General features: G+C 68.3%; 89 protein-coding genes. 49 read left to right on the forward strand and 40 right to left on the reverse strand.

Annotated elements, in window-relative coordinates:
* The first annotated feature begins 45 nt into the window (after positions 1-45).
* Both NC7_RS04050 and NC7_RS04055 read left to right on the forward strand, forming a co-directional pair.
* A complete protein-coding gene (locus NC7_RS04050) occupies positions 46-828 on the forward strand; it encodes an enoyl-CoA hydratase family protein (RefSeq protein ID WP_067978968.1) in 783 nt (260 codons plus the stop codon).
* A 4-nt stretch (positions 829-832) separates the two neighbouring features.
* Positions 833-1,447 (forward strand): TetR/AcrR family transcriptional regulator, encoded by a 615-nt coding sequence (locus NC7_RS04055; protein ID WP_067978971.1) that lies wholly within the window; start codon positions 833-835, stop codon positions 1,445-1,447.
* A 146-nt stretch (positions 1,448-1,593) separates the two neighbouring features.
* On the opposite strand, the gene NC7_RS04060 is transcribed toward NC7_RS04055, so the two are convergent.
* A complete protein-coding gene (locus tag NC7_RS04060; protein ID WP_067978973.1) occupies positions 1,594-2,229 on the reverse strand; it encodes a class I SAM-dependent methyltransferase in 636 nt (211 codons plus the stop codon).
* Between the two features lie 152 nt (positions 2,230-2,381).
* Here NC7_RS04060 and NC7_RS04065 point away from each other — a divergent pair, with 152 nt between their 5' ends.
* The gene (locus NC7_RS04065) at positions 2,382-3,134 is read left to right on the forward strand and encodes a TetR/AcrR family transcriptional regulator (protein WP_084457940.1); all 753 of its coding nucleotides are present in this window, start codon (positions 2,382-2,384) and stop codon (positions 3,132-3,134) included.
* 93 nt (positions 3,135-3,227) lie between these two features.
* Here the strand turns inward: NC7_RS04065 and thiD are convergent, their stop codons facing one another.
* On the reverse strand, positions 3,228-4,076 hold the full coding sequence (gene thiD / locus NC7_RS04070; protein WP_067978979.1) for a bifunctional hydroxymethylpyrimidine kinase/phosphomethylpyrimidine kinase: 849 nt from the start codon (positions 4,074-4,076) through the stop codon (positions 3,228-3,230).
* Between the two features lie 95 nt (positions 4,077-4,171).
* Between thiD and NC7_RS04075 the strand changes: the two genes are divergently transcribed.
* A complete protein-coding gene (locus NC7_RS04075; RefSeq protein ID WP_067978981.1) occupies positions 4,172-5,320 on the forward strand; it encodes a GTP-binding protein in 1,149 nt (382 codons plus the stop codon).
* A 100-nt stretch (positions 5,321-5,420) separates the two neighbouring features.
* Here the strand turns inward: NC7_RS04075 and NC7_RS04080 are convergent, their stop codons facing one another.
* Positions 5,421-6,554 carry an epoxide hydrolase family protein gene (locus NC7_RS04080; protein ID WP_067978985.1) on the reverse strand — a complete coding sequence of 378 codons (1,134 nt, stop codon included), beginning with the start codon at positions 6,552-6,554 and terminating at the stop codon, positions 5,421-5,423.
* 90 nt (positions 6,555-6,644) lie between these two features.
* Between NC7_RS04080 and NC7_RS04085 the strand changes: the two genes are divergently transcribed.
* The 10 genes from NC7_RS04085 (at position 6,645) to NC7_RS04130 (ending at position 14,225) form a co-directional block, all read left to right on the forward strand.
* Entirely contained in the window at positions 6,645-7,292 is a 648-nt protein-coding gene (locus NC7_RS04085) for a TetR/AcrR family transcriptional regulator (protein WP_067978989.1), read from the forward strand.
* Between the two features lie 56 nt (positions 7,293-7,348).
* Positions 7,349-7,759: a VOC family protein gene (locus NC7_RS04090; protein WP_067978991.1), complete on the forward strand. Its 411-nt coding sequence runs from the start codon at positions 7,349-7,351 to the stop codon at positions 7,757-7,759.
* Positions 7,760-7,816: 57 nt separating this feature from the next.
* A complete protein-coding gene (locus NC7_RS04095; protein ID WP_067978994.1) occupies positions 7,817-8,614 on the forward strand; it encodes an ABC transporter permease in 798 nt (265 codons plus the stop codon).
* 193 nt (positions 8,615-8,807) lie between these two features.
* A complete protein-coding gene (locus NC7_RS04100; RefSeq protein WP_067979177.1) occupies positions 8,808-9,545 on the forward strand; it encodes an ABC transporter ATP-binding protein in 738 nt (245 codons plus the stop codon).
* Positions 9,546-9,576: 31 nt separating this feature from the next.
* Positions 9,577-10,572 (forward strand): ABC transporter substrate-binding protein, encoded by a 996-nt coding sequence (locus tag NC7_RS04105; RefSeq protein WP_067978997.1) that lies wholly within the window; start codon positions 9,577-9,579, stop codon positions 10,570-10,572.
* A gap of 141 nt (positions 10,573-10,713) precedes the next feature.
* Positions 10,714-12,231, forward strand: coding sequence for an MFS transporter (locus tag NC7_RS04110; RefSeq protein ID WP_236573133.1), 1,518 nt, complete (start codon positions 10,714-10,716; stop codon positions 12,229-12,231).
* Positions 12,232-12,302: 71 nt separating this feature from the next.
* Entirely contained in the window at positions 12,303-12,734 is a 432-nt protein-coding gene (locus NC7_RS04115) for an SRPBCC domain-containing protein (RefSeq protein WP_067978999.1), read from the forward strand.
* Complete coding sequence (locus tag NC7_RS04120; RefSeq protein ID WP_067979002.1) at positions 12,724-13,053, forward strand: ArsR/SmtB family transcription factor; 330 nt, start codon at positions 12,724-12,726, stop codon at positions 13,051-13,053. Before NC7_RS04115 ends, NC7_RS04120 begins: the two co-directional genes overlap by 11 nt.
* Before the next feature lie 19 nt (positions 13,054-13,072).
* Positions 13,073-13,585: an SRPBCC family protein gene (locus NC7_RS04125; protein ID WP_067979005.1), complete on the forward strand. Its 513-nt coding sequence runs from the start codon at positions 13,073-13,075 to the stop codon at positions 13,583-13,585.
* A 28-nt stretch (positions 13,586-13,613) separates the two neighbouring features.
* Positions 13,614-14,225: a maleylpyruvate isomerase family mycothiol-dependent enzyme gene (locus tag NC7_RS04130; protein ID WP_067979008.1), complete on the forward strand. Its 612-nt coding sequence runs from the start codon at positions 13,614-13,616 to the stop codon at positions 14,223-14,225.
* A gap of 237 nt (positions 14,226-14,462) precedes the next feature.
* Here the strand turns inward: NC7_RS04130 and NC7_RS04135 are convergent, their stop codons facing one another.
* Positions 14,463-15,257 (reverse strand): thioesterase family protein, encoded by a 795-nt coding sequence (locus NC7_RS04135; RefSeq protein ID WP_067979011.1) that lies wholly within the window; start codon positions 15,255-15,257, stop codon positions 14,463-14,465.
* 244 nt (positions 15,258-15,501) lie between these two features.
* Here NC7_RS04135 and NC7_RS04140 point away from each other — a divergent pair, with 244 nt between their 5' ends.
* Entirely contained in the window at positions 15,502-16,119 is a 618-nt protein-coding gene (locus tag NC7_RS04140) for a hypothetical protein (RefSeq protein WP_157101834.1), read from the forward strand.
* Positions 16,120-16,149: 30 nt separating this feature from the next.
* Here NC7_RS04140 and NC7_RS04145 read toward each other — a convergent pair whose 3' ends face one another.
* The 9 genes from NC7_RS04145 to NC7_RS04185 all read right to left on the reverse strand — a co-directional run bounded on the left by NC7_RS04145 (position 16,150) and on the right by NC7_RS04185 (position 25,811).
* The gene (locus NC7_RS04145) at positions 16,150-16,350 is read right to left on the reverse strand and encodes a hypothetical protein (RefSeq protein ID WP_067979016.1); all 201 of its coding nucleotides are present in this window, start codon (positions 16,348-16,350) and stop codon (positions 16,150-16,152) included.
* Positions 16,351-16,428: 78 nt separating this feature from the next.
* Positions 16,429-18,081, reverse strand: a complete 1,653-nt coding sequence (thiC, locus tag NC7_RS04150) for a phosphomethylpyrimidine synthase ThiC (protein ID WP_067979181.1) — start codon at positions 18,079-18,081, stop codon at positions 16,429-16,431.
* 175 nt (positions 18,082-18,256) lie between these two features.
* On the reverse strand, positions 18,257-20,512 hold the full coding sequence (locus NC7_RS04155; RefSeq protein ID WP_067979017.1) for an MMPL family transporter: 2,256 nt from the start codon (positions 20,510-20,512) through the stop codon (positions 18,257-18,259).
* Positions 20,513-20,636: 124 nt separating this feature from the next.
* Positions 20,637-20,825 (reverse strand): hypothetical protein, encoded by a 189-nt coding sequence (locus NC7_RS04160; RefSeq protein WP_067979020.1) that lies wholly within the window; start codon positions 20,823-20,825, stop codon positions 20,637-20,639.
* A gap of 63 nt (positions 20,826-20,888) precedes the next feature.
* The gene (fahA, locus tag NC7_RS04165) at positions 20,889-22,016 is read right to left on the reverse strand and encodes a fumarylacetoacetase (RefSeq protein WP_067979184.1); all 1,128 of its coding nucleotides are present in this window, start codon (positions 22,014-22,016) and stop codon (positions 20,889-20,891) included.
* A gap of 56 nt (positions 22,017-22,072) precedes the next feature.
* Complete coding sequence (locus NC7_RS04170) at positions 22,073-23,266, reverse strand: homogentisate 1,2-dioxygenase (protein WP_067979023.1); 1,194 nt, start codon at positions 23,264-23,266, stop codon at positions 22,073-22,075.
* Positions 23,267-23,323: 57 nt separating this feature from the next.
* Entirely contained in the window at positions 23,324-24,139 is an 816-nt protein-coding gene (locus NC7_RS04175) for an exodeoxyribonuclease III (RefSeq protein WP_067979026.1), read from the reverse strand.
* Between the two features lie 141 nt (positions 24,140-24,280).
* Positions 24,281-25,231: an N-acetylglutamate synthase, CG3035 family gene (locus NC7_RS04180; protein WP_067979029.1), complete on the reverse strand. Its 951-nt coding sequence runs from the start codon at positions 25,229-25,231 to the stop codon at positions 24,281-24,283.
* Complete coding sequence (locus NC7_RS04185; protein ID WP_067979187.1) at positions 25,224-25,811, reverse strand: peptide deformylase; 588 nt, start codon at positions 25,809-25,811, stop codon at positions 25,224-25,226. Before NC7_RS04185 ends, NC7_RS04180 begins: the two co-directional genes overlap by 8 nt.
* A gap of 182 nt (positions 25,812-25,993) precedes the next feature.
* Between NC7_RS04185 and napA the strand changes: the two genes are divergently transcribed.
* The 5 genes from napA to NC7_RS04210 all read left to right on the forward strand — a co-directional run bounded on the left by napA (position 25,994) and on the right by NC7_RS04210 (position 30,244).
* A complete protein-coding gene (gene napA, locus NC7_RS04190) occupies positions 25,994-26,299 on the forward strand; it encodes a nucleoid-associated protein NapA (protein ID WP_067979032.1) in 306 nt (101 codons plus the stop codon).
* A gap of 42 nt (positions 26,300-26,341) precedes the next feature.
* Positions 26,342-26,908 (forward strand): LytR C-terminal domain-containing protein, encoded by a 567-nt coding sequence (locus NC7_RS04195; RefSeq protein WP_067979033.1) that lies wholly within the window; start codon positions 26,342-26,344, stop codon positions 26,906-26,908.
* 88 nt (positions 26,909-26,996) lie between these two features.
* Positions 26,997-27,695 (forward strand): superoxide dismutase[Cu-Zn], encoded by a 699-nt coding sequence (gene sodC / locus NC7_RS04200; RefSeq protein ID WP_067979037.1) that lies wholly within the window; start codon positions 26,997-26,999, stop codon positions 27,693-27,695.
* 12 nt (positions 27,696-27,707) lie between these two features.
* Positions 27,708-28,850 (forward strand): glutamate--cysteine ligase, encoded by a 1,143-nt coding sequence (locus NC7_RS04205; RefSeq protein WP_067979039.1) that lies wholly within the window; start codon positions 27,708-27,710, stop codon positions 28,848-28,850.
* A 50-nt stretch (positions 28,851-28,900) separates the two neighbouring features.
* Entirely contained in the window at positions 28,901-30,244 is a 1,344-nt protein-coding gene (locus tag NC7_RS04210) for a phosphatase PAP2 family protein (RefSeq protein ID WP_084457925.1), read from the forward strand.
* Here the strand turns inward: NC7_RS04210 and mnhG are convergent, their stop codons facing one another.
* The 8 genes from mnhG to NC7_RS04250 form a co-directional block, all read right to left on the reverse strand.
* Positions 30,245-30,577 carry a monovalent cation/H(+) antiporter subunit G gene (mnhG, locus tag NC7_RS04215; RefSeq protein ID WP_067979042.1) on the reverse strand — a complete coding sequence of 111 codons (333 nt, stop codon included), beginning with the start codon at positions 30,575-30,577 and terminating at the stop codon, positions 30,245-30,247.
* Entirely contained in the window at positions 30,574-30,834 is a 261-nt protein-coding gene (locus NC7_RS04220; RefSeq protein WP_067979045.1) for a monovalent cation/H+ antiporter complex subunit F, read from the reverse strand. Before NC7_RS04220 ends, mnhG begins: the two co-directional genes overlap by 4 nt.
* On the reverse strand, positions 30,831-31,385 hold the full coding sequence (locus NC7_RS04225) for a Na+/H+ antiporter subunit E (protein WP_067979048.1): 555 nt from the start codon (positions 31,383-31,385) through the stop codon (positions 30,831-30,833). Before NC7_RS04225 ends, NC7_RS04220 begins: the two co-directional genes overlap by 4 nt.
* The gene (locus NC7_RS04230; protein WP_067979050.1) at positions 31,382-32,980 is read right to left on the reverse strand and encodes a Na+/H+ antiporter subunit D; all 1,599 of its coding nucleotides are present in this window, start codon (positions 32,978-32,980) and stop codon (positions 31,382-31,384) included. The genes NC7_RS04225 and NC7_RS04230 overlap by 4 nt, the downstream gene beginning before the upstream one ends.
* Positions 32,977-33,363, reverse strand: coding sequence for a Na(+)/H(+) antiporter subunit C (locus tag NC7_RS04235; protein WP_067979054.1), 387 nt, complete (start codon positions 33,361-33,363; stop codon positions 32,977-32,979). Before NC7_RS04235 ends, NC7_RS04230 begins: the two co-directional genes overlap by 4 nt.
* Positions 33,360-36,143 (reverse strand): Na+/H+ antiporter subunit A, encoded by a 2,784-nt coding sequence (locus NC7_RS04240; RefSeq protein WP_067979056.1) that lies wholly within the window; start codon positions 36,141-36,143, stop codon positions 33,360-33,362. The genes NC7_RS04235 and NC7_RS04240 overlap by 4 nt, the downstream gene beginning before the upstream one ends.
* Positions 36,144-36,250: 107 nt before the next feature.
* Positions 36,251-37,525 (reverse strand): hypothetical protein, encoded by a 1,275-nt coding sequence (locus NC7_RS04245; RefSeq protein WP_157101835.1) that lies wholly within the window; start codon positions 37,523-37,525, stop codon positions 36,251-36,253.
* Between the two features lie 58 nt (positions 37,526-37,583).
* Positions 37,584-39,782, reverse strand: coding sequence for an AAA family ATPase (locus tag NC7_RS04250; RefSeq protein WP_067979192.1), 2,199 nt, complete (start codon positions 39,780-39,782; stop codon positions 37,584-37,586).
* 138 nt (positions 39,783-39,920) lie between these two features.
* On the opposite strand from NC7_RS04250, the gene NC7_RS04255 reads away from it, so the two are divergent.
* A complete protein-coding gene (locus tag NC7_RS04255) occupies positions 39,921-40,283 on the forward strand; it encodes a hypothetical protein (RefSeq protein WP_067979063.1) in 363 nt (120 codons plus the stop codon).
* A gap of 2 nt (positions 40,284-40,285) precedes the next feature.
* Here NC7_RS04255 and NC7_RS04260 read toward each other — a convergent pair whose 3' ends face one another.
* The 5 genes from NC7_RS04260 to NC7_RS04280 all read right to left on the reverse strand — a co-directional run bounded on the left by NC7_RS04260 (position 40,286) and on the right by NC7_RS04280 (position 45,288).
* Positions 40,286-40,630, reverse strand: coding sequence for a UBP-type zinc finger domain-containing protein (locus tag NC7_RS04260; RefSeq protein ID WP_067979066.1), 345 nt, complete (start codon positions 40,628-40,630; stop codon positions 40,286-40,288).
* Positions 40,631-40,683: 53 nt separating this feature from the next.
* Complete coding sequence (locus NC7_RS04265; protein ID WP_067979068.1) at positions 40,684-42,123, reverse strand: ATP-binding protein; 1,440 nt, start codon at positions 42,121-42,123, stop codon at positions 40,684-40,686.
* A gap of 8 nt (positions 42,124-42,131) precedes the next feature.
* Entirely contained in the window at positions 42,132-43,799 is a 1,668-nt protein-coding gene (locus NC7_RS04270) for an NAD(P)/FAD-dependent oxidoreductase (protein WP_067979071.1), read from the reverse strand.
* Positions 43,800-43,854: 55 nt separating this feature from the next.
* A complete protein-coding gene (locus NC7_RS04275) occupies positions 43,855-44,067 on the reverse strand; it encodes a hypothetical protein (RefSeq protein WP_067979074.1) in 213 nt (70 codons plus the stop codon).
* 189 nt (positions 44,068-44,256) lie between these two features.
* Complete coding sequence (locus NC7_RS04280; protein ID WP_067979077.1) at positions 44,257-45,288, reverse strand: beta-ketoacyl-ACP synthase III; 1,032 nt, start codon at positions 45,286-45,288, stop codon at positions 44,257-44,259.
* A gap of 239 nt (positions 45,289-45,527) precedes the next feature.
* Between NC7_RS04280 and NC7_RS04285 the strand changes: the two genes are divergently transcribed.
* The 5 genes from NC7_RS04285 (at position 45,528) to NC7_RS04305 (ending at position 49,804) form a co-directional block, all read left to right on the forward strand.
* Entirely contained in the window at positions 45,528-45,800 is a 273-nt protein-coding gene (locus NC7_RS04285) for a GlsB/YeaQ/YmgE family stress response membrane protein (protein ID WP_067979080.1), read from the forward strand.
* Positions 45,801-45,869: 69 nt separating this feature from the next.
* The gene (locus NC7_RS04290) at positions 45,870-46,583 is read left to right on the forward strand and encodes a phosphatidylserine decarboxylase (protein ID WP_067979083.1); all 714 of its coding nucleotides are present in this window, start codon (positions 45,870-45,872) and stop codon (positions 46,581-46,583) included.
* Positions 46,580-47,458 carry a CDP-alcohol phosphatidyltransferase family protein gene (locus tag NC7_RS04295; protein ID WP_067979086.1) on the forward strand — a complete coding sequence of 293 codons (879 nt, stop codon included), beginning with the start codon at positions 46,580-46,582 and terminating at the stop codon, positions 47,456-47,458. The genes NC7_RS04290 and NC7_RS04295 overlap by 4 nt, the downstream gene beginning before the upstream one ends.
* A gap of 84 nt (positions 47,459-47,542) precedes the next feature.
* On the forward strand, positions 47,543-48,415 hold the full coding sequence (locus tag NC7_RS04300) for an RNA polymerase sigma-70 factor (protein WP_067979088.1): 873 nt from the start codon (positions 47,543-47,545) through the stop codon (positions 48,413-48,415).
* An 81-nt stretch (positions 48,416-48,496) separates the two neighbouring features.
* The gene (locus tag NC7_RS04305) at positions 48,497-49,804 is read left to right on the forward strand and encodes an NAD(P)/FAD-dependent oxidoreductase (protein WP_067979091.1); all 1,308 of its coding nucleotides are present in this window, start codon (positions 48,497-48,499) and stop codon (positions 49,802-49,804) included.
* A gap of 16 nt (positions 49,805-49,820) precedes the next feature.
* On the opposite strand, the gene NC7_RS04310 is transcribed toward NC7_RS04305, so the two are convergent.
* A complete protein-coding gene (locus NC7_RS04310) occupies positions 49,821-51,122 on the reverse strand; it encodes a hypothetical protein (protein WP_174550191.1) in 1,302 nt (433 codons plus the stop codon).
* Between the two features lie 72 nt (positions 51,123-51,194).
* Here NC7_RS04310 and NC7_RS04315 point away from each other — a divergent pair, with 72 nt between their 5' ends.
* From NC7_RS04315 to NC7_RS04330, 4 genes are all read left to right on the forward strand, one after another.
* Entirely contained in the window at positions 51,195-51,923 is a 729-nt protein-coding gene (locus tag NC7_RS04315; RefSeq protein WP_067979095.1) for a Clp protease N-terminal domain-containing protein, read from the forward strand.
* A gap of 244 nt (positions 51,924-52,167) precedes the next feature.
* Positions 52,168-53,790: a chaperonin GroEL gene (gene groL / locus NC7_RS04320; protein ID WP_067979195.1), complete on the forward strand. Its 1,623-nt coding sequence runs from the start codon at positions 52,168-52,170 to the stop codon at positions 53,788-53,790.
* A gap of 128 nt (positions 53,791-53,918) precedes the next feature.
* Positions 53,919-54,278 carry a hypothetical protein gene (locus tag NC7_RS29785; RefSeq protein WP_201449843.1) on the forward strand — a complete coding sequence of 120 codons (360 nt, stop codon included), beginning with the start codon at positions 53,919-53,921 and terminating at the stop codon, positions 54,276-54,278.
* Positions 54,275-54,613: a type II toxin-antitoxin system PemK/MazF family toxin gene (locus NC7_RS04330; RefSeq protein ID WP_255285037.1), complete on the forward strand. Its 339-nt coding sequence runs from the start codon at positions 54,275-54,277 to the stop codon at positions 54,611-54,613. Before NC7_RS29785 ends, NC7_RS04330 begins: the two co-directional genes overlap by 4 nt.
* Positions 54,614-54,615: 2 nt before the next feature.
* On the opposite strand, the gene NC7_RS04335 is transcribed toward NC7_RS04330, so the two are convergent.
* Positions 54,616-55,413, reverse strand: coding sequence for a DUF6585 family protein (locus NC7_RS04335; RefSeq protein WP_236573131.1), 798 nt, complete (start codon positions 55,411-55,413; stop codon positions 54,616-54,618).
* 155 nt (positions 55,414-55,568) lie between these two features.
* Between NC7_RS04335 and NC7_RS04340 the strand changes: the two genes are divergently transcribed.
* Entirely contained in the window at positions 55,569-56,063 is a 495-nt protein-coding gene (locus NC7_RS04340) for an SRPBCC family protein (protein ID WP_157101836.1), read from the forward strand.
* Here NC7_RS04340 and NC7_RS04345 read toward each other — a convergent pair.
* Complete coding sequence (locus NC7_RS04345) at positions 56,060-56,608, reverse strand: TetR/AcrR family transcriptional regulator (protein ID WP_201449841.1); 549 nt, start codon at positions 56,606-56,608, stop codon at positions 56,060-56,062. The genes NC7_RS04340 and NC7_RS04345 overlap by 4 nt on opposite strands.
* A 38-nt stretch (positions 56,609-56,646) precedes the next feature.
* Between NC7_RS04345 and NC7_RS04350 the strand changes: the two genes are divergently transcribed.
* A complete protein-coding gene (locus tag NC7_RS04350) occupies positions 56,647-57,420 on the forward strand; it encodes an alpha/beta fold hydrolase (protein WP_159372834.1) in 774 nt (257 codons plus the stop codon).
* Here the strand turns inward: NC7_RS04350 and NC7_RS04355 are convergent.
* Positions 57,400-58,347, reverse strand: a complete 948-nt coding sequence (locus NC7_RS04355) for an SMP-30/gluconolactonase/LRE family protein (protein ID WP_067979112.1) — start codon at positions 58,345-58,347, stop codon at positions 57,400-57,402. The two genes, NC7_RS04350 and NC7_RS04355, sit on opposite strands and share 21 nt — an antisense overlap.
* Positions 58,348-58,461: 114 nt before the next feature.
* Between NC7_RS04355 and NC7_RS04360 the strand changes: the two genes are divergently transcribed.
* Entirely contained in the window at positions 58,462-58,911 is a 450-nt protein-coding gene (locus NC7_RS04360) for a MarR family winged helix-turn-helix transcriptional regulator (protein ID WP_157101837.1), read from the forward strand.
* A 52-nt stretch (positions 58,912-58,963) separates the two neighbouring features.
* On the opposite strand, the gene NC7_RS04365 is transcribed toward NC7_RS04360, so the two are convergent.
* Positions 58,964-59,413: an SRPBCC family protein gene (locus NC7_RS04365; RefSeq protein ID WP_067979114.1), complete on the reverse strand. Its 450-nt coding sequence runs from the start codon at positions 59,411-59,413 to the stop codon at positions 58,964-58,966.
* Positions 59,414-59,651: 238 nt separating this feature from the next.
* On the opposite strand from NC7_RS04365, the gene NC7_RS29995 reads away from it, so the two are divergent.
* From NC7_RS29995 to NC7_RS04380, 4 genes are all read left to right on the forward strand, one after another.
* A complete protein-coding gene (locus NC7_RS29995; RefSeq protein WP_255283991.1) occupies positions 59,652-59,774 on the forward strand; it encodes a hypothetical protein in 123 nt (40 codons plus the stop codon).
* 105 nt (positions 59,775-59,879) lie between these two features.
* Positions 59,880-60,512, forward strand: a complete 633-nt coding sequence (locus NC7_RS04370; protein WP_236573129.1) for a TetR/AcrR family transcriptional regulator — start codon at positions 59,880-59,882, stop codon at positions 60,510-60,512.
* On the forward strand, positions 60,512-61,381 hold the full coding sequence (locus NC7_RS04375) for an alpha/beta hydrolase family protein (RefSeq protein WP_067979119.1): 870 nt from the start codon (positions 60,512-60,514) through the stop codon (positions 61,379-61,381). Before NC7_RS04370 ends, NC7_RS04375 begins: the two co-directional genes overlap by 1 nt.
* A gap of 97 nt (positions 61,382-61,478) precedes the next feature.
* Complete coding sequence (locus NC7_RS04380) at positions 61,479-62,828, forward strand: aminotransferase class I/II-fold pyridoxal phosphate-dependent enzyme (protein WP_067979123.1); 1,350 nt, start codon at positions 61,479-61,481, stop codon at positions 62,826-62,828.
* Between the two features lie 17 nt (positions 62,829-62,845).
* Here NC7_RS04380 and NC7_RS04385 read toward each other — a convergent pair whose 3' ends face one another.
* From NC7_RS04385 to NC7_RS04395, 3 genes are read right to left on the reverse strand one after another with little or no spacing between them, the layout of a single operon-like run.
* The gene (locus tag NC7_RS04385) at positions 62,846-63,796 is read right to left on the reverse strand and encodes an LLM class flavin-dependent oxidoreductase (protein ID WP_067979126.1); all 951 of its coding nucleotides are present in this window, start codon (positions 63,794-63,796) and stop codon (positions 62,846-62,848) included.
* Positions 63,793-65,088 carry an NtaA/DmoA family FMN-dependent monooxygenase gene (locus tag NC7_RS04390; RefSeq protein ID WP_067979128.1) on the reverse strand — a complete coding sequence of 432 codons (1,296 nt, stop codon included), beginning with the start codon at positions 65,086-65,088 and terminating at the stop codon, positions 63,793-63,795. Before NC7_RS04390 ends, NC7_RS04385 begins: the two co-directional genes overlap by 4 nt.
* Before the next feature lie 8 nt (positions 65,089-65,096).
* The gene (locus tag NC7_RS04395; RefSeq protein ID WP_067979131.1) at positions 65,097-66,212 is read right to left on the reverse strand and encodes a sulfurtransferase; all 1,116 of its coding nucleotides are present in this window, start codon (positions 66,210-66,212) and stop codon (positions 65,097-65,099) included.
* A gap of 167 nt (positions 66,213-66,379) precedes the next feature.
* On the opposite strand from NC7_RS04395, the gene NC7_RS04400 reads away from it, so the two are divergent.
* The 7 genes from NC7_RS04400 (at position 66,380) to NC7_RS04430 (ending at position 74,586) form a co-directional block, all read left to right on the forward strand.
* Positions 66,380-67,318: a sulfurtransferase gene (locus NC7_RS04400; RefSeq protein ID WP_067979134.1), complete on the forward strand. Its 939-nt coding sequence runs from the start codon at positions 66,380-66,382 to the stop codon at positions 67,316-67,318.
* Between the two features lie 365 nt (positions 67,319-67,683).
* The gene (locus tag NC7_RS04405; protein WP_236573127.1) at positions 67,684-68,508 is read left to right on the forward strand and encodes an ABC transporter permease; all 825 of its coding nucleotides are present in this window, start codon (positions 67,684-67,686) and stop codon (positions 68,506-68,508) included.
* Entirely contained in the window at positions 68,505-69,692 is a 1,188-nt protein-coding gene (locus NC7_RS04410; RefSeq protein WP_084457932.1) for an ABC transporter permease, read from the forward strand. The genes NC7_RS04405 and NC7_RS04410 overlap by 4 nt, the downstream gene beginning before the upstream one ends.
* A complete protein-coding gene (locus tag NC7_RS04415) occupies positions 69,689-71,230 on the forward strand; it encodes an ATP-binding cassette domain-containing protein (RefSeq protein WP_067979137.1) in 1,542 nt (513 codons plus the stop codon). The genes NC7_RS04410 and NC7_RS04415 overlap by 4 nt, the downstream gene beginning before the upstream one ends.
* Complete coding sequence (locus NC7_RS04420) at positions 71,223-72,926, forward strand: ABC transporter substrate-binding protein (RefSeq protein WP_067979141.1); 1,704 nt, start codon at positions 71,223-71,225, stop codon at positions 72,924-72,926. The genes NC7_RS04415 and NC7_RS04420 overlap by 8 nt, the downstream gene beginning before the upstream one ends.
* 29 nt (positions 72,927-72,955) lie before the next feature.
* Positions 72,956-73,942 carry an AfsA-related hotdog domain-containing protein gene (locus NC7_RS04425; RefSeq protein ID WP_067979144.1) on the forward strand — a complete coding sequence of 329 codons (987 nt, stop codon included), beginning with the start codon at positions 72,956-72,958 and terminating at the stop codon, positions 73,940-73,942.
* The gene (locus NC7_RS04430; protein WP_067979147.1) at positions 73,939-74,586 is read left to right on the forward strand and encodes an HAD family hydrolase; all 648 of its coding nucleotides are present in this window, start codon (positions 73,939-73,941) and stop codon (positions 74,584-74,586) included. Before NC7_RS04425 ends, NC7_RS04430 begins: the two co-directional genes overlap by 4 nt.
* A 314-nt stretch (positions 74,587-74,900) precedes the next feature.
* On the opposite strand, the gene NC7_RS04435 is transcribed toward NC7_RS04430, so the two are convergent.
* Positions 74,901-76,526 (reverse strand): FAD-dependent monooxygenase, encoded by a 1,626-nt coding sequence (locus NC7_RS04435; protein WP_067979150.1) that lies wholly within the window; start codon positions 76,524-76,526, stop codon positions 74,901-74,903.
* A 133-nt stretch (positions 76,527-76,659) separates the two neighbouring features.
* Here NC7_RS04435 and NC7_RS04440 point away from each other — a divergent pair, with 133 nt between their 5' ends.
* Together NC7_RS04440 and NC7_RS04445 are read left to right on the forward strand one after the other, a co-directional pair.
* A complete protein-coding gene (locus tag NC7_RS04440; protein ID WP_067979153.1) occupies positions 76,660-77,940 on the forward strand; it encodes an MFS transporter in 1,281 nt (426 codons plus the stop codon).
* Positions 77,937-79,148: a cytochrome P450 gene (locus NC7_RS04445; protein WP_067979156.1), complete on the forward strand. Its 1,212-nt coding sequence runs from the start codon at positions 77,937-77,939 to the stop codon at positions 79,146-79,148. The genes NC7_RS04440 and NC7_RS04445 overlap by 4 nt, the downstream gene beginning before the upstream one ends.
* Here the strand turns inward: NC7_RS04445 and NC7_RS04450 are convergent.
* Genes NC7_RS04450 through NC7_RS04460 form a run of 3 tightly spaced genes read right to left on the reverse strand, consistent with a single transcriptional unit; the run spans position 79,138 to position 82,133 of the window.
* Complete coding sequence (locus tag NC7_RS04450; protein ID WP_067979160.1) at positions 79,138-79,476, reverse strand: ArsR/SmtB family transcription factor; 339 nt, start codon at positions 79,474-79,476, stop codon at positions 79,138-79,140. The genes NC7_RS04445 and NC7_RS04450 overlap by 11 nt on opposite strands.
* A 44-nt stretch (positions 79,477-79,520) precedes the next feature.
* Positions 79,521-81,578, reverse strand: coding sequence for a prolyl oligopeptidase family serine peptidase (locus NC7_RS04455; RefSeq protein ID WP_084457936.1), 2,058 nt, complete (start codon positions 81,576-81,578; stop codon positions 79,521-79,523).
* Between the two features lie 24 nt (positions 81,579-81,602).
* On the reverse strand, positions 81,603-82,133 hold the full coding sequence (locus NC7_RS04460; RefSeq protein ID WP_067979163.1) for an AMIN-like domain-containing (lipo)protein: 531 nt from the start codon (positions 82,131-82,133) through the stop codon (positions 81,603-81,605).
* Positions 82,134-82,267: 134 nt separating this feature from the next.
* Here NC7_RS04460 and NC7_RS04465 point away from each other — a divergent pair, with 134 nt between their 5' ends.
* The gene (locus NC7_RS04465; RefSeq protein ID WP_067979167.1) at positions 82,268-83,233 is read left to right on the forward strand and encodes a dipeptidase; all 966 of its coding nucleotides are present in this window, start codon (positions 82,268-82,270) and stop codon (positions 83,231-83,233) included.
* Between the two features lie 71 nt (positions 83,234-83,304).
* Here the strand turns inward: NC7_RS04465 and NC7_RS04470 are convergent, their stop codons facing one another.
* On the reverse strand, positions 83,305-84,315 hold the full coding sequence (locus NC7_RS04470; protein ID WP_067979170.1) for an NADP-dependent oxidoreductase: 1,011 nt from the start codon (positions 84,313-84,315) through the stop codon (positions 83,305-83,307).
* A 198-nt stretch (positions 84,316-84,513) separates the two neighbouring features.
* Here NC7_RS04470 and NC7_RS04475 point away from each other — a divergent pair, with 198 nt between their 5' ends.
* Positions 84,514-85,101 (forward strand): dihydrofolate reductase family protein, encoded by a 588-nt coding sequence (locus NC7_RS04475; RefSeq protein ID WP_067979173.1) that lies wholly within the window; start codon positions 84,514-84,516, stop codon positions 85,099-85,101.
* A 73-nt stretch (positions 85,102-85,174) separates the two neighbouring features.
* Here NC7_RS04475 and NC7_RS04480 read toward each other — a convergent pair whose 3' ends face one another.
* The gene (locus tag NC7_RS04480) at positions 85,175-86,206 is read right to left on the reverse strand and encodes an AraC family transcriptional regulator (RefSeq protein WP_236573125.1); all 1,032 of its coding nucleotides are present in this window, start codon (positions 86,204-86,206) and stop codon (positions 85,175-85,177) included.
* Between the two features lie 215 nt (positions 86,207-86,421).
* Between NC7_RS04480 and lpdA the strand changes: the two genes are divergently transcribed.
* Entirely contained in the window at positions 86,422-87,825 is a 1,404-nt protein-coding gene (gene lpdA, locus NC7_RS04485; protein WP_067979176.1) for a dihydrolipoyl dehydrogenase, read from the forward strand.
* Positions 87,826-87,881 lie beyond the last annotated feature (56 nt).

An 87,881-nucleotide genomic window follows, 5' to 3' on the forward strand; every position in this document is an offset into this window, starting at 1 on the left:
AATGCTGTCATGGCGGACTTGTTGGACTGAACAGGAGTTGTTTCGATGAGTGGATCGGCTGATGCGCCTTATGTGCGTTATGAGGTGGTCGATGGGTTCGCCACGCTGACCTTCGATTCGCCGCACAACCGGAATGCTTTGTCCTCGAAGCTGGTTCGTGAGTTGCTCGAGGGGTTCGCGCGGGCTGAAGGTGATGCGGCGGTGCGTGGCATCGTGCTCACCCACACCGGGGACACGTTCTGTGCGGGCGCGGATCTCAAGGAGGCGAGCACCGTTGATCCGGCGGTGGCGGCCGATCAGCGGACCCGGGTGATGATCGATGTGCTGCGGGGGATTCTCACCTCGCCGAAGCCGGTGGTCGCGCGGATCGACGGCAACGTTCGTGCGGGAGGCATGGGGATCATCGGGGCCTGCGATCTCGTGGTGGCTGGGCCGAGCAGTAGTTTCGCGCTCACCGAGGTGCGGATCGGGATGGCGCCGTTCATGATTTCGCTCACGCTTGTTCCTCGGATGGACCAGCGGGCGGCCGGTCGCTATTTCCTCACGGGGGAGAAGTTCGACGCGGCGACGGCCGAGGAGATCGGGCTGATCACGGTCGCGGCCGACGATGCGGCGGCTGAGGTGAAACGCCTGTGTGGGCAGCTGCGCAAGGGGTCGCCGCAGGGGCTGGCGGAGTCGAAGAAGCTCGTCAACGCGACGTTGCTCACGGACTTCGACGCTCGGGTGGAGGAGCTCGCGCAACGCTCGGCGGGGTTCTTCGGCACCCCGGAGGTGATCGAGGGTATGACGGCCTTCTTCCAGAAGCGCCCGCCGAGCTGGGCACAATAGGCCGATGGCGACACCCCACGAACCCAAGCAGGACCGCAGCCGGGTCACCCGGCAGCGGCTGCTCGAGGCGACCATCGACTGCCTGGCCGAAATGGGCTGGGCCGCCGCGACGGTATCGGTGGTCGCCGAGCGGGCGGGGGTGTCGCGCGGTGCGGCTCAGCACCACTTCCCCACGCGCGAGGACCTGATCACTGCGGCACTCGAGTTCATGTTCGAGTTCCGGATGGACGCGGCGAAGGCCGAGGCCGAGACGGTGCGTGACGTGGCGCAGGGGATCGGCCGCACGCGGGCCGTCGTCTCGGCGCTCATCGAGTCCTACACCTCACCGTTCTTCAAGGCCGCGCTACAGGTGTGGACGCATGCCGCCGCCGACCCGGTCATGCGCGAACGCATCGTCCCGCTCGAGGCCCGTTTCGGTCGTATCGCGCACCGCCGCGCGGTCGAAGCGCTCGGCGTCGACGATTCCGATCCGGTCGCGCACCATCTCGTCCAGGCAACCCTCGACCTGGCCCGCGGCCTCGGCCTCGCCGACGTCCTCACCGACGACTCGGCGCGTCGCAAACTCATCGTCGACCAGTGGGCCGCCACTCTGCACGACGCTCTCAACCTGGCCCACTGAAACCCTTGTGGACCGTCGCCTCGGTGGCCGACCGCTGCTGGGTGGCACCCACGTGGCACCCTCGACTCCGCTAGCTAGCCGAGGCGTCGCAGCTAGCCGAGTCAGCGCAGCTACGCGAGGCAGCGCAGCCAGGCGAGGCAGCGCAGCTACGCGAGGCGGCGCACGCGGACGACGCTGTCGGACCTTTCGCCCACGACACCGTCGGGGCTGGTCGACGGCGTGGTGACGAAATCGGCCGTCTCCACCTGCCACTGGCCGGGAGCGAGGTCGAGCTGCTCGATCACCTCGTCGATGGTGGGGAAGTGCACGGCATGCGGCGGACTGTCGGCCACCCAGGTCGGCCAGCCCGCGTGTCCGCCGACGATCAGCGAACCACCGGGTGCCACGGCCTCGGCCGCTCGGCGCAGGATGCGGGCGCGTTCGTCGGGGCGTTCCACGGGGGAATGCAGGAACTGTGCGGAGACCAGATCGAAGGTGCCCTCGGGAAAGGTTTCCATCAGGTCGTGGCGCTGCCATTCGATGCTCACGCCCGCGTCGGTCGCGTGCTTGGCACCGCGCTGCATGGCGGTGGCCGACACGTCGACCGCTGTGACCCGCCAGCCTCGGGTGGCCAGCCAGATCGCGTCGCCGCCCTCGCCGCAGCCCAGGTCGAGCGCGGTGCCGGGGGTGAGATCGGTGGCCTCGCGCACCAGCGTGGCGTTGGCGTTGCCGGTCCAGATCTGATCGCGCTCCCGGTAGAAGTCTTCCCAGAACTGCTCGGCGGTCGGCGTGGTCTCGGTCATCGATACTCCCTGATGGTGCGGATCTGCTCGGATGTCCCCGATAGTGCACACCGTGCCGACGCGGCGGCAACATTCCTTGCCGAGACGGCAAAAGATGGTGGACGAGAGGGGTAGTGGTCACCTCGCACCGAGCCGCCAGCGATACTGCCAGTGTGACGCGCGTGCATCGGAAGACCGACGAGGTCCCAGCCCGGCGTGTGGACGCGCGTACCGAACGCTGGCGGGCCCATCGCGTGCAGGTGCGGATCGAATTCGTCGAAGCGGCCTTCCGCGCGCTCGACGCGCACGGCCCGGACGTGAGCATGGGCGATATCGCCAAGGAGGCGGGCGCCGCCAAGCCCAAGCTCTACCGGCATTTCGAGGACAAGACCGATCTCTACAACGCGATCGTCGACCGGGTGCGTGAAATGCTCTGGGAGCGGCTGCTAGGCGGGATCAACCTCACCGACGACTCCGCCGCGGAACTGGTGCGGCAAGCGGCCGCCGAGTACGTCGCGGTGGTCTCGGAGCACCCGAATGTCTTCCGGTTCATCCTGCACAGCCATTTCAGCCAGCAGGCCCGCGAAACCGAACGGGCACTGGCCGCCGCCCGCCAATCGGCCAGGCGTGCGGCGGAATTCGTCGCTGGCCTGCTCCCGGACGAGTCGGTCGACGTCGCGGGTATCGAGTTGGTGAGCTATTCGATCTTCGGGGCGGTCGCCTCGGCGACGGACTGGTGGCTCGGCGCCAATCAGCGCGAAGTGTTCGCGATGCCCGTGGAGCGGTTCATCGACTATCTGGCCGAGAGCATCTCGGCCCTCGCCCAAGCGCACGCCCGGTTCAACGGCGTCCGGATCGATCCGACGCAACCGCTGCGCGACGCCTTCGTGACTGTTCCGCCTCCCCGCGAATTCAAGCCAGACTGAGGAGCAGGTCGAGCAGCGTCGGCGGCCGGACAGCGCTCGTTGGTCGCGCTAGCTCGTCCCCGGCGAGTTACCCATGTCCTCACGAAAGCTGACTCAGCTGTTTGTGCGCAGTCTCCACAGCGGTGACACGGGCCCGTGACCTGCGCCGAGATCGTAGGACGCGGCCAGGCAGCGGTAGGTCCACTCCTTGGCGAAGGCCACGGCATCGGGCACGGAGTACCCGTGGGCGAGGGCGCTCGCGATGGCTGCCGCCAAGGTGTCGCCGCCGCCGTGATCGTTGCCGGTGGCGATGCGCGGGGCGCTGAATTCCTGGAAGGTGTCGCCGTCGAAGAGTAGATCCGTGCTGGTCTCGGAGGTGCGCAGGTGTCCGCCCTTGACGATCGCCCACTGGGCGCCGAGGCCGTGCAGTGCCTCGGCGGCCTTGCGGGCCGTCGTGTCGTCGACCACCTCGATGCCGGTGATGAGACGCACCTCGTCGAGGTTGGGGGTGACGACGGTGGCGAGCGGGATGAGCGTGGTGCGCACGGCGTCCAGCGCCGAGGCGTGCAGCAGGGGATCGCCGTGCATCGACGCCGCCACCGGGTCGACGACCAGTGGTACCGCCCCCGCCCGCCCGATCCCGACCTCACGGCACACCGAGGCGACCGACTCGATGATGGCGGTGGACGCGAGCATCCCCGTCTTGGCCGCACCGATCCCGATGTCGCGGACGACCACGCGCACCTGATCGGCCACGATCTGCGGCGGGATCTCGTGAAAACCGCTGACACCGACGGTGTTCTGCACCGTCACCGCCGCGACGGCGACACAGGCGTGCACCCCGCACATGGCCATCGTCCGCGAATCGGCCTGGATGCCCGCGCCGCCACCGGAGTCGGTGCCCGCGATGGTGAGCGCGCGAACAGGGGTCTGGCCATCGGGGGCGAGCGGCAACATCTTCACTCCGCAACCCTACGACCACCTGTCGGATTTCCGGCCCCCAACCAGTTTCCGGCCCCCAACCAGTTACCGCAATTGAAAATCATTATCATTAACCCGTGACCTTCACCGATACCGCCGCCCGCCTGCCCGTCACTGTCCTGTCCGGCTTCCTCGGCGCGGGCAAGACGACCCTGCTCAACCACATCCTCGCCAATCGCGAAGGTCGCCGGGTCGCGGTGATCGTCAACGACATGAGCGAGGTGAACATCGACGCCGCGCTGGTCGCGGGCCAGGGCCACCTGGACCGCACCGAGGAGAAGCTCGTCGAACTCACCAACGGCTGCATCTGCTGCACGTTGCGTGAGGACCTGATCGACGCCGTCGCCCGACTGGCCCGCCAGGGCCGCTTCGACCAACTGGTGATCGAGTCCACCGGCATCTCCGAGCCGATGCCGGTGGCCGCCACCTTCGACTGGGAGTTCGAGGACGGTTTCCGACTTGGTGACGTGGCCCGCCTCGACACCATGGTCACCGTGGTCGACGCCTCTACTTTCCTCGCCGAACTGGTGCGCGGCCAGGCGCTGGCCGAGCGGGAACTGGAAGCGGGCGAGGGGGATTCGCGCACCATCGCCGATCTCCTCGTGGACCAGGTCGAATTCGCCGACGTGCTGCTCGTCAACAAGACCGATCTGGTGAGTGCCAACGCGGCCGCGACCGTGGCGGCCACCGTGCGCCGACTCAACCCGCGGGCCCACATCCTGCGCACCGAGAAGGGTGTGGTCGACCTGGCCGAGGTGCTCGCGACGGGTCGGTACAACCCGGTGGTGGCCGCCGAGGCGGACGGCTGGGCGGAAGAATTGGCGGGCGGGCACACGCCCGAAACCGAGGAGTACGGCATCAGCAGCCTCACCTTCACCGCCGACCGTCCCTTCCATCCGCAACGCCTGTCCGACGCCTTGACCACGCTGCGAGGCATGTTGCGCAGCAAGGGATTCTGCTGGATCGCCAGCCGCCCCGAGCTGGCTGCCATCTGGTCGCAGGCGGGCCCGAACCTCACCTTCGAGCCGGGCGCCTGGTGGTCGTCGCTCGAGGTGCCCGCCGGTCAGGAGATCGTCTTCATCGGGGTGCGGCTCGACGCGGCGGCGGTGCGCCGCGAACTGACCGCCGCCCTGCTCACCGACGCGGAGTTCGCCGAGGGTCCCGCCGCGTGGGCGGCCTACGCCGACCCGTTCCCCGCCTGGGGCGACCTGCACGAACATCACTGATCGTCGACTTCGTTACGCACATGTCGGTGCGCTGGTGCATGATTCGAATGGGCTTCGGCCCACGCACCGATGAGGGGAGCGTGGGCCGAGGCACCGAGACTCAGGCGAGACCGGCGAAGAACCGCCGGATATCACCGACCAGCACCTCCGGCGCCTCGTGCGCGGCGTAGTGCCCGGCGGCGTCGTTTGGCCCGCCCGCACCGCTGCGCACATCGTAGGAATTCCAGCTGACGATGTTGCTGTGGTCGCGTTCGGCGAAGCGCCGGATGGACTGGAAATCCCCGGCGAACATCGCCAACCCCGTCGGCACGGTGGTCGGCGTGCTCGGATGCTCGGTGGCGTGCGCGTCCTCGTAGTAGAACCGCAGCGACGAACCGGAGGTGCCGGTGAGCCAGTACAGCGCGATATTGGCGATCACGAACTTGGGGTCGAGCGCCTCCCCGAACAGCTGCGCGTTCCAGCCGAGCAGGCCGATCGGGGAGTCGGCCAGCGCGTAGGCCAGGGTCTGCGGCTGCTGGCTGTGCAGGGTGTTGAACGCCATCTTGTTCTCGTGGAACCACTGCAGGTGTCCCAGCGCGGCCATGTCCGCCTCGGACAGGCCCTCGAACTCGGCCGGGTCGCCGGACGGGAAGGAGTACAGCTGGGTGACGTGCACGCCGATCACCTGTTCCGGCGCGATCCGCCCGATCTCGGGCGAGACCAGCGAACCGCCGTCGTTGCCGATCGCGCCGAAGCGCTCGTAACCGAGGCGCGCCATCAGTTCGGCCCAGGCGGCGGCGGTGCGGTAGCGATTCCAGCCGGTGCCTCGGGTGGGCCCGGAGAAGCCGAAGCCGGGCAGCGACGGGATGACCAGGTGGAACGCCGGGTCATCGGCCGATTCGGGCTCGGTGAGCGGGGCGATCACGTCGATGTACTCCAGGATCGAGCCCGGCCAGCCGTGGGTGAGGATCACCGGCGTCGCGTCGGCGCGCGAGGAACGGATGTGCAGGAAGTGGATGTCCTCGCCCTCGATCTCGGTGGTGAACTGCGGGTAGGCGTTGAGTTCGGATTCCAGTGCGCGCCAGTCGAACTCCTCGAGCCAGTACTTCGCGAGGGCGCGGACCCGATCGCCGGGCACGCCGTACGCGTCGCCCACGCCGGGCAGCTCGTTCGGGTACAGCGCGTTGCGCAGCCGCGCGGCCAGCTCGTCGAGGCGGGCCTGCGGGACATCGATGCGGAAAGGCGTGACGGTCATGTCGAGATCCTCTTCTTGAAACGGAATGCTTCGTTCTGTTCCAACCGTAACAGAACGGATCATTCCGTTTCAAGTGGTACGCTGATATTCATGCCGAACAAGAACGAAACCGCAGCTCAGCCCCGATTGTCCGGACGCAAGGCGCAGGCCGCGCGCAACAACGGACTCATCCTCGACGCCGCCCGCGCGGTATTCCTCGATGACCCGACCGCGCCGATCGCCGCGGTCGCCGAGCGTGCGGGCGTCGGTATCAGCGCCCTCTACCGCCGCTATCCGAGCAAGGAGGTGTTGCTGCGCACGCTGTGCCACGAAGGGTTACAGCGCTACAACGCGGAAGCCGATGCCGCACTGGAGGATTCGGACGGTTGGCGCGGGTTCGTCGGCTTCCTCGAGCGGGTGGTCGACGCCGACGTGCACTCGCTCACCGTGCGGCTGGCGGGCACCTTCACTCCCGACGAGGCGATGCTGCCCGACGTAGCGCATTCCGGCGAGGTCACCGAGGAACTGGTCCGCCGCGCCCACGCCACCGGTCGGCTGCGCGCCGACGTGAGCGCTCTGGACATCGGCCTGATCCTCGAAGCGTGCGCCGCGATCACCATGCCCGGCCAGGCGCGCACCGCCGAACTGCGCCGCCGTGTCCTCGCCCTGCTGATCGACGGCCTGCGCACCGAGGGTGAGCTGCCCGGTCCACCACCCGCGCCGGGGGAATTCGCTTGGCGTTGGGAGCGCAAAGCCTGACGCGGTGGCACACTTGGCACGCCGCGAGTCATCACACCAACCCCGGGAGGCGCGTCGTGAACTGGACTCTGGAAGTGGTTGTCGTTCCGGTTTCGGATATCGACCGGGCCAAGGATTTCTACGCGAACAAGCTCGGCTTCGACGTCGACCACGACACGGTGATCTCCGACGACGTGCGCATCGTCCAGCTCACCCCGCCCGGCTCCGGCTGTTCCATCGTGATCGGCAAGGGCGCCGTCCCACAGATGCCGCCCGGTTCGCTGAAGGGTCTGCAGCTCGTCGTGCCCGATATCGAGCAGGCCCGCGCTGAACTGGTGGCGCGCGGAGTCGACGTCACCGAGGTTCAGGTGCTCGGCGTAAATCCCTCTCCCACAGCGCATCCGCTGGACAATGTCGGGTTCGTGTTCTTCAGCGATCCCGACGGCAACGGGTGGGGTGTGCAGCAGATTTCGGGCCGCGCGGGGTAATCCTCGAGCTGATCGCAACCCTGTCGTGGCGCGACGGGGGCGGGGCACCATGCATCCATGTTGTCCGCATCCCGCACCGCACCCGTGGCCCGGCCGCTGTATCGCCGACCCGGTCTGCTGCGCGCGGTCTCGCCACTGGCCCTGCTGTTGCTGTGGCAGATCGGCAGCACCAGCGGCTGGATTCCGGCCAAGAAGCTGCCCGCGCCCTCGGCGGTACTCGAGGCGGGCCTGGAGATCTATCGGTCCGGTCAGCTCGCCGACGCGCTGCTGGTCTCGGGCCAGCGCGCGCTCTACGGTTTCGCCCTCGGCGCGGCGCTCGCGTTGCTGTTCGGCGTGGTGGCCGGGCTCAGCAAGATCGGTGAATACGCGCTCGATCCGCCACTGCAGATGATCCGCACCATCCCGCTGTTCGGCCTGATCCCGCTGTTCATCATCTGGTTCGGCATCGGCGAGGAACCCAAGGTCTACCTGATCGCGCTCGGCGTGTTCTTCCCGCTCTACCTCAACACCTACTCCGGCATCCGCCAGCTCGACCCGAAGCTGCTCGAGCTCGGGACCGCCCTTCGGCTCGGCCTCGGTGAGCGGTTGCGGCTGCTCGTGCTGCCCGGTGCCCTGCCGCAGATTCTGGTCGGTGCGCGCCAAAGTCTCGGCATCGCTTGGCTTTCGCTCATCGTCGCCGAGCAGATCAATGCGAGCGTGGGGCTCGGCTTCGTCGTCAACAACGCCCGTGAATTCCTGCGCACCGACATCGTGGTGTTCGGGTTGGTGGTCTACAGCCTGCTCGGTCTGCTCACCGACTCGCTGGTGCGGTTGGCCGAGCGCCGCGCGCTGCGCTGGCGACCGGGGGTGCGCTGATGTTCGAGCCCACCGCCTCGCACGGTCCGCGACCTGCGCCACCGTTCGGCACTGCCCCGAGGCGGTACGGGCCGACCATTTTCGGTGGTGCCGAACCGACAACGTGGCGCGGCGGCATCGGTCGACGCGGCTGCCACGAGACATCGTGTGCGCCGACCAGTCCTGTTCCCCGTTCGATCGCGAGGCCGACCCGATGACCGCAGCAACCACCATCACCCCGACTGCGCCCGCCGCCGCACGAATCGGCGCCCTCGGCAAGCGTTTCGGTGAGCGCACCGTCCTCGACGGCATCGACCTCGAGATCGGTGCGGGCGAGATCGTCGCCCTCGTCGGCCGCAGCGGGTCCGGCAAATCCACCCTCCTGCGGATCATCGGTGGACTCGATTCAGCCGGTGCCGGTGAGGTTTTCGTCGATGGCAGGCCGACGATCGTGTTCCAGGAACCCCGCTTGATCCCGTGGCAGCCGGTGGTGCGCAATGTCGCTCTCGGCCGACCCGCGCCTCGGAACCGCCGAACCGACGAACACGCGGCCCGCGCGGTGCTCGCCGAGGTCGGTCTGGCGGCCCGGGCCGACGCCTGGCCGCTCACGCTCTCCGGTGGGGAAGCTCAACGTGCCGCGCTGGCGAGGGCTTTGGTCACCGAACCGACTCTTCTCCTGCTCGACGAACCGTTCGGTGCCCTCGACGCCCTGACCCGGCTCACCATGCACACCCTGCTGCTCGGCCTGCACGCCGAGCGGTCCTTCGGCGTGCTGCTGGTGACCCACGACGTGCTCGAGGCGATCACCCTCGCTGACCGCGTGCTCGTCCTCGACGACGGCCGCATCGCCGCCGATGTCCCCATCGATCTCCCGCGACCGCGCACCGCCGCCGCGCCGGAGGTTTCCGAGTACGCGACCCGACTGCTCACGCTGCTCGGCGTCAGCCACTGACCCACCCATCCATCGCACGAAAGTTGTTCCCGTGAAACGCACTCCGAAGTCCCGTCTGGCCGGACTCGCCCTCGCCGTCGTCGCCGCGCTCTCGCTGAGCGCCTGCGGTGACGACGCGGCAACCGAGGCGGCTCCGTCGGGACCGGTCGACCTGAGCACGGTGACGCTGAAAGTCGGTGACCAGAAGGCGATCTCGATCGAGGTGCTGCTCAAGGCGTCGGGTCAGCTGGAGAACCTGCCCTACAAGATCGAGTTCTCCACCTTCACCGCGGGCCTGCCACTGGTCGAGGCGGCCAGCGCGGGCGGGATCGATATCGCCCAGACCGGCAACACCCCGGTCATCTTCGGTGCGGCCGCCGATGCCGACATCAAGATCGTCGGCGCGCTCTCGGCCACCGGCAAGGGCGATGCGATCCTGGTCGGCAAGGATTCGCCGATCGCGTCGGTCGCGGCGTTGAAGGGCAAGAAGGTCGCCGTCTACAAGGGCAGTTCGGCCAACGCCAACCTACTGCTGCAACTGAAGAAGGCGGGCTTGTCGCTCAGCGATGTCGAGCCGGTCTACCTCTCGCCCGGTGACGGCTACACCGCACTCACCAGGGGCGATGTCGATGCCTGGGCGACGTGGGACCCCTACACGGCCATCGCCGAGAAGGAGATCGGCGCCAAGTCGATCGCCACCGCCGATCAGGCCGCCAACGGCTACAACTTCTGGGCCGCTGGCACCAAGACCCTCGCCGACCCGGGCAAATCCGCCGCCCTCGCGGACTTCTTCCAGCGCTACGCCGCGGCGACCAAGTGGTCCTCGGACAACCTGGACACCTGGTCGGCCAAGTACGCCGAACTCACCCAGATCAGCGTTGACGCCTCCCGCACCACCTGGACCCGCTCGATCAAGGAACCGATCAAGCTGGACGACAAGGTGATCGCCTCCGAGCAGGAGATCGCCGATGCCTTCACCGACGCGAAGGCGATCCCGGGCAAGGTCGACTTCGACTCCTTCGTCGACACCAGGTTCGACAAGTCCTGACCGGTCCTTTTGCGGCGCCTTCGATCCTGCGGGTCGGAGGCGCCGTTCGCGTTCACCCGTGTGGCGCTTCCCCGGGAAATCGGAGCTGAACGGCTACGTTCCGAGTGCCAGGGAAACCGATCACGACCAGGATGGTGACAGGTGGACGAGCAGACGAAGTCCTACGGGTCGGTGCGCTGGGTGATGCTCGGGGTGCTGTGCGCCAGTCTGTTGCTGGTGGCGATGGATGCCACGATTCTCAATGTGGCGTTGCCGTCGTTGATCGACGATCTGCACGTCGGCCCGCTGGAGCAGTTGTGGATCATCGACATCTACGGCCTCGTGCTGGGCGGTTTGCTCATCACCACCGGTGCGCTGGGGGACCGGTGGGGGCGGAAGTTGTTGTTCATCAGCGGGTTTCTGCTGTTCGGTGTCGCTTCGGTGATCGCGGCGACCGCGGGGAGCGCGGCGCAGTTGATCGTCGGCCGGGTGCTGCTCGGCATCGGTGGCGCGATGGTGATGCCATCGACGTTGTCGCTGATCCGCAACATCTTCACCGACGTCCGCGAGCGCACCATGGCCATCGGGATCTGGGCTGCCGTCGCCGGGGTCGGCGCGACGGTCGGCCCGATCGTCGGCGGTTTCCTGGTCGAGCATTTCGGCTGGTCGTCGGCGTTCTGGCTGAACGTTCCGGTGGTGCTGGTAACGGTGGTCGTCGGCTTGTGGGTGCTGCCGGAGTACCGGACCCCGCAGGCGGGTCGGCTCGATTGGTTCTCGGCGGTGTTGTCCGTGGCGGGCATCGTCTGCCTGGCCTGGGGCATCAAGCATCTGGCCAAAGGTGAGGCGACAGTGGTGGATTGGGTGATGCTGCTGATCGGTGTCGGCGCGCTGGCCTGGTTCGCCCGCCGCCAGCTCCGGTCGGCCGATCCGCTGCTGGACGTGCGCCTGTTCCGCAACGGCGCGTTCACCGCGGCCGCCGTCGCGACCCTGCTCGCCATGATGGCGATCGGCGCCGCCATGTTCCTGATCTCGCTGTGGTTGCAGTACGTGCACGGCTACAGCCCCTCGCAGGCGGGTATCCGGATGTTGCCCGCCGCCCTCACCCTGCTCACGGCATCGCTGCTCACGCCGCTGCTGATGGAGAAGCTCGGGGTCCGCGTGGTACTCGGCGTGGGGCTGGGTGCGGTCGCGCTCGGCTTCCTGCTGCTCGCGGTGAGCCCGGAGCCGACGTCGTATCCGGTGGTGGCGCTGGTGCTCGTCTCCTTCGGACTCGGTGACGGAATGGCCGTCACCGCGGCCGCCGCCGTGCTCGTCGGAGCCGTTCCCGCCGATCGGGCGGGGCAGGCGGGTGCGGTCGAGGAGACCAATTACGAGGTCGGTGTCGGTTTCGGGGTGGCGCTGCTCGGCAGCCTGCACGCCAGGCTCTTCACCGAGCACATGACCCATCTGCCCGTTCCGCCCGACCGCGTGGAGCAGGCGAGCGGTTCGGTGGGAGGTGCCGCCGAAGTCGCCTCGGACCTGCCGGAACCCGCGCGCACCGAGCTGCTCGGCGCCGCCACCCACGCCTTCGATTCCGCCCTCACCACTACGTCGTATCTGTCGGCCGCCGTCGTGGCCGTGGTCACGGTCGGTGCCGTCTGGCTGGTGCCGAAGGGCTTTCGGGTGAGTGGCGGACACTGACCCTTGACGCAACCAATCGGTTGCCATACTGTGAGTAGCAACCAATCGGTTGCGATATAGGAGGAAGCGCCATGGGATTTCCCGATCAGATCGTGCGAACCGTAGAGCTCGCACACCCGCCCGCCAAGGTATGGGCGGCGATCACCACCGCCGAGGGGCTCGCGAGCTGGTTCGGCAACACCGCCGAGATCGACCTGCGACCCGGCGGGGACATGCGGATGACGTGGAACGAAGGCATGGCGGCCGACATGCGCGTGGAGCGAGTCGAGGAACCAACCGTCTTCGGCTACACCTGGCCCATCAACGGCCTGCCCGAGGACGACCCGCGCCGCACCTACGTCGAATTCCGGCTCGAACCGACCGGCGCGGGCACCCGGCTCACCGTGGTCGAATCCGGCTTCGCCCAGCTGCCCGAGGAAGCCCACAAGGAGGCCTTCGAGGGCAATGTCGGTGGCTGGAAGAGCGAGCTGGGTGAGCTCGTCGAGTACCTCGATGCGGCCTGAGACCGAGGCAACCGCCGAACGGGTCTTCGTCGCGCTGGCCGATCCGAGCCGTCGTGCGGTGCTCGCCGCGCTGGCCGCCGACGGCCCGGCCACCGCGACCGACCTGGCCGATCGCCTGCCCATCACCCGGCAGGCGATCGCCAAACACCTCGCCCTGCTCGCGGAGGCGGGCCTGGTGATCGCGGAACCCGGTGAACGGCGTCGCGTGCGCTACCGCCTCGATTCCGCCCCCATGCGGGTGGCCCAGCAGTTCCTGGCCGCCCTGTCCCGCGACTGGGACGGTCCACTCGACGCGCTCCGCCGCCACCTCGACGGCTGAGCCGAACCTAGGAAAAGCCATGAGCGACAAGAACTTCACCGCGACCATCACCGTCGACAAGACCCCCGAAGAGGCCTTCGCCGCCATCAACGACGTGTGGTCGTGGTGGTCGGAAACGGTCGAGGGCACCACCGGAACTGTCGGCGACAGCTACCGGTTCGAGGTCCCCGGCATCCACCGCTGCACCATGACGACCACCGAATCGGTGCCGGGCAAGCGGCTGGTCTGGCACGTCACCGACTCCCACCTCGCCTTCATCGCCGACACCGCCGAATGGGAGGACACCGACGTCGTCTTCGACCTCACCGAAACCGCGACCGGCACCGAAATCCGCTTCACCCATGTCGGTTTGGCCCCCGAGGACGAATGCTACGAGGTGTGCTCCAACGCCTGGAGCGCCTACATCACCACCAGCCTCCACGACCTGCTCACCACCGGCACCGGCGACCCGTTCCGCCGCACCAGCACCGGCGAATCGGAACTGATCAAACACGGCAACGCCGCCCTCGTGAACCTCGACGCCCTGCGCTGATCGCCACGCGGCCGGTAGTTTCGATGCTGTGCATCCGGCCGATACCTTTGTGAGCGCGGTGGCGAGTTTCGCCGCGCTCGTCAGGAAGATCCCCGCCGACAGCTGGGCGGGGCCGGGATTGGGGGAGTGGGATCTGCGATCGCTGGTCGGTCACACCTCCCGCTCGCTCACCACCGTCACCGCCTATCTCCAGGAGCCCGCCGAGGTCGAGGATGTGGCTAGCCCGCAGGAGTACTACGCCATGGCGAAAGCGTATGCGGCGCGGGCGGGGAGTGCGGCGATCGTGCAGCGGGGCAGGGACGCGGCGACCGAGCTCGGCGACGATCCCGCCGCGGCGATCGACGCCCTGGCCGCCGCCGCGACCGCCGCTGTCACCGGCGCCGAGGATCGGTTGATCACCGTCATCGGTGGGCTCGGGATGCGGCTCTACACCTACCTCCCCACCCGGACGTTCGAGCTGGCCGTGCACAGTCTCGACATCGCTGCCGCGACCGGGCTGGCATGCGAGCTACCCGAGGATGTCCTCGCCGAGGCCAACGTGCTGGCCGCACGCACCGCGGTCCACCTCGGCGACGGGGTCTCGGTGCTGTCGGCATTGACGGGTAGATCGGCACTGCCCCAAGGATTTTCCGTGGTCTGACGCGGCACGTTCGCCGCATGTGTCGTGACGCGGGCGCGCGGTGTGGGCGCGTGCGATGAAGCGCATCTCGTCGGTGCTGCGTGCCAAGCGCGTCGCTACGTGCGGGGTGGGTCGCGAAGTGTGGCGTGGGTCGCGGTGTGCGGGCTGGATCGGCTTCGGACCCGACCGGATCTCCCGCCGCGCAGCCCGGTTCTCTGCACCGAATGTCGGTGTCAACATGGGGCTGCCGAACGTGTCCTATCCGCGCGGAGCGATCAACAGGGTCTGTGTGCTGCGCCCGATCGGGCCCGTCTCGTCGAACAGCGCCGACTCCGCGAGGCCGATGCCGTGCGGTTGCGGGTGGGTCACCGCGTCCAGGCACACCCACTCGCCGACCGGCTGGCGGTGCAGGGTGACGGTGAGGTCGGTGTTGATGAACAGGTACTTCGACCAGTCGAGCACCGCGCTCACCCCATTGCCGGAATCGGCCGCGGCCAAGGCGCGTTCCAGCGGGCTCGGGGTGGTGCCCGCGACGATCGGATACTTCAACTTGATCCAGCAGACGGCAGGGCCGGGCGCCGCGAATGATCCTGTACTGAACCGGTATTCGATGCCGGTGTGGAACCCGACCCGCTGATTCGACGGGAACGTCCCCGGCTGCGCGTCGGCAGGCAAGGGCCTCGTGCCGCTCGGCAGAAACTCCGGCGGCAGATCCAGCGGCGGCTCCGACACCTTCAACCGCCAGGCCACCGCCCGCATCACCGGCCCCCGCTCCGCCGACAACGTCGCCTCGATCAGCTCCACGCTGCGCCCCGACCGCACCACCTCGGCCCGCACCGTCAACGGCGCCAACGGCACCGGCCCGAGTATCTCCACCGCCACCCGCCCCACCTGAAACCCGTCACGCGGCTCACACCGCTCGATGACATGACCCAACAGCGCCGACGGCGGCCCCGCATGCTGCGCGTCCGGCGACCAAGGCCCCCTGGTCAGCTCGGTCGAGTCGAAGCGATTCGGGTACGCCGGGTCGGGAACATAGAAGGCATCGGTCACCTGTCCGACCGTACCTGCCCTGGCCCCGACAGCCGACCCCTCGATTGGTCTTCGGATTCGAGGGTGACGAAGCGGTGCGGGCTCACTCCGGGCTTGAACGAGCTCTGACAACCGGTGGACCACAGCGATCAGAACACCAACCTCCGGCTACTGTTCGGCGGTGTTCGCGCTCTGTGTCTCGGTTGTGCCTGCCATTCTCTGGGTTTCGACCGCGGCTACCCGACGCGGCCGCTGGATCGGTCTCGTGGTCCTCACTTCGCTGGCCGCCGCGCAGGTCGCGGTGGCGCGCCGGTGGGTCTTTCCCGAAGGCACGGCCACCCTGCTGTTCGTCCTCACCGGGCTCGTCATCGGGGTGCTGCTGCTCGGACCGTGGCTGGAGACCGACCCGAACCTGCCGCGAACGGCTAGCTGGCGGTGGCGCATATGTTATGTCGTCAGCGTCGTGCTCTGCCTGGTCACGGCGACGGTAGCCGTCCTGCTCGCGGCGGCCTTCGCGATGTTCGGCGCATGGGCATGGGTCCCGGCCGAGGACGCGCTGGAACCGCTCCCCGAGGGAGTGGTCGTGCGCGAAAGCGCAAACCTCGGCTGTACGCCACGATCCTCGAACAGTGACTGCACGCGGCGGTTCGTCATCGACCAGCCCGGTGCGAGCGCCGACGACATCTCCGGGCGTCTGCGCCAGGTGCTGAGCGAAACACGCGCCTGTGCTTTCGAGCACCGCACCCGTCGGGAAATCGACTATTGGTGGGGCACCTGCCCGGTATCCGGGTGGCCTCTGGACCGTCACGAGACCGCCGTGTCCATCACAACTACCGGCCCGACTGCGGTCACCCTCGACCTGTCCTACCTGGACGACTGGTGATCGAGCCGCTGAAGTCGGTCGATGGCCTCCCTATGCTGAACCGCTGGTCACCAGGGTGAGCAGGTCGAGCAGGGGGCGGATGGGGCAGGGGTTGATGTCGGTCGAGGTGCAGCCGATGTCGGTCGATCCGGCGACCGGCGCGGCCGCGTGGGCCGAACCGATCGGTGCGGCGAGGGAGAGGGCGGCGGCTGCGGCGGCCCCGGCGATGACGCGTTTGGTGCGGGTGGACATGCAAGGCACCCTACGGATCGCGGGGAGTAGCAACAGCCCCCGAAATCCTGGGGTGGATTTCGGGGGCTGGTGCTGCGGTCAGGAGACGACCGGGAGGTAGACCTGGTTGCCGTGGTCGGCGAATTCGGCGGACTTCTCGGCCATGCCCGCTTCGATGGCGGCGACGTCGGTGAGGCCTTGCTTCTCGGCGTATTCGCGGACGTCGGCGGAGATGCGCATGGAGCAGAACTTCGGGCCGCACATGGAGCAGAAGTGGGCGGTCTTGGCGGGTTCGGCGGGCAGGGTTTCGTCGTGGTATTCGCGAGCCGTGTCCGGGTCGAGCGAGAGCGCGAACTGGTCGTGCCAGCGGAATTCGAAACGGGCCTTGGACAATTCGTTGTCGCGGTCCTGGGCGTGCGGGTGGCCCTTGGCGAGGTCGGCGGCGTGGGCGGCGATCTTGTAGGTGATCACGCCGACTTTCACGTCGTCGCGGTTGGGCAGGCCGAGGTGCTCCTTCGGGGTGACGTAGCAGAGCATGGCGGTGCCCGCCTGGGCGATGATGGCCGCGCCGATGGCCGAGGTGATGTGGTCATAGGCGGGCGCGATATCGGTGGCCAGCGGGCCGAGGGTGTAGAACGGTGCCTCTTCGCAGAGTTCCTCTTCCAGGCGGACGTTCTCGACGATCTTGTGCATCGGCACGTGCCCGGGGCCTTCGATCATCACCTGCACGCCATAGGATTTCGCGATCTTGGTGAGTTCGCCGAGGGTGCGCAGTTCGGCGAACTGGGCCTCATCGTTGGCGTCGGCGATGGAGCCGGGGCGCAGGCCGTCACCGAGGGAGAAGGTGACGTCGTACTTCGCGAGGATCTCGCAGAGTTCACGGAAGTGCGTGTACAGGAACGATTCCTGGTGATGCGCCAGACACCACGCGGCCATGATGGACCCGCCGCGCGAGACGATGCCGGTGACGCGCTTGGCGGTGAGCGGGATGTAGCGCAGCAGCACGCCCGCGTGCACGGTCATGTAGTCCACGCCTTGCTCGCACTGCTCGATCACGGTGTCGCGGTACAGCTCCCAGGTGAGCTTGGTCGGGTCGCCGTTCACCTTCTCCAGCGCCTGGTAAATCGGCACCGTCCCGATCGGGACCGGTGAATTGCGCAGGATCCACTCGCGGGTCTCGTGGATGTTCTTGCCGGTCGACAGGTCCATGATGGTGTCGGCGCCCCACCGCGAGGCCCACACCATCTTCTCCACCTCCTCGGCGATCGACGACGAAACCGCCGAGTTGCCGATATTGGCGTTGATCTTCACCAGGAACTTCTTGCCGATGATGGTCGGCTCGAGCTCGGGGTGGTTGTGGTTGGCCGGGATCACCGCGCGCCCGGCGGCGACCTCCTCGCGCACGAGTTCGGCCGAGACACCCTCGCGGGCGGCGATGAAGCGCATCTCGTCGGTGACGATGCCCTGGCGAGCCCAGTGCAGCTGGGTGGGCGGACCGTCGACCTGCGGCTTGGCCCATTCGTCGCGCAGTTTCGGCAGACCGGCCTCGAGGTCGATCACCGCGCTGTCGTCGGTGTAGGGCCCCGAGGTGTCGTAGACGTCGAAGTGGTCGCCGTTGGTGAGGTTGATCCGGCGCACGGGAATGCGCAGACCGTCGACCTCTTTGTAGTGTTTGACGCTGCCTTGGATGGGTCCGGTGGTGACGGTGTCGACTCCAGCGGTGTTGCCGTTCGACGACGTGGCTGTGCCCATGAACAGTCCTCCCTACGCCAGCATTACCTGGTCAGGTTCATACGGTCGACGGCCCTGATCGCCCGAAAAAGGGCTAGCCGTCCTCTCAGCCCGCTGGTGCGAGCCCCCGTGTTGATGTGAAATTCTCCGCCGCCGACGATACCCGCCGGGCGGGGCGACCCGCCCGGCGATCGGACTATGCCGAGGACTTCTCGAGGTGTGGACGTTCGGCGGTCGGCTCGTCGTCGGCCTCGTGCAATCCGAACCTGTTGTGCAGCTTGGCCAGTGGCTTGGGCGCCCACCAGTTCCAGGTGCCCATCATCCGCATCAGGGCCGGGGCGAGCAGGCCGCGGATGACCGTCGCGTCGCTGATGACGGCGAGCGCGCAGCCGAGTCCGAACAGCTTCATCATCGACACACCGGAGGTGGCGACGCCGAGGAACACGATGCTCATCAGCAGCGCGGCGGCGGTGAAGATGCGCCCGGTGCGGGCCACACCCATGGCGACCGCCTCGGTATTGCCCTCGGTGGTCTTGGGTCCGGCCAGCCATTCCTCGCGGATGCGGGAGAGTAGGAACACCTCGTAGTCCATGGACGCGCCGAAGGCCAGGCTGAACATGAGGATCGGCATGGCCAGATTGAGCGTGCCGGTGGCTTGGAAACCGAGCAGCCCGGACAGGTGCCCGTCCTGGAAGATCCACACCATCGCGCCGAAGGTGGCCGCCAGCGACAGGATATTGAGCGCGAGCGCCTTCACCGGGAGCACCACACTGCCGGTGAACAGGAACAACAGCACCAATGTGGTGATCGCGATCAGGGCGCCCGCCAGCGGCAACTTGCCGGTGATGGCCGCAACGGAATCCTGGTTCAGCGCGGCCGGTCCGGTGACCAGTGCTTCGGTGGGTGCGGGGACGGCGCGAATCGTGTCGAGCTGGTCGCGACCCGCGTCGGAATAGGGGTCGAGTCGTGTGGCGACCGACAGGTACGCCCCCGCCGACGGGTCCGACATCTCCGGCACCCCCGCCGCCACCCGCAGGCCGTTGCGGTACACGGCGGCGCTGCTCAGCACCGCAGGGACATCGGGCACCGTGGAGAGCTCGCGCGCGTAGGCATCCAGTTCGGCGGGACTGCCACGGAAGTCGCGCAGCACGACGGTCGCGCTCGACGCCATGTCGGCATCGAATTCGGTGCGCAGCACGTCGCCGACCTCGCGGCTGGCGACACCGGCGGGCAGCGAGCGGTCGTCCGGGTAGCCGAACTGCACGCCGAGGAACGGCGAACCGAGCAGCAGCAGGAACGCGGTGGTGGCCAGCGCGATCGGCAGCGGCCGCTTCATCACCGCCGTGACCAGCCGGTACCAGAAGGTCTGCTGCGGCTGCTTCTCCTCGCGCGGCGGCAGCCGGAACAGCTTGCGGGCGGGTTTGCGCAGGTCACCGGCGTCGATTCGGTGACCGACCAGCATCAGCAGCGCGGGTAGCACGATGACGGCGGCGGCGGTGGCCGCCGCGACCACCGCGATTCCGGCGTAGGCGAACGACTTGAAGAAGTACTGCGGGAACACCAGCAGCGCCGACAGCGACAGCGCGACAACCAGCGCCGAATACACGACCGTCCGTCCCGCCGTGCGGATCGACCGGATCACCGCCTCGGTGGGGGTGGAACCGCCGGTGAGCTCCTCGCGGTAGCGGCTGACGATGAACAGGCTGTAGTCGATGGCCAGCGCCAGTCCGAGCGCGGTTGTCATGTTGAGCGCGAAGATCGACACGTCGGTGACGGCGGTGAGCACGCGCAGGATGCCGAGCGCCGCCGCGATCGCGAACAGGCCGATCGCCACCGGCAGGGCGGCCGCGACGAGACTGCCGAACACCAGCGCCAGCAGCAGACCGGTGATCGGAATGGCGATCGCTTCGGCCAGGATCAGATCCTTGCTGATCTGGGTGTTGATATCGGAGAACGAGGCGGCCAGTCCGCCCGCCTGGATGGTGACCGGACCGTCGTCGTCCTGGAGGGCCTTGCTGATCTTGCCCGCCCGGTCCGGCAGCTCGGCATCGTCACCCTCGATGCTGGCCAGGATGAGGGCGCGTTTGCCGTCTTTGCTGCGCAGCGCTTGTTTCAGGTCGGGGCGCGAGGTCCAGTACGACTGCACACCGCTGATCTCGGGGTAGGTGCGCAGCGCGGCCACGGCCGAATCGGCGGCGGCGCGCGCGTCGGGGGAGTCGACCGACACCGGGTCGGTGACGAGCAGGACGTAGTTCGGCTCGCTGCCGGGGAAATGTTCGCTCAGGTACTGGCTCGCCCGCACCGAATCGAGATCCTCGGTGACGAATCCGCCCGATTTCATGTGTGAGTGCACGGTGGCGCCGATCGCGCCGCACAGGATCATCAGCAGCAGCGCGACCGCGACGATCAGGCGCGGTCGGCCGACTGCGATACGGGCGATTCTCGTCAACATCCTCGGCACCCTCTGGTAGAAGTATCGAGTTGCCACCGTATCCCGGCAACATTTCCGCCCGATACCGTCTCAGGGTGGACGCCGACGGAGTACCATCTCCGCCCCTGGGTGGATGCTTCAGCCGCTACGGTGCTGCCGACGACCCGCTGAGCAAGGTCTGGGCCAGCCGCGACAAGAAGTCGCCGACCTGTTGGCCCGAGCTCGGTTCGCAGGGCACCGGGTAGGGCCCGCATGCGGAGGCTGGTGCCGCCAGGGGCAGCTGAGCCAGGGTGATCAGGGCGAATCCGGTTACGGCGGCGATCGTCGATTTCATCGGGTCACCGTATCGATGCGCAAGGGGCGGTAGAAGACCCGAGTTCTCATGGCTTGCCGCGCCTCATGCCTGACGCGCGGGCAGGATCCGCCCGCTGACCTCGCCCAATCCGATGGGGCGCCCGGCGGTACCGGGGGCGGTGGCGGTGATGGTGACCTCGTCGCCGTCGGCGAGGAACGTTCGGGTTTCCTCGCCCAGGGAGATGGATCCCTTACCGCCCCAGGACAATTCGATGAACGAGCCGCGCTGGGTAGGTTCCGGACCCGAGATGGTGCCGGAGGCGAAGAGGTCGCCGGGACGGATCGAAGCGCCGTTGGCGGTAAGGTGGGCCAGCATCTGCGCCGGTGACCAGTACATCCGCGCGTACGGCGGTCGGCTGACGATGTGCCCGTTCCACGACACCGCCAGGTCGATATCGAGGCCGTGGTCGGCGGTGCCACGCAGGTACGGCAGCGGTTCCGGTTCCTGGGTCGGCAGCGGCACCCGCGCCTGTGCCAACGCGGCCAACGGCGTGACCCAGGCCGACAGCGAAGTCGCGAAGGACTTGCCGAGGAACGGCCCGAGCGGCTGGTACTCCCAGGCCTGGATATCGCGCGCGGACCAGTCGTTCACCAGCGCGACCCCGAAGACGTGCTCGGCGAAATCGTCGACACCGACCGGAACTCCCGACGTGGACCCGGTGCCGACCACGAACCCTAATTCCGCTTCGATATCGAGCCGCTGTGACGGGCCGAATTCCGGTGCACCCGAATCGGTCCGGCGTTGCCCTCGGGGACGGATCACGGGGGTTCCGGAAACCACGACGGTGCCTGCTCGCCCGTGATATCCCACCGGCAGATGACGCCAATTCGGCAGCAACGGTTCACTGTCGGGCCGCAGCAGCCTGCCCAGATTCGTCGCGTGGTCGATGCTCGCGTAGAAATCGACGTAATCGCCGAGCGTCACCGGCAATGCCATCCGCACCGAACCCACGGGGTACACGACCTCGACCGGCAACGCGGTATCGGCCAATTCGCGCAACCGCGCACGAACGCCACCCCACCGGGCGGGTCCGGCGGCGAGAAAGGCATTGAGATCGGGACGGGCGAAGACCGGATCACCGAGCAGTGCGGCGAGATCCAGGACCATATCGCCGAGACGCACACCGACGCGGAAGGTTCCACCCGGCGGAGCGAACACGCCGTAGGGCATGTTCTCCGGCCCGAACAGCGAATCCGGCGCCACCTCCACCCGAAGCCACCGCCCGCTCACCGCGGCCCACGCCCCGACCAGGTCCACGCATACCCGGGATCCTCGCAGGCCAGCGCGCCCTCGCCGAGCTGCAACGGTCGGAAGGTGTCCACCATCACCGCCAGCTCGTCGAAGAACTCCGCACCGATGCTGCGCTCGTAGGCGCCGGGTTGCGGGCCGTGCGCGTACCCGCCGGGATGCACTGACACCGAACCCTGTGCGATCCCGGAACCCTTGCGCGCCTCGTAGTTTCCGCCGCAATAGAACATGATTTCGTCGGAGTCCACATTCGAGTGGTAGTAGGGCACCGGAATCGAGAGCGGGTGGTAATCCACCTTGCGCGGGACGAAATTGCAGATCACGAAGTTGATGCCCTCGAAAGCCTGGTGCACCGGCGGCGGTTGGTGTACGCGGCCGGTGATCGGCTCGAAATCGGCGATGTCGAAAGTGAACGGATACAGGCAACCGTCCCAGCCGACTACATCGAAAGGATGAGTGGCATAGGTCAACCGGGTACCGATCACCTCCGCTCCGGCACGATGTTTGACCAGCACCTCCACGTCGGTGCCCTCGGCGAGCAACGGCGTCGTCGGCCCGTGCAGGTCGCGCTCGCAATACGGTGAGTTCTCCAGCAGCTGACCGAATTTCGACAGGTACCGCTTGGGCGGGGTGATGTGGCTCGATGCCTCGATCACATACGCGCGCAAGGGTGCTCCACCCGTCGGCAGCCAGCGGTGCGTTGTCGCGCGCGGCATGAGCAGCTGGTCGCCCTGGTGCACCGGCACGCTGCCGAACACGCTCTCCACCACCGCCGCACCGGATTCCACGTACACCAGTTCGTCGCCGATGGCATTGCGGTACAGCGGGGACGCCGCCTCGGCCACCACATAGGAGATCCGCACATCGGCATTCGCCAGCAGCAGCCGACGGCCCGTCACCGGATCGGTGGCGGCCGGGGTGTCGCCGGGAAAAAGATCGGGCAATCGCAGGTGACGGTGGCGCAGTGGATGATTCGGTGTCAGCGACTGATCGCCCAGGTCCCACACCGTCGAGTCGACGATGGCGGGTGGCAGGCCCCGGTGATAGAGCAGTGAGGAGTCTCCGGAGAACCCCTCCTCGCCCATGAGCTCCTCGTAGTAGAGGTTGCCCCGCTCATCGCGATGCTGCGTGTGCCGCTTGGGCGGCACCGCCCCAACACACCGGTAGAACATGCACAACCTCCCGCGGGTCGGATATTCCTGACCTCACGGTACCGCTGTGGACAACGCTCAGTCGGTGAACTCCGCGATCACCGGTGCGTGGTCGCTGGCACCCTTGCCCTTGCGTTCCTCGCGGTCGACGAAGGCGTCCTTGGCCCGCTCCGCGAGGGCGGGGGAGGCCAGGACGAAGTCGATGCGCATGCCCTCCTTGCGGGGAAAACGCAGCTGGGTGTAGTCCCAGTAGGTGTAGACGCCCGGGCCGGGCGCGAACGGGCGCATCACGTCACGGAAGCCGGTGTCGAGCATCGCCTGGAAGGCGGCCCGCTCGGGTGCGGAGGTGTGGGTCTTGCCCTCGAAGAGCTTCGGATTCCACACGTCGTCGTCGGTCGGCGCGATATTCCAGTCGCCGACCAGAGCGATCCGGGCCGAGGGGTCGTCGGCGAGCCACCGCGCGGCGTCGGCACGCAGCGTCGAGAGCCACTCGAGTTTGTAGGCGTAGTGCGGATCGGCGAGCGAGCGGCCGTTGGGGACGTAGAGGCTCCACACCCGCACCCCACCGCAGGTCGCGCCGATCGCGCGGGACTCGACCACCGGCGAGTCGAGCAGCGAGTCACCCGCGTTCTTGTCGAAACCGGGCTGGTCGGGGAAGGACACCGCCACATCGTCGAGCCCGACCCGCGACACGATGGCCACACCGTTCCACTGATTGAGCCCGATATGGGCCACCTCGTATCCGGCCGCCTCGAACTGCTCGAACGGGAACTGATCGTCGCGGCACTTGGTTTCCTGCAGCGCGAGCACGTCGATGTCGTGGCGGTCGAGCAACGCCGTCGCCCGGTCGACGCGGGAGCGGATCGAGTTCACATTCCAAGTGGCCAGACGCACGTGCGAGGTCCTTTCCGGCGGGATCAACCGGGTCGTGGCCCGCCCTCGATTCTGGACTGACCGGAGGGTGCGACGAAGGAGTGCCCGGAGGGAGGGAAGAATCGAGGTTACAGGGCCACGAACAGCGGCGCCAGCCGCTGTTCAGCTCAGCGCTGCGTAGCGGTAGGAGTGGTGTTCGATGAAGCCGAGTTCGCGGTAGAGGGCCAGTGCGGTGGCGTTGCCGACTTCGACCTGGACGTAGGCGTGGGTGGCACCCTGGTCGGCGCCCCAGCGGATCAGCTCGGCGCAGACCAGGGTGGCCAGGCCGTTGCGGCGGTGCGCGGCGGCCACGGCGACGCAGGTGAGGCCGACCCAGCGTCGGCCGTCCGGCGCCGTGGTCACCGCGCCGCGCCCGATGGCGAGGGCGTCGGGCACACCGAGGGTGGCGAAGCCGACGGTGCCGTCGAGGACGGCGGTGAGCACGTCGCGGTCGGGTTCGCGAACGGCCGGGTCGAGCGGGATCTCGCCACGGTAGCGGTGGGTGCGCAACCAGCCCTCGTCCGGTTGTGCGGCGACGCGAACCATCGAAGGGCCCTGGGGCAGCACGAAGTTCGAGATGTCGAGGCCGAGCACCACGGTTTCGCTCCAGCTGTTCCAGCCGGGCGGAACCGGAGCGAGCCGGTCGGGCAGTTGCAGCAGCAGCGGCAGACCGCGCGCGGTGTACCAGTCGGCGATCCGGTGCGTCGTCTCGATCGACAAGGTGGCGGGCACGCCCGACTCGCCGAGCGGCACAGCGGAATTCGCCCGGCCGGTGTATCCGTTGCCCGCGCGGACCAGCCAGCCGTCGATCCACGTGTGTTCGACACCGGGCCAACCGCCCGCCGCCGCCGTCTCCAGCGACCGGATCTCCTTGGTCCGAATCGGCCTCGGCCCCAATGCTTTCAGGGCGACCACCCGATCCGGCGCGACCGAAACCACCTCGCCCTCGGCGGTGCGCACCGAAGGCGGCGACATCGACACCAATTCACCGATCACATCCGTGAGCGGTTGTGGATAACCCGCGGGCAGCTGATACCGCATCACCACCCGGCGGCCGAGGGGTATGTCAGTCATTGCCGAAGGGGTCGGGGACGGTGCCCGGTACCCAGCTCAAACCCGGCTTGCCCCAGCCGTTTCGCTTGATGGCCTTCTTGGCGGCGCGCGCGTTGCGGCCGATCAGTACGTCGACGTAGAGGAAGCCGTCGAGGTGGCCCACCTCGTGCTGCAGCATGCGCGCGAAGAATCCGGTGCCCTCGAGGGTGACCGGTTCGCCGTGCTCGTCGGTGCCCGTGACCCGTGCCCAGTCGGCGCGGCCGGTGGGGAACTGCTCGCCGGGGACCGACAGGCAGCCCTCGTCGTCGTCATCGGGATCCGGCATGGTCTCCGGGATCTCGGAGGTCTCGAGTACCGGGTTGACGACGGTGCCGGTGCGGCGGATCTGATTGCCCTCGGCATCGACATCGGGGCAGTCGTAGACGAACAGCCGCTTGCCGACCCCGACCTGGTTGGCCGCGAGGCCGACGCCGCGCGAGGCCTCGAGTGTCTCGTACATGTCCGCGATCAGCCCGGCCAGCTCCGCCGGGGTCTCCGTCACCGGGGCGGTAGCGGTATGGAGAACGGGGTCACCGACGATCACGATCGGGAGAATTGCCATGGTCGCCATTATCGCCGCGGTATCGCCACGCGCGGGCGGCGGCCCCTGTGCGTCGCGACACTCCTACTGGCCCTCAGTCAACACGCCGGGGCAGCGGTCGAAGGATCGGGGCGGCTCATGGTTGAATGATCCGCGACGTGCAAGCGTCATTTTCATCTCGTGATACTCGGCGAGGGAGCAAGATGGACGGCGCAGCGGCTCGGCACATCCCCCAGGATTCGGCCGGCGACGAAGGCACCGGCCTCAGTCGCCGTGAGCTCGACATCCTGGACTTCGAACGCAAATGGTGGAAGTACGCGGGCGCCAAGGAAGACGCGATCCGCGAACTGTTCTCGATGTCGGCCACCCGGTACTACCAGGTGCTCAATGCTGTCGTCGACAAGGAAGAAGCACTCGCGGCCGACCCGATGCTGGTCAAGCGGCTGCGCCGGTTGCGTGCGAGCAGGCAGAAGGCCCGTGCCGCGCGCCGACTCGGATTCCAGGTCTGACATGGGAACCACATCCGGTTCGATGCGACTAGGGTTGCGCGGGTGAGCAACCCGAATCCCACCCCCGGCGGCCCACCGCTGCGCGCGCTGGCGATGGTGTTGATCGCGCTGGCCATCGTCTTCGCCGGTCTGGGTGCGATGTCGCTGTCGAATTCCGGTGCCGAGGCGGCCGATCCGGTCGAGCAGACCGAGACCACCACTTCGAGCGCGGTGGCACAGGCCCCGGCGACCACGGCCGCGCCGACCACGACCAGCGCGGCCGCCGCCCCGACCACGACCACGACCGTGGCGCCGACCACCACCACGACCACGACGAACCCGCCCGCGGCCGCGTCCGGCGACAAGGCCATTCCCGTGCGTGTGCTGAACAACAGCCTCGTCGCCGGTCTCGCCGCGCGCACCGCGAGCGAGCTCGGCGCGGCGGGGTGGACCAATGTGAGCACCGGTAACTACAGCGGCGCGAACCTGACGGCGACCACCGTGTACTACGGCTCCGGGCCGGGCGAGGAAGCCGCGGCCGCCGAGATCGCCGCGCAGGTCGGTGGAACCGTCGCCCCGAAGACCGGCGACAGCACACCCGGTGTGGTCGTCGTCCTGACAGGGCGCTGAACCGGCACGGCACGCGGTGCCGCAGGCCGTGTCCGCGCTGTGGCATCATCTTCAGCGGTACTGCCCAAGTCCGATAAGGAGTCCCCTGATGGCCCCCTCGTCCACTCGTCGCCCGTCCTGGCGCATTGTGACCCCGGTTGTCGCGGTCGCCGCGCTCGGGCTCGCCGCCTGCACCAACAGCCAGGAGTCGAGTGACGTCAAGGGCACCACGCCGCCCGTGTGGACCGGCGCGTCCGCCCCCGCGGACGGTGGCGGCGACCACGGCACCGGCCATCCCGCCCCCTCGGCGACCGGCGAACCCGGCGCGCACGGCGACGACCACGGCGCCTCGAGCGGCGGCCTGAAGGCCGAGCTGAAGAACGGCGCGGGCGCCGGTGTCGGCACCGCGACCATCGTCGCCGAGGGCGGCCACCTGGTCGTCACCGTCGAGGCGCGCGGCCTGACCCCCGGCTTCCACGGTCTGCACTTCCATCAGAACGGCACCTGCGAGGGCGACTTCACCTCCGCCGGTGGGCATTTGCAGGTCGGCCCGGCCACCGCGCACCCGGCCAGCGGCGACCTCACCTCGCTGCAGGTCGGTGCCGACGGCACGGCCAAGCTGGTGACCCGCACCGACAGCGTCACCCTCGACAACATCAAGGGCAAGGCCCTGATCGTGCACGCGGGCGCCGACAACTTCGGCAACATCCCGCCGCGCTACACCCGGGAAGGCGGCACCGGCCCCGACGAGACCACCCTGTCCACCGGTGACGCGGGTGCCCGAGTGGCCTGCGGCGTCGTCGGTTAGCGAGACCCGCTGATGGCCGGGGCAATTCAGCCGGTGCCGTTTCGCGGTTCGCCCCGGCCGACGATCGGCATCGAATGGGAGATCGCGCTCGTCGACAAGGTGACCCGCGATCTGTCCAACACCGCCTCGGCGGTGTTCGATGCCGTCGGCGACCTGCGCGCCCACGACGGAACGCAGCAGGTCACCAAGGAATTGTTGCGCAACACGGTCGAACTGGTGACCGGTGTGCACGAGACCGTCGGCGGCGCGGTCGAGGACCTGCGCACCACGATGGAGGCGGTGCGTCGCGCGGCCGACCCGCTCGGGGTCGATCTGTTCTGCGCGGGCACCCACCCGTTCGCCCAGTGGTCGGCCCAACAGCTCACGCGCTCACCGCATTACGACGAGCTGATCGAGCGCACCCAGTGGTGGGGCCGTCAGATGCTCATCTGGGGTGTGCACGTGCATGTGGGAGTTTCCCACCGCGACAAGGTCTTTCCCATCCTGAACTCGCTGCTGCTGTCCTACCCGCATCTGCTCGCGCTCTCGTCGTCCTCGCCGATGTGGTCCGGTGACGACACCGGCTATGCCAGCAACCGCGCGCTGATGTTTCAGCAGCTGCCCACCGCGGGCCTGCCGTTCCAGTTCGAGAACTGGCGCCAGTTCGAGGGTTTCGTGCACGACCAGATGAAAACCGGTGTGTTCGAACAGCTCGGCGGCATGCACTGGGACATCCGGCCCGCGCCCAAGTGGGGGACCATCGAGATCCGGGTGTGCGACGGGCTGTCCAGCCGTGCCGAACTCGCGTCGGTGGCCGCGCTGATCCACTGCCTCGTTGTCGATCTGGAACAGCGGCTCGACAACGGCGAGGACCTGCCGACCCTGCCGCCCTGGCATGTGCAGGAGAACAAGTGGCGGGCCGCGCGCTACGGACTCGACGCCATCGTGATCGTCGACGACGCGAGCAATGAGCGTTTGGTCACAGACGATCTGATGGACCTGCTCACCCGATTGGAGCCGACCGCGCGCCGTCTCGGCTGCGCCGACGAGCTCGCGGCCGTGGCCGAGATACCGCGCCACGGTGCCTCCTACCAGCGTCAACGTCGTGTTGCCGCGCAATCGCAGGGCGATCTCGTCGCGGTGGTCGACTCGCTGGTGCGCGAGCTGGATCAGTAGCGTTCAACTGCCCGGCTCGGTGGCGTTAACCCGCCGTTTACGATGGGTGGATGCTTGTCGAACATCCGCGTGCTGCTTCGGGGGGTGCCACCCTCGGTTCCCGTCTGCGCGAACCGGGGACGCTCGCCGCGCTCGCGGTGTCGGCGGTCCTCGCGCTGCTGATCGGGCTGCAGATCGCGGCGTCGATCAGCGGCTTCGAAGGGCCACTCGCGAGCCTGGCGCGCGACTACATCGGGACGCCCAAATCGATGTCGGTTCCGTGGGCGGGTCTTGTGCTCGCGCTGGTGGGTGTCTCGGCACGCAGGCGGGTGTTCGCGGTGAGCGCCGCGATCGGGATCGACGCCGTGTTCGTCGCATTGCGGCTGCTCGACGGTAAACCGTTCACCGTCGGCAACGGGCCGACCATCGTGCTCACCGCTCTTGTGCTCATCGCGGCGGTGCGCTGGCACGGCCGCGAACGGACCGACGCGTTGAAGGCCGCGGCACTGGGTGCCTTGCTGATCCTGGCGACGAAGGTGGGCGACGTGTGGTTGCACGTCACCTCGGCGGTGCATCCCACGGTTCTCGACGAATACCTGCTGCTCGCCGATCACGCGCTCGGCGATCCGTCGTGGGTGGTCGGCCGGGTGCTCGAGGTGCTCGGGCCGGAGGTGTACGCGGTGCTGCACTGGGTCTACATCGAGCTGCCCGTGGCGGCGATCGTCGTCGCGGTGTGGCAGTTGCGCGGGGTGGTCACCACGGGGGTGTGGCCGAGTCACTATCTGGTTCGCACGTTCCTGGTGCTCGGGCTGGTCGGGCCGCTGTTCTATGTGCTGTTCCCCGTGGTCGGTCCGATGTTCGCCTTCGGCGCCGACGGCAATGGCTTCCAGCTCGGCAACTTCTGGCCCTCGGCGCTGCCGCCGATCGGGCAGAGCCCGGCGCCGTTGCCGTTCGACGAATTCACCCCGCGCAACTGCATGCCGTCGATGCACACCGCGTGGGCGTTGTCGCTGTTCATCCACACCCGTCGCGATGTCGACGGCACCCGCGCGCCCGCCTGGCTGCGCTGGGGCGGCGCGTTCTGGCTCGCCGCGACGGTGGCCGCGACGCTCGGCTTCGGCTACCACTACGGCGTGGACCTGGTGGCGGGCGTGGTGCTGTGCCTGACCGTCGAGTCGGCGCTGCGCGCCCCCGAGCGCGGCTGGGACGCGGCCCGGATCCGGATGGTCGTCGGTGGTTCGGCCGTGTTCGCCGGGCTGTTGTTCGGCTACCGGTACCTGGCGGTGGAGATGGCGCAGTACCCGGTGCTCGCCGGTGCCGTCGTGATCGGGTTGCTCGCGGCGGTCGCCGTCGCGTTCCACCTGACCTGGTTCGCCGCCGCGCCGGACCGGACAGCCGCTGTCGTTCGGGTGTAGTCAGTCCGCCTCGTCACCGAGTTCGTTGACGCGCAACAGGCCGTCGCGGTGGCGTTGCTCGCGGTAGGCGGTGCGCCCGAGCAGGTGCGCGACGACGGGCGCGGTGATCACGGTGAACAGTCCGGCCAGCATCAGCATCCACACGTTCGCGTCGCCGCGCAGGTCGATCCCGGTGCCGATGAGGACCAGGATCAGGCCGATCACCTGGGGTTTCGTCGCCGCGTGCATGCGGGTGAGGGTATCGGGGAAACGGACGATGCCCAGCGCGGCGGTGCAGGCGAGCACGCAGCCGAGCACGATCAGCGGCGCCGACACCCACTCCAAGCCGGTCATCGGTCGTCCCGCACGCGAAAGCGCGTCACCGCGGCCGAACCGAGGAAACCGACCAGAGCCAGCGCGACGATCGCCGGGACGACGGTGGTGTCGTTGCTGTAGGCCGCCCACACCGCGAGCCCGGACGCGGCGATGGCCATCAAAGAGTCGATGCCGACCACCCGGTCGAGGGTGCTCGGCCCGGCCAGCACGCGGTACGCGGTGCCGATCGCGGCGAACGACAGCAGCACCGCCGCGATGACGGCGACAACGGTCATACCCGTACCTCCGATCGTCGACGTCGATCACCTGGTCGTTCGAAGGCATCGATGACGAGGCGTTCCAGGCGCCGGGTGGTGCGGTAGAAGGCGGCGACCGACTTGTCGCTGCCCACGTCGAGCACGTGCACGTACACCACGCACCGCTGCCGGTCGATCTCGAGCACCATGGTGCCGGGGATGAGATTGAGCAGGTCGGTGCAGATCACGAGCACCAGGTCGGACTGGATGCCGAGGGCAACCCGCAGCACACCGGAGACCGGCGGGCCGGAGGGCCGAATGGCGAACCAGGCCACCTGCGCGCTCGATTCCAGCGCGTAATAGGTCGCCACGGCGATCAACGCGACGAACGACAGCGGATGGAAGCGCCCGGCCACCGGGACCAGCGGCAGCGGCAACGCGAAGACGACGATCAGCGCGACGACACCACCGGCGAGCACGTTGGCCGCGCTCAGGTCACCCCACAGGGCGACCCAGACGGCGGTCAGCCAGGCGAGTACGCCGAGGCGTAAGGCGTTCTCCCGGTTGAGGAGTCGGCGCAGCACAGTCATCGCGGCTCCTGCCTGCCGAGGACGGACTGGATATAGACCGCCGGATCGTCGAGGTCGCTCGCGGCACGTTCGGCGATGCCGAGCACGGGTCCGGCGAACACGGTGAGCGCGAGTCCCGCGGTGATCAGGCCTGCGGTGGCCAGCACCATCAGGACGGGCATGCGGCCGGGATCGGTGCGGTCCTCGTATTGCACATCCGTCGAATCCTCCACCAGGGTCGGCGGTTTCGCGGCACTGAGATGACCTTCGGGTGCCTCCTCGCGCGGGCGCCAGAAGGCCTTGCCCCACACCCGTGCCACCGCGTAGAGGGTGAGCAGGCTGGTGAGCACCGATCCGGCGACGAGTACCCAGGCCAGCACGCTGCCGTCGGCCGCGCCCGCCTCGAGCAGGGTCACCTTGCCGATGAACCCCGAAAAAGGTGGGATACCACCGAGATTCAGTGCCGGTATCAGGAACAGCAGTCCGAGCAGTGGGCTCGCCGAGGCGAGCCCACCGAGGCGGCGCAGCGACACCGACCCGGCCTGGCGCTCGATCAGACCGACGGCCAGGAACAGGGCGGTCTGCACCAGAATGTGGTGGGCCACGTAGAAGACCGCACCGGTGAGCCCGGCCGAACCGGCCAGCCCGATGCCGAAGATCATGTACCCGATGTGGCTCACCAGGGTGAACGACAGCAGACGGCGGATGTCGGTCTGGGCGATCGCGCCGAGGATGCCGACCACCATCGTGGCCAGCCCGCACACCAGCAGGATGTCGTCGAACGCGCCGTCCGGGAACCACAGTGTGTGCGTCCGGATGATGGCGTACACCCCGACCTTGGTGAGCAGGCCCGCGAACACGGCCGTCACCGGCGCGGGCGCGGTGGGGTAGGAGTCGGGCAGCCAGCTCGACAGCGGGAACACCGCCGCCTTGATCCCGAAGGCCACGAGCAGCACGGCGTAGCAGGCGGTGCGCACCCCCTGCGGGGTTGCTTCGAGCCGGACGGCCAGTTGCGCGAGATTCAGGGTGCCGGTGGCCGCGTAGGTGAGCCCGATGCCGATCAGGAAGATCATCGACGACACCATCGACACCATCACGTACGCGATGCCGGTGCGGATGCGTTCCTCGGTGGCACCGACGGTGAGCAGCACGAACGAGGCGGCGAGCAGGAGTTCGAAGCCGACGAACAGGTTGAACAGGTCACCGGCGAGGAAGGCCATCGACACACCGGCCGTGAGCACCAGGTAGGTGGGCCGGTAGATCGAGGTCGGCTGGTTCTCGTCGCCGTCGGAGATGTTCTGGCCCGCACCGTAGATCGACACCAGCAACAACACGAACGCGGAGACGAGCAGCATGGCCGCGCTGAGCCGGTCGACGACGAGGGTGACGCCGATGGGCGTCGGCCAGCCGCCGATCTGCACCGCCGTCGTGCCGTCGCGGTCGGCGAGATACAGCAGCACCGCGCTGATCACGAGCACACCCGACAGCGCGACCGTCGACACCAGCCGCTGGATGCGCGGACGGCGCCCGAAGATCAGGGTGATCGCGGCGGCGAGCAGCGGGACGAGCACCGGCAGGGCCGCGAGGTCGGGGAGCAGCTGCGGGGAGAGGGTCATTCGGCCGGGTCCTCGCTTTCGCGCCGGGCGGCGACCTGGGTGTCCTCGGGGTCGTTGCGGACGTCTTCGGTGGTGGTCAGCCGGTAGGCGCGGTAGGCGAGGGCGAGCACGAACGCGGCCAGACCCATCGTGATGACGATGGCGGTGAGCACCATCGCCTGGGCGAGCGGGTCGGCCATGCCGTCGGGGGAGGTGTCCGAGCCCGACAGCACCGGTGGGTTGCCGTCCGGACCGCCGCCGATGGTGAGGATGAGCAGGTTCACCGCGTTGCCGAGCAGGATGATGCCGAGCAGCATCTTCGACACCACTCGCTCGAGCAGCAGGTACACCCCGCAGGCGGTGAGGACGCCGATGGTCAGGAGCACAACGAGGTTGGCGCTCATACGATCTCCTTGTCCAGGCGGGCGCCGAGGCTGCGCAACACATCGAGGGTGAGGCCGACGACCACCAGGTACACGCCGAGATCGAAGAACAGGGCGGTGACGAGCTTGATGTGTCCGAGTACCGGCACGGTGATCTCGATGATCGCGGAGGACAACGGCGGCGCCCCGAGCAGCAGCGAGGTCGTCGCGGTCCCGGCGGCGAGGATCAGGCCAGCACCGAGGAGGTGTCCCGCGTCGACCGGGAGGGCTTCGCCGAGTTCGTAGCGACCACCCGCCAGATAGCGCAGGGTGAGGGCCAGCCCGGCGAGCAGGCCACCGGCGAAGCCACCGCCCGGTGCGTTGTGGCCGGAGAAGAAGAAGTACACCGACAGCACCATGATGGTCGGGAACAGCAGTCGGGTGGTGATCTGTAGGACCATCGACCGCTCGCGGCGGTCGAGCAGCCGGGCGGCGGGCAACCAGCTCACGGCGTCGGGGTTGTAGTCCGGTGCGTCGGCGGCGCGGGGTGCGCTGCCGAAGCGGCGGCTGCGGAACACCAGCGAGGCCACACCGGTGGCGGCGACGACAAGGACGGAGATCTCGCCGAGGGTGTCCCAGGCGCGGATGTCGACGAGCAGGACGTTCACCGCGTTCTTGCCGCCACCCACCCGGTAGGCGGCGTCGGGGATGGTGCGCCAGATCGGTTCGCTGTGCCGGGCGGCGGAGGCGAAGGCGGCGAGCACCGTCACGGTGACGCCGACCGCGATCGCCAGCAGTGCCCGACGGACCTGGAACGCGGCGGCGTAACCGTCGGTGATCTCGGCCGGGAACCCGCGCAGCACGAGCACGAAGATCACCAGAGTCAGTGTCTCGACCAGGAATTGGGTGAGGGCGAGGTCGGGTGCGCCGTGCAGTGCGAAGATCACGCCGCAGCCGTAGCCGGTCACCCCGACGACGAGCACACTGGCCAACCTGTTGCGCAGCACCGTCGCGGCGAGCGCCATGGCGATCATGATCGCCCCGATCACCGCCTGCAACGGTGAATCCCACAGGTGCAGTGCGACTCCGGTGCGGGTGCCGGTCGCGAGCATGACGGCGGGCAGCACGATGAGCGTGCCGAGGATGAAGGCCTGGCTGGCGGGCAGCGAACCGGACTGCACCACACCGGTGAGTCGAAGCGACAGCCGGTCCATCGCGCGCAGCGCGGCGTCGTAACCTCGGTCGGCATTACCGAGACGGGGGCGGGCCGGTTCGTGAATCCGGTTGCGGACCAAGAACAAAGCGACGCCGACCGCCACGATGACAGCGGTCAGCGCGAGGGCGGGGGTGAAGCCGTGCCACAGCGCGAGCGCCCCGTCGAGCACGCCGGGCAGAGTCTTCGCGTACGGGCTCAGCCACTCGTCGACGACACCGGCGCCGAGCCCACCCGCGAGCCCGGCCACCGCCAGCACCGCCGGCGGGCCGAGCAGCAGCGGCCCCGGCGCGTGCCACCCGGTGGCGACACCGGGCTTGGTGCCGAACGCGGCCCACACGAACCGCGCGCTGTAGGCGACGGTCAGGGCAGATCCGGCGGCGATGCCGGTGAGCAGCAGCACCCGTACCGGTGGACTGAGCACCTGCGCCGACCACACCGCGCTCAACGCGGACTCCTTGCCGACGAACCCGAGCATCGGCGGCAACCCCGCCATGCTGATCGCCGCCGTCGCCGCCACCGCGCACAGCACCGGCGCCCGACGGCCGAGCCCGGACAGGCGGCGCAGATCGCGGGTCCCCGCGCCGTGATCGATGATCCCGACCACCATGAACAGGCACGCCTTGAACAGCGCGTGCGCCACCAGCAGCGCCAGCCCGGCGAGCGCGGCGTCGGGGGTGCCGACCGCCATCATGGTGATGAGCAGCCCGAGTTGGCTCACCGTGCCGAACGCGAGCAACAGTTTCAGGTCGTGCACCTGCATGGCTCGCCACCCGGCCAGCAGCATCGACACGATCCCCAACGGCAGGACCAAGGCATGCCACGGTGGTGTCTGCGCGAGGGCGGGCGCGAGCCGAGCCACCAGGTACACGCCCGCCTTCACCATCGCGGCGGCATGCAGGTAGGCGCTCACCGGTGTCGGCGCGGCCATCGCACCGGGCAACCAGAAGTGCAGGGGCACGATCGCCGACTTGCTCAGCGCCCCGATCAGCACGAGCACCACCGCCACCGACACCGCGATCCCGTCGGGTGGCGACTCGCGGGCGAGCAGGTCCGACAGCAGGAAGCTGTCGTAGCGCAGTCCGAGGATGACGATGCCGACCAGCATCGCCAACCCACCGGCCGCGGTCACCAGCAGCGCCTGCAACGCGGCGCGTCTGCTCGCGGCCTGCTCGGCGTAATGGCCGACCAGCAGGAACGACAGCACCGTGGTGATTTCCCAGAACACGTAGAGCACCAGCATGTTGTCGCTGGTCACCAGACCGAACATGGCGCCGGAGAAGCCGACGAGTTCGGCCGCGAACACCCCGAGCCGTGCCTCGTCACGGTCGAAATAGCGACCGCAATAGGCCAGGATGAGCGCGCCGATCCCCAACACGAGCACGCACATCACCGCGGCGAGGGAATCGAAGCGCAGGTCGATGTCCATCGAGATCTGCGGCGCCCAGCGCACGCTGGCGGTGACGGTGGTGCCCCAGTGCGCGATCACCCACCCGAGGCTGCCGAGCGGAACGAGCGCCAGCAGATAGAAAGCGTTGCGGCCCAGCACTCGCACACACAGCGGGGCCGCCAGCGCGGCCGATGCGTGAGCGAGCAGGACAGCGAGCAAGCGCGCCTCCGGGTTTCTGGCGAGTAGCGAGCCCCGATCCTACGGGCGCGCCGACGGTCTGCGGCGGTACCGACACTGTCGCGTCCGCCATGTCGGCTCCGGTTCGGCTATGACCTGGGCGCCGGTGCGGGCGGCCTGACCCGGTAGAACAGCGCCAGCGCCGCCGCGGCACCGAGCGTGATGGCCAGCGCCGCGAATCCGGGGGTCCGGTCGTCGGCGTTCACCCCGCCCGCGGGCCAGTTGCGCAGGCGAGTGGGGATGGCCCACAGGATCGACGGCAGATACAGCGCACCGAGGGCGAGCACCGCGCTGGGCAGATAGCTCACCCGCACCGAGGCGAAACCGTACCCGGCGACAGCGGCGAGCAACCCGGTGCCGATCGTCCACGTGACGGTCCAGCCGACATTGTCGGTGAACAGCGAGAAGATCGCGATCGTGGCCGCACCGAACAGCACCGGCCACGGCGACGGGCGGGCCAGCCCGGCCAGCACGGTGGCCACCACCACCGCGATCACCACCAGCAGATTCCACCCGAGGCTCGGTGCGTCACCGAGCGAGTCGGCCACGGCGGCCAGGCTGACCGCGAGCAGCACGGCGGCGCCGTCGCGATCGGGGAGCAGCAGGGCGGTGGCGAAGGCGGCGGCAACGGTGAGGACCACCGCCAGACCCACCTGTGCCGTGCTCGCCCGCCGTCCGTCGAATTCGCCCGAGAGCCACTCGGTGGTGAGCAGCAGGGTCAGGGCGAGCAGCGTCGCCGCGATGATCGGCGCGATCGGCAGGTCGGCGGCCAGCCGGGGCGGCGCGCCGAGGATCACACCGTGCTGGTGGCGCACGGTGGTCACCGCGAGCAGGACCAGCGCGCACAGCACCAGCCAGGTGGGGCTGTGCGCGGACTTGTCGGCCTGTGCCGAGTTCGAGGTGAAGATCGCGACGACCTCGCCGTAGACGAACACCACGATGGTTCCGACCGCGAAACCGACCGCGGGCCAGCGCATTCGCAACGAGCAGATGCCGAGCGCGCCGTAGGCCGCGCCCCCGCAGATGCTGTCGATGTAGTTCTGTGTGGTCAGCACGTCGGCCGAGGTCATCAGGGTGCCGATGTAGTAGTTCACGGCCAGGGCAGCGGTGGCGCAGGTGGCGGTCAGCCAGACCAGTCCTGGCCGGGTGAGCGGACGAACCAGCACCGCGACCACCACCGCGACGATGAGCCCGAGCGCCGCGGCCCGGGGCACGCCGTTGACCAGGCTGGTGACCCGATACGGCGAATCGAGCGCCGAAGCGGCGGTGGTGCGGAAGGTGAACGGCAGGAACAGCGCCATGCCCGCGACCGCGGCACCCGCGAACGCCGTCACCGCATCCAGACCATCACCGATCCTGGGCACGGTTCCGACGATACCGGCGAAACACGCGCGACCTGGGAAGTCGGCCCCCAGGGGCGGTTCATCCCCGATCGCGCGCGTACTCCCGCAACGATTCGACCTGCGCGGCATCCAACGAGGGCCGCACGGTGCGACGGGCGGTGGCCACGTCCCCGGCGGTGACATCGGCGGCGGCCATATCGCGCCGCAGTGCCGCGAGGGCGGCCTCGCGCAGCAGGGCGGCGCAGTCGGCGGCCGAGTAGCCGTCGAGGTCGTCGGCCAGGGCGGCCAGGTCGACGTCGTCGGCCAGCGGGACCGAGCGACCCGAGGTGCGCAGGATGTCGAGTCGCGCGGCCGCGTCGGGCGGCGGAACGAACACCAGCCGTTCCAGCCTGCCCGGGCGCAGCAGGGCGGGGTCGATGAGTTCGGGCCGGTTGGTCGCGCCGAGCACCACCACATCGCGCAGCGGCTCCACGCCGTCGAGCTCGGTGAGCAGGGCGGCGACCACGCGGTCGGACACGCCCGAATCGCTGCTCTGTCCCCGGCGTGGGGCGAGCGCGTCGACCTCGTCGAGGAAGATCAGCGACGGTGCCGAATCGCGGGCCCGCTGGAACAGTTCGCGCACCGCCCGCTCCGATGAACCGACCCACTTGTCCATCAGCTCAGCGCCTTTCACCGCGTGCACACTGAGCTGACCGGTGCCTGCCAATGCCCGGACCAGGAAGGTCTTGCCGCACCCGGGCGGGCCGTAGAGCAGCACGCCGCGTGGTGGGTCGATGCCGAGGCGGGCGAACGAGTCCGGATGCCGCAGCGGCCACAGCACCGCCTCGGTGAGTGCCTGTTTGGTTTCCACCATGTCGCCCACGTCGTCGAGATCCAGTGAGCCGATGGCCAATTCCTCGGTCCCCGAACGCGACAGCGGTCGGATGACATCGAGCGCGCCGAGCAGGTCGTCCTGGGTGAGTTCGGGGTCGGCCTGTTCGCGGCTGGCCCGGCCCGCCGCGCGTACCGCCGCCTCCCGGCACAGTGCGGCGAGGTCGGCGACGACGAAACCCGGTGTGCGCGAGGCGATCACGTCGAGATCGAGCTTGCCCGATGGCACCTTGCGCAGCAGTTGTTCCAGCAGCGCGCGGCGGACCAGTGCGGTCGGCAGCGGCAGAGCCAGTTCGCGGTCGCACAGGTCGGGTGCCCGCAATCGCGAATCCACCTGTGCCGGATGGGCGGTGGTGGCCAGCAGCGCGACCCGTGGGGCGCGGACGGCGGCCCGCAACTGGTCGAGGATGAGGGTGGCGACCGGTTCGGCCTCCAGCGGCAGGAGGGCGTCGATATCGGTGACGATCAGCACCCCGCCCTGTCCGCTGGCGATGTCGGCGACCGCCTCGGCCACCGCGCGCAACCGCGCACCGCTCTCGCTGGCCCCGACACTCGGCCCGTCGAGCACGACCACCCGCCGCGGTGCCGCGACCGCCTCGGCGAGCGTCGCCTTGCCCACCCCGGCCGGGCCGGTGACGAGCACACCCAGGTGTGCCGGTGCGCCGAGGGTTTTCAGCAGTTCCGGCTCGTCGAGCGCCAGGCTCAGCCATTCGGCGAGTTTGGCCGCCTGGCTCTGCACCCCGGCCAGATCCTCCACGGGCACCGGCGGGTTGCCCGCACTCGTCGTCGGCGCCTCGAGCGCGGCGTCGAGGGTGCCGCCGTCGCGTTCCACCGCGTGCTGCACCGCCGCCGCGCCGCTACCCCAGCCGACCGCCGAATTCGGCTGCACGCTCACCGGGCCCGGCCGTGGATCGATCGCGGTGACGGTGAGCAACTCGGTGGTCCAAGCGATCCCGAACGTGCGCGCCAACGCCTGGGTGGTCGCCGCCGAGCTGATGTCGGGGCCGAGATCGCGCGGCAGCAGCGACACCGTGTCGCCGACGGTCACCACCTTGCCGAGCAGGGCCTGGCGCAGCGTGGCGGCCGGGATGCTCGCCATCGCCTGCGCCGACCCGCTCAGCGAGATCTGCTTGGCGCCGAACACCGTCACCGGGGCGACGGTCACCGCGGCGTTCTCCCGCAGCCCCACGTTCGACAGGGTCACGTCGTCGAGGAGGGCGACTCCGGGCGGGCTGCCCGCGGGTGCCTTGGCCACCACCGCGGCCGTCCGGCGCGCGCCGATCAGCGCGATGCCGTCCCATTCCCGTAGGCCGAGCGCCGTGAGCGTCTCCGGGTGCAGACGAACCACCCCGCGCCGGGCGTCGGCGGCCGACGGATTGAGGCGAGCGGTCAGCGAAAGTTCAGCCACCGTGCCATTCTGCCCGCTGCCCGGCCCCACCGCCGTGGACGATCAGCGATCGATTGGCTCATCCCAAGGTCGGAGTCTGTACGCTGCACCCGACGCACCGGATGTGCCGGTGCCGCGATCCACCGGGGAAACCAGCAGATGAACCGAATCTCTTCCGTCGTCGCGACTGCCGGGGCACTCACCCTGATCCTGGCCGCCTGCGGCTCCACCGACGAAGCCACCGACGCCTCCGGCCTGCGCAAGGGCACGCCCGCGAGCACAACGGCACCGGCCACCACCACGTCCAAGGCAGCCGCGAGCGGTTCGCAGGTCACCTGTTCGGAATTCAAGTCGCTCGACAACGACGCGCAGACGCGGGTCATCGAGCAGATCCTCGCCGACAACCCCGGCGGTCCGTTCGAGGGCAGCCCGAACGTGGCGCTCGGCACCGCCAAGCTGGTGTGCCTGGCACCGGGCAATGCCGACAAGACCGTGGCCGAGGCCGCCGGGATGACGCCCTGACCTCAGTGGATCAGTGACTGCCAGTTCTCGGGAACCCGGCCCGCCGGGCCAGGAACGGGCTGATCGGCCGGATGACTCGTCGGCGCCGCGAGTTCGGGCCCGCCCTCGTACATCTCGTTGGTCGCGAAGTTCCAGAACCAGTCCTCGCCGGGCTCGTAGCTCTGGGTGAACGGATGCCCGGTGCTGCCGTAGTGCCGGGTGGCGTGCTGACTCGGCGAGCTGTCACAGCAACCGATGTGCCCGCACTGCGCGCACCGGCGCAGGTGCACCCACCAGCCACCGGCCTCGGTGCATTCGGCACACCCCGGCCCACTCGGCGGCACAGTTGGATCGATTCCTTCTGCCATGCTGACCTCCGTGACATTGGCGGCTGGCGCCGGTTCTCGGCGTGCTTGGAACCCTACGACCCGGTGGGCGCCTGCTGTGCGGGTTGCAACGGCAGGCGCACGGTGAACCGCGTGTCGCCGGGAACGGAGTCGACGCGGATGTCGCCGTCGTGTTTGTTCACCACGATGCGGAACGAGATGTCGAGACCGAGACCGGTGCCCTCACCGACCGGTTTGGTCGTGAAGAACGGTTCGAAGATGCGGCTGCGCGAGTCCTCGGGGATGCCGGGGCCCGTGTCGCCGATCTCGACGGCCACGCAATCGTTCTCGCGATACGTGCGCACCGTCAGGGTGCCCGCGCCGTTCATGGCGTAGACGGCGTTGTCGATCAGGTTGGTCCACACCTGATTGAGTTCGGCGGCGAAGCACGGCACCGGCGGCAGCGCGCGGTCGTAGTCCTTGACCACGCGCACACCGTCGCCGAGCTTGCGGTTGAGCATCACCAGCGTGGAATCGAGCAGTTCGTGCAGGTCCACGACCTGATACGGCGCCCGGTCCATCTGTGAGTACTGCTTGGCCGCACCGACGAGGGTGGAGATGCGGCCGGTGGAATCGACGATCTCGTCGAGCAGCAGTTCGGTCTCGATGGTGTAGTTCAGCCAGCGCACGGCGCCCTCGAACACGTCCGCGTGGCAGGCCTGCAGGGTCGCCTTCACGCCCTCGAGCCAGTCGACGTCGAGACCGGCCTGCACGAAGGTGGGCGCCAGGTTCCAGCCGTCGGCGATGCCCTCGTCGGTGAACCAGTCGGCGAGGGCGTCCTCGCGGTCGGCCGCCTCGAGCGGCGACAGATCCGGCGCCTTGGCCACCTGCTCGGCGGCCTGCTCCTGCAACTCGACCAGGTGCACCAGCGCCTCGGTGGGGAACCTGCCCTCGGCCATCATCTTGAGCTTGTGCCGCATGCCCGCCACCCGCTCACGCAACCCGGCGGTGGCGCGCACGGCCGCCGCGGCGGGGTTGTTGAGCTCGTGGGTGAGGCCCGCCGACAGTGAACCGAGCGCCACCAGCCGTTCCCGCTCGGCGATGCGCTGACTCGACCGCCGCCCACCGAAGAACGCACCCTCGAGCAGGTGCACCGCCATCGGGAACCAGGCGTGCATCATGCGGGAGAAGTCGGCCGCGTCGAGCACCAGGAATCGGGACCGGCGCAGCACGTACATCGACCCGTTGTAGTTCGGTTCGGCCTTGTCGCCCAGATACGCCGTCCACGCGCCCGCGTACACGCCGCGCTGGTCGGTGCGGTTGGTCTCCACCTCCACCCCGCCCGAGAGCTTGGTCAGCGTCACCTCGCCGTCGATGAGCACGTAGAAGCAGGTCGCGGGTTGTCCCTCGAGGAACACCGGCCCCGGATCGACGTATTCGATGCGACCGGCCGCGCACAGCTCGGAAAGCTGTGTGTCGTCGAGCTTTTCGAACAGGAACAGGGTTCGCAGTTCTTCGGGATCACAGACCGACATCACGCCTCCTACGACAGGTACCGGTGCACGAACATCACGGCCATGGCGCCTTCGCCGACCGCCGAGGCGACCCGCTTGGCCGACTCGGCGTGCACGTCACCGGCCACGAACACCCCGGGCACGCTGGTTTCGAGGTGGTGGGGTGGACGCGGGAGCTCCCAGCCCGCCGGGCGCGCGCCGTCGATGAGCAGGTCGGGTCCGGCCAGCACGTACCCGTTGCCGTCGCGGGCGACGACGCCGTCGAGCCAGCCGGTCTGCGGTGCGGCGCCGATGAACAGGAACAACCGTTGCGCGTCGACCTTGTCCTCGGTGCCGGTTCGGTTGTCGCGCAGCAGGATTCGCTCCAGGTGTTGGTCGCCGTCGGCGCCGGTCACCTCGGTTTCGGTGTGCACGGTGATGTTCGGGATCTGGGCGATCTGCTGAATCAGGTAGTGCGACATCGACTTCTCCAACGAGTCGCCACGCACCACCAGATGCACCCCGCGCGCGTGCCGCGACAGGAACACCGCGGCCTGCCCGGCGGAGTTCGCGCCGCCGACGATGTACACCTCCTGCTCGGCGCACTCGGTCGCTTCGGTCATCGCCGAGCCGTAGTACACACCGCGACCGGTGAATTCGTCGACCCCCGGTGCGGGATGCCGCCGGTAGTCCACTCCGGTGGCGATGAGAACGGTGTGCGCGCACAGCGATCCGCCGTCGGCGAAGCGCACGGTGCGGGCCGAACCGTTCACCTCGAGACCGACCACTTCACGGGTGGTGACGATCTCGGCCCCGAATTTGGCCGCCTGCCTGCGGGCGCGATCGGCCAGCTGCGCGCCGGAGAGACCGTCGGGGAAGCCGAGGTAGTTCTCGATGCGCGAACTCTGCCCCGCCTGCCCACCGGTCGCGGTCCGCTCGACCAGCACGGTGCGCAAACCCTCCGAGGCGCCGTAGACGGCGGCGCCGAGTCCGGCCGGACCGCCACCGACGACGATCAGGTCGTAGAACTCGTCGCTGGCCTGCACGCTCAGGCCGCAGCTTTCGGCCAGTTCGCTGTCGGTCGGCTGGATCAGGGCCTCACCCGCCTGGGTGATGACCACCGGACACGACTGCGGGTCGGCACCCGCCGCCTCGAGCAACCGGGCGCCCTCGGGTTCGTCCCGGGGGTACCAGCGGTAGGGCAACTGGTTGCGCGCCAAGAACTCCCGCACTTGCGAGGAGCGGGGCGACCAGCGATCACCGACCACCTTGGTCTCGTGGACGGGCCGCTGCTCGGCGCTGCGCCAGGCATCGAGCAGCCCCTCGATCACCGGATACAGCTTCTCCTCCGGCGGATCCCACGGCTTGAGCAGATAGTGGTCGAGGTCGACGACATTGATCGCGTTGATCGCGGCGTCGGTATCGGCGTACGCGGTGAGCAGCACGCGCCGCGCGTAGGGGTGCAGGTCCATCGCCTGCTCGAGGAATTCGATGCCGTCCATCCCCGGCATGCGATAGTCGGCGATCAGTACGGCCACCGGCTGACCGCGCAGCTTCATCTCGCGCAGGGCCTCGAGGGCCTGCGGGCCGGATTCGGCGCGCAGGATGCGGTAGTCGGCGCCGAAGCGGCGGCGCAGGTCGCGCACCACCGCGCGCGAAACACCAGGATCGTCGTCGACGCTGAGAATGGCCGGTTTGGTCGGGGCGGGATTGCTCACCCCGCAAGTATCCCTTTCCGAGGCCTCAGGCGTCTTTACCCGGAGGGAGGGAAGATCAGGGGCCCGAAGGGCCCCGACTCGAGCGCGTCAGCGCTCCATGTCTCAGGACCAGGTCGAGTTCGCTGGGGGTGAGCAGGCGTTCGAGGCGTTCGTCGCGTTTACGGCGGGTGAAGGCGCTGCGCAGGGCGAAGCTGTCGTCCGGCTCGATGGTCGGGAGCAGCGGAACCTCGTTGATGTGTCTGCGGGGCAGGAATGAGCGCAGTTTCACGGCCGATCACCTCGGGGTCGACGACGGGTATGCCGGGCGGCTGAGCCTCTTCGATCAGCTACTTCGATTAGCGAAGAGTTTGCCAGCATGTCCGAGTTGGTGCAAGCGGGACAGGTCGGACACGGCCGACCGACCGGTCGGTGACCTGCTTCGGCGCAGGTCACCGCCGTCGTCGCGGGATTTGCTGGGTCAGGACTTCCAGGCGGGCATCGTGACCACCTGTGCGGCATAGGACAACCCGGCGCCGAAGGCGATGAGCAGTGCCGCGTCGCCCGGCTTCGATTCGCCCTTGCGTAGCAGCGCCTCCATCGCCAACGGGATCGAGGCTGCCGAGGTGTTGCCGGACTCCTCGATGTCGTTGGCCAGTGCGCAGCTCTCCGGCAACTTCAGCACCCGGGCCATGATCTCGATGATCCGGCCGTTGGCCTGGTGCGGGATCATCGCGTCGAGGTCGTCGGTGGTCAGGCCCGCACGGTCGATCGCCTCCCGGCACACCTTCTCCAGTGAGTGCGCTGCCCAGCGGAACACCGCCGTGCCCTCCATGGTGAGGTAGGGCCGCACCGCGTCCGTGCCCCTCTCCTCGATCTCGGCGAAGAACTCCATCCAGTCCTTGGACTGGCGGATGGCGTGGTGCTGGGTGCCGTCCGAACCCCACACGGTCGGGCCGATGCCCTGTTCCGGCGCGGGCCCGACGATCACCGCGCCCGCGCCGTCGGCGAACAGGAACGCGGTGGACCGGTCGGTGAAGTCGATGGTGTCGGTGAGCTTCTCGACGCCGATCACCAATACGTGCTGCGAGGTGCCCGCGCGTACCAGGTCGGAGGCCATGCCGACGGCATGACAGAAACCGGCACAGCCCGCGGAGATGTCGAAGGCGGCGGCACCGGTCATGTCCAGGTCGGTGGCGATGCGCGGACCGATGGCCGGGGTGAGCAGCAGGTGGGTCGAGGTGGCGACGATGACGCAGTCGACCTGGTCGGCGGCGACGCCCGCGGCCGCCATCGCGTCCCGCGCGGCGGCGACGCTCATGGACTGCACGGTCTCGGTGTCCGAGGCGAAGCGGCGGGTTTTGATGCCGGACCTGGTCTGGATCCACTCGTCGCTCGAGTTGATCGGGCCCGCGACCTCGTCGTTGGTGACCACCCGGGCGGGGCGGTACACGCCCAGCCCGAGGATCGCGGTGTGCTCCGCGCCGGTCGTCTGGGCGATTCGAGCAGCCATGCGTATCTCCTCTGTACCTGGCAACCTGCGGGTTGCACCGCTGGGTGTACCTGAAGCATCGAAATCTGTCCCTCATCGCCCGTGACCCCTGCGTGGACAACATGTGAACGCGCAGACATGAGGCCCCCTCATATTAGCCTGAAATCTGTCCGAAGAGTGTCGATTGTCACAAGAGCCGAGGGGTATAACTGTGAGACGAGGCGATACCTAGCCGACCCTTCGAGGGAACGAGGAAAACCATGCTCGGACTCGGAATCATTGGTTGGATCATCATCGGCGGACTCGCCGGGTGGATAGCCAGCAAGTTCATGAAGACCGACGCCCAGCAGGGGATCCTGCTCAATATCGTCGTCGGGATCGTCGGTGGCCTGCTCGGCGGCTTCATCCTGAAGCTGTTCGGCGTCGACGTCGAAGGCGCGGGTTGGATCTTCAGCTTCATCACCTGTCTGGCCGGTGCCTGCCTGCTGCTGTTCCTGGTCGGCCTGGTCACCGGGCGCAGATCAGTGCACTGACCACCCCTGCGGACCACGGGCTTCCCGTAAGGTGTGATCGCTGTTGTCATCACACGAAAGAGGGAGCCCGTGGCACGCCGCCCCACCCCGCCCGGCACGCCCGAGACCACCGGCGTCGGCCATGTCGTCGACCTGGTCCGGGCCGCTGTACCCCCGCTGCACCCCGCAGGTCTGCCGTTCGTCGCGGCGCCGTTGGCGGTGGCGGTGGTCGGCGGACGCAACAAGTGGGTGCGCCGGACCGGTCTGGCCGCCGCCGCCGCCTGCGCCGCTTTCTTCCGGCACCCGCACCGGGTGCCGCCCAACCGCGCGGGCATCGTCGTCGCCCCCGCCGACGGTGAGATCGCCCTGGTCGACACGGCCGTGCCGCCCGCCGAGCTCGGTCTCGGCGATCAGCCGCTGCCGCGCGTGAGCATCTTCCTGTCGGTGCTCGACGTGCACGTCCAACGCGTGCCCGTGTCCGGGACCGTGCGCGAGGTGCTGCACCAGCCCGGCAAATTCCTCTCCGCCGACCTGGCCGAGGCCTCCGACGCCAACGAGCGCAACAGCATGCTCATCGAGACGGCCGAGGGCAAGCAGGTCGTGGTCGTGCAGATCGCGGGGCTGATCGCGCGCCGCATCGTCTGCGACGCCCGCGTCGGCGACCAACTCACCATCGGTGACACCTACGGGCTCATCCGCTTCGGTTCCCGCGTGGACACCTACTTCCCGGTCGGCACCGAACTGCTGGTCACCCCCGGCCAGCGCACGATCGGAGCCGAAACCGTGCTGGCTGTGCTGGGATGATCGAACAGGCGCATTCGGCTCGCCGCCGTCGGCCACGTTCGGTCCGGTTGCTGCCGAGCATCGTCACCATCCTCGCGCTGTGCTCGGGGTTGTCGGCGGTGAAGTTCGGGCTCGACGGTGAACTCGGCATCGCGCTGGCCATGGTCGGCGCCGCCGCCGTGCTCGACACCCTCGACGGCCGCCTGGCCCGGATGCTCGACGCCACCTCCAAGATGGGCGCCGAACTGGACTCGCTGTCGGACGCCATCTCCTTCGGCGTCGCGCCCGCGCTCGTCCTCTACGTCACCCTGCTCGACGGGTACAGCGCGGGCTGGATCATCGCCCTGCTGTACGCGGTGAGCCTGGTGCTGCGCCTGGCCAGATTCAACACCCTGCTCGACGACGATTCCCGCCCGAACTGGGCGCGCGAATACTTCACCGGGGTGCCCGCCCCCGCGGGCGCCCTCATCGCGCTCGTCCCGATCGCCCTGAAGGTGCAGTTCGGGGACGGCTGGTGGGACAGCTTCACCTTCGTCGCCGTGTGGACGACCTTCGCCGCGCTGCTGTGCGTGAGCACCATCCCCACTCTGGCCATGAAGTCGGTGTCGGTGGCGCCGCAGGCCGCGGCCGGACTGCTGGTGCTCGTCGCGGTCGCGGCAGCCCTGCTGGTCACGTACCCGATCGTGCTGCTGCTGATCCTGGTCGCGCTGTACCTCGGTCACATCCCGTTCGCCTGGCGCTCGGCGCGCTGGGTGGCGGCCCGGCCGGAGACCTGGCAGCACAAACCCGCCGAGCGACGGGCCCAGCGCCGCGCGCAGCGGCGGATGCCGCAGATCCGCCGTCCGGCGATTCGCGGGTCGGCGCGGCTGCGGTTGCGTCGCCCGCGCGACGATTAGTTCCCCGGCGAGATGCCGCCCACATCCTGCTGATCGACAGGCTGGGCGGGCGGTACCGTAGCGCCACTACGGCAAGGAGCGCGGGTGGAATCGGACGGGATCACGGAGTTCTCTCAGCACAGGTCCAGGCTGTTCGCGCTTGCCTACCGCATGTTCGGTGCCGCGAGTGAGGCCGAGGACGTGGTTCAGGAGGCCTACCTGCGCTGGGCTGCCGCCGACCAGGCCGCGATCGAGAATCCCGAAGCCTGGCTGACGACGGTCACCGTGAACCTGTGCCGCACCGAGCTGACGTCGGCGCGAGCCCGGCGCGAAACCTACGTCGGGCCGTGGTTGCCCGAGCCGGTGCCCTCCGGGGAATTCGGTCCGCTGGAAACCGTCGAGGAACGCGAATCGGTGTCGTTGGCGTTGCTCACCGCGATGGAACGGCTCAACCCGGTGGAGCGGGCGGTGCTGGTACTGCGCGAGGCGTTCGGCTATCCGCATGCCGAGATCGCCGCGATGCTCGACCTCACCGAGGCCAATTCGCAGCAGATCCTGCACCGCGCCAGCACGCGGGTGCGGGGCGGCAAACCGCGATACCCGGCTCCGACCGAGCAGGTACGTGCCCTGTTCGAGCGATTCATGACGGCCGCCGTGACCGGCGATGTGGCCGGTCTGCGTGCCATGCTGGCTGCCGATGTGGTGAGCATGGCCGACGGTGGTGGCAAGGTGACCGCGGCCCGTCGTCCGGTCACCGGCGCCGACCAGGTGTCGCGCTACCTCGTCGGTCTCACCAAGTTCCTCACTCCGGCAACGACATTCGCCTTCGACGAGGTGAACGGCGAGTTGGCCTTGATCGTGCGGGCCGACGGTGAGCGGGCCAGCTCCGTGATGTTCTTCGAAGTCGACGACCAGGGCTTGGTCGACGAGGTACTCATCGTGGTCAACCCGGACAAATTGAACCGAATCGAGGCGTGACCCGGATCACTGGCAGAAAGTGTCAGGAACATGGGGGCTGTCCGGTCTGGAAGGTGTCGGCACATCGAGAGGAGCCACACCATGACCGGTCAGCATCGGATCGTCGTTCTCGGCGCGGGGTACGCGGGTCTCGCGGCGGCCCGCCGGTTGGCCCGCACATCGCGAGATGCCACGATCACCGTGGTCGATTCGCGCGCGGAGTTCGTCGAGCGCGTGCGCCTGCACCAGGAAGCCGCCGGGCAATCGATCAGGCGCTGGGACCTGCGGAAAATGCTGGAGCGCAAGGGGATCGAGTTCGTTCGGGCGCAGGTTTCGGATCTGGATCCTGCGACCAGGCGAGTGCACCTCGTTGAGGTTGTCGAAGGCGGACCGCAAGGCTCGGCTCGGTGGGCCGAAGGGTCGGTCGGCGCTGCGCATGGGCAGGTTCAGGGCCTCGACGGGCGGCTGGTCGGGGCGGGCGGCCCGGGCGAGTCGGTTCAAGACGTCGAAGGGCGGGCGGGCGGTGACGGCGGCCCGCATGACGGCGTCGAGGGGCGATCGGTCGTCGGCGGTGATGGTCGGCGGGCTGCTGACTTCGATTCGTGGACGCTCACGTACGACACCCTGGTCTACGCGCTCGGTAGCGCGGCCGATCGGTCGGGTGCGCCGGGCGTGGCCGAATACGCGCGGTCCGTCGCGACACCCGAGGATGTGCGTGCTCTTCCCGACGGGCGGGTCATCGTGGTCGGTTCCGGGTCGACGGGCATCGAGTTGGCTGCGGAACTCGCCGAATCGCAACGGTATTCGACGGTGGTGCTGCTCGGCGCCGACGAGCCGGGTGCGTGGTTGTCGGCGCGGGCAGGCGAGCGCATCCGCGCCACGCTCACCCGACTCGGGGTGGAGATCCGGTCGGCGAAGGCCGTCGAGGTGCTGCCGACGGGTGTGCGTCTGACCGACGGCACGGTGGTCGAGGCCGAATCTGTCGTCTGGACAGCCGGTTTCACCGTTCCCGACCTGGCCCGGCGAGCAGGTCTCGCGGTCGACGAACACGGCCGCATCCGCACCGACGCCACCTTGCGCTCGATCTCCCACCCCGACATCTACGCCGCCGGTGACGCGGCGCTGATGGCAGGCCCGGGCGACCGCCCGCTCCGAATGGCCTGCGCCACAGCCATTCCCGCCGGTGCGTACGTCGCCCGGGCCATCATCGCGCGCGCGAAGGGGACCGAGCCGGAGCCGATGACCTTCCGCTACCAGCTCCAATGCCTCAGCCTCGGCCGCCGCGACGCCGTCATCCAGGTGCTCAACGCCGACGACACCCCCGGAACACGCGTGATCCGTGGCCGCACCGGTGCGCTGGTGAAGGAACTGATCGTGCGCGGCGCCGGAATGACGGTCGGCCTGCGCTGACGGACGCTCCCGCCGCCTAGGCGTCGAGCGCGCAGTTCGCCGTAGCCCGGGGCTCGCCGTCCGCCACGGCGCGCAAGGCATTCACGCGCGGGCGCCGACCGGCATTTCGCGCCACAGCGGTGATCTGCCCGGCCCATGGTGCGAGGGCGATCAGGGTGAGTACCGCGAGCCACGGCAGACGCCACCACCAGCGCAAATCATCGGCGGTGGACGGTGATTCGGTGACGAGGAGCCGCGCCGTGGACGACCAGACGACGAAGGCGTCACCGATCGGCACCAGCCCGAGTGCGTAGCGTTTCGAGCCGGGCAGATCGATCGGCAGACCGAGCAGTTCGCCTTCGGCGGCCAGGGCGCGGGCCAGGGTGCCGTCACCGTTGACGCGGGCGGCACCCTGGGCCACCACCGTGGCCGACAGGCTGATGCCGGCGATCAGCGGCCCGGAGTCCACGTCGCCGCTGCCGTCGACGCCGTGCGGATATTCGCGTATCGCGGGCCCGAAACCACCTGGATAGGCGAGGAACCGGTCGCGGTAGAGCGAGTACTGCGTTCGCGCGAATCCCGGGTCGATCTCGGGGAGGAAGCGGTGGATCACCGCCTGGGATGTGGCCCTGGAACCGGTGCTCAGCGATCCGTCCACAGCGGAAACCTGGTGGGGGAGTAGACCTGTGGATGGATCGAGTCGTGCCCGGGATTGTTCCGTCCATCGATCGATCACCGCCGCGTGCCGCGCGCCGAGCAGCTTGTCGTGCAGCCGGAGCGAGGCGATCGCCACCGTGGAGTCCACCGGCCACGCCTGTCCGTGATACGCCTGGAGGAACGGCGTCGGCGACGCGGCGAACGCCTGCGCGATCTCGTCGCTGTGCGTGGAGAAGCGTCGCACCTCGGTGGGGTCGGTGGAATCGAGCGAAAGGATCGCCCCACGCAACCAATTCGTCCAGCCTGCCCAGAAGATCCCGTGCGCGGGCTCCAGTCGCGGACTGAACACCGCCCGACCTTCGTCGGATTCCATGCGGGCCAGCGCCCAGCGAGATTCGGCCACGGCCTGCGAGCGCAGGTCGGGGTCGGTGTGCCCCGCCTGTACCCAGGCGAGCCCGTAGAGCGCGTTCGAGAACAGATGCCCTTCCGGGAACAGTTGCTGCGCTTCGGTATCCGCGCCTTTGTCCAGGGCGTCGCGCAGAAAGGCCAGTTGGCGTTCGGTCGCGCCAGGTATGTCGCCCGGCACCGGCTGTGGCAGCAGGAATCGTCCCGCCGCGACCAGGCAACTCACCGTCACCACAACGCCCGCGAAGCGCAGGGTCCACCCCGGAATTCTCCCCATGGGACCACTGTGCCACCGACCGATCGTCAACGAATGGTTGACGTTCGACGATCGTCAACTTAGAGTTGACGCATGAGCACACCGAGTATCCGCCTCGACGATTTGATCGACGGCATCAAGAAGGCCCGCCCCGACAATGTCCTCGAACAACTCACCGACGCCGTCGTCGTCGGCAATCACATGGGTGAGGTGGCCGACCATCTCATCGGCCACTTCGTCGACCAGGCCCGTCGCTCCGGCGCATCCTGGACCGAGATCGGCGCCAGCATGGGCGTCAGCAAGCAGGCCGCCCAGAAGCGCTTCGTCCCCAAGCAGCCCGGCGACACCGCCGCCATGGACCCGCAGGCCGGGTTCGCCAAGTTCACCGATCGTGCCCGCCAGGTCGTCGTCGGTGCGCAGGAGTCGGCCCGGACGGCGGGCAATGATCAGATCACCCTCGGTCACCTGATCCTCGGCCTGATCGGCCAGTCCGAAGGGCTCGCGGCCAGGGAAATCGTCGCGCGCGGAGTGGAGTTGGACGCGGTGCGCGACGCCGCGTCGGCCGGATTGCCCGGCCCCGCCGCGGAGGTTCCCGCGCTCATCCCGTTCGACGGGGAGACCAAGAAGGTGCTGGAACTGACGTTTCGCGAGGCTCTTCGCCTCGGTCACAACTACATCGGCACCGAGCACATCCTGCTCGCGCTGCTCGAGCACGAGAACGGGTCGGGCGTGCTCAGCGACCTCGGCCTGGACAAGACTGTTGTAGAAGCCGAACTCGTGGAACTGCTGAACCAGTTCCTCGCCGCCCAGGACGAATCCTGACCATCGGTCGCCCCCGGTGCGGCGAACGCGCGCCGGGGGCGACCTTGCACTCTCGCCACCCGAGTGCTAAAAATGGCTTTGGCACTCACGTCTGTTGAGTGCCAGGTCGGGACGGTGAGACCGGGTTCCATCGACACCCTCGGTCGTCCGTCGCGGGCACCGCACCTGGCCAGCGTACTTGGGGACGATCCAACCTGTGGTCGTCTCGTGTGTCAGCCATAGACATGTGGAGGATCTCAACGCAATGGCCAAGACAATTGCGTACGACGAAGAGGCCCGTCGCGGTCTCGAGCGGGGTCTGAACGCCCTCGCCGACGCTGTCAAGGTGACGCTGGGCCCGAAGGGTCGCAACGTCGTGCTCGAGAAGAAGTGGGGCGCCCCCACGATCACCAACGATGGTGTGTCCATCGCCAAGGAGATCGACCTCGAGGACCCGTACGAGAAGATCGGCGCCGAGCTGGTCAAGGAAGTCGCCAAGAAGACCGACGACGTCGCTGGCGACGGCACCACCACCGCCACCGTGCTCGCCCAGGCGCTCGTGCGTGAGGGCCTGCGCAACGTCGCCGCCGGCGCGAACCCGCTCGGCCTGAAGCGCGGCATCGAGAAGGCCGTCGAGGCCGTCACCGCCAAGCTGCTCGACTCCGCCAAGGAGATCGACACCAAGGAGCAGATCGCCGCCACCGCCGGTATCTCCGCTGGTGACCCGGCCATCGGCCAGCTCATCGCCGAGGCGATGGACAAGGTCGGCAAGGAAGGTGTCATCACCGTCGAGGAGAGCAACACCTTCGGGCTCCAGCTGGAGCTCACCGAGGGTATGCGCTTCGACAAGGGCTACATCTCCGGTTACTTCGTCACCGATCCCGAGCGTCAGGAAGCGGTCCTCGAGGACCCGTACATCCTGCTGGTGTCGTCGAAGATCTCGACCGTCAAGGACCTGCTGCCGCTGCTGGAGAAGGTCATCCAGGCCGGTAAGCCGCTGCTGATCATCGCCGAGGACATCGAGGGCGAAGCCCTGTCGACCCTCGTCGTGAACAAGATCCGCGGCACCTTCAAGTCCGTCGCCGTCAAGGCCCCGGGCTTCGGTGACCGCCGCAAGGCCCAGCTCGCCGACATCGCCATCCTCACCGGTGGCGAGGTCATCAGCGAAGAGGTCGGCCTCTCGCTGGAGACCGCCGGCATCGAGCTGCTCGGCCAGGCGCGCAAGGTCGTCGTCACCAAGGACGAGACCACCATCGTCGAGGGCGCGGGCGACGCGGAGGCCATCAAGGGCCGCGTGGCGCAGATCCGCTCCGAGATCGAGAACTCCGACTCGGACTACGACCGTGAGAAGCTGCAGGAACGTCTGGCCAAGCTGGCCGGCGGCGTCGCGGTGATCAAGGCCGGTGCCGCCACCGAGGTCGAGCTCAAGGAGCGCAAGCACCGCATCGAAGATGCCGTGCGCAACGCCAAGGCCGCCGTCGAAGAGGGCATCGTCGCCGGTGGTGGCGTGGCCCTGCTGCAGTCGGCGCCTGCCCTGGACGAGCTGAAGCTGACCGGTGACGAAGCCACCGGTGCCAACATCGTGCGCGTCGCGCTGTCGGCCCCGCTGAAGCAGATCGCCTTCAACGCCGGTCTCGAGCCCGGCGTGGTCGCCGAGAAGGTCTCGAACCTGCCCGCGGGTTCCGGCCTGAACGCCGACTCCGGCGAGTACGAGGACCTGCTGGCCGCCGGTGTCGCCGACCCGGTCAAGGTCACCCGTTCGGCCCTGCAGAACGCGGCCTCCATCGCGGCCCTGTTCCTCACCACCGAGGCCGTCGTCGCCGACAAGCCGGAGAAGGCGGCCCCCGCGGCCGACCCCACCGGCGGCATGGGCGGCATGGACTTCTGATCGGTTGATCAGCTAGTTCCCGCAAGATCCGAAGGCCGGTCCACCATCTGGTGGACCGGCCTTCTACGTGCCGCGACCGGGTCCTGCTCGAACTTGACGGTAGTGGATGAGCGGCCCAAACTGGATGTATGACAAATGTACGACAGAAGGGTGTCGCGGGCCCGGGAACGCTGCGCAAGCGCCCGAAAGTCAAGAAGGCGGGCCCCGATCGCGACGCGCCTTCACCGCTCGGGGCGGGCCGACTCGCCCAGGTGCGATTGCGCCGGGACGAAGTCGAGGCCTTGGACGAGGTGATGCGGACGCTCGATCTGGGTTCGACATCAGATGCGTTACGAGAAGGCCTGCGGCTCCTCGCCAAGGAAGCCGCCGAGGTCCGTGCCGTCGAAGAGATTCGCGACTTCTACGGCGACCGCTCGGCGCCGCTGCCGGACGGAGTCGCCGAGCCGACAGACGAAGAGCTCGCGGCGGTGGATGAGATGACGTGGTGAGTACGGGCTCGGCCTTCAGAGGTGAAGTCTGGGCATGTGCTCTGCCGAGCCCGATGGGTCCGCATCCGGTGGTCGTCTTGACGGTCAACCGGATCGCCGAACCGCTGGCCGCCGTCACGGTGGCTGTGATCACCGGGACTTCCGGTCCCGAATCGACACATGTTCCGGTGGGCAAGGATGCCGGGCTGACCAAATACCAAGAGTCGTATGTGAACTGCGCCGACCTGCACACTGTCTCGAAGGCGCGACTGCGTAAGAAGCTCGGCGTCCTCGCACTGCCCGAGATGCGTCGGGTGGAGAACGCGGTGCGCGTGATCCTCGGGTTGCAGCCCTGAATTCAGCCCACCGGTGTCAGGCGCAAACGCTCGGCGAGTTCGTTGAAGATGTAGAAGTTGGGGATGGTGTTGACGGGGGACAGGGACATCCACATGCCCGCCACTTTCAGGCGGATGTGTCCGCTGCGGGCGTCGATGAGTTGGATGTTAATCCAGGGGAAGGATTCGCCCTTGTAGGTGAGGGCGTCCAGGGACAGGCCGAGGTCGCCGAACTCCACGGTTTCGCCGTTGTCGATGGCGGCGACGGCGAGCGGGAGTTGAGTTGCGGTGACGGCGGATTGGATGGCGCGGGCCCATTCGCGGGCGCGGGCGAAACCCATTTCGTCGATCTCGGCGCGGCCTGCGGGCCCGGTGAGTTCGAGGCGGTAGACGACGGGGACCGTGTCGTGGAAGGGGATTTCCTCCTGCCGCACTTCGGTGGTGTCCCACCGGAATCCGGCGACGCGCTGACCGGAGTGGTACACCGTGACCCCGTGCTCGAACAGGTCGATCCGTGCGGCCCGGTTCTGCCGGTTGATGATCCCGCGTCGGAAAGCCAGCATCACCGGGATCGCCGCGATCATGAGCAGGGCGAGGGCGCCGGGCCAGGCACCGACGATCAGGCAGATCACCCCGATGAACGCGATGCAGCCCGCGACGATGCCGCATCCGCGCACGAAGGTGTCGTCGGCCGGGGTGGCCAGGAAGGTGTCGCGGTGCGCACCGAGCTGCTGGTACTCCGCCATGAGGTGTATCAGCTGGCTCAACGGCACGGGGTGGCGAACCTCGGCTACGGTCTCCGGCCTGTTCGGAGTGATCACTTGTCCCTCCATGAGGCGTTTCATCCGCGGCGAAGCGTATTCGACCGACGCGGATAACGCCACCTGTAGGTCGCCCGGAATCCGCCTACGACCGGCCTGGACACGCTCCATACGCATGCGTATGGTTGGCGAAAGGGGACGCGCTGAGAGGTCCGATGATGATCCGCAATATTCACGAGCGAACAGTTCAGGCACCCGCCGCGCAGGTCGGCGAACTGCTCGACGAAGTGGCGATCGCGGGAAACCCGTTGTGGCCCACCGAGAAATGGCCACCGCTGGAATTGGACGGTCCCCTCGGTGCGGGTGCGAACGGCGGCCACGGCGACGTCCATTACGCCTGCACCGCCTACCGTCCGGGCGAATTCGTGGAGTTCACCTTCGCTCCCGGCTTCCTGCTGGAGGGCACCCATACTTTCGAGGTGATCGACGATGGTGTGTCAACCACCCTGCGCCACGTGATCGCCGCCGAAACCCGTGGCATCACCGGGTTCCTGGCCTGGCACCTCGCCATCCGCCCACTGCACGACGCCCTGCTCGAGGAACTGCTCGACAATGCCGAAACCGCCGTCGGCACTCCGCCCACGCCGTTCCGGTGGCCGCTGCGCACCCGCGTCCTCTTCTGGATTTCTGTCAAGCTCGGTGTCGACTAACTCAGCCGTTCGAGAATGGAATCCACCAGTTCGCCGGTAGGGGGCAGACTTTCGGGCGACATACGCGCCAGCTGATTGATCCCGTGATAAATCCCCACCGCCACCGCCGCACGCGTATCCGCTTGTGCCGCAGGAACTCCGAGTAAACGCAACTGCCCGGCCACGTACTCGATCCGTCGCGCGGCCACCCGCCGCATGGTCGCCGCCACCGGCGGTTGGTCGATGGCGGCGAGCAGTGCCAATTCCTCGCGACCCTCGGTGGCGTAGTCGATGACATCGGTGAACAGCGCTCGCAACCGTTCGGCGGGGTCGGCGAGCTGCTCGAGACTGGCGATCACCGCGTCGGTGCCCTCGCGTTCCCAGTGCGCGAGCACGGCCTCGACGAGGGCGGCGCGGTCCTTGAAATGCCAGTAGAAGCTGCCCTTGGTGGCGCCGAGGCGTTTGGCGAGCGGTTCCACGGCCACGGCGGCGAGACCGTTCTCGCCGAGGGCGACGATCGCGGCGGCGACCCAGTCGTCGGCGCTGAGCCTGCGGGGAGACTTCACGGCCATACGCTATCGAATGGCCGCGCTAGGCTCGAGTGGTGGAGTTTGTCGACGAGGGTGCGGGTCCGGTGATCGTCTGCGTGCACGGCATCCCCGGCTCGGTCGACTGGTTCGGCGCGGTCGCCGAGCGGCTCACCTCCCGCTTCCGAGTGATCCGCCTCGACCTGCGTGACCCCGTCGAGGATTTCGCCGCGCCCGCCAGGACCGCACCGCTGGCGGCCCTGTTCGAGGAACTCGACCTGTCCGACGTGACGGTGGTCGGCCATTCGTTCGGCGCGGAAATCGCCCTCGAGCTGGCCACCCTGCCCCGCGTGGCGCGGGCGGTTGTGATCGGCCAGAGCCCGGACTACACCGTCGCGCGGATTCCGGGATTCGCCAGGTGGGTGGTTCGTCCGTGGTCGGTGCGGCTCGCGCAGCGGTGGACGCCCGGTTTCGTGATCCGCCTCGGCAACCGCACCCTGTTCGCCCCGCGTTTCCGGTACGCGTCGGTTCCCGGACTGTCGGAAGCGGTGGTGCGCGACTTCCGCTCGGCCGCCCCGGCGGGCCTGGCCTATGCCGTGGGCGAGCGCGCCGCCGAGTTCGCCGCGCGCCCACTCGATGCCCGCGTGGCGGCGCTCGATGTCCCGGTGCTCGCCGTGCACGGCCGCCACGACCATCTCTACGACGCCACCGCCACCCTCGACAGATACGCCGCGGCCGGGGCGCGCACCCACCTGGTCGAGCACGCCGGGCATTCCCCGCAGGTCGAGCAGCCGGACGAATTCGTCACTGTGCTGGCGGAATTCGTGCGCTCAGAACCCGTCGAGCGCTGACACCACGAAGGTCCCCGGCTTCTCCTGCCCGCCCATCGGCCCGCCCTTGTCGAATTGCGACGACACGATCAGCGCCCGGTCCCCGGAGTGCACCATCGTGGTGGGGATGCCCAGTGCGGGGTCGTGGAATTCACCCTCGCGCGTCGCTGTGCGGCCGTTGTCGGTGATCGTCCACCGGCTGATGGTGTTGTCGGTATTGTGCACCACCCACAATGTGTCGCCGCGCAGCTCGAGGCCGTCGCCGTGGAGCACGGTGCCGCCGGTCTTGGCGACCTTGCTGATCGGTTCGGCGCCGGTGAGGTCGATGCGATACAGCTCGCCCGCCGACATCGCGACGACCAGCAGGTACGTGCCCGCCTCGTCGGCCACGATGCCGTTGAGTTCGAAGGTCTTCGGGTCCCGTGGTCCCAGGACCGGCGCCAGGTCGGCGGCGACGGTGAGCTCCGGGCCCTGCCCGAGGGCGGCGCGGTAGACGACATTGCGGATGCTGTCGGTGAGGTAGGCGCTGCCGTCGGCGCCGAAGGCCAGGTCGTTGACGAAGTGCGGTTGCGTGCCCGGCACCTCGAATCGGGCGAGCGGGGCGCGAGAACCGGTGTCGTACACCGTGACTCCCGAGGTGGAGTCGATCACCCACAGTCGGCCGTCGCGGTCGACGCGCAGACCGTTGGTCGTTTTGCGACCGTCGGCGCCTGCGGGCAAGAACACCTCGGCGGTTTTCGCACCGGCGGCGGCGCGGAACACGGTGCCGTCGGCGTAGGAGCCCACGTAGCTGTCGCCGGTTCGTGAGTCCAGTGCGATGCCCTCGGGGTAGACGGCGGTGCCCGGCAGCTCGTAAGCGGTGCTCAGGGCGGGTTTCGCTGCGCTATCGCAGGCAGTGAGCGCGAGGCAAGCGACAGCCATCGCGAGCGTTGTGCCGGATCTGATCATGATGAAGCCTCTCGTTCACGTAATGCCTCGAATCAATCAACGAGTAGGAATTTAGATTAGAGGTCTAATGATCGTCAAGACTGTTACTCCAGAGTGGGCGGATACCATGACCGCATGACGTCCATGCCCTCGACCGAGAGGCTGGGCACGTTTCTCAAGCGTGCCGAGCAAGCGATGATCGCGGCGAAGACGGCCGCGCTCAAACCGGCCGGGCTGACGGTTCCGCAGTTCAGCGCACTGATGTACCTCGCCGAGAACCCCGGTATCTCGGCGGCCGCGCTCGCCCGCCTCGCGGGCGTGACGCCACCGACGATGAACACGGTCCTGACCAATCTGCAGGACCGCGGCCTGGTCGAGCGCTCACCGCACGAGTGGCACAAGAACGTGCTCGAGACGCGGCTGACCGAGGCGGGCCGAGAAGTCACCGCCGCGGCCGACGCTCGCGCGATCGGGGTGGAACGCGCCGTCGCCGCTCGGTTCACCGCCGAGGAGTTCGCCACGCTCACCGCGCTGTTGACCCGCACGGCACAGGCATTCGACGAGGTCCGCCAGGAACTGCCGTAGCAACGCGAAGAGCCCGCCGGATGATTCCGGCGGGCTCTCGAGGTGCGGTGGGTCAGCGTTCGGCCGCGGCCTTGATCTTGCGCAGTGTCTCGTGCATGCCCGAGACGAGATCGGCCTCGAACTTCTGCTCGCCACCGGCGATCTTCACGACCGGGCCCATCCAGCCGGGCAGCCCCTTGGGGTCGAGGGTGCGGCGCTCGACCACGCGGGTGCCCGCCGCGGTCGGTGCGAGTTCGTAGCTCCACACCGTGTGGTTCTCGTTCATCCGGAACGCGAGCGCGGTGTTGGGCACGAATCGGACGATGCGCGAGCTGGTCGGCCACACCTTCCAGCCGTCGCGGTTGAGGTTGATGGTGCGTGCCCCTTCACGCACCCCGCCGATCGCCACCATCTTCACCGTGGTCGGGCTGAACTCCGACATCCGGTCGAGGTCCGCCAGGATCGACCAGACCTTCTCCGGCGATGCGGCGATGTCGATGCTTGCTTCGAGATTGTTCGGCAACGGTGCCTCCGATTCACGTGACGTTCGGTCACACTGAGCATAGGGACCGATGTGGTGGCTGCCCTCCGCCCACGGTCGGATTTGTTCGACCGCCCAGGTTTTCGGGGCTTGTGGGTTCTCACAGAAAAGTGGGGGAAATTCCTTTAAAACACCTCCTATTCACATTCGCCTTCGGTATCGTCCGAGACGGCAAATCGCCAGTGACAGAAGGTCACAGAGTGTCAACTTGGAGTGCACCATGCTTTACAACATCACCGAGTCCAACTCCGGCAGCAGCGGCGACGGCGGCATCCTCGCCCTGCTGATGAGTCTGCTCACCAGTTCGATGAGCACCGGCTCGGCTCAGACCTCAGGTAACTGACCGCATCTGGAGCGAACTTCCGGCTAACGCGCGGTAAGCCGGGAGAGCTGTCGTTGGGCCCGATCCATGACGAGGGGATCGGGCCCTTCGGTATTGTCAGCGACAATGTCACAGGATGCGAATACGGGACGAATGTATGCCGGGCAGCCCGTAGAGGACCGGCAACGCCAGCGGCGTGCGCGTTTTCTGGAGTCAGGCCTGACGGTCTTCGCGCGCGACGGGTACGCCAACAGTTCGGTCGGTGCCATCTGTAAGGACGCCGGACTGTCGTCGCGGCAGTTCTACGAGGAGTTCACCGGTCGCGAATCGCTGCTGCTCGAACTGTACGAGCAGATCGACCGCGAATCCCGCGAGGCGGTGGCCGCGGCCCTCGAGGCCAAGAGCGACGCGAGCGCGATCGACCAGATCGACGCGGCGGTCCGCGCGTACGTCGAGACCATCGGCACCGATCCGCGCAAGGCGCGGGTGGCGCTGGTCGAGGTGGTCGGTGCCGGACCCAAGGTCGAGAAGTTCCGCCTCGAGCTACGCCGCGTGTGGGGTTCGTTGCTGGCCGGTGCCGCCGAGGACGCGGCCATGCACGGCGAGATCCCCCCGGGCGATTACGAGTTGCGCGTGCTCGCCATCATCGGCGCGGTGAACTATGTGGTCGACGGCTGGAGCGGTGCCGATCCGCGGCCGCCGCTCGACGATGTGATCCAGGTGCTGAGCCGGGTGATCCTCGGCGCGGTCGGGGCTTGATGGCGCGGGTCGAGACCGTCCCGATCCAGGTGCCCGACGGCACCACCCTGCCCGTGCGGCTGATTTCCGCCCACGGGCCGCACCGTCATCCGGTGACCCCCGACGCCCCGCGCCCGGCGGTCGTGATCGTGCCCGGTCTCGCCGTGCCCGGCGAGTTCTACGAGTACTTCGGGCACCAGTTGGCCGGGCGCGGATTCGATGTCGCCATCGGTGAATTGCGTGGTCAGGGCGGTAGCACCCATCGTCCCGGCGCCGAAAGCACGTACGGCTACCACGAATTGGTCGCCGTGGATTTCCCGGCGATGCTGCAGGTGGTGCGTCACCGTTTCCCCAGCAGCACCCCGTACCTGCTCGGGCACAGTATGGGCGGCCAGCTGTCGGTGCTGTACGCGGCCCGGGTGCGCGGCAGGCTCGGCGGACTGATCCTGATCGCCTCCGGCACACCGTATTACCGCGGCTACCGGGGTGTGCTCGGCCCCGGGGTGCTCGTCGGCACGGCCGCGGTGGCGGTCGCGTCGAATCTCGCCGGTTTCTGGCCGGGTGACATGCTGGGCAAGCGGGCATACGGCCGCCAGTCCAAGGTGCTCATGTCGGACTGGGCCCGCCTGGCTCGGACCGGCCGCTTCGTTCCGGTCGGTGCCGATATCGATTACGAGGAACGCGTCGCGCGGCTGAAGTTCCCGGTGCTGTCGATCACCATCGAGGGCGACGAGATGACCCCGCAGACCTCCGCCGACCATCTGCTGAGCAAGATGCCCGCCGCCGAGGTCACCCGCCGGTTCGAGCCGGAACCGCTGGGGCACAACGGGTGGATCACCAACCCGGACTCCACCGTCGACGCCGTCGAGAAGTGGCTACGCGACCGCTGAGCCGCGAACACAGACGATCGAATCGCGCGGGAACAAAACCGGTTCGCTGAATACATATATTCGTCATACTGGTCCATATGCGACGAATGGAGAATCGGTGACCGACCCGGGTTCGGCGGTGCTCGTGCGTGCGTTGGCGGCCGACGCCTCGCACACATCCGAATCGGTGCGGGCGGTGACGGCGCGGCTCATCCGCGACGGCTCCCTCGCCGAAGGCATCCGACTGCCGACCATCCGCGAGCTGGCCCAGCACTGCGGTCTGAGTACCCGCACGGTTGTCGCCGCCTGGGGCGAGCTGCGCAAAGAGGGACTCATCGCCACCAATCGCCGGGGCGGCACCGTGGTGGCCGCGGCCGGGGGAATGCCGCTGGGACGCCCCCTCGCCGAGCGCGACCTGCTCACCGGCAGCCCCGATTACGCCCTGCAGCCCGACCTGGCGCCCGCGATGCTCGCCGGGCTGCACACCGACGACCTGAACCGTCCCGGCCGCGACTACATCACCGACCGTTTGCGCGCGGCGGTCTGCGACGGCTGGCCCTTCCCCGCCGAGGCGTTCGTCGCGGCGGGTGGCGGCTCGGAGGGTTTGTTTCTCGCCGTGGCCGCGGCGGCCCCGGACGGCGCGCTCGTCGCGGTGGAGGAGCCGGTGATGCCCGGGTTCCTGGATACGTTGACCGAGGTCGGCTATCGGGTGGTCGGGATCGCCGCCGACGAGCAAGGGGCACTGCCGGATTCGCTGGCCGAAGCCTTGCGCCGGAATCCGGCGGTGGTGGTGTTGCAGCCCGAAGGCGCGTACGCGACCGGTGGTGTGCTCTCGTCGTCTCGGGCCGGGGACCTGGCCGAGGTGTTCGCGGTGGCGGAGGCGGAGCCGTGGATCGTCGAGGACGACGCGGTCGGACCGCTCGCCGCGGCGCAGGCACCGTCCCTGGGGAGCTGGTACCCGGAACGCTGTGTGCGAGTGCGCAGCTACTGCAAGGCCTTCGGGATGGATATCCGGACCTGCGTGATCGGTGGCAGTGCCGAACTCGTCGACCGGGCCATCCGGGCCAGGGTGCACGGTATCGCCGCGAACAGCCGGATCCTGCAGAACGCCTTGGCGCACTTGATCACCGATCCGGGTGCGGCCGCGCTCATCGCCACCGCCCGCGAACGCTATGCCGCGCGGCGGGCAGGTCTGATCGCGGCGCTGGCCGCACGCGGGGTTGCCGCCGAGGCCGGGACGAACAGCCTGGTGGTGTGGGTCGAAGTCGCCGACGAACAAGGTGCGCTGCTCCGCTGCGCACGACACGGGATCGTCGTCGGGTCGGCCACGCGTTCGCATGTCGCGCCTGCGCGCGCCGCGATCCGGGTGGCCGTTCCCCAATTGCCCGACGACCCGCGACGGCTCGCCGAACTAGCCGCGCTGCTGGCGGACGCGGCGGCATCGACCCACCGCGAATTCCTCGACTGACCTGTGCGGACGCCGTCTCAGGCTGTCGTGAACGCCTGGCTCGGTGACAGGGTCGCGACGCGTGCCAGCACGTCGAGGTAACGGGGGTGGTGGACGGCGAGCGGGACGTAGTAGAGCACGTCGGTGGCGGCGGGCCGGTCCGGGTCCTCGGCGAGTCGGGACGCGATCTGGTCGACCTTGCCGATGCTGATCTTGTTGTCTACCAGGTATTTATGTAGGTCGACCGGCTCGGAGTAATAGCGCGGGCTCAGCGCGATATCGGTTTCGAGGAGCGCGAGGGAATCACGTTCGCTGTCGCCGGGGAGTACTGCCGCGCTCACCCCGATTCGCGGCGTCGTCCGGCACTCGGCGAGATATGCGTCGACCAGTTCGGTGACACTTCCGCCGGCTCGAGCCTGCGAATTACCGTGTGGCAGCAGGCCGTCACCTGCTCGGGCGATTCGGCGGGCCGTATCGATGTTTCCAGTCGACTGCCAGATGCGCGAGCGCAGGCCACTGGGCGGTGGGTAGAGGGCGATCTCTTCGCCGACCCGGCCGCTCTCGAGGAGCCGGTGTATCTCGCCTACTCGCTGGGTGTAGATCGTCTCCCGTTCCGCGTCGGACACGCCGAAGCCCGCGTAGCTGGTGGCCGAATGTCCGAAACCCAGGCCCTTTCCGAGCCCGAGTTCGAGGCGTCCATCGCTGAGCGCGTCGGTGACCGCCGCGTCTTCGGCCAGTCGAACGGGATGCTCGAAAGGCACTGTCACCACGCCGGTTCCGAGCCGGATGTGCCGCGTGTGCTGGGCTGCGGCGGCCACGAACGGGAAAACCGACGGTAGCGCCGCGTGATGGGCCTCGAAGTGCCGGGTGGCGAACCAGACGGTGCCGAAACCGAGCTGTTCGGCGCGCACCGTGATCTCGATGGTCCGCCGATAGACCTCGGCCGCTGGTGGACCACTGCGTAATTGGACGAACAATGCGCGATTCACAGGCCGTAATGCCCTCTCAACGTGGTGGTTTCGTACTCCGTGCGAAAGAGCCCGCGCGATTGCAGGATCGGCACCACCTGGTCGACGAAAAGTTCGAGCCCGCTGGGCAATTCGTCGAGCATGATGTTGAACCCGTCGCTCGCTCCCCGGGTGAACCACTCGGTGATGAAGTCGGCCACCTGCTCCGGTGTGCCGACGACCTTCGCGTGGACGCTGCCGGAGGCGAGAAGCCGTGCCGCGCCGCGGGTGTCGGCGCCGGACGCGCGCACGTTGTCGAGCAGCACCGCGCGTTGTCCGCGGGAGCCCGCGTCGCTGTTCTCGTCGGGGACCTTGTGCCAGGGAAACGGGGCGCTCAGGTCGAGGTCGTCGGGGGAGAGGCCGAGACGATCGGCCAGATTGGTCAGCTGCACGTCGTCGGGGATCAGGTCGATGAGGTCTAGCTCGCGCTGCCGCGCGGCGGTTTCGGTGTCGGCGAGAACGACGATCAGGCCCGGCAGTAGCTTCACGCTGTCCGGGTCGCGACCGGCTGCCGCGGCGTGCTGTCGCAGTTCGGTTCGGCGCGCGGCGGCGGACACGGGGTCGACGTGGGCGGAGTAGATGGCGTCGGCGGTCCGTGCGCCGAGTTCGACGCCGTGGCTCGACGCGCCCGCCTGGATCAGCACCGGTTTGCCGTGCGTCAGCGGCGGCGACTTCAGTGGGCCCGCCACCCGGAAGAACTTGCCGACATGGTCGATCGGACGGACCACCTCGGGATCGAGGTAGCGACCGGTCGCCTTGTCACCGACGAGTGCGTTCGCCGGGACCGAATCCCACAGCGCCGTGACGACCTCGAGGAATTCGGCGGCCCTGGCGTACCTTTCGGCCTTCGGTAGCGCTCGGTCGAGGGAGTAGTTGCGGGCGGCATTGTCACCGCCGGTGACCACGAAGTTCCAGCCGACCCGCCCGCCCGACACCGACGAGAGCGCGGCGAACGAGCGGGCCAGGTTGTAGGGATCGTTGTAGGAGGTGGTCGCGGTGACGATCACGCCGATGTGGCTGGTGTGCGCGGCGAGCACGGCATGGGCGATGAACGGTTCGAGCAGACGGCTCGGCGCGGTCCAGTCCTTGGCCTGGATATCCGGGGAATCGGCGAGGAACACCGCGTCGAGCAGGCCTCGCTCGGCGGTGCGCGCCACGTCGAGGTAGTGCTCGATCTCGACGAAATGGGCAGCCGGTTCCGGTGCGCGGCGCCACGGGCTGCCGATGGCGCCGCCGGGAATGAGATTCGCGTTGAGAATGACATGTCTCGGCATGAGGGTTCCTAGGAATTCGAGAGGGCGACAGAGGGTTCCGTTGCGAGCGGACGGGCGGGATCGGCGACCCACTGCGACAGGGAGCCGGGATAGATGGCGATCTCGATGCCGAGTGTCGCCAACACGAACACCTGTAGAGCCGCCGCCATCGCGCTGCCGCAGTAGCTGGCGGCCGGGGTTCCGGCGTCGACACCGAGGCGGCGGTAGCGGGCACGCAGGGTGGCCTCGTCGAGAAGCAGTCCGTCGCCGTCGAAGTCGTCGAAGACCGGGGCGCTGATGGCGCCGGGAATATGCCCCGGATACTCGCCCCCGCCGTGAAAGTGGGTCCGTGGACGGGCGTCGAGGAGTATGCCGCGTCCGGGAAGTTCAGCGACAGTCGAGGTTTCGACCGTTGGTAGCGAGCCTGGCCGTGCGATGGCAGTGTCCGAGTGACCTGACCTGACGGGTGTGCCGGATGCATCTGATGCGTCAGACGTGCCGCGCGTGCCGGATGGATTTGGTGCGTCGAACGTCCCGGACGTGCTGGGTACGTTGAGCGCACCGGACGTGCCGGGCGTGCGGGATGGGTCTTGTGTACGTGAAGTGCCGGTCAGGCCAAGGGTGCGTGAGGTGGCAGGTGTGGCACGTGCTCCGGGCAGGCCGGACGTGTTGGGTTCGTGGACTCTATCGTTCCCGCGAGTGTCGTTCTGGCCGTCACCTGTTCGCGGCGGCTCTTCGGGCCGACCCGAGGTGAGTCGACCGCCTGCCGCATGCCAGGCGCGTAGTCCGCCGTCGAGGATGCGGACGTCGGTCAGACCGGCCCAGCGCAGCACCCACCACGCGCGCGCGGCAGCGACTGAGCGGGCGTCGTCGTAGACCACCACCGCGCTGTCGGAGTGAATGCCCCAGCGGCGCAGCGATTCCGTGAGGTGATCCGTGTCCGGCAGGGGGCGGGCGCCGGAGTCGGCGGTCGGTGTACCGGACAGATCGGCGTCGACATCGGCGAACCGCGCGCCGGGGAGGTGTTCGCGCTGGTAGTTCGCGCGCTCCCCGGCCGTGCGGACATCGAGCAGCACGAGCCGCGCGGGCGGGGCATCGCGCAGGTCGGCTGCGGAGACGAGGTGGGCGGCACGGTCGCCGGGCATCGGGGTCCTTTCACCGATTCGGTGTGTTCGACCGGCCGAGAATATGTAGTCCGAGTGTGGGAACACATATTTGGAGTCCGCCTGACTTTTTGTGTTCCCGTGGGGGTTTGGCCGACTTATGTTTCTCCCCGCCGGGTCGTCGGAACCCGGAAGATGGGAGGTCGGCCGTGCCAAGCCGGATCGTCGACGCGCAGTGGGTGCGGGACCGCCGTGCGGACGCCGTCGTCATCGAGGTGACCAATGGTCATGGGCTCGCCGCCATCCCGGGTGCTCGAACGGTCTACTGGAAAGACCTCCTCTGGGACCGGTCCCGTCGACAGTTCCCTACCGCTCGTGAGCTGGCCGACCGTCTTCAGTCACTGGGCGCCCACGCCGACGCCCCGCTCGTCTTCGCCGGGGACCCACCGCAATTCGCGGCCTACGCACTCTGGGTCGCCACCGCCGTCGGGATCGGCGGCGACCTGCGCTACCTCGATGGAGGCACCGCCGCATGGCCGCACGACGAGCCGGTGATCGGCAGTGATCGGTCTGTCGGCGCTGGTAGCAGCAACCGAGTGGGTGCCGATGCCACCGGTCAGCGGTGGGCACTGGACGTTGCGAGCGAGGAAAATGCTTCTCGAACAGCCGACGTCTCGCGCACACCGCTTCCCCTGACGGTGCCGCGGTTCGCCGAGGTGGTCGTGGGCCGGGAGCAGGTTCGCGCCGCGATCGACTCGCCGACCGTGCTGCTAGACCTGCGCTCTCCCGAAGAGTTCGCGGGACTCCGCGTTTCACCGTCGTCGGAGCCGGTCGACCACGGGGCCGAGCGGCACGGACACATCCCCGCAGCGCTGAACCTGCCCGCACAAGACCTGCTCGACTCTGCGGGCCTGCTCCGACCGACCGACGAAATCGCGGCGCGCATAGCCGAACTCGGCATCGCCGACGCCGATGACATCGTCGCCTACTGCCGTCTCTCCCACCGAGCCGCACTCGGCTGGCTGATCTTCACCGACCTACTCGGCGACCACCGCGTCCGTGTCTACGACGGCTCGTGGACCGAATGGGGCAGTCTCGTCGGCGCCCCGGTGCACAACCCTGCCGATGCCGGGGAGCTGACCTCATGACGACACGATCGAACACCGAGTCGTTGCGGGGAAACACGGTTTCATCGACGGTGACACATCGCACCTCCGAGGATGCGACGGCAGCACCAGTGGTTGCGGCACCACATGCAGCGCGCGCGACCGAGTCGATGCCGGTCGCGTCGACGTCTCCGGATACCACGCCGAATCACCAGGATGCGGGGCCGACCAACGGGGCAGCCGCGCGATGGCGTGCGGGTTTCACTTCGTCTGGGAGCCGTGGCTCGGCGAACAGAGCGCAGATCGTGGCTCGGCGCATAGTCGGGGTCCTCCTGTCGGCCGCCGGAATGATGTGGGCAGCAGTCACTTTGGCTTTCCTCGCGGTACATGTAGCACCAGGTGACCCGGTGACCGCGATCATGGGCGAGTCCAGTGATCCGGCCCTGCGGGAGCGGATCGAACGGGACTGGGGGCTGGATCGTCCGTTGATCGTGCAGTACGGCCTGCATCTTGGTCGGCTGTCGCACGGGGATCTCGGCTATTCGTATGTGCGCGGTGAACCCGTGGCCGACATCCTGTTCGGCGAGCAGCTGGTGACCAGTGCGCAGCTGGCAGGGTTCGCGCTCCTGATCGCGGTGGTGCTCGCGCCGTTGCTCGCCGTGTTCACGGCGGGGCGGCGTGACGTGTTCAGCCGGGCGACCGCCACGCTGGAGGTGATCGTGGCCTCGGCGCCCCCGTTCTGGACCGGTCTGGTGCTGATCTGGGTGTTCGCGTTCACGCTCAAAGTTCTTCCGGTGACCGCGGGCAACGAATTCCAGCGGCTCATCCTGCCCGCCGTCACCCTGGCTCTGCCGATCGCCGCTGTCCTCGCGCAGGTGATGCGGGAGGGGATCGAGCGCGCGCTGGAACAGCCGTTCGCACTCACCGCCCGGTCGCGCGGCATCAGTGCCACCCGGTTGCGGGTGCGACACGGGCTGCGGCATTCGCTGATCCCCGCTGCCACGCTGGCGGGCTGGGCGGTGAGCGGGCTGCTCACCGGGACGGTCGTGATCGAGGAGGTGTTCGGCCGGGCCGGTATCGGCCGGGAGACCATCGCCGCCGTCACCCATTCGGATGTGCCGGTAGTCCTCGGCGTCGCCCTGCTCACCGCCGCCATCTACCTCACCGTCACGGTCCTCGTAGACCTCGCCTACCTGTGGATCGACCCCCGCCTCCAGGAGCCGATCGCATGACCGACACCACACCCGCCCACCTGAAAGCCGTTGTTCCCACACAGAGTTCGTCCGCGCAGGACCGCTACGCGCCCGCGCTCGAAACAGCCGGTGCCCGGCACACGGACCGCGACGCTCGTCAGCACCTGGAGACCGCCGAGGACGCGGACAAGCGCGACGGTGTGTTTCCACCACCAGATGTGGCCGACGACGGGGATCGCACCGCGGACTCGCCGCCCCAGGTCGCCCCCGCCGGTATTGCCGATGTGTCATCGGTGCGGCGCCCGTCCGAGCAGGCGCCGACCATCGGAGCGGACTCCAAGTCGCGAGCCTCGACGAATCGGAAGAGGTCGGGTGGCAGGGGAGGCGTGCTGGATCGGATCGTCGCCGTCATCTCGAAATGGCCGTTCGGCGTGGTGGTTTCGGTGGTCGTACTCGGGTTGTCCGTCATCGCCGCTCTCGCGCCGGACGTGCTGGTCGGCAGCGACCCACTGCACACCGACCTGCTCGCCGCCCACGAACCGCCCTCCCTCGCGCACCCCTTCGGCACCGACCAACTCGGCCGTGACGTGCTCACCCGCGTCGTGCACGGCGCTCAGCTGTCACTGTTCATCGGGGTGACCGCGACGGCACTGGCGGTGGCCATCGGGGTGACGCTCGGATTGATCGCCGGTATCGGTAATCGGCTCGTCGACGCCATCGCGTCGCGGGCGTTCGACCTGCTCGGGGCGTTTCCGGAGATCCTGCTCGCCCTGGTGCTCATCACATTCACCGGTACCGGCACCGCGAATCTCATCCTCGCGATCGGTATCGCCGCCGCTCCTCGGTTCGCCCGGGTGATGCGGGCCGAGACCCGGGCGGTGTGTGGCAGCGAGTTCGTGGCGCAGGCGGGGCTGCTCACGCGGTCGCGTGCACGGATCGTGGTCCGCCACATCCTGCCCAACGCGCTGCGTTCGCTGCCGGTGGTGGTGACTCTCGGACTCGGCACGAGCATTCTCGGTGCCGCCGCCCTCAGCTTCCTCGGCTTCGGACCGAAACCGCCCGTGCCGGAATGGGGTTCGATGCTGGCCGAAGCGCACGGTGATCTGCGGATCGCCTGGTGGTCGGTCGTCTTCCCCGGTGCCGCCGTCACCGTCGTCGTCCTCGCGACGACCATCCTCGGCCGCTACGCCGGTCACCGCTTCGAGCGAAGGGCGCAGCTGTGAGCGACACCCTGATCCAGGTCAGGAACCTGCGCGTCGAATTCGACGGGCGTGCGGTGGTGCGTGGCGTCGATCTCGAACTGCGGCGCGGCGAAATCCTGGCCATCGTCGGCGAATCCGGGTCCGGCAAGTCGGTGACCACTCGCAGCCTGGTCGGTCTCGCGGGTGGCCGGGTCAGCGCGGACCGTCTCGATCTCTTCGGCGCCTCGGCCCTCGACCTCTCCGAACGGCAGTGGCGTGGAATACGCGGTGCCCGAGTCGGATTGGTGTTCCAGGACGCCCTGGTCGCGCTCGACCCGTTGCGCACCATCGCCGACGAGATCGGCGAATCGTTGAGCGCGATCCCGCGCGACGAGCGCGACGACCGCATCGACGGCCTGCTGCGTTCCGTCGGCATCGCCGACCCGCAGGTCCGCAAGCGGCAGCGCCCGTTTCAGCTCTCCGGCGGACAACGTCAGCGCGCCCTGATCGCCTCGGCGCTCGCGGCGGGCCCGGACGTGATCATCGCCGACGAACCGACCACCGCCCTCGACGTGACGGTCCAGAAGCAGGTGCTCGAGCTGCTGGCCGAACAGGTCGCGGGTGGTCGGGCCATGATCCTGGTCAGCCACGACCTGGCCGTCGTCGCCTCGATCGCGGATCGCGTCCTGGTGATGCGGGCAGGCGAGGTCGTCGAGGCGGGGCCCACCCGCGAGGTCATCGAGCACCCCCGGCACGAGTACACCCGCGCGCTGCTCGCGGCCGTACCGCACGGCAGTGCCCGCGCGCGGGCCACCGAGCCGGTTTTCACCGCGGCGGGGCTCACGAAGTCGTACCGGGGAGTTCCGGCGATCACCGATATCTCCTTCGAAGTCGGCGCGGGTGAAGTGCTCGGCGTGGTGGGCGAATCCGGGTCGGGTAAGTCGACCGTGGCCAAGATCGTCACCGGCCTGATCGAGCCCGATCGCGGTGAGATGCGTTTCGGCACCGAGCCTTTGACGCACAAGTCCCGCAAGCCGGGTGAGCTGGGCCTGGTCGCGCAGGACTCGGTCGGTTCCTTCGACCCGCGCTACCGGGTCGGTGAGATCATCGCCGAGAGCGTCGCGCTGCGTGTGCCGCGCGCCGAACGCCGAGCCGAGGTACTGCGCCTGCTCGACGCCGTGCACCTGCCCGCCGACACCATCGATCGCCACCCACGCGAACTGTCCGGCGGGCAACGTCAGCGGGTCAATATCGCCCGCGCGCTCGGTGCCCGCCCGCGCCTGATCGTCTGCGACGAACCGGTGTCGGCCCTCGACATCTCCGTGCAAGCCCAAATCCTCGACCTCGTCGCCGAACTCGCCGCCTCCGAAGACGTGGCGATCGTGTTCATCTCGCACGATCTGGCCGTAATCCGGCAGATCTGTCACCGCGTGCTCGTCCTGAATCACGGCGTGGTCGTCGAATCAGGCACGGCCGACGAGGTTTTCCACCACCCGTCCTCGCCCTATACCCAAGCCCTGCTCGATGCCGTCCCGCGACTGGCGGTCCCGGCTCCCACAGAAAGCTCCTCGCGTGCGTAATCGCCTCACCCGACTGTTCACCGCGCTGCTGTTGGCCACCGCGCTGGCCGCGAGCGCCTGCGCCGCCGACCCCGAACCCGGTGGCGGCGGCGGTGGACCGACCACCCCGCCGCAGGCGGGCGGCACCTTCACCATCGCGCTGCCCACCTACCCGTCGCGCGGTCTGAGCCCGCACTACGGCGCGGCCTTCGACGCCTCCCAGGTGCTGCGCAACAGCTTCGACAGCTTGATCGCCGAGGACCGTGACGAACAGTTCCACCCCTGGCTGGCCACGGAATGGACGATTTCGCCCGACGGCCTGGTCTACGAATTCGCCCTGCGCAAGGACGTCACCTTCCACAACGGCGAGAAGTTCGACGCCGCGGCCGTGAAGGCGAACATCGACGCCCTGCGCAACCCCGACTACCCGTCCTGGACGGTCCTCGGTCTGCTGCAGTACTCGAGTGTGAGCGCGGTAGACGTGCTCGACCCGTACAAGGTGCGCATCAGCCTGAGCACCCCGCGCGCCGACTTCCTGTCCACCCTCGGCGGGCTCAGCGGCGCCATCGTGGCCCCGAGCAGCCTGCAGGCCGACAAGCAGGCGCTGACCAGCGGCGCGGGCTTCGTCGGTTCCGGCCCGTTCGTGCTCGACAAAGTGGTGCAGGGCCAGGAACTCCGGTATCGGAAGAACACCGCCTACAACTGGGCCCCGGCCACCGCGAAACACCAGGGCGCCGCCTACGTGGACGAGTTGGTCGTGAAGTTCATCCCCGAAGCCGCCACTCGCGCCGGACTGCTGCGCAGTGGTGAGGTGAACGCGATCGGCACCGTGAAGGCCACCGATATCGGTCTGTTCGACGGGGTGTCCGGTTTCCAGTACGAGCAGATCGGTTCGGCCGCCTCGCCGTGGGTCATCATGCTCAACCTCACCCACGGCGCCACCACCGATGTGCGCGTGCGCCGAGCCATCGCCAAGGGTGTCGACATCGCCGCTGTCACCAAGAGCCTCACCAAGGACACCCAGCAGCGCGCATGGAGCCTGATCTCTCCGGACAGCGCCTACTACGACCCGAAGTTCGAGAACAAGGGCGGCCCCGATCTCGACGCCGCGAAAGCGCTTCTCGCGGAAGCGGGTTGGACCGGAGCCGACGCCGAGGGCTACCGCACCGACAGCACCGGCAAGCGGTTGACCGTTCGGTTGGTCGCCACCAACCCCACCTACCCCGAGGACGATTTCCTGAAGGCCTGGCAGGCCGAATTGCGTCAGAACCTCGGCGTTCAGGTGGAACTGCAATTCGTCGACAACGCCCAGATCTACGACCTGCTTGCCCGCAACGACTACGAGGCCTTCCCCCGTCAGGTCGGCGGCCTGGACCTGTCGCTGCAGTTCAACCGCGCCTACGGGTCGACCACTCCCGACCTGAAATACGGACAGATCGACGGCATCACCATCGGCTCCATCGTCGGCGGCTCGAAACTGGCCGACCCGCAGGTGGACCGGTGGCTCGTCGACGCGACCAAAGCCACCGATCGCGAACAGCGCAAACAACTGTTCAACCGCATCACCGCCCATCTTCTCGACAATGCCGTCGCGATTCCGCTCTACACCGACCGCAACAGCGTCGCCGCCGACGCGACCGTGCACAACCCGACCTCGCTGTTCGATGCCCCTCGCAACAGCGTCAACGGCTGGGCCTACGACATCGCTGTCCGCTGACCAGCATCCCTCTCCCGGAAGGCTCGATCATGACCGTCGCCACCCCCACCCTCACCTTCGACCGCAATATCCCGCGCGGACTCGTGCACCGCGAATCCATCGCCGAGGTCTTCCTCACCGACGCCCAACCCACGTCGGACGGCGCGATCTTCGCCGCCCAGCTCCCGCGCAACCATTCGTATTTCAGCGATCATCGCGGCACCGCGACCACCTATGACCCGCTGTTGCTGATCGAGGTGTTCCGTCAGGTCGCCATCTATTACGCGCATTCCTTCGTCGGGGTGGCGCGCTCGGAGAAATTCATCTTCGGGTCCGCCGACTTCACCATCTCCGACGCCGACACCCTGCGCATCGGCCAGTGCCCCGGGCACTGCGTGATCGAAGCGCGCGTGGTCGCCGACAAGCGACGCGACGGCCAGGTCATCGGGCTCACTCTGGAAATGGTCGCCGAGATCGAGGGTCACGAGGCGGCCCGGGAGATCATGGTCTACCAGTGGATGCCCGCGCCGGTGTGGAACCGGATCCGGGTGCGTGGGCGCGAATCGCTCGGCCTGCCCGCCGAGCCGAGTATTCCGCCCCAGCCGCCGGTGGCCCGGATGCGCCCGGGCTCGGTGGGCAGGCACAACCCGCGCAACGCCATCCTCGCCAACCCGGTGCTGGCCGGGGAGGAGCTGACCGCGCTCACCATCATCGACACCGATCATCCGTCGCTGTTCGACCACGCCCTCGACCATGTGCCCGGCATGCTGCAGTTCGAGGCGGCCCGGCAGGTGGCGATGGCGGCCGCCAACGCCGTTCTCGGCCTGGACACCAGCCGGATGGTGATGCACCGGCTCGGCATCGAGTTCACCAAATTCGGGGAATTCGAACGGGATACGATCGCCCGCGCCACCGTCACCGGTGACGGCGACGGCGCCCGGGCCCGGGTGAGCCTCACCCAGGGCACCGACGTGATCGCCGCCGGTGACGTGGAACTGCGTTTCCGCCCCGCCGATATCAGGACGATGGTCCAGTGAGCGCCCCGTTCGTCTGGTTCGACTTCGGCGGCGTGCTCTCCCCACCTCTCGACGACCTGTTCCAGCGCTACGAACAGGTGGCGGGCATCCCCGTCGACCTGTTCAAACACGCGATCGCCGAGGTGGGCGCCCAGTACGGGCTGGCACCCCTTGCCCCGATCGAACTGGCCCTGCTCGACGAACGCACCTGGGTGGCGAAGCTGCACGCGGCGCTCCGGGCCAAGGCACCCGAGCTCGACCTGTCGCGCAGTGAACCGGATTTCGGCAGGCAGTGGTTCGCCGGGCACGAGGTGAACCACGCTGTCCGCGATTTCGCCATCGAGCTGGCGGGCGACGGAGTCCGCGTCGGTGTACTGAGCAACAACGTCGTCGAATGGGAGCCCTACTGGCGCCCCATGATCGACCTCGACGACCACCTCAGCGCCCTGATCGATTCGTGCAAGGTCGGCTTCCGCAAACCCGACCCGGAGATCTTCGCCCTCGCCGCGGAGACCGCCGGTGTCGCCCCGGGAGACAGTGTCCTCGTCGACGACCTCGCCGAAAACTGCGCGGCGGCAAGGGAAGCCGGGTGGACTGCCGTGCAGTTCCGCGACGCCGACCAAGCCATCGCCGACGTGCGTAGGGCTTTGCGCGAGGTCCGATGATGCGACGGCACCCCCATCGCCCGGCTGAAAGCTGTGCACACAGACGCCGGATAGCCACAGGCACGGCCCGCGATCCGATCCTGCGCGCGAGCGCTGAAGGCGGCCCGGTCCAGCGGTCTCCTCAGCGCGATGGCGCATGGGGTGGAGCGGACCCGGTCCGGTGGTTGTTCCGGTGGGACGGCGCCTGTGGCGGGGTCGGCCCGGCTGAGTCGGTGGGCCGATGCGGCGGGGCGCGCAGGTCGGAATCCGTTCGCCGCGAGTCGGTCTCGCGTGCTGGTTCGTTCGTCGCGGCTGGTCTCGGCTCGGCGCCCCGCTCACAGGGCGGACGCGAGGTAGCCGTCGGGTCGGATCACCGCCGAGGTCCAGGTTTGATCCGGGATCACCTTGGCGGTGATGACCAGTGCATCGTCGGGAGCCTCGGGGACGGGGGTGTGTTCGTCGGGCCGGATCGCGACGAACCGGCCCGCGTGCAGCAGTTCCGCGAGAGTGCTCACCCGCCCGTCATTTTCGGTGAGGACGAGGTCGTGCTGGAAGCCGGGCTGGAACTGGCCGCTGATGAGTTCGGCGATGCCGTCGTGCACGGCGGGCACCGCGAGCATCGCCAGCACGGCGTCGCGGACCTGCGGGTTCGCGGGGTTCATCATCCGCGATTGCAGGACGGTGTTGCCGACGATCGCGGCGGCGTGGGCGACGCGTTCGCGGGAGTAGTCGGCCAGGACGGTGGGTCGCGCGCGTCCGGTGACGACGCGGGCGAGCCGCCAGCCGAGGGCGAAGGCATCCTGTATGCCGGAGTTGAGTCCCTGGCCGCCGAGTGGGTAGTGGCTGTGGGCGGCATCGCCCGCCAGCAGCAGCCGCCCGTCCCACATGCTGGTGCGGTAGCGGCCGTGGTCGCTGAACCGGGTGAGGTGGCTGACCCGGCTCAGCGCCGGTTCGGCACCGAGCACGTAGGCGAGGCGTTCCCGGTACTCGGCTTCGGTCGGTTCGGGGCGGTGCTCGAGGGGGCCGCTGAAATCCATCGCGATGATGCGTGCCTGGCCGCCGGGGTTCGGGTTGTGCATGGTCCAGCCGGTCGGCGTCGGGTTCCAGCCCGGCGGAATCTGGGCAGGCGCATCCGAAACAGCCAGTCCGGCAATGGCATTCATCGTCGCGGGGTACACCTGGGCGGGGAAGTTCCCCGTGCGTGCGACAAGACTGCGCGCACCGTCCGCACCGACCACGTACTTCGCCCGAATCCGCAGCCCGAAGCGGCTCCCGGTCTCGGCACCGACGTCGCCACCATCGATTTCGCCGGTGGCACCGTGGCTGTCGCCGGTGGTGCGGTGATGGTCGTTGGTGGCACGGTGGCTTGCGCCGGGTGCGCGGTGGCTGTCGTCTCCGGCGAATTCTTCGGTGGCGGCATCGGGACGGTCGCTCTCTTTGCCGACTTCGGCCGTGTCTCTTCGCGCTGCGCTGCCGCCTTCGTATTCCGCTCGACCGCTGTGTTGTGCTCTCGCCCAGGCGGTGACCTCGCAAGCGCCCACCTCCACTCGGACAACACTGTGCCCACGCAGGATTCGGGCACCCAGCGATCGCGCGCGATCCTCGAACGCCGCCTCCAACCGGGCCTGCGGGATTCCCGCGATCGGCGCGGGCTCCACGCTCGGCGCGCTCAGTGTGAGCACCGGCTGCGCCGCGAACTGGAAGGGGCTGCGGTGCACACCCACCGGATTACGGGCGATGGCGTCGGCCGGGACCGACGGGATGTACCCCCGCCGGGCCAGCAGCGACAACGTGCGGGTGTGCACGGTTCCGGCGCGCGGACGCAGGTCGAGGTCGGTGCGCGACTCCACGACAACCACGTCGACCTGCTGCGATGCCAGCTCGGCGGCCACGAGCATGCCGACCGGACCGCCGCCGACCACCAGGACGTCGGTCTGGATCGCGTGCGGTTCGGTGCTCATCGACTGCTCCTGGGGTGGGTGAGCCGCATCGGCGACTTCCGGTTGTCCGAGAACTGTAGTAGCTACTAATATCATCGTACCTACCGATCGGGTAGTGCCTAATTCGCGTATCGGAGCCCACCGAGGGAGATCCATGTCGACCGCAACCCAAGCCCCACCAAGCCCCGCCACGCTGCCCGTGGTCCTGGCCGCCCAGTTCGTCACCCCGATGGCGATCGCGGGCACTGCCATCGCGCTACCGCTCATCTCCCGTGATCTCGGCTCGAATCCCACTGCGCTGCAATGGGTCGTCAACGGGTTCAACATCGCCTTCGCGCTCACCACGTTGCTGTGGGGCGCGATCAGCGACCGCATCGGACACCGCCGCACCTTCGGGATCGGTACCGCGCTGGTGGTCGTCGGCAGTGTCGGCAGCGTCGTCGCGCCCGCGTTGATCGTGCTCGACCTGGCCCGGGTGATCGCGGGCGTCGGCGCGGCGGCCATCCTCACCGGCTCGACCGCGCTGCTGTCCAGCGCGTACGAGGGCACCCGCCGCACCAAGGCCTTCGCGGTGTTCGGCACGGTCAACGGCCTCGGCCTTGCCCTCGGGCCGACCATCTCCGGCCTGCTCATCGCGGTGGTCGACTGGCGCGGAGTGTTCGTCGTGCACGCGGTGATCCTCGCGGCCGCCGGTCTCGGCACCCGCCTGCTGCCCGCCGCCGAACCGAGCACCGCCGAACACGGCCCGATCCTCGACCTCGGGCTCCTGCGCAATCGCGAGTTCCTGGCGATGTGCCTGGTTCCGGTGGCGGGGTCGATCGGTTTCGTCACCCTGCTCACCTACCTGCCCTCGGCCCTGAGCGGCATCACCGATCTGTCGGCGGGCGCGTCCGGGCTGTTGATGCTCGCGATGACCATTCCCGTGTTCATCGCACCGGTGGCCATCGGTCACCTGGTCACCCGGTTCCCCGCGCTCACCATCGGCCGGGTCGTCTACCTGAGTCTCGCGGCGCTGATTCTCGGCAATCTCGGCGTGCTCGCGCTGGACCAGGGCCGCTCGGTGCTGTGGCTGGTCGTGCCGATGGTGTTGCTCGGCCTCGGCTTCGGGTTGCCCATCGGACTCGTCGACGGGCACGCCCTGTCGGTGGTCCCCGCCGAACGCGGTGGCACGGCGGCCGGTGTCCTGAACTTCTTCCGTATCGGCAGCGAGGCCGTGTTCGTCGCGGGCTACGCCATCGTCCTGTCCGCGGTGGTCGGCAGGCAGCTCAGCGGCACCGCCGCGCACGACACCGCCGCCGGTCAATTCGGCCACCCCGACGTCTACCGCACCGCGTTCACCACCACCGTCGGTGTGCTCGTCGCCCTGCTCGTCGTTCTCACTCTCGCCATCATCGTGGTCCGCCGACAGGCGCGCCCGGAAGGAGTTACCTCATGACACACGCCATCGACGCCGTCCGGGTCGATCTCGACGGTATCGCGAACATCAGCCCACCGACCATGATCGAACCGGCGGCCGAACCGTCACGCGGCGGACTACCGCAGGTCGTGCTGCCGAGCGGGCACACCGCGGTGCACGTGACCAGCTACCGCGACGTGCACGCGGTGCTCACCGACCTCAGCTTCGCCCGCGCGGAAACCAATGTCGAGGACGGTCCCACCTTCCTGCCGACGATCATGCCGACGGAAATGCTGCTCAACCTCGATCACCCCGGTCACGGCAGGCTCAAGGGCTTCGTCGCCTCGGCCTACAGTGCCGCGACCATCGCCCGCCGCGCGCCCTCGGTGCAGCGCGTCCTCGACGGGACCGTCGCGGAACTGCGGGCCCAGAATGCCGGTGGCACAGCCGATCTCGTGCAGACACTGCTGGATCCGGTGACCATCGGCGTGAACGTGGACTATCTCGGCATCCCGACCGCCGACATCGCCTACTTCCGCCACCTCTCGCGCAAGATGCAGCTGGCCCACGACACCGACGTGCCGGCCCTGCTCGCCGAGTTCTGGACCCTCTACCACTACATCGAAGACCTGGTGGCCCGTCGTCGCGACCTCGAACCGGGCCTCATCATCGACCTGCTCGACGCCCGCGACTCGGTGTCACCCCCGGTCACCGACGCCGAATACGCGGCGATCCTGCTCGGCTCGATCGTCGGCGGCGACCAGAACATCCTCTCCGTCATCACCAAGATCGCCTACGTGGCACTGGCCAGGCCGGAACTGTGGGACCACCTGGTGCGCAACCCCGAGACCGTTCCCACGGCGATCGAGGAATTCCTCCGACTGCTCCCGCTGGGCCGGATCTCCACTTTCCCCCGGGTCACCACCCGGGAGGTCACGCTGTCCCGGGGCGTGCTGCACCCCGGCGACATCGTGTACGCCGACGCTCACTCGGCCAACCGCGATCCCGAGGTGTACCCGGACCCGTCGGTGCTCGACCTCGGCCGCGAGGGGAAGCGGCACCTGCAATTCGGGTACGGCATGCATCACTGCATGGGCGCGGCACTGGCCCGGATGGAGATCATCGAGGTGATCCAGCGGCTGGTCACCGAGTTCCCCACCCTCCGGCTGGCCGTGCCGGAGCACGAGATCACCTGGGAGACAGGGGTTCTCGTGCACCGCCCGGTATCGCTGCCGGTCAGCTGGTAGCCGGGGTGGCCGGATGACGATCTGCCGCCAGGATCGCGGTCAGCAGACCCGGAAACGCGGTTTCCATGTCGTCGCGGCGCAGTTTCGTCATCCGGCCGTTGCCCACATCGCGCTGCCAGATCAATCCGGCCTTGCGCAGCACCCGGAAGTGGTGGGTGCGGGTGGACGGCGCCCAGGGCATCCCGAACACGCTGCAGAACTGTTCGGCGCCCTCGGGCTCGGCGTAGAGCTGGGCGATCACGTTGCGCCGGTTGTCGTCGGCGAGAGCGGCGAGCACGGTCGACAGGTCGAACTCCTCGATATCGGGATGACCATCGGCATCGGCCACGATGCGCTCCTTCCGCTCGAACCTACGACAACCATAGTACCTATCTAGCGCCCGCGACCCTCCATCAGCATCTGGATGAAGAACTCGTACACCAGCGCCGACAAGTACGCCGACTGCTTGTTGTCGGCCGCGCCGCCGTGTCCGCCCTCGATGTTCTCGTAATACCAGACGGTGCGATCCTCCGATTCCAGCAGCGCGGCCATCTTCCGCGCGTGCCCGGGGTGGACGCGGTCGTCGCGGGTAGACGTGGCGAGCAGGATCGGCGGGTACTGCTTGCCGGGATCGGTGTTCTGATACGGCGAGTACTCGCTGATGAACGCCCACTCCTGCGGCTTGTCCGGGTCGCCGTACTCCGCGATCCACGAGGCGCCTGCCAGCAGCAGGTGATAGCGCTTCATGTCCAGCAACGGCACCTGGCACACGATGGCGCCGAACAGTTCCGGGTAGCGGGTGAGCATCACGCCCATCAGCAGTCCGCCGTTGCTGCCGCCGATCGCGCCCAGTTGGTCGGCGGTGGTGATGCCACGGGCTACCAGATCGCGGGCCACGGCGGCGAAGTCCTCGAAGGCGCGGTGGCGGTGCTCTTTCAGTGCGGCCGTGTGCCATTCGGGCCCGTACTCGCCGCCGCCCCGGATATTGGCCAGCACGTAGGTGCCGCCCTTTTCGAGCCAGGCCATGCCCGCCGTGCCCAGATACACCGGTGTTCTGGATACCTCGAAACCGCCGTAGCCGTTCATGATCGCCGGGCCGGGGGTGCCGCGACGGTCACGGTGACGGATCACGAAGTAGGGGACCGCGGTTCCGTCGTCGGAGGTGGCGAAGAACTGCTCGGTCTCGATGCCCTCGGCGTCGAAGTACGCGGGTGCCTGCTTCAGCAGCGTTGGGGCGTCGCCGACCGCGCTGCTCAACAGGGTGGTCGGCGTGGTGAAACCGGTGGTGGTGAGGAGGAATTCGTCCCCACCTTCCAGCGGGTCGAGGTTGCCCACGGAGGTGCTCGACATGGTCGGAGTGTCGGGCAGGTCGACGCTCGTCCAGCCGTCCGTTCCCGGGGTGACGACGCGCAGGCCCGTCTGCACATCGCGCAGGGTGGTGAGGATCAGGTGGTTCTCGGTCCAGCCCCACGATTCCAGCGAGGTGTGTGGATCGGGGGTGAACAGCACCTCGAAATCTCTACCGCCCGCGAGGAAGTCGTTGATATCGGTGACCAGCAGGCTGCCCGCCGGGAAGGTCGTCTCGGCGGGAGTCCAGGCGGTCTTCAAGCGGACCAGCAGCCAGTCGCGGTACCAGTCGACATCGGCGTCGGTCGGGGTTTCGAGCAGTCGCCACGCACTATCCACGAGCAGCGAGACCTCGGTGTTGTAGAAGTCCGTCGATCGATGCAGGTAGTGCCGTTCGTACCCGGGGTGGCGGTCGAATCCGGCGCCGATCGACACGTCACTCGGCTTGCCCTCGAACACCGTTTCGGCCTCGGACAACGCGGTGCCACGCCGCCAACGCTTCGCGATGCGTGGGTAACCCGAATCCGTGAGCGAGCCCGGCCCGAAATCGGTGCCGACATAGACGGTGTCGGCATCGATCCAGCCGACCCGGGACTTGGCCTCGGGCAGGAAGAAGCCGCCGTCCTCGGGCGCGATGAATTGCCTTGTGGTCATGTCGAATTCGCGTTCGACCGTGGCATCGGCGCCGCCGCGCGACAGGTGGATGACGGCGCGTGTCTGCGAAGGGCGGAGCACCGCTGCCCCCGCCCACACCCAGTTCTCCCCCTCGGCCTCGGCGAGTGCGTCGATGTCGATCAGCACGTCCCACTCGGGATTCTCGGTGGCATAGGACTCGAAGGTGGTGCGCCGCCACAGTCCGCGCTGGTGCTCGGCGTCGCGCCAGAAGTTGTACAGCCAGGGACCGCGTCGCCCGGGGTAGGCGATCTTGGTGTCGTCGTCGAGCATCGCGAGGACGCGCTGCTCGAGGTCGGCGAACCGGTCGGTGTTCGCGAATCGGTCCGCGACCACCTCGTTGCGGGCGCGGGCCCAGTCCAGCGCCGGTTCGGCGGTCACGTCTTCGAGCCAGAGGTAGGGATCGGTCACGTTCTGCTCAACGCCGCTCATCCCCATATTGTTGCCGACGCGGCCTCACCAGTAGTGCGCGACGTCGATCACCACCCGCGAGGGGCTCTCCAGACCGAACACCCGGAACGGCAGACGGGCGCGCACGCCGAGCCCGAGGGTCGTCTGCCCTTCGAACGAACCGGCCAAGGCGACCTGGCGGAAGGTCTGATAGCCGTTCACGTTCACGAGGTCGCCGCGATCGCCCGGCAGGTAGGTGCTCGCGCCCGCGTCGTCGTGTGCGGGTGCCAGGACCGCGACCTGCAAGAAGGCACCGCCGCGCAGCGGGACACCCGCGCCGGAACCGTCCTGGGTGACGGTGTCGACATAGCCCACCCGATAGCCCGCGACCGGACCGGTGAGGTCGACGACGAGGCGGTCGTAGCAATCGTGTCGGCCCGCGCGCACGTCACGCACGGCGCCCGGCGCGTAGCCGGGACTCGACTTGTCCAGCGATCCCCAGGTGAGACCGCAATAGGACGGGGTGGCCGAGGCGGGCAGTGTCGACAGGCCGACAGCCGCCGCGAGGCACGCAAGCAGGACAAGGAAGCGACGCATGTCGCACCGCCTTCGAACAGGGGACGCAGTACTGATTAATCGGACGAATCAGACATCGCGTTAGCGTCGGTCGGGTGCCGAAAGCGTTGCGAAACGTAGGATCGCAGGTCACGGATAACGACGGGGAGGTGTCCATGCTCTGGGAGCAGCACTGCTGTCTGCCACTGTTGCCGACGGCGCGAGTGGCGGATCTGGCCCGTTACCCACTCGGGTCGTATCTGTCGGTGAACGTCGGGTACTCGGCGGAGACCAAGGCGGACTCGCTCGCCCTGCTGCACTTGTTCCGTGGCCAGGCCGCTGCCGACCCACGGTTCCGCCTCGTCGACCGGGTGAGCGATATCGGTGCGCCCGAGGTGATCTCGCTGGCCTTCGACCTCGAGGACTCCGCACCCCTCGATGGCGACCTGGACAACGTCGAACTGTTCTACGAACTCGGCGTGCGCACGCTGCTGCCCACCTACAACCACGCCAACCCCGCTGGGTGCGGCTGCCTCGACACCGTCGACACCGGACTCACCCCGTACGGGAAAGACCTGGTGCGCAAGCTCAACGAGGTCGGCATGGTCGTCGACGGTTCGCACTGCTCTCGACGCACCGGTCTCGACCTGTCCACGCACACCGCCGCCCCGATGATCTACAGCCATTCGAATTTCGCCGCGCTGTGGGAACATCCGCGCAACATCACCGACGACCAGGCCCGCGCCTGCGCCGCGACAGGTGGGGTGATCGGCGTCAACGGTGTCGGTATCTTCCTGGGCCAGAACGCGCCCGAAGCGCGCGTCGAGCGCCTCTCCGCCATGGCCGACCACATCCGCTACGGCGTCGACCTCGTCGGCATCGACCACATCGGCATCGGCTCCGATTACTCCTTCGACGGCGACCAATTCAACGCCGAGATCCACGAGAACCCCGACGCCTTCTCCGCGGCCTACACCGCCTGGGGCCCCTTGCAGTGGACCCCGCCCGAAGATCTCCTCGGCGAAACTCCTGGTCTCCCCGGCCTCGACGACCTCCTATCCGCCCGAGGCTTCACGCCTTCCGAACGCGCCGCCCTCTTCAGTGGGAACTTCACCCGCGTCGCCACCCAGGTCTGGCGCTGATCCGATCATCACGCTCTGGTGGCGGCATGGGCCGAGTGCCTCCGCCACCGGAGCGTGGTGACCTCGGTTCCTCACCCGAGATGGACGAGCATCTTGCCGGTGTTGGCGCCGGTGAGGACGCCGAGTAGGGCTGCGGGGGCTTGGTCGAGGCCCTCGTAGGTGGTTTCGGCGGTGCGCAGGGTTCCGTCGGCGAGCCAGGCGGCGGCCTTCGGGATGTACTCGGCGAAGAGCGGGAGGTAGCTGGTCACCAGCATGCCGCGCAGGGTGATCTCCTTGGTCGCCGCGAGGTAGAGGTCCGGGGCCTTGCGATCGGTTTCTCCGTTGTAACCGCTGATGGCGCCGACCAGGGCGACGCGGCCCTGTGGGTTGAGAGCCTCGATCGCCACCTTCAGGTGTTCGCCGCCGACGCTGTCGAGATACACGTCGATGCCGTCGGGTGCCGCCTCGGCGAGCTGACCGGCGAGGTCACCGGCCCGGTAGTCGATCGCCGCGTCGAATCCGAACTCCGCGAGCACCTTTCGCGTCTTGACCGGGCCGCCCGCCGAACCGATCACGCGCTTCGCGCCGAGGGCCTTGGCGATCTGGCCCGCCACACTGCCGACCGCGCCCGCCGCCGCCGAGATGAACACCGTGTCCCCCGGCCGCACTGTCGCGACCTCGGTCAACGCGGCGTAGGCGGTGAGACCGGTGGTGCCGAGCGCGCCGAGAAAGTGCTGTGGGGCAGCGAGTGCGGGGTCGATGGGAGTGGCTGATGCCGCATCGACGACGGAGTGTTCGCGCCATCCGGCGAAGTGTGTCACCGTGGTGCCGACCGCGATATCCGGCGACTTCGACGCGATCACCGTACCGATCGCCGAACCTTCCAGCGCCGCACCGATTTCGAACGGCGGGATGTAGGACGGCTTGTCGTCCATCCGGCCGCGCATGTACGGGTCGACCGACATCCAGGTGTTGCGCACCAGGATCTGACCGTCGGCGAGTTCGGGCAGCTCCTGCTCCACGAGGGCGAAATCGGTGGCGACCGGGGCACCGTTCGGACGGGCGGCGAGGTGGATTTCGCGGGTGTGCGTCGGGATGGTCATGATCTAGCCTTCTTTCGAGGTCAGCCGGTGTTTTCTGACCGGTGAAGAACACGTTATGACGCTCCGATCGGCGTTCCCAGGTCCGCACACGCCACCACCCGGTCCTCGCGCGCCGGGACCGGACCGGCGCGTGCCGATGAGTTCCGTGCGCGCGGCGCGTCTATACCGGTGACAACCGTTTCGCCAGGAGGTGCGAGCATGGGCAAAGTTTTCACGCATATGACGATGTCGCTGGACGGATTCATCGCGGACCCGCACGACGGGATCGGCGAACTGTTCGAGTGGTACGAAGGCGGCGAGGTGAGCGTGCCGAGCGCGACCTCGGACCGGTCGCTCCAGGTCGACGAGGCGGGCGCGCAGGTCCTCCACGAATGGATCGACAACACCGGCGCGCTCATCGCGGGCCGCCATCTGTTCGACATGACCAACGGGTGGGACGACAAGCACCCGATGGGCGCACCCGTTGTCGTCGTCACGCACCACGCACCTGAGAACGCCGCCGAGCGCTGGCCGAACACGACCTTCGTCGGCGACGTGACCACCGCGATCTCCGAGGCCAAGCGGATCGCGGGCGACAAGAACGTCACCATCGCCAGCACGACCATCATCCAGCAGGCCCTCGATCTGGGTCTGGTCGACGAGGTGTGCGTCAGCCTCGTCCCGGTCCTGTTCGGCGAAGGAGTCTCCTACTTCGGCGAACTCGCGAAAGGCCATCTGCTGCTGGACGATCCGGTCGTCGTCCCGGGCCGCCGTGCCACCCACCTCAGCTACCCGGTGCGCCGCTGATCCACCGGCCTTTGGCAACGACCGCCGAAGGCCGTTAGGGGGCTCGGTCCGATCGCCGGTGACATCGCGCCGCCTATGCGGTCGCCTCACTGGCCGCTGTCCAACGGTGAACGGCTTTGCGGAGGGCTCGATCGTCGGTGAAAGCCAACCGGCGGGCAACGGCTGATTTCGGGAGCCCTTGGGACAGCAGCAGTTTCGCGCGCTCGTAGCGCAGGCTGTCCAGCTCCGCACGCCAGGAGGTGCCGTGGTCGGCGAGGTGGCGTTGTAGGGAGCGTTCACTCATGGCCAGGGCTTTCGCCACGCGAGCGAGAGTGGGGTCGGCGGTGTCGAGGGCGGACGTGAGGGCGATGCGGAACGCATCGAGCGGATCGGCGACGGTGCGCGACGAAGCGAGGACGAGGTCGGCGTGGCTGCGCATCAGGTCGGCGAGCATCGGGTCGGCGCGGGGGAGCGGGGCGTTCGCGTCGTCGGCGTGGAACGTGATCGAGTCGGCGGCGGCACCGAATTCGATGGCGCGCGTGCCGAATACGTCGGTCAGCAGGCGGTGGTCCGGTGGCGCCGGATGTCCGAAGGTCACCTTCGTCGGGACCAGTGGGCGGCCGGTCGCCTCGCGGGCACGGCGCAGGTAATACGCCAGCACGTATTCGTTGACCGTCGAGGCGACCACCGGATCGCTCGCCGAGGTGCGGTACCCGACGGTGAGATCGGCTTCACCTGACAGATCGAAACCTTCGGCCGCGGCGGTGACCAGACGGTGGTAGGGCTGCGCGGCGCGCAACGAATCCACCAGTGTCGCACCGGTTGTCACCAGGTAGTCCCAGGTGTTCAAGGCCCCGAGCGGCGCGGCCTCGGCCACCGCGACCCCCGCGCCGGGCCGCGCGATCAACTCCCACAGCCTGAGCAGTGAACTCATCGGCAGCCGATTCAACTCACCACGCAGCACCACAGCGTCGGTGCCGGGTACGCGCGCCAGTTGTTCCTCGGCCACCCCGAGTCGCCGCGCCGTCTGCAGCAGCAGACGCACCAGGTGCACCGAAACGGTGCCGTCGACCCGACTGCCGATCCCCGCGTCCAGACCGCCAGGGACACCCTCGCGCACATCCACGGCTGGTGCGTGCGTAGCGCGCCCGGCTCCGATGCCAGGCGTGTCCGCCACACTCGCGCTCCGGGCCGGACCTGCCGCTCGGCCCCATGATCCCGCGCCGCTCACCCTGCCGACAGTACCGTTCGGTCCGCCTCGATCGAGGCGGGGCGAGCGCATCTCAGGCGAAGTGGGGGACGGGTGGGTGAACTCCCCGAAACAGAGTTAGGCTCGGTGACGTGACTTCCCACTACGATGTCGTCGTTCTCGGCGCTGGTCCCGGCGGATATGTCGCCGCGATCCGTGCCGCTCAACTCGGCCTGCGAACAGCGATTGTCGAGCAGAAATACTGGGGTGGCGTGTGCCTGAACGTGGGCTGCATCCCGTCCAAGGCACTGCTGCGCAACGCCGAACTGGCCCACATTTTCCACAAGGAAGCCAAGACCTTCGGCATCTCCGGTGAGGTCAGCTTCGACTTCGGCGCCGCCTTCGACCGCAGCCGCAAGGTGGCCGACGGTCGCGTCAAGGGCGTGCACTTCCTGATGAAGAAGAACAAGATCGACGAGTTCGACGGTCTCGGCACCTTCACCGGCCCGAACTCGCTCGACGTCGCCCTCACCAAGGGCGGCAACGAGACGATCTCGTTCGACAACGTCATCATCGCCACCGGCACCACGACCAAGCTGCTGCCCGGCACCCAGCTCTCGGAGAACGTGGTCACCTACGAGGAACAGATCCTCACCCGCGACCTGCCGGGCTCGATCCTCATCGTCGGCGCGGGCGCCATCGGCATGGAGTTCGCCTACGTTCTCAAGAACTACGGCGTGGACGTGCGGATCGTCGAGTTCCTCGACCGGGCCCTGCCCAACGAGGACGTCGACGTCTCCAAGGAGATCACCAAGCAGTACAAGAAGCTCGGCATCACCATCACCACCGGTGCGGCCGTGCAGTCGATCGACGACGACGGGTCCAAGGTCACCGTCCAGATCAAGGACAACAAGTCCGGCAACGTCGAGACCGTCACCGTCGACAAGGTGCTGCAGGCCGTCGGCTTCGCGCCGCGCGTGGAGGGCTACGGCCTCGAGACCACCGGCGTGGAGCTCACCGACCGCGGTGCCATCGCGATCGACGACTACATGCGCACCAACGTGGGGCACATCTACGCCATCGGTGACGTCACCGCCAAGCTGCAGTTGGCCCACGTGGCCGAGGCGCAGGGCGTGGTCGCGGCCGAGACCATCGGCGGTGCCGAGACTATGCCGCTGGGCGACTACCGGATGATGCCGCGCGCCACTTTCTGCCAGCCGCAGGTTGCCAGCTTCGGTCTCACCGAGCAGCAGGCCCGCGACGAGGGCTACGACGTGAAGGTGGCTACTTTCCCGTTCACCGCCAACGGCAAGGCGCACGGGCTCGGTGACCCGACGGGTTTCGTGAAGCTCATCGCCGACACGACGCACGGGGAACTCATCGGTGGTCACCTCATCGGGCCCGATGTGTCCGAGCTGCTGCCGGAGCTCACGCTGGCGCAGAAGTGGGATCTGACGGTGAACGAGCTGGCTCGTAATGTGCACACGCATCCGACGCTCAGTGAGGCGTTGCAGGAAGCCATTCATGGGCTTGCGGGGCACATGATCAACTTCTGAGTATTTGTGCAGGGGGCGGTTCGCGAAGTGGACCGCCCCTTTGTTGTGTCTCGGTA

Source organism: Nocardia caishijiensis NBRC 108228 (genome assembly GCF_001612825.1).
Taxonomy (GTDB): Bacteria; Actinomycetota; Actinomycetes; order Mycobacteriales; family Mycobacteriaceae; genus Nocardia; species Nocardia caishijiensis.

Bases quoted from the DNA above. Each gene is read 5' to 3' on its own strand.
- NC7_RS04050 (WP_067978968.1), top strand. From the start codon at position 46: ATGAGTGGATCGGCTGATGCGCCTTATGTGCGTTATGAGGTGGTCGAT.
- NC7_RS04055 (WP_067978971.1), top strand. From the start codon at position 833: ATGGCGACACCCCACGAACCCAAGCAGGACCGCAGCCGGGTCACCCGG.
- NC7_RS04060 (WP_067978973.1), bottom strand. From the start codon at position 2,229: ATGACCGAGACCACGCCGACCGCCGAGCAGTTCTGGGAAGACTTCTAC.
- NC7_RS04080 (WP_067978985.1), bottom strand. From the start codon at position 6,554: ATGACCGTCACGCCTTTCCGCATCGATGTCCCGCAGGCCCGCCTCGAC.
- NC7_RS04085 (WP_067978989.1), top strand. From the start codon at position 6,645: ATGCCGAACAAGAACGAAACCGCAGCTCAGCCCCGATTGTCCGGACGC.
- NC7_RS04095 (WP_067978994.1), top strand. From the start codon at position 7,817: ATGTTGTCCGCATCCCGCACCGCACCCGTGGCCCGGCCGCTGTATCGC.
- NC7_RS04100 (WP_067979177.1), top strand. From the start codon at position 8,808: ATGACCGCAGCAACCACCATCACCCCGACTGCGCCCGCCGCCGCACGA.
- NC7_RS04115 (WP_067978999.1), top strand. From the start codon at position 12,303: ATGGGATTTCCCGATCAGATCGTGCGAACCGTAGAGCTCGCACACCCG.
- NC7_RS04120 (WP_067979002.1), top strand. From the start codon at position 12,724: ATGCGGCCTGAGACCGAGGCAACCGCCGAACGGGTCTTCGTCGCGCTG.
- NC7_RS04125 (WP_067979005.1), top strand. From the start codon at position 13,073: ATGAGCGACAAGAACTTCACCGCGACCATCACCGTCGACAAGACCCCC.
- NC7_RS04145 (WP_067979016.1), bottom strand. From the start codon at position 16,350: ATGTCCACCCGCACCAAACGCGTCATCGCCGGGGCCGCCGCAGCCGCC.
- thiC (WP_067979181.1), bottom strand. From the start codon at position 18,081: ATGGGCACAGCCACGTCGTCGAACGGCAACACCGCTGGAGTCGACACC.
- NC7_RS04155 (WP_067979017.1), bottom strand. From the start codon at position 20,512: ATGTTGACGAGAATCGCCCGTATCGCAGTCGGCCGACCGCGCCTGATC.
- NC7_RS04160 (WP_067979020.1), bottom strand. From the start codon at position 20,825: ATGAAATCGACGATCGCCGCCGTAACCGGATTCGCCCTGATCACCCTG.
- fahA (WP_067979184.1), bottom strand. From the start codon at position 22,016: ATGCCCTACGGCGTGTTCGCTCCGCCGGGTGGAACCTTCCGCGTCGGT.
- NC7_RS04170 (WP_067979023.1), bottom strand. From the start codon at position 23,266: ATGTTCTACCGGTGTGTTGGGGCGGTGCCGCCCAAGCGGCACACGCAG.
- NC7_RS04180 (WP_067979029.1), bottom strand. From the start codon at position 25,231: ATGACTGACATACCCCTCGGCCGCCGGGTGGTGATGCGGTATCAGCTG.
- NC7_RS04185 (WP_067979187.1), bottom strand. From the start codon at position 25,811: ATGGCAATTCTCCCGATCGTGATCGTCGGTGACCCCGTTCTCCATACC.
- napA (WP_067979032.1), top strand. From the start codon at position 25,994: ATGGACGGCGCAGCGGCTCGGCACATCCCCCAGGATTCGGCCGGCGAC.
- sodC (WP_067979037.1), top strand. From the start codon at position 26,997: ATGGCCCCCTCGTCCACTCGTCGCCCGTCCTGGCGCATTGTGACCCCG.
- NC7_RS04205 (WP_067979039.1), top strand. From the start codon at position 27,708: ATGGCCGGGGCAATTCAGCCGGTGCCGTTTCGCGGTTCGCCCCGGCCG.
- NC7_RS04210 (WP_084457925.1), top strand. From the start codon at position 28,901: ATGCTTGTCGAACATCCGCGTGCTGCTTCGGGGGGTGCCACCCTCGGT.
- mnhG (WP_067979042.1), bottom strand. From the start codon at position 30,577: ATGACCGGCTTGGAGTGGGTGTCGGCGCCGCTGATCGTGCTCGGCTGC.
- NC7_RS04220 (WP_067979045.1), bottom strand. From the start codon at position 30,834: ATGACCGTTGTCGCCGTCATCGCGGCGGTGCTGCTGTCGTTCGCCGCG.
- NC7_RS04225 (WP_067979048.1), bottom strand. From the start codon at position 31,385: ATGACTGTGCTGCGCCGACTCCTCAACCGGGAGAACGCCTTACGCCTC.
- NC7_RS04230 (WP_067979050.1), bottom strand. From the start codon at position 32,980: ATGACCCTCTCCCCGCAGCTGCTCCCCGACCTCGCGGCCCTGCCGGTG.
- NC7_RS04235 (WP_067979054.1), bottom strand. From the start codon at position 33,363: ATGAGCGCCAACCTCGTTGTGCTCCTGACCATCGGCGTCCTCACCGCC.
- NC7_RS04255 (WP_067979063.1), top strand. From the start codon at position 39,921: ATGAACCGAATCTCTTCCGTCGTCGCGACTGCCGGGGCACTCACCCTG.
- NC7_RS04260 (WP_067979066.1), bottom strand. From the start codon at position 40,630: ATGGCAGAAGGAATCGATCCAACTGTGCCGCCGAGTGGGCCGGGGTGT.
- NC7_RS04265 (WP_067979068.1), bottom strand. From the start codon at position 42,123: ATGTCGGTCTGTGATCCCGAAGAACTGCGAACCCTGTTCCTGTTCGAA.
- NC7_RS04280 (WP_067979077.1), bottom strand. From the start codon at position 45,288: ATGGCTGCTCGAATCGCCCAGACGACCGGCGCGGAGCACACCGCGATC.
- NC7_RS04285 (WP_067979080.1), top strand. From the start codon at position 45,528: ATGCTCGGACTCGGAATCATTGGTTGGATCATCATCGGCGGACTCGCC.
- NC7_RS04295 (WP_067979086.1), top strand. From the start codon at position 46,580: ATGATCGAACAGGCGCATTCGGCTCGCCGCCGTCGGCCACGTTCGGTC.
- NC7_RS04305 (WP_067979091.1), top strand. From the start codon at position 48,497: ATGACCGGTCAGCATCGGATCGTCGTTCTCGGCGCGGGGTACGCGGGT.
- NC7_RS04310 (WP_174550191.1), bottom strand. From the start codon at position 51,122: ATGGGGAGAATTCCGGGGTGGACCCTGCGCTTCGCGGGCGTTGTGGTG.
- NC7_RS04315 (WP_067979095.1), top strand. From the start codon at position 51,195: ATGAGCACACCGAGTATCCGCCTCGACGATTTGATCGACGGCATCAAG.
- groL (WP_067979195.1), top strand. From the start codon at position 52,168: ATGGCCAAGACAATTGCGTACGACGAAGAGGCCCGTCGCGGTCTCGAG.
- NC7_RS29785 (WP_201449843.1), top strand. From the start codon at position 53,919: ATGACAAATGTACGACAGAAGGGTGTCGCGGGCCCGGGAACGCTGCGC.
- NC7_RS04340 (WP_157101836.1), top strand. From the start codon at position 55,569: ATGATGATCCGCAATATTCACGAGCGAACAGTTCAGGCACCCGCCGCG.
- NC7_RS04355 (WP_067979112.1), bottom strand. From the start codon at position 58,347: ATGATCAGATCCGGCACAACGCTCGCGATGGCTGTCGCTTGCCTCGCG.
- NC7_RS04360 (WP_157101837.1), top strand. From the start codon at position 58,462: ATGACGTCCATGCCCTCGACCGAGAGGCTGGGCACGTTTCTCAAGCGT.
- NC7_RS29995 (WP_255283991.1), top strand. From the start codon at position 59,652: ATGCTTTACAACATCACCGAGTCCAACTCCGGCAGCAGCGGCGACGGC.
- NC7_RS04370 (WP_236573129.1), top strand. From the start codon at position 59,880: ATGTCACAGGATGCGAATACGGGACGAATGTATGCCGGGCAGCCCGTA.
- NC7_RS04375 (WP_067979119.1), top strand. From the start codon at position 60,512: ATGGCGCGGGTCGAGACCGTCCCGATCCAGGTGCCCGACGGCACCACC.
- NC7_RS04390 (WP_067979128.1), bottom strand. From the start codon at position 65,088: ATGCCGAGACATGTCATTCTCAACGCGAATCTCATTCCCGGCGGCGCC.
- NC7_RS04395 (WP_067979131.1), bottom strand. From the start codon at position 66,212: ATGCCCGGCGACCGTGCCGCCCACCTCGTCTCCGCAGCCGACCTGCGC.
- NC7_RS04410 (WP_084457932.1), top strand. From the start codon at position 68,505: ATGACCGACACCACACCCGCCCACCTGAAAGCCGTTGTTCCCACACAG.
- NC7_RS04425 (WP_067979144.1), top strand. From the start codon at position 72,956: ATGACCGTCGCCACCCCCACCCTCACCTTCGACCGCAATATCCCGCGC.
- NC7_RS04435 (WP_067979150.1), bottom strand. From the start codon at position 76,526: ATGAGCACCGAACCGCACGCGATCCAGACCGACGTCCTGGTGGTCGGC.
- NC7_RS04440 (WP_067979153.1), top strand. From the start codon at position 76,660: ATGTCGACCGCAACCCAAGCCCCACCAAGCCCCGCCACGCTGCCCGTG.
- NC7_RS04445 (WP_067979156.1), top strand. From the start codon at position 77,937: ATGACACACGCCATCGACGCCGTCCGGGTCGATCTCGACGGTATCGCG.
- NC7_RS04455 (WP_084457936.1), bottom strand. From the start codon at position 81,578: ATGAGCGGCGTTGAGCAGAACGTGACCGATCCCTACCTCTGGCTCGAA.
- NC7_RS04460 (WP_067979163.1), bottom strand. From the start codon at position 82,133: ATGCGTCGCTTCCTTGTCCTGCTTGCGTGCCTCGCGGCGGCTGTCGGC.
- NC7_RS04465 (WP_067979167.1), top strand. From the start codon at position 82,268: ATGCTCTGGGAGCAGCACTGCTGTCTGCCACTGTTGCCGACGGCGCGA.
- NC7_RS04470 (WP_067979170.1), bottom strand. From the start codon at position 84,315: ATGACCATCCCGACGCACACCCGCGAAATCCACCTCGCCGCCCGTCCG.
- NC7_RS04475 (WP_067979173.1), top strand. From the start codon at position 84,514: ATGGGCAAAGTTTTCACGCATATGACGATGTCGCTGGACGGATTCATC.